Annotated in this window: 127 protein-coding genes, 3 tRNA genes and 1 pseudogene (2 of these 131 cut by a window edge); 74 read left to right on the plus strand and 57 right to left on the minus strand. The window is 61.2% G+C overall.

Features of this window, described 5'->3' with window-relative positions:
- The 4 genes from SynA15127_RS09975 to rpsT form a co-directional block, all read right to left on the minus strand.
- Positions 1-679 carry the beginning of a DNA-directed RNA polymerase subunit gamma gene (locus SynA15127_RS09975; protein WP_186483962.1) on the minus strand. The gene continues 1,226 nt to the left of window position 1, outside the view, so the window shows 679 of its 1,905 coding nt (coding positions 1-679); the start codon lies at positions 677-679; the stop codon falls past the left edge of the window.
- Positions 680-729: 50 nt separating this feature from the next.
- Positions 730-4,023, minus strand: coding sequence for a DNA-directed RNA polymerase subunit beta (gene rpoB, locus SynA15127_RS09980; RefSeq protein WP_186483964.1), 3,294 nt, complete (start codon positions 4,021-4,023; stop codon positions 730-732).
- 286 nt (positions 4,024-4,309) lie between these two features.
- On the minus strand, positions 4,310-5,095 hold the full coding sequence (locus tag SynA15127_RS09985) for a TatD family hydrolase (protein WP_186483965.1): 786 nt from the start codon (positions 5,093-5,095) through the stop codon (positions 4,310-4,312).
- 57 nt (positions 5,096-5,152) lie between these two features.
- Positions 5,153-5,449 (minus strand): 30S ribosomal protein S20, encoded by a 297-nt coding sequence (gene rpsT / locus SynA15127_RS09990; RefSeq protein ID WP_186483967.1) that lies wholly within the window; start codon positions 5,447-5,449, stop codon positions 5,153-5,155.
- 102 nt (positions 5,450-5,551) lie between these two features.
- On the opposite strand from rpsT, the gene hisD reads away from it, so the two are divergent.
- Positions 5,552-6,865, plus strand: a complete 1,314-nt coding sequence (gene hisD, locus SynA15127_RS09995) for a histidinol dehydrogenase (protein ID WP_186483968.1) — start codon at positions 5,552-5,554, stop codon at positions 6,863-6,865.
- On the opposite strand, the gene rpiA is transcribed toward hisD, so the two are convergent.
- Positions 6,858-7,577 (minus strand): ribose-5-phosphate isomerase RpiA, encoded by a 720-nt coding sequence (gene rpiA, locus SynA15127_RS10000; RefSeq protein WP_186483970.1) that lies wholly within the window; start codon positions 7,575-7,577, stop codon positions 6,858-6,860. The genes hisD and rpiA overlap by 8 nt on opposite strands.
- Before the next feature lie 37 nt (positions 7,578-7,614).
- Positions 7,615-8,655 (minus strand): trypsin-like peptidase domain-containing protein, encoded by a 1,041-nt coding sequence (locus SynA15127_RS10005; protein ID WP_255475467.1) that lies wholly within the window; start codon positions 8,653-8,655, stop codon positions 7,615-7,617.
- A gap of 209 nt (positions 8,656-8,864) precedes the next feature.
- On the opposite strand from SynA15127_RS10005, the gene grrP reads away from it, so the two are divergent.
- From grrP to SynA15127_RS10055, 10 genes and pseudogenes are all read left to right on the plus strand, one after another.
- Positions 8,865-9,731 (plus strand): extracellular substrate binding-like orphan protein GrrP, encoded by an 867-nt coding sequence (gene grrP / locus SynA15127_RS10010; protein ID WP_186483973.1) that lies wholly within the window; start codon positions 8,865-8,867, stop codon positions 9,729-9,731.
- A gap of 44 nt (positions 9,732-9,775) precedes the next feature.
- The gene (gene grrA / locus SynA15127_RS10015; RefSeq protein WP_186483974.1) at positions 9,776-10,162 is read left to right on the plus strand and encodes a GrrA/OscA1 family cyclophane-containing rSAM-modified RiPP; all 387 of its coding nucleotides are present in this window, start codon (positions 9,776-9,778) and stop codon (positions 10,160-10,162) included.
- The gene (gene grrM, locus SynA15127_RS10020; RefSeq protein ID WP_370593979.1) at positions 10,159-11,343 is read left to right on the plus strand and encodes a cyclophane-forming radical SAM/SPASM peptide maturase GrrM/OscB; all 1,185 of its coding nucleotides are present in this window, start codon (positions 10,159-10,161) and stop codon (positions 11,341-11,343) included. The genes grrA and grrM overlap by 4 nt, the downstream gene beginning before the upstream one ends.
- Before the next feature lie 8 nt (positions 11,344-11,351).
- The gene (locus SynA15127_RS10025; protein ID WP_186483975.1) at positions 11,352-11,819 is read left to right on the plus strand and encodes a hypothetical protein; all 468 of its coding nucleotides are present in this window, start codon (positions 11,352-11,354) and stop codon (positions 11,817-11,819) included.
- A gap of 101 nt (positions 11,820-11,920) precedes the next feature.
- Positions 11,921-12,136, plus strand: a complete 216-nt coding sequence (locus SynA15127_RS10030; RefSeq protein WP_370593980.1) for a hypothetical protein — start codon at positions 11,921-11,923, stop codon at positions 12,134-12,136.
- Positions 12,137-12,244: 108 nt separating this feature from the next.
- The gene (rimP, locus tag SynA15127_RS10035) at positions 12,245-12,715 is read left to right on the plus strand and encodes a ribosome maturation factor RimP (protein WP_186483977.1); all 471 of its coding nucleotides are present in this window, start codon (positions 12,245-12,247) and stop codon (positions 12,713-12,715) included.
- A 31-nt stretch (positions 12,716-12,746) separates the two neighbouring features.
- Positions 12,747-14,225: a transcription termination factor NusA gene (gene nusA, locus SynA15127_RS10040; RefSeq protein WP_255475468.1), complete on the plus strand. Its 1,479-nt coding sequence runs from the start codon at positions 12,747-12,749 to the stop codon at positions 14,223-14,225.
- Positions 14,222-14,500, plus strand: coding sequence for a YlxR family protein (locus SynA15127_RS10045; RefSeq protein ID WP_043692418.1), 279 nt, complete (start codon positions 14,222-14,224; stop codon positions 14,498-14,500). The genes nusA and SynA15127_RS10045 overlap by 4 nt, the downstream gene beginning before the upstream one ends.
- 69 nt (positions 14,501-14,569) lie before the next feature.
- Positions 14,570-18,142, plus strand: a complete 3,573-nt coding sequence (gene infB, locus SynA15127_RS10050) for a translation initiation factor IF-2 (protein WP_186483979.1) — start codon at positions 14,570-14,572, stop codon at positions 18,140-18,142.
- Positions 18,058-18,708, plus strand: a pseudogene (locus tag SynA15127_RS10055) (low-complexity tail membrane protein); the annotation flags it as partial. The gene infB and the pseudogene SynA15127_RS10055, both read left to right, overlap by 85 nt.
- A 96-nt stretch (positions 18,709-18,804) precedes the next feature.
- Here the strand turns inward: SynA15127_RS10055 and SynA15127_RS10060 are convergent.
- Entirely contained in the window at positions 18,805-19,086 is a 282-nt protein-coding gene (locus tag SynA15127_RS10060; RefSeq protein ID WP_370593981.1) for a DUF3493 domain-containing protein, read from the minus strand.
- Positions 19,087-19,111: 25 nt separating this feature from the next.
- On the opposite strand from SynA15127_RS10060, the gene SynA15127_RS10065 reads away from it, so the two are divergent.
- Positions 19,112-19,184 (plus strand) — tRNA-Thr (locus tag SynA15127_RS10065).
- A 1,218-nt stretch (positions 19,185-20,402) separates the two neighbouring features.
- Here SynA15127_RS10065 and SynA15127_RS13685 read toward each other — a convergent pair.
- Positions 20,403-20,798: a DUF4189 domain-containing protein gene (locus tag SynA15127_RS13685; protein ID WP_370593982.1), complete on the minus strand. Its 396-nt coding sequence runs from the start codon at positions 20,796-20,798 to the stop codon at positions 20,403-20,405.
- Positions 20,799-21,437: 639 nt separating this feature from the next.
- Between SynA15127_RS13685 and SynA15127_RS10075 the strand changes: the two genes are divergently transcribed.
- From SynA15127_RS10075 to SynA15127_RS10115, 9 genes are all read left to right on the plus strand, one after another.
- Positions 21,438-21,869: an HNH endonuclease gene (locus SynA15127_RS10075; protein WP_186483984.1), complete on the plus strand. Its 432-nt coding sequence runs from the start codon at positions 21,438-21,440 to the stop codon at positions 21,867-21,869.
- A 131-nt stretch (positions 21,870-22,000) separates the two neighbouring features.
- Positions 22,001-22,342 (plus strand): hypothetical protein, encoded by a 342-nt coding sequence (locus SynA15127_RS10080; protein ID WP_186483986.1) that lies wholly within the window; start codon positions 22,001-22,003, stop codon positions 22,340-22,342.
- Between the two features lie 78 nt (positions 22,343-22,420).
- Complete coding sequence (locus SynA15127_RS10085) at positions 22,421-22,813, plus strand: hypothetical protein (protein WP_186483987.1); 393 nt, start codon at positions 22,421-22,423, stop codon at positions 22,811-22,813.
- Positions 22,814-23,020: 207 nt separating this feature from the next.
- Positions 23,021-23,539 carry a hypothetical protein gene (locus SynA15127_RS10090; protein WP_186483989.1) on the plus strand — a complete coding sequence of 173 codons (519 nt, stop codon included), beginning with the start codon at positions 23,021-23,023 and terminating at the stop codon, positions 23,537-23,539.
- A gap of 465 nt (positions 23,540-24,004) precedes the next feature.
- Positions 24,005-24,970 (plus strand): hypothetical protein, encoded by a 966-nt coding sequence (locus SynA15127_RS10095; protein ID WP_186483990.1) that lies wholly within the window; start codon positions 24,005-24,007, stop codon positions 24,968-24,970.
- A gap of 148 nt (positions 24,971-25,118) precedes the next feature.
- The gene (locus SynA15127_RS10100; RefSeq protein ID WP_186483992.1) at positions 25,119-25,340 is read left to right on the plus strand and encodes a hypothetical protein; all 222 of its coding nucleotides are present in this window, start codon (positions 25,119-25,121) and stop codon (positions 25,338-25,340) included.
- Between the two features lie 30 nt (positions 25,341-25,370).
- Positions 25,371-25,814: a hypothetical protein gene (locus SynA15127_RS10105; protein WP_186483994.1), complete on the plus strand. Its 444-nt coding sequence runs from the start codon at positions 25,371-25,373 to the stop codon at positions 25,812-25,814.
- Positions 25,814-26,158 carry a hypothetical protein gene (locus SynA15127_RS10110; RefSeq protein WP_186483996.1) on the plus strand — a complete coding sequence of 115 codons (345 nt, stop codon included), beginning with the start codon at positions 25,814-25,816 and terminating at the stop codon, positions 26,156-26,158. The genes SynA15127_RS10105 and SynA15127_RS10110 overlap by 1 nt, the downstream gene beginning before the upstream one ends.
- Positions 26,159-26,429: 271 nt before the next feature.
- On the plus strand, positions 26,430-28,055 hold the full coding sequence (locus SynA15127_RS10115; RefSeq protein ID WP_186483997.1) for a cadherin-like domain-containing protein: 1,626 nt from the start codon (positions 26,430-26,432) through the stop codon (positions 28,053-28,055).
- Between the two features lie 883 nt (positions 28,056-28,938).
- Here the strand turns inward: SynA15127_RS10115 and SynA15127_RS10120 are convergent.
- Positions 28,939-29,319, minus strand: coding sequence for a hypothetical protein (locus SynA15127_RS10120; protein ID WP_186483999.1), 381 nt, complete (start codon positions 29,317-29,319; stop codon positions 28,939-28,941).
- A gap of 195 nt (positions 29,320-29,514) precedes the next feature.
- Positions 29,515-33,069, minus strand: coding sequence for a hypothetical protein (locus tag SynA15127_RS10125; protein ID WP_186484000.1), 3,555 nt, complete (start codon positions 33,067-33,069; stop codon positions 29,515-29,517).
- 511 nt (positions 33,070-33,580) lie between these two features.
- Here SynA15127_RS10125 and SynA15127_RS10130 point away from each other — a divergent pair.
- Positions 33,581-33,829 carry a hypothetical protein gene (locus tag SynA15127_RS10130; protein ID WP_186484001.1) on the plus strand — a complete coding sequence of 83 codons (249 nt, stop codon included), beginning with the start codon at positions 33,581-33,583 and terminating at the stop codon, positions 33,827-33,829.
- A gap of 5 nt (positions 33,830-33,834) precedes the next feature.
- On the opposite strand, the gene SynA15127_RS10135 is transcribed toward SynA15127_RS10130, so the two are convergent.
- Positions 33,835-33,972 (minus strand): hypothetical protein, encoded by a 138-nt coding sequence (locus SynA15127_RS10135; protein WP_186484003.1) that lies wholly within the window; start codon positions 33,970-33,972, stop codon positions 33,835-33,837.
- 75 nt (positions 33,973-34,047) lie between these two features.
- Between SynA15127_RS10135 and SynA15127_RS10140 the strand changes: the two genes are divergently transcribed.
- Positions 34,048-34,242: a hypothetical protein gene (locus SynA15127_RS10140; protein WP_186484005.1), complete on the plus strand. Its 195-nt coding sequence runs from the start codon at positions 34,048-34,050 to the stop codon at positions 34,240-34,242.
- 618 nt (positions 34,243-34,860) lie between these two features.
- Here SynA15127_RS10140 and SynA15127_RS10145 read toward each other — a convergent pair.
- Entirely contained in the window at positions 34,861-35,049 is a 189-nt protein-coding gene (locus SynA15127_RS10145; protein WP_186484007.1) for a DUF1651 domain-containing protein, read from the minus strand.
- Between the two features lie 320 nt (positions 35,050-35,369).
- Between SynA15127_RS10145 and SynA15127_RS10150 the strand changes: the two genes are divergently transcribed.
- A complete protein-coding gene (locus SynA15127_RS10150) occupies positions 35,370-35,522 on the plus strand; it encodes a hypothetical protein (RefSeq protein ID WP_186484009.1) in 153 nt (50 codons plus the stop codon).
- 790 nt (positions 35,523-36,312) lie between these two features.
- A complete protein-coding gene (locus tag SynA15127_RS10155) occupies positions 36,313-36,702 on the plus strand; it encodes a hypothetical protein (RefSeq protein ID WP_186484011.1) in 390 nt (129 codons plus the stop codon).
- Positions 36,703-37,297: 595 nt separating this feature from the next.
- Here the strand turns inward: SynA15127_RS10155 and SynA15127_RS10160 are convergent.
- From SynA15127_RS10160 to SynA15127_RS10170, 3 genes are all read right to left on the minus strand, one after another.
- Positions 37,298-37,555 carry a hypothetical protein gene (locus SynA15127_RS10160; protein WP_186484012.1) on the minus strand — a complete coding sequence of 86 codons (258 nt, stop codon included), beginning with the start codon at positions 37,553-37,555 and terminating at the stop codon, positions 37,298-37,300.
- Between the two features lie 159 nt (positions 37,556-37,714).
- Positions 37,715-38,419: a hypothetical protein gene (locus SynA15127_RS10165; protein WP_186484014.1), complete on the minus strand. Its 705-nt coding sequence runs from the start codon at positions 38,417-38,419 to the stop codon at positions 37,715-37,717.
- A gap of 1,209 nt (positions 38,420-39,628) precedes the next feature.
- Complete coding sequence (locus tag SynA15127_RS10170; protein ID WP_186484016.1) at positions 39,629-39,859, minus strand: hypothetical protein; 231 nt, start codon at positions 39,857-39,859, stop codon at positions 39,629-39,631.
- Positions 39,860-40,028: 169 nt separating this feature from the next.
- Between SynA15127_RS10170 and SynA15127_RS10175 the strand changes: the two genes are divergently transcribed.
- Positions 40,029-40,457 carry a hypothetical protein gene (locus SynA15127_RS10175; protein WP_186484017.1) on the plus strand — a complete coding sequence of 143 codons (429 nt, stop codon included), beginning with the start codon at positions 40,029-40,031 and terminating at the stop codon, positions 40,455-40,457.
- 205 nt (positions 40,458-40,662) lie between these two features.
- Here SynA15127_RS10175 and SynA15127_RS10180 read toward each other — a convergent pair whose 3' ends face one another.
- The 4 genes from SynA15127_RS10180 to SynA15127_RS10195 all read right to left on the minus strand — a co-directional run bounded on the left by SynA15127_RS10180 (position 40,663) and on the right by SynA15127_RS10195 (position 44,201).
- Positions 40,663-40,932, minus strand: coding sequence for a hypothetical protein (locus tag SynA15127_RS10180; RefSeq protein WP_255475469.1), 270 nt, complete (start codon positions 40,930-40,932; stop codon positions 40,663-40,665).
- A gap of 812 nt (positions 40,933-41,744) precedes the next feature.
- Positions 41,745-41,846 carry a DUF4278 domain-containing protein gene (locus SynA15127_RS10185; protein ID WP_186484019.1) on the minus strand — a complete coding sequence of 34 codons (102 nt, stop codon included), beginning with the start codon at positions 41,844-41,846 and terminating at the stop codon, positions 41,745-41,747.
- Positions 41,847-42,018: 172 nt separating this feature from the next.
- The gene (locus tag SynA15127_RS10190) at positions 42,019-43,104 is read right to left on the minus strand and encodes a hypothetical protein (RefSeq protein WP_255475471.1); all 1,086 of its coding nucleotides are present in this window, start codon (positions 43,102-43,104) and stop codon (positions 42,019-42,021) included.
- On the minus strand, positions 43,101-44,201 hold the full coding sequence (locus SynA15127_RS10195; RefSeq protein WP_255475472.1) for a hypothetical protein: 1,101 nt from the start codon (positions 44,199-44,201) through the stop codon (positions 43,101-43,103). Before SynA15127_RS10195 ends, SynA15127_RS10190 begins: the two co-directional genes overlap by 4 nt.
- 73 nt (positions 44,202-44,274) lie before the next feature.
- Here SynA15127_RS10195 and SynA15127_RS10200 point away from each other — a divergent pair, with 73 nt between their 5' ends.
- From SynA15127_RS10200 to SynA15127_RS10210, 3 genes are read left to right on the plus strand one after another with little or no spacing between them, the layout of a single operon-like run.
- Positions 44,275-44,907, plus strand: a complete 633-nt coding sequence (locus tag SynA15127_RS10200; protein WP_186484020.1) for a succinate dehydrogenase cytochrome b subunit — start codon at positions 44,275-44,277, stop codon at positions 44,905-44,907.
- The gene (locus tag SynA15127_RS10205) at positions 44,904-46,820 is read left to right on the plus strand and encodes a fumarate reductase/succinate dehydrogenase flavoprotein subunit (protein WP_186484021.1); all 1,917 of its coding nucleotides are present in this window, start codon (positions 44,904-44,906) and stop codon (positions 46,818-46,820) included. Before SynA15127_RS10200 ends, SynA15127_RS10205 begins: the two co-directional genes overlap by 4 nt.
- A complete protein-coding gene (locus SynA15127_RS10210) occupies positions 46,817-47,551 on the plus strand; it encodes a succinate dehydrogenase/fumarate reductase iron-sulfur subunit (protein ID WP_186484022.1) in 735 nt (244 codons plus the stop codon). The genes SynA15127_RS10205 and SynA15127_RS10210 overlap by 4 nt, the downstream gene beginning before the upstream one ends.
- 653 nt (positions 47,552-48,204) lie before the next feature.
- Here the strand turns inward: SynA15127_RS10210 and SynA15127_RS10215 are convergent.
- Complete coding sequence (locus SynA15127_RS10215) at positions 48,205-48,525, minus strand: hypothetical protein (RefSeq protein WP_255475474.1); 321 nt, start codon at positions 48,523-48,525, stop codon at positions 48,205-48,207.
- Positions 48,526-48,552: 27 nt separating this feature from the next.
- On the opposite strand from SynA15127_RS10215, the gene SynA15127_RS10220 reads away from it, so the two are divergent.
- On the plus strand, positions 48,553-48,696 hold the full coding sequence (locus SynA15127_RS10220) for a hypothetical protein (RefSeq protein WP_156957107.1): 144 nt from the start codon (positions 48,553-48,555) through the stop codon (positions 48,694-48,696).
- A gap of 4 nt (positions 48,697-48,700) precedes the next feature.
- On the opposite strand, the gene SynA15127_RS10225 is transcribed toward SynA15127_RS10220, so the two are convergent.
- The 4 genes from SynA15127_RS10225 to SynA15127_RS10240 all read right to left on the minus strand — a co-directional run bounded on the left by SynA15127_RS10225 (position 48,701) and on the right by SynA15127_RS10240 (position 50,959).
- The gene (locus SynA15127_RS10225; RefSeq protein WP_186484023.1) at positions 48,701-48,970 is read right to left on the minus strand and encodes a hypothetical protein; all 270 of its coding nucleotides are present in this window, start codon (positions 48,968-48,970) and stop codon (positions 48,701-48,703) included.
- Complete coding sequence (gene gluQRS, locus SynA15127_RS10230; RefSeq protein WP_186484024.1) at positions 48,954-49,829, minus strand: tRNA glutamyl-Q(34) synthetase GluQRS; 876 nt, start codon at positions 49,827-49,829, stop codon at positions 48,954-48,956. The genes SynA15127_RS10225 and gluQRS overlap by 17 nt, the downstream gene beginning before the upstream one ends.
- Positions 49,830-49,897: 68 nt before the next feature.
- The gene (locus SynA15127_RS10235) at positions 49,898-50,284 is read right to left on the minus strand and encodes an HU family DNA-binding protein (protein WP_255475475.1); all 387 of its coding nucleotides are present in this window, start codon (positions 50,282-50,284) and stop codon (positions 49,898-49,900) included.
- Positions 50,285-50,302: 18 nt separating this feature from the next.
- Positions 50,303-50,959: an MBL fold metallo-hydrolase gene (locus SynA15127_RS10240; protein WP_186484025.1), complete on the minus strand. Its 657-nt coding sequence runs from the start codon at positions 50,957-50,959 to the stop codon at positions 50,303-50,305.
- A 32-nt stretch (positions 50,960-50,991) separates the two neighbouring features.
- Between SynA15127_RS10240 and SynA15127_RS10245 the strand changes: the two genes are divergently transcribed.
- The 4 genes from SynA15127_RS10245 to SynA15127_RS10260 all read left to right on the plus strand — a co-directional run bounded on the left by SynA15127_RS10245 (position 50,992) and on the right by SynA15127_RS10260 (position 54,371).
- Positions 50,992-53,091, plus strand: coding sequence for a glycogen-debranching protein (locus SynA15127_RS10245; protein WP_186484026.1), 2,100 nt, complete (start codon positions 50,992-50,994; stop codon positions 53,089-53,091).
- A gap of 42 nt (positions 53,092-53,133) precedes the next feature.
- Positions 53,134-53,346, plus strand: coding sequence for a type II toxin-antitoxin system Phd/YefM family antitoxin (locus tag SynA15127_RS10250; protein ID WP_186484027.1), 213 nt, complete (start codon positions 53,134-53,136; stop codon positions 53,344-53,346).
- A gap of 197 nt (positions 53,347-53,543) precedes the next feature.
- Positions 53,544-53,753 carry a hypothetical protein gene (locus SynA15127_RS10255; RefSeq protein WP_186484028.1) on the plus strand — a complete coding sequence of 70 codons (210 nt, stop codon included), beginning with the start codon at positions 53,544-53,546 and terminating at the stop codon, positions 53,751-53,753.
- 30 nt (positions 53,754-53,783) lie between these two features.
- Entirely contained in the window at positions 53,784-54,371 is a 588-nt protein-coding gene (locus SynA15127_RS10260; RefSeq protein WP_255475660.1) for a sulfotransferase, read from the plus strand.
- Positions 54,372-54,407: 36 nt separating this feature from the next.
- On the opposite strand, the gene SynA15127_RS10265 is transcribed toward SynA15127_RS10260, so the two are convergent.
- Positions 54,408-54,478 (minus strand) — tRNA-Gly (locus tag SynA15127_RS10265).
- Positions 54,479-54,585: 107 nt separating this feature from the next.
- Here SynA15127_RS10265 and SynA15127_RS10270 point away from each other — a divergent pair.
- From SynA15127_RS10270 to SynA15127_RS10305, 8 genes are all read left to right on the plus strand, one after another.
- Positions 54,586-55,938 (plus strand): MFS transporter, encoded by a 1,353-nt coding sequence (locus SynA15127_RS10270; protein ID WP_370593983.1) that lies wholly within the window; start codon positions 54,586-54,588, stop codon positions 55,936-55,938.
- Positions 55,935-56,684, plus strand: a complete 750-nt coding sequence (locus tag SynA15127_RS10275; RefSeq protein ID WP_043692494.1) for an ABC transporter permease — start codon at positions 55,935-55,937, stop codon at positions 56,682-56,684. Before SynA15127_RS10270 ends, SynA15127_RS10275 begins: the two co-directional genes overlap by 4 nt.
- Positions 56,681-57,100 carry a DUF3119 family protein gene (locus SynA15127_RS10280; protein ID WP_186484030.1) on the plus strand — a complete coding sequence of 140 codons (420 nt, stop codon included), beginning with the start codon at positions 56,681-56,683 and terminating at the stop codon, positions 57,098-57,100. Before SynA15127_RS10275 ends, SynA15127_RS10280 begins: the two co-directional genes overlap by 4 nt.
- Positions 57,101-57,120: 20 nt before the next feature.
- On the plus strand, positions 57,121-57,375 hold the full coding sequence (locus SynA15127_RS10285; protein WP_186484031.1) for a type II toxin-antitoxin system Phd/YefM family antitoxin: 255 nt from the start codon (positions 57,121-57,123) through the stop codon (positions 57,373-57,375).
- On the plus strand, positions 57,372-57,764 hold the full coding sequence (locus SynA15127_RS10290) for a type II toxin-antitoxin system VapC family toxin (protein WP_186484032.1): 393 nt from the start codon (positions 57,372-57,374) through the stop codon (positions 57,762-57,764). Before SynA15127_RS10285 ends, SynA15127_RS10290 begins: the two co-directional genes overlap by 4 nt.
- A 47-nt stretch (positions 57,765-57,811) precedes the next feature.
- Positions 57,812-58,174: a nucleotidyltransferase domain-containing protein gene (locus SynA15127_RS10295; protein ID WP_186484033.1), complete on the plus strand. Its 363-nt coding sequence runs from the start codon at positions 57,812-57,814 to the stop codon at positions 58,172-58,174.
- A complete protein-coding gene (locus tag SynA15127_RS10300) occupies positions 58,171-58,563 on the plus strand; it encodes a HEPN domain-containing protein (RefSeq protein WP_186484034.1) in 393 nt (130 codons plus the stop codon). The genes SynA15127_RS10295 and SynA15127_RS10300 overlap by 4 nt, the downstream gene beginning before the upstream one ends.
- 108 nt (positions 58,564-58,671) lie before the next feature.
- Entirely contained in the window at positions 58,672-59,667 is a 996-nt protein-coding gene (locus SynA15127_RS10305; RefSeq protein WP_186484035.1) for a DUF3086 domain-containing protein, read from the plus strand.
- Positions 59,668-59,671: 4 nt separating this feature from the next.
- On the opposite strand, the gene SynA15127_RS10310 is transcribed toward SynA15127_RS10305, so the two are convergent.
- Together SynA15127_RS10310 and SynA15127_RS10315 are read right to left on the minus strand one after the other, a co-directional pair.
- On the minus strand, positions 59,672-60,061 hold the full coding sequence (locus tag SynA15127_RS10310) for a type II toxin-antitoxin system VapC family toxin (RefSeq protein WP_186484036.1): 390 nt from the start codon (positions 60,059-60,061) through the stop codon (positions 59,672-59,674).
- Positions 60,061-60,399, minus strand: coding sequence for a type II toxin-antitoxin system Phd/YefM family antitoxin (locus SynA15127_RS10315; RefSeq protein ID WP_255475476.1), 339 nt, complete (start codon positions 60,397-60,399; stop codon positions 60,061-60,063). The genes SynA15127_RS10310 and SynA15127_RS10315 overlap by 1 nt, the downstream gene beginning before the upstream one ends.
- Here SynA15127_RS10315 and plsY point away from each other — a divergent pair.
- From plsY to SynA15127_RS10330, 3 genes are all read left to right on the plus strand, one after another.
- Positions 60,390-61,028: a glycerol-3-phosphate 1-O-acyltransferase PlsY gene (gene plsY, locus SynA15127_RS10320; RefSeq protein ID WP_370593984.1), complete on the plus strand. Its 639-nt coding sequence runs from the start codon at positions 60,390-60,392 to the stop codon at positions 61,026-61,028. The genes SynA15127_RS10315 and plsY overlap by 10 nt on opposite strands.
- Positions 61,029-61,116: 88 nt before the next feature.
- Positions 61,117-61,359, plus strand: a complete 243-nt coding sequence (locus tag SynA15127_RS10325) for a type II toxin-antitoxin system Phd/YefM family antitoxin (RefSeq protein WP_186484037.1) — start codon at positions 61,117-61,119, stop codon at positions 61,357-61,359.
- Complete coding sequence (locus SynA15127_RS10330; RefSeq protein WP_186484038.1) at positions 61,356-61,628, plus strand: Txe/YoeB family addiction module toxin; 273 nt, start codon at positions 61,356-61,358, stop codon at positions 61,626-61,628. Before SynA15127_RS10325 ends, SynA15127_RS10330 begins: the two co-directional genes overlap by 4 nt.
- 365 nt (positions 61,629-61,993) lie before the next feature.
- On the opposite strand, the gene pyrF is transcribed toward SynA15127_RS10330, so the two are convergent.
- Positions 61,994-62,728 carry an orotidine-5'-phosphate decarboxylase gene (gene pyrF / locus SynA15127_RS10340; protein ID WP_186485696.1) on the minus strand — a complete coding sequence of 245 codons (735 nt, stop codon included), beginning with the start codon at positions 62,726-62,728 and terminating at the stop codon, positions 61,994-61,996.
- 135 nt (positions 62,729-62,863) lie between these two features.
- On the opposite strand from pyrF, the gene SynA15127_RS10345 reads away from it, so the two are divergent.
- Positions 62,864-63,802, plus strand: a complete 939-nt coding sequence (locus SynA15127_RS10345) for a helix-turn-helix domain-containing protein (protein ID WP_186484039.1) — start codon at positions 62,864-62,866, stop codon at positions 63,800-63,802.
- Between the two features lie 3 nt (positions 63,803-63,805).
- Here SynA15127_RS10345 and tyrS read toward each other — a convergent pair whose 3' ends face one another.
- Positions 63,806-65,053 carry a tyrosine--tRNA ligase gene (gene tyrS, locus SynA15127_RS10350; RefSeq protein ID WP_186484040.1) on the minus strand — a complete coding sequence of 416 codons (1,248 nt, stop codon included), beginning with the start codon at positions 65,051-65,053 and terminating at the stop codon, positions 63,806-63,808.
- A 96-nt stretch (positions 65,054-65,149) separates the two neighbouring features.
- Complete coding sequence (locus SynA15127_RS10355; protein WP_043692536.1) at positions 65,150-65,479, minus strand: DUF1825 family protein; 330 nt, start codon at positions 65,477-65,479, stop codon at positions 65,150-65,152.
- A 136-nt stretch (positions 65,480-65,615) separates the two neighbouring features.
- On the opposite strand from SynA15127_RS10355, the gene SynA15127_RS10360 reads away from it, so the two are divergent.
- The 7 genes from SynA15127_RS10360 (at position 65,616) to SynA15127_RS10390 (ending at position 70,207) form a co-directional block, all read left to right on the plus strand.
- On the plus strand, positions 65,616-66,317 hold the full coding sequence (locus tag SynA15127_RS10360) for a response regulator transcription factor (protein WP_186485697.1): 702 nt from the start codon (positions 65,616-65,618) through the stop codon (positions 66,315-66,317).
- A complete protein-coding gene (locus SynA15127_RS10365; protein ID WP_186484041.1) occupies positions 66,317-66,664 on the plus strand; it encodes a hypothetical protein in 348 nt (115 codons plus the stop codon). The genes SynA15127_RS10360 and SynA15127_RS10365 overlap by 1 nt, the downstream gene beginning before the upstream one ends.
- A 54-nt stretch (positions 66,665-66,718) precedes the next feature.
- Positions 66,719-67,279, plus strand: a complete 561-nt coding sequence (locus SynA15127_RS10370) for a hypothetical protein (RefSeq protein ID WP_186484042.1) — start codon at positions 66,719-66,721, stop codon at positions 67,277-67,279.
- Positions 67,279-67,854: a GIY-YIG nuclease family protein gene (locus tag SynA15127_RS10375; RefSeq protein ID WP_186484043.1), complete on the plus strand. Its 576-nt coding sequence runs from the start codon at positions 67,279-67,281 to the stop codon at positions 67,852-67,854. Before SynA15127_RS10370 ends, SynA15127_RS10375 begins: the two co-directional genes overlap by 1 nt.
- Positions 67,855-67,876: 22 nt before the next feature.
- Entirely contained in the window at positions 67,877-68,341 is a 465-nt protein-coding gene (locus SynA15127_RS10380) for a hypothetical protein (protein ID WP_186484044.1), read from the plus strand.
- 147 nt (positions 68,342-68,488) lie between these two features.
- Complete coding sequence (locus tag SynA15127_RS10385; protein ID WP_186484045.1) at positions 68,489-69,964, plus strand: leucyl aminopeptidase; 1,476 nt, start codon at positions 68,489-68,491, stop codon at positions 69,962-69,964.
- A 3-nt stretch (positions 69,965-69,967) separates the two neighbouring features.
- Positions 69,968-70,207 (plus strand): hypothetical protein, encoded by a 240-nt coding sequence (locus tag SynA15127_RS10390; protein WP_043692549.1) that lies wholly within the window; start codon positions 69,968-69,970, stop codon positions 70,205-70,207.
- 22 nt (positions 70,208-70,229) lie between these two features.
- Here the strand turns inward: SynA15127_RS10390 and SynA15127_RS10395 are convergent, their stop codons facing one another.
- The 9 genes from SynA15127_RS10395 to SynA15127_RS10435 form a co-directional block, all read right to left on the minus strand.
- Positions 70,230-70,421, minus strand: a complete 192-nt coding sequence (locus SynA15127_RS10395) for a hypothetical protein (RefSeq protein WP_186485698.1) — start codon at positions 70,419-70,421, stop codon at positions 70,230-70,232.
- A gap of 151 nt (positions 70,422-70,572) precedes the next feature.
- Complete coding sequence (gene msrA, locus SynA15127_RS10400) at positions 70,573-71,211, minus strand: peptide-methionine (S)-S-oxide reductase MsrA (RefSeq protein WP_186484046.1); 639 nt, start codon at positions 71,209-71,211, stop codon at positions 70,573-70,575.
- Positions 71,208-72,389, minus strand: coding sequence for a lipid-A-disaccharide synthase (gene lpxB / locus SynA15127_RS10405; RefSeq protein ID WP_186484047.1), 1,182 nt, complete (start codon positions 72,387-72,389; stop codon positions 71,208-71,210). The genes msrA and lpxB overlap by 4 nt, the downstream gene beginning before the upstream one ends.
- Positions 72,389-73,213 (minus strand): acyl-ACP--UDP-N-acetylglucosamine O-acyltransferase, encoded by an 825-nt coding sequence (gene lpxA, locus SynA15127_RS10410; RefSeq protein WP_186484048.1) that lies wholly within the window; start codon positions 73,211-73,213, stop codon positions 72,389-72,391. The genes lpxB and lpxA overlap by 1 nt, the downstream gene beginning before the upstream one ends.
- A gap of 5 nt (positions 73,214-73,218) precedes the next feature.
- Complete coding sequence (gene fabZ / locus SynA15127_RS10415; RefSeq protein WP_043692560.1) at positions 73,219-73,674, minus strand: 3-hydroxyacyl-ACP dehydratase FabZ; 456 nt, start codon at positions 73,672-73,674, stop codon at positions 73,219-73,221.
- The gene (gene lpxC / locus SynA15127_RS10420) at positions 73,671-74,495 is read right to left on the minus strand and encodes a UDP-3-O-acyl-N-acetylglucosamine deacetylase (RefSeq protein ID WP_186484049.1); all 825 of its coding nucleotides are present in this window, start codon (positions 74,493-74,495) and stop codon (positions 73,671-73,673) included. Before lpxC ends, fabZ begins: the two co-directional genes overlap by 4 nt.
- On the minus strand, positions 74,495-76,684 hold the full coding sequence (locus SynA15127_RS10425; protein WP_186484050.1) for a BamA/TamA family outer membrane protein: 2,190 nt from the start codon (positions 76,682-76,684) through the stop codon (positions 74,495-74,497). Before SynA15127_RS10425 ends, lpxC begins: the two co-directional genes overlap by 1 nt.
- 43 nt (positions 76,685-76,727) lie before the next feature.
- Complete coding sequence (purC, locus tag SynA15127_RS10430; protein ID WP_186484051.1) at positions 76,728-77,480, minus strand: phosphoribosylaminoimidazolesuccinocarboxamide synthase; 753 nt, start codon at positions 77,478-77,480, stop codon at positions 76,728-76,730.
- Positions 77,477-78,346: a hypothetical protein gene (locus SynA15127_RS10435; protein WP_186484052.1), complete on the minus strand. Its 870-nt coding sequence runs from the start codon at positions 78,344-78,346 to the stop codon at positions 77,477-77,479. Before SynA15127_RS10435 ends, purC begins: the two co-directional genes overlap by 4 nt.
- A gap of 56 nt (positions 78,347-78,402) precedes the next feature.
- Here SynA15127_RS10435 and purD point away from each other — a divergent pair, with 56 nt between their 5' ends.
- Both purD and SynA15127_RS10445 read left to right on the plus strand, forming a co-directional pair.
- A complete protein-coding gene (purD, locus tag SynA15127_RS10440; RefSeq protein ID WP_186484053.1) occupies positions 78,403-79,710 on the plus strand; it encodes a phosphoribosylamine--glycine ligase in 1,308 nt (435 codons plus the stop codon).
- Positions 79,707-81,758: an ATP-binding protein gene (locus SynA15127_RS10445; RefSeq protein WP_186484054.1), complete on the plus strand. Its 2,052-nt coding sequence runs from the start codon at positions 79,707-79,709 to the stop codon at positions 81,756-81,758. The genes purD and SynA15127_RS10445 overlap by 4 nt, the downstream gene beginning before the upstream one ends.
- Here SynA15127_RS10445 and kaiC read toward each other — a convergent pair.
- The 3 genes from kaiC to SynA15127_RS10460 all read right to left on the minus strand — a co-directional run bounded on the left by kaiC (position 81,755) and on the right by SynA15127_RS10460 (position 84,596).
- Complete coding sequence (kaiC, locus tag SynA15127_RS10450) at positions 81,755-83,293, minus strand: circadian clock protein KaiC (protein WP_043692575.1); 1,539 nt, start codon at positions 83,291-83,293, stop codon at positions 81,755-81,757. The genes SynA15127_RS10445 and kaiC overlap by 4 nt on opposite strands.
- A 65-nt stretch (positions 83,294-83,358) precedes the next feature.
- A complete protein-coding gene (gene kaiB / locus SynA15127_RS10455; RefSeq protein WP_043692576.1) occupies positions 83,359-83,721 on the minus strand; it encodes a circadian clock protein KaiB in 363 nt (120 codons plus the stop codon).
- Entirely contained in the window at positions 83,718-84,596 is an 879-nt protein-coding gene (locus SynA15127_RS10460; RefSeq protein WP_186484055.1) for a circadian clock protein KaiA, read from the minus strand. The genes kaiB and SynA15127_RS10460 overlap by 4 nt, the downstream gene beginning before the upstream one ends.
- Positions 84,597-84,847: 251 nt before the next feature.
- Here SynA15127_RS10460 and rplU point away from each other — a divergent pair, with 251 nt between their 5' ends.
- Together rplU and rpmA are read left to right on the plus strand one after the other, a co-directional pair.
- Positions 84,848-85,225, plus strand: coding sequence for a 50S ribosomal protein L21 (gene rplU / locus SynA15127_RS10465; protein WP_255475662.1), 378 nt, complete (start codon positions 84,848-84,850; stop codon positions 85,223-85,225).
- Positions 85,226-85,267: 42 nt separating this feature from the next.
- Positions 85,268-85,534: a 50S ribosomal protein L27 gene (gene rpmA, locus SynA15127_RS10470; protein WP_043692578.1), complete on the plus strand. Its 267-nt coding sequence runs from the start codon at positions 85,268-85,270 to the stop codon at positions 85,532-85,534.
- Positions 85,535-85,590: 56 nt separating this feature from the next.
- Here rpmA and SynA15127_RS10475 read toward each other — a convergent pair whose 3' ends face one another.
- Positions 85,591-86,343 carry a bifunctional 2-polyprenyl-6-hydroxyphenol methylase/3-demethylubiquinol 3-O-methyltransferase UbiG gene (locus tag SynA15127_RS10475; protein WP_186484057.1) on the minus strand — a complete coding sequence of 251 codons (753 nt, stop codon included), beginning with the start codon at positions 86,341-86,343 and terminating at the stop codon, positions 85,591-85,593.
- A 57-nt stretch (positions 86,344-86,400) separates the two neighbouring features.
- Here SynA15127_RS10475 and truB point away from each other — a divergent pair, with 57 nt between their 5' ends.
- From truB to SynA15127_RS10490, 3 genes are read left to right on the plus strand one after another with little or no spacing between them, the layout of a single operon-like run.
- Positions 86,401-87,285: a tRNA pseudouridine(55) synthase TruB gene (truB, locus tag SynA15127_RS10480; RefSeq protein WP_186484058.1), complete on the plus strand. Its 885-nt coding sequence runs from the start codon at positions 86,401-86,403 to the stop codon at positions 87,283-87,285.
- A gap of 57 nt (positions 87,286-87,342) precedes the next feature.
- Positions 87,343-88,095: a YebC/PmpR family DNA-binding transcriptional regulator gene (locus tag SynA15127_RS10485; protein WP_186484059.1), complete on the plus strand. Its 753-nt coding sequence runs from the start codon at positions 87,343-87,345 to the stop codon at positions 88,093-88,095.
- Positions 88,079-88,774, plus strand: a complete 696-nt coding sequence (locus SynA15127_RS10490) for a L,D-transpeptidase family protein (RefSeq protein WP_370593985.1) — start codon at positions 88,079-88,081, stop codon at positions 88,772-88,774. The genes SynA15127_RS10485 and SynA15127_RS10490 overlap by 17 nt, the downstream gene beginning before the upstream one ends.
- Before the next feature lie 6 nt (positions 88,775-88,780).
- Here the strand turns inward: SynA15127_RS10490 and SynA15127_RS10495 are convergent, their stop codons facing one another.
- The 4 genes from SynA15127_RS10495 to SynA15127_RS10510 form a co-directional block, all read right to left on the minus strand.
- Entirely contained in the window at positions 88,781-88,948 is a 168-nt protein-coding gene (locus tag SynA15127_RS10495) for a hypothetical protein (RefSeq protein WP_186484060.1), read from the minus strand.
- Positions 88,949-89,018: 70 nt separating this feature from the next.
- Positions 89,019-89,258, minus strand: coding sequence for a hypothetical protein (locus SynA15127_RS10500; protein ID WP_186484061.1), 240 nt, complete (start codon positions 89,256-89,258; stop codon positions 89,019-89,021).
- Between the two features lie 35 nt (positions 89,259-89,293).
- Positions 89,294-90,067 (minus strand): glucosamine-6-phosphate deaminase, encoded by a 774-nt coding sequence (locus SynA15127_RS10505; RefSeq protein WP_186484062.1) that lies wholly within the window; start codon positions 90,065-90,067, stop codon positions 89,294-89,296.
- Positions 90,068-90,082: 15 nt separating this feature from the next.
- A complete protein-coding gene (locus tag SynA15127_RS10510; protein WP_255475477.1) occupies positions 90,083-91,471 on the minus strand; it encodes a SpoIID/LytB domain-containing protein in 1,389 nt (462 codons plus the stop codon).
- 82 nt (positions 91,472-91,553) lie between these two features.
- Here SynA15127_RS10510 and rnz point away from each other — a divergent pair, with 82 nt between their 5' ends.
- Positions 91,554-92,513: a ribonuclease Z gene (gene rnz / locus SynA15127_RS10515; RefSeq protein WP_186484063.1), complete on the plus strand. Its 960-nt coding sequence runs from the start codon at positions 91,554-91,556 to the stop codon at positions 92,511-92,513.
- Positions 92,514-92,587: 74 nt separating this feature from the next.
- Positions 92,588-93,100, plus strand: a complete 513-nt coding sequence (gene psbV, locus SynA15127_RS10520; protein ID WP_186484064.1) for a photosystem II cytochrome c-550 — start codon at positions 92,588-92,590, stop codon at positions 93,098-93,100.
- 40 nt (positions 93,101-93,140) lie between these two features.
- Here psbV and SynA15127_RS10525 read toward each other — a convergent pair whose 3' ends face one another.
- From SynA15127_RS10525 to serA, 4 genes are all read right to left on the minus strand, one after another.
- Positions 93,141-93,533, minus strand: coding sequence for a hypothetical protein (locus SynA15127_RS10525; RefSeq protein WP_186484065.1), 393 nt, complete (start codon positions 93,531-93,533; stop codon positions 93,141-93,143).
- Between the two features lie 99 nt (positions 93,534-93,632).
- Positions 93,633-93,932 (minus strand): ferredoxin, encoded by a 300-nt coding sequence (locus tag SynA15127_RS10530; protein ID WP_043692601.1) that lies wholly within the window; start codon positions 93,930-93,932, stop codon positions 93,633-93,635.
- 140 nt (positions 93,933-94,072) lie between these two features.
- Complete coding sequence (gene prmA / locus SynA15127_RS10535) at positions 94,073-94,975, minus strand: 50S ribosomal protein L11 methyltransferase (protein ID WP_186484066.1); 903 nt, start codon at positions 94,973-94,975, stop codon at positions 94,073-94,075.
- Positions 94,975-96,561, minus strand: a complete 1,587-nt coding sequence (serA, locus tag SynA15127_RS10540) for a phosphoglycerate dehydrogenase (protein ID WP_186484067.1) — start codon at positions 96,559-96,561, stop codon at positions 94,975-94,977. Before serA ends, prmA begins: the two co-directional genes overlap by 1 nt.
- Before the next feature lie 101 nt (positions 96,562-96,662).
- Between serA and SynA15127_RS10545 the strand changes: the two genes are divergently transcribed.
- The 6 genes from SynA15127_RS10545 to SynA15127_RS10570 all read left to right on the plus strand — a co-directional run bounded on the left by SynA15127_RS10545 (position 96,663) and on the right by SynA15127_RS10570 (position 100,740).
- A complete protein-coding gene (locus SynA15127_RS10545) occupies positions 96,663-97,163 on the plus strand; it encodes a hypothetical protein (protein WP_043696892.1) in 501 nt (166 codons plus the stop codon).
- The gene (locus tag SynA15127_RS10550; protein ID WP_186484068.1) at positions 97,160-97,939 is read left to right on the plus strand and encodes a photosystem II S4 domain protein; all 780 of its coding nucleotides are present in this window, start codon (positions 97,160-97,162) and stop codon (positions 97,937-97,939) included. The genes SynA15127_RS10545 and SynA15127_RS10550 overlap by 4 nt, the downstream gene beginning before the upstream one ends.
- 81 nt (positions 97,940-98,020) lie before the next feature.
- Positions 98,021-98,092: transfer RNA gene (locus tag SynA15127_RS10555), tRNA-Val, on the plus strand.
- Positions 98,093-98,117: 25 nt separating this feature from the next.
- Positions 98,118-99,506 carry a UDP-N-acetylmuramoyl-L-alanine--D-glutamate ligase gene (gene murD / locus SynA15127_RS10560; protein WP_186484069.1) on the plus strand — a complete coding sequence of 463 codons (1,389 nt, stop codon included), beginning with the start codon at positions 98,118-98,120 and terminating at the stop codon, positions 99,504-99,506.
- An 84-nt stretch (positions 99,507-99,590) separates the two neighbouring features.
- Entirely contained in the window at positions 99,591-100,037 is a 447-nt protein-coding gene (locus tag SynA15127_RS10565) for an EVE domain-containing protein (RefSeq protein ID WP_186485701.1), read from the plus strand.
- The gene (locus SynA15127_RS10570; RefSeq protein WP_186484070.1) at positions 100,021-100,740 is read left to right on the plus strand and encodes a hypothetical protein; all 720 of its coding nucleotides are present in this window, start codon (positions 100,021-100,023) and stop codon (positions 100,738-100,740) included. The genes SynA15127_RS10565 and SynA15127_RS10570 overlap by 17 nt, the downstream gene beginning before the upstream one ends.
- Here the strand turns inward: SynA15127_RS10570 and SynA15127_RS10575 are convergent.
- The 4 genes from SynA15127_RS10575 to SynA15127_RS10590 form a co-directional block, all read right to left on the minus strand.
- Positions 100,692-100,949 carry a DUF2811 domain-containing protein gene (locus tag SynA15127_RS10575; RefSeq protein WP_186484071.1) on the minus strand — a complete coding sequence of 86 codons (258 nt, stop codon included), beginning with the start codon at positions 100,947-100,949 and terminating at the stop codon, positions 100,692-100,694. The genes SynA15127_RS10570 and SynA15127_RS10575 overlap by 49 nt on opposite strands.
- 314 nt (positions 100,950-101,263) lie before the next feature.
- The gene (locus tag SynA15127_RS10580; RefSeq protein ID WP_186484072.1) at positions 101,264-101,635 is read right to left on the minus strand and encodes a DUF1818 family protein; all 372 of its coding nucleotides are present in this window, start codon (positions 101,633-101,635) and stop codon (positions 101,264-101,266) included.
- 4 nt (positions 101,636-101,639) lie between these two features.
- Entirely contained in the window at positions 101,640-101,867 is a 228-nt protein-coding gene (locus tag SynA15127_RS10585) for a DNA-directed RNA polymerase subunit omega (RefSeq protein WP_043692626.1), read from the minus strand.
- 40 nt (positions 101,868-101,907) lie between these two features.
- Complete coding sequence (locus tag SynA15127_RS10590; protein ID WP_186484073.1) at positions 101,908-102,192, minus strand: hypothetical protein; 285 nt, start codon at positions 102,190-102,192, stop codon at positions 101,908-101,910.
- A gap of 63 nt (positions 102,193-102,255) precedes the next feature.
- Between SynA15127_RS10590 and SynA15127_RS10595 the strand changes: the two genes are divergently transcribed.
- The 3 genes from SynA15127_RS10595 to SynA15127_RS10605 all read left to right on the plus strand — a co-directional run bounded on the left by SynA15127_RS10595 (position 102,256) and on the right by SynA15127_RS10605 (position 104,984).
- On the plus strand, positions 102,256-103,809 hold the full coding sequence (locus SynA15127_RS10595) for an Hsp70 family protein (RefSeq protein WP_186485702.1): 1,554 nt from the start codon (positions 102,256-102,258) through the stop codon (positions 103,807-103,809).
- A 74-nt stretch (positions 103,810-103,883) separates the two neighbouring features.
- Positions 103,884-104,732: a hypothetical protein gene (locus SynA15127_RS10600; RefSeq protein ID WP_186484074.1), complete on the plus strand. Its 849-nt coding sequence runs from the start codon at positions 103,884-103,886 to the stop codon at positions 104,730-104,732.
- Positions 104,733-104,762: 30 nt separating this feature from the next.
- Positions 104,763-104,984, plus strand: coding sequence for a ferredoxin-thioredoxin reductase variable chain (locus SynA15127_RS10605; RefSeq protein ID WP_186484075.1), 222 nt, complete (start codon positions 104,763-104,765; stop codon positions 104,982-104,984).
- On the opposite strand, the gene pyrR is transcribed toward SynA15127_RS10605, so the two are convergent.
- Positions 104,968-105,528: a bifunctional pyr operon transcriptional regulator/uracil phosphoribosyltransferase PyrR gene (pyrR, locus tag SynA15127_RS10610; RefSeq protein WP_186484076.1), complete on the minus strand. Its 561-nt coding sequence runs from the start codon at positions 105,526-105,528 to the stop codon at positions 104,968-104,970. The two genes, SynA15127_RS10605 and pyrR, sit on opposite strands and share 17 nt — an antisense overlap.
- Positions 105,529-105,627: 99 nt before the next feature.
- Here pyrR and gpmI point away from each other — a divergent pair, with 99 nt between their 5' ends.
- The 3 genes from gpmI to SynA15127_RS10625 are packed head-to-tail and all read left to right on the plus strand — an operon-like array spanning position 105,628 to position 108,346.
- Positions 105,628-107,265 (plus strand): 2,3-bisphosphoglycerate-independent phosphoglycerate mutase, encoded by a 1,638-nt coding sequence (gene gpmI / locus SynA15127_RS10615; RefSeq protein WP_186484077.1) that lies wholly within the window; start codon positions 105,628-105,630, stop codon positions 107,263-107,265.
- 5 nt (positions 107,266-107,270) lie between these two features.
- Positions 107,271-107,501 (plus strand): preprotein translocase subunit SecG, encoded by a 231-nt coding sequence (gene secG / locus SynA15127_RS10620; protein ID WP_186484078.1) that lies wholly within the window; start codon positions 107,271-107,273, stop codon positions 107,499-107,501.
- On the plus strand, positions 107,498-108,346 hold the full coding sequence (locus SynA15127_RS10625) for a sulfotransferase domain-containing protein (RefSeq protein ID WP_186484079.1): 849 nt from the start codon (positions 107,498-107,500) through the stop codon (positions 108,344-108,346). Before secG ends, SynA15127_RS10625 begins: the two co-directional genes overlap by 4 nt.
- A gap of 68 nt (positions 108,347-108,414) precedes the next feature.
- Here SynA15127_RS10625 and groL read toward each other — a convergent pair whose 3' ends face one another.
- On the minus strand, positions 108,415-108,807 hold the end of the coding sequence (gene groL, locus SynA15127_RS10630; protein WP_043692649.1) for a chaperonin GroEL. The gene runs 1,242 nt beyond the window's last position; 393 of the gene's 1,635 nt are visible here — the last part of the coding sequence; its start codon lies beyond the right edge, outside the window; the stop codon is at positions 108,415-108,417.

Consider the following 108,807-nt stretch of genomic DNA (forward strand, 5'->3'; position numbering starts at 1 on the left):
TGGCCCGCTTCTGCCCCTTGCTGCCGTTGATCTCCTCCCGCAGCTGTTCGGCCACCTCATCCAGCGTGAGGTCCTCAAGCAGCTGCTTGAGGGCCTCGGCACCGATGCCCACCACGGGCTCGTTCTCGATTTCGGATTCCTCGGCGTAGATCTCGTCCTCGATCTCCAGCCACTCGTCCTCGGTGAGCAGCTGCTTGTACTTGAGATCCTTGTGATCGCCTGGATCCAGCACCACATAGCAGTTGAAGTAGACGATCTGCTCCACATCCCGCAGAGGCATGTCCAGCAGGATCGCCACGTAGCTGGGGATGCCCTTCAGGTACCAGACGTGTGACACCGGGGCCGCCAGCTTGATGAAGCCCATGCGATGGCGGCGCACCCGACTCTCGGTGACCTCAACGCCGCAGCGCTCGCAGACGATGCCGCGGTGACGGACACGCTTGTACTTGCCGCAGTGGCATTCCCAGTCCTTGGAGGGACCGAAGATCTTTTCGCAGAACAGCCCGTCCATTTCGGGCTTCAGGGTGCGGTAGTTGATGGTCTCCGGTTTGGTGACCTCGCCCACCACCTGGCCGTTGGGCAAGGTGCGCTGGCCCCACTCCATCACCCGTTCAGGTGACGCGAGCGTGATCTTGACGTAGTCGAAGTGGTTCTCGGTGCGGAGGTTGCTGTTGGTCATGGACGGAGGGGGAAGGAAGGGCTGTCAGTCGGTTTGATCAGGTCGGTCCGTCAGTCCTCGTCGTAATCCGCGACGCCGAGGGATTCGTAGGTCGGGCGGCTCGGTGTGCTGCGACGCGGGTTCACGTCCTGCATCAGATCCACCTCCTTGCCTTCATCGGTGTACACCGCGATGTCCAGGCCGAGCGACTGAAGCTCGCGCATCAGCACCTTGAACGACTCCGGCGTGCCGGGACGGGGGATCGGCTTGCCTTTGACGATCGCGTTGAGCGCCTCGTTGCGACCCTGCATGTCGTCGGACTTGACGGTGAGCAATTCCTGGAGGGTGTAATCAGCGCCGTAGGCCTCCAGAGCCCACACCTCCATCTCGCCCAGACGCTGACCACCCTGCTGGGCCTTGCCGCCCAGGGGTTGCTGCGTGACCAGGGAATAGGGGCCGGTGGAGCGGGCGTGGATCTTGTCGTCCACGAGGTGCACCAGCTTGAGGAAGTGGGAATAGCCCACAGCCACAGGCTGATCGAAGGGAAGACCGGTGCGGCCATCCCGCAGCACGAGCTTGCCGGGATCATCGGGGGCATAGACCCAGTCTTTTCCGGGTTGCTTGGCGGCCTCCTTCAGAAAGACTTCGCAGGTTTGCTGAGACATCTCAGCACCGTGCATCTCATCGAAGGGCACCACGCGCACCCGGCAGTCGAGATTGGACGCGGCCCAGCCCATCAACAGCTCGAACACCTGGCCCACATTCATGCGGCTGGGCACACCCAGAGGGTTGAGGCAGATGTCAACCGGGGTGCCATCCGGCAGGTAAGGCATGTCCTCCCGAGGAAGGATGCGGCTGATGATGCCCTTGTTGCCGTGGCGGCCGGCCATCTTGTCGCCCACCTGGATCTTGCGGCGCTGCGCCACATAGACCCTCACCACCATGTTGGCGCCGGGCGGAAGCTCATCGCCCTGCTCGCGGGTGTAGATCCGCACATCCACAACGCGACCGCGCTCGGTGCCCGGCACTCGCAGGGAGTTGTCGCGCACATCACGGGCCTTCTCACCGAAGATCGCGCGCAGCAGCTTCTCTTCCGGAGGCTGATCGGATTCCCCTTTGGGAGTGACCTTGCCGACCAGGATGTCGCCGCTCTCAACGAAGGCTCCAACCCGGATGATGCCCATTTCATCGAGATTGCCCAGGCTCTCCTCGGCAACGTTGGGGATCTCCCTGGTGATCTCTTCCGGTCCGAGCTTGGTCTGACGGGCTTCGATCTCGTACTTCTCGATGTGCACCGAGGTGTACAGGTCATCGGTGACCAGACGCTCGCTGACAAGCAGCGCGTCTTCGAAGTTGTATCCCTCCCAGGGCATGTAGGCGATCAAGACGTTCTGACCGAGGGCGATCTCACCGCCCTCACAGGCGGAACCATCCGCCAGCACCTGCCCGACGATCACCTGATCACCGCAGCGGACGATCGGACGGTGGTTGAGACAGGTGTCCTGGTTGGAGCGCTGATACTTCTGGAGGAAGTGGTTGTGATCATTGCCGTCCTCGTCCTGCACCACGATCGCGGTGGCGTCGACGAAGGTGACCGTTCCGTTGACCCGGGAGATCGGCACCATGCCGGAGTCACGGGCCACCTGGGTCTCCAGACCAGTTCCCACCAGGGCCCGCTCAGGACGCAGCAGCGGGACAGCCTGACGCTGCATGTTGGATCCCATCAGGGCACGGTTGGCGTCGTCATGCTCCAGGAACGGAATCAGCGAGGCAGCAACCGAGATCACCTGCACTGGTGAAAGGGCGACGTAGTCGACCTGCTCCGGAGGAACTTTCTCGAAGTCCTGGCGGTAGCGCACCGGAATCAGATCGGCCTTGATCCGTCCGTCGTCGTCGGTGGCCACGTCACCGGGCGCGACGCGCACCTCATCTTCACGGTCTGCTGAAAGGTAGATGGGATCGCCGTCCTTGCGCACGACACCGTTCTCGACCCGCCAGAAGGGGGTTTCGATGAAGCCGTACTCGTTCACCCGGGCGTGGGTCGCCAGGGAGTTGATCAGTCCGGCATTCGGCCCTTCCGGCGTCTCGATCGGGCAGAGACGGCCGTAGTGGGAGGGGTGGATGTCTCGAACGGCGAAGCCGGCCCGCTCACGGGTCAGACCGCCGGGTCCAAGGGCGGAAATGCGTCGTTTGTGCGTCAGCTCCGCCAGCGGATTCGTCTGATCCATGAACTGGCTCAGCTGGCTGGAGCCGAAGAACTCCTTGATCGCCGCCACCAGCGGCTTGGGGTTCACCAGCTGGGCGGGGGTGAGTGAATCGGTCTCGCCGACGGTCATCCGCTCCTTAATAATCCGCTCCAGGCGGTTGAGTCCGACCCGGACCTGGTTCTGGAGGAGCTCTCCAACGGAGCGGACGCGGCGGTTCCCGAGGTGATCGATGTCATCGAGCACGGCGCCGCCGACATCCAGCCCGAGGTTGATCAGATAGTCGAGGGTGGAGAGCACGTCCTCATGGGTGAGGGTGCGCACCGTGTCTGGGATGGTGAGACGCAGCTTCTTGTTGATCTTGTAGCGGCCGACCCGGCCGAGGTCGTAGCGCTTGGGGTCGAAGAAGCGGGTCTGCAACAGCTGCTGACCACCACTGACGGAGGGCGGTTCACCGGGACGCAGCTTCTTGTAGAGCTCGAGAAGTGCCTGATCCTCGGAACTGATGCCCTCATCATTCGCGGCATCGATGGACTTCTTGTAAGCCTCTGGGTGACGCAGTTTGTCGAGAACGTCGTTATCAGACAGCCCCATCGCACGCATCAGCACGTGGGCGTTGATCTTGCGCGTCTTGTCAACACGAACGTGCAGCAGATCGTTCTTATCGGTCTCGAACTTCAGCCAGGCACCGCGGTTGGGAATGACGCTGGCGTTGTAGGTACGGCGGCCGTTCTTGTCCATTTCATCCTTGAAATAGACACCCGGACTGCGCACGATCTGATTAACGATCACCCGCTCGGCGCCGTTGATGATGAACGTGCCGCGTTCGGTCATCAACGGCAGTTCGCCGATGAACACTTCCTGCTCCTTGATCTCGCCGGTCTCCTTGTTGACCAGCCGGCAGGTGACATACATCTGTGAGGCAAAGGTCGCATCGCGACGCTTCGCCTCTTCCACGTCATGGCGGGGGCGCTTCAGGCGGTACTCGCTGCCGATGAAGTGCAGCTCCAGCTTGCCGGTGTAATCCGTGATGGGAGAGAAGCTCTCAAGCTCCTCGATCAGTCCCTGATCCAGAAACCACTTGAAGCTGGCCCGCTGCACCTCCACCAGGTCAGGGAGGTAGGTGGCGGTCTTGGCGACCTGAATCGCGCTGCTGCTCATGCGGGGACCGGCAGAGAGGACGAATGGACAAGAGGCCTGGACAGACCGTCACAGCGGACAACAAGCAATCCGAGACAGCAAAAGCGGCGGCTGCCGCCCCTCCGCAGAGGGCCGACAGCGCCGCAGTTGAGCTCAGAGATCGCGGGTCAGATCAGCTGACGACGACAAGTTCACCGGAAGGAAATGGACGCTTCGGGGTCGGTGGAGACGGCAAGCCGCTCCCTGACCAGGCCAATACGACATCTTACATATCGGAGGGCCTATGTCAGGAAACAGCTTCGGTCTGTCAGGGAAGGCCAAACAACCGGCGGGCGTTCGCCGTGCTCTGGGCCGCCACGACCTCCAGGTCGACGCCTCGCAACTCGGCGACCCGAGCCGCGACAGCCGCCACGAATGCGGGCTCGTTGCGTTTGCCGCGACGGGGCACCGGCGCCAGGAACGGGCAATCGGTTTCCACCAGAAAACGGTCTTCAGGAACCTGGCGGGCACAATCGTGGGTCGGAACGGCCTTGGGGAAGGTCACCGTGCCGCTGAAGCTGATGTGAAAGCCCAGATCCAGAAACCCATGCATCTCTTCGGGCGTTCCCCCCCAGCAGTGCATCACCCCGGCAGGGCAACGCCCCTCGCTCTGGCGGGCTCGCAGTTCCGCCAGCATCGGTTCGGCCGCATCTCGGCAGTGAATGATCACGGGCAGACCCAGCTCGACCGCCAGATCCAGCTGCGGGCGCAGCACCTTCAGCTGTTCCTCGAGGTTCTTGTCCCGGAACAGATCAAGCCCGAGTTCGCCGATCGCCACCACACGATCGTCCTCAAGGGCGGCTCGGCGCAGGGTCGACACCGTGTCGCCGCCCCAGTGCTCGGTATCCAGGGGATGAACACCCACCGAGTAGCGCATCTCCGGGAAACGATCGGCCAGGGCTCGGATCGCTGGTATTTCAGCCGGCTCGACGCAGGCGTGCAGCAGAGCGCCGACACCGGCTTCACGCCAACGTGATGCCACCTCATCCAGATCCTCATCGAAGTTCCGGAAGACGATGTGGCAGTGACTGTCAATCAGCGTCGGGGAAGACAAAGGAGCTGAATCTCGCTTTCAGCTCCATTCTGACGGTGTCCGAACAGGTGAGGACGCTCAGCTGGCCGGCTCAAGCACCTTGCGGACCGCAGCGCTGATTCTGGATTTCTGGTTGGCGCCGTTGTTGCGGTGCAGCACACCCACCTTCACGGCCTTGTCGATCCTGCTGAAGGCAGCACGCATCAACTCCTGCACGCTGGCCTTGGCTTCGTCGCCAGGCGCAGTGCTGTAGGCATCACAGGCGTTGAAGCACCGCTTCATCAGAGTGCGCAGCGAGGATTTGTAGGTGCGGTTGCGCAGACGGTTGCGCTCGGCGATCTCAATCCGCTTCTTTGATGAGTTGTTATTGGCCACTGAGGCGCAGACGTCGCGAACAATCCAACAACATACTCTCCGGCAGGCACAGCCATCACGGAATGGGGTTCTAGTTTGATCTGCGTGCATTGAGATCCAGCCTTGCCTGAGAGCCGTCCGGCACCCTTCCCCCTGCGTGTTCTGCAGGACCCGGAGCAGGCCCGGCAGGAGCTGGCTCGCGTGGCGAGCCGCAACGTCAGCAGCAGTCAGCAGCAGGCCCGCTCTCTGGTGGACGGGATCCTCGAGGATGTCCGCCAGCGCGGAGATGCCGCCGTTGCTGAGTACACCGAACGCTTCGACCGCTTTCGCCCCGTTCCGATCGCGGTGCCGAAGGACGATCTGGGCCGCGCCTGGCGGGAGCTGCCGGAGAACCTGCGCGATGCCCTCGATCTGGCACACCGTCGCATTCAGGAATTTCACCAACGGCAGCGCCCGCAGGACATCGCCGTCACGGGAGTGCATGGCGAAAAGCTCGGTCGGCGCTGGCGACCCGTGGAACGTGCCGGGCTCTACGTGCCAGGGGGTCGGGCGGCTTACCCGAGCACGGTTCTGATGAACGCCGTCCCGGCGAAGGTCGCCGGTGTGAACGACATCGTGATCTGTTCGCCAGCGGGACCCGACGGTCAGGTGAACCAGGTGGTGCTCGCCGCAGCCCACCTCAGCGGCGTGCGCACCGTGATGCGGATCGGCGGCGCCCAGGCTGTGGCCTCCATGGCTTACGGCACCGAAAGCGTGCCGAAAGTGGATGTGATCAGCGGCCCCGGGAATCTGTACGTGACCCTGGCCAAGCAGGCCGTCTACGGCCAGGTGGGCATCGATTCCCTGGCAGGACCCAGCGAAGTGCTGGTGATCGCCGACCAGAGCGCGGTGCCGTCGCAGGTGGCTGCGGATCTGCTGGCCCAGGCGGAGCACGACCCCCTCGCGGCCGCCGTTCTGATCACCACCAATGCAGCTCTGGCCGAGACGATCGGAGACGAGATCGCACGCCAGCTCGAGGGGCACCCCCGCCGGGAGATCTGCGAAGCCTCCCTGGGCAACTGGGGGCTGGTGGTGGTCTGCGATGACCTGGAAACCTGCGCGCGGCTCAGCGACGGGTTCGCGCCGGAGCATCTCGAGCTGCTCGTGGAGCGACCGGAACCTCTGGCCGATCGCATCCACCATGCCGGAGCGATCTTCCTTGGGCCCTGGTCCCCCGAAGCCGTGGGCGACTATCTCGCCGGTCCGAACCACACGCTGCCCACCTGCGGTGCAGCCCGCTTCAGCGGTGCACTGAGTGTGGAGACCTTCATGCGCCACACCTCTCTGATCGGGTTCAACAAGGCAGCCCTGGAGGCGACGGCTTCAGCGGTTCAGGAGCTGGCCGTGAGCGAAGGGCTTCACAGCCACGCCGACTCGGTGAGGAGGCGCCTCAGCTGAGGCGCTTCTCCAGACTGCGAACGCCAGCCACTCCATCGTTGATCTCTCCGACCAGCACTTCATCGGTGAGGTTGACGAACAAGCCGTTCTCGAGCACTCCTGGGATGTTGTTGATCGCCAGCTCCAGGGCTGCCGGATCATCGATGCCGTCGTTCATCTTCACGTCGAGCACGAGATTGCCCTGATCGGTGACCACCGGACCGGCCTTGCGCTGCGCCATCCGCAGCTCAGCGCTGCCTCCAATCGACGCCAACTGCTGCTGCACCTGACGCCAGGCGCCGGGCAGAACCTCCACGGGAAGCAGGAAACCGAGGTTGAGACGTTCCACCAGCTTGGTGGAATCCACCACCACGACGAACCGATCGGCGCGGGCCGCCACCAGCTTCTCCTGCACGTGGCAGGCACCGCCGCCCTTGATCAGCTGAAAACCGGGATCCACTTCATCGGCACCATCGATGGCCAGATCGATGCGTTCCACCGCATTCAGGCTCAGCAGAGAAATGCCCAGCTCAGCCGCCAGCACCTCTCCCTGAAACGAGGTCGTGACGCCGACGATGTCCTTGAGTTCGCCGCTGGCCAGCTTGGCGCCCAGCGCCTTGATCATCAGAGCTGCTGTGGATCCGGAACCCAGACCAAGCACCATGCCGTCCCGGATCTGCTGAACGGCAGCGTCGGCCACCGCCTGCTTCATCTGGGTCTGGAGATCCGCCATCGAGCCGAAACTTGAGGACGCGACCGTAGCAAGGGTTTCAGGCGAGTTCCGACAGCGGTGCTGGCTTGACAGACAAGGTGAGTTCCCGGCCGTTACGCAGCAGCTTCAAAGGCAGGGGTGTTCCCAGGCTGGCCGCATCGACCACCTCGAGCAGCGCCTGAGGATCCTGAACAGGCCGATCATCGACGGCGATGACCAGATCGCCGCGACGCAGCCCGGCCCGATCCGACGGACCATCGGGCATCACGCTCTGCACCAGGGCCCCATCGCGTTCAGGCAGCTGCACCAGAGCGTTGGGATCGCGGTTGTGATCCCTGGCGATCCGGGGCGTGAGAGCCACCAACTGCAACCCGATGTAGGGATGAACAACCTCGCCCTGCTGCTCGAGTTGATCAGCAACACGCCTGGCAAGGTTGATCGGGATGGCAAAGCCGAGGCCGGCACCTGGACCAGAGCGGACCAGGGTGTTGATGCCGATCACCTCTCCCTGACCATTCACCAGGGGGCCACCGGAGTTGCCCGGGTTGATCGCGGCATCGGTCTGAACCAGATCCAGTCGTTTATCGGCGAAACCAAGGCTGTTGATATTGCGGTGAAGACTGCTGACGATGCCAAGCGTCACCGTGCGTTCAAGGCCGAACGGGGTCCCGAGCGCAATCGCCCAGTCACCGACCTGCATGATTTCAGAATCACCCAGGGGAGCCTTCGGGGGCAGGTCATGACCCTGCAGCCGGACCAGAGCCAGATCGGTGACGGAATCCGTGCCTACCACCTGACCATCCAGCTGCTGCCCATCGGCAAGGGTGACGCTCACCGTGTCGACACGTTCCACCACATGAGCGTTGGTGAGCACGAGGCCATCGGAATCGATCACCACCCCGGAGCCCTGACCCCGCTCCCGCTCCTGACCGAGCGGCGGGTCACCGAGCAGATCTCGCAGCAACGGGTCGATCAGGGTTGGATCAAAGGGCTGCCGCTCCACGGCGCGTTCGGTGTCGATCCGCACCACCGCAGGAGCGACCTTCTCCACAGCTCGGGCCACAAAGCTGTGCTCGAGGGCCAGAGCTTGAGGCGCCATCCATAAACATGGAACAACCGCCAGCAGAAAAGTCAGAACCTGCCGCATCAAGGAGCTCAGGAATCGAGGCTCATCACTGTGGAGTGTTCTATCCGAGTTCGCGACGCGGTGACGTTGATCCAAATCGAGCGTGAATCGTCAAGCCGGCGTCCGGATGACTGCTAGATGCAGCGACTCTCGCTAGAGAAGAATTCAGTCGATGTGTCTGCATGCGCGCTTTCACGGCCCTGGCACCAACGGCGGCCATGCTCGCGATGGTTGCTCCCTTGGCCTTCTCGCCAACAGCGAAAGCGGAGAGCACAACGCTCAAAGCGGTGATCTTCGAGGAGGTCAACCCCCTCTACAGGAAGACCGACGTCGGTTACGAAGGGCTCGGCGTAGACATCCTCGAGCAGATCCGGATCCAGGCCAGGAGACGCAAGGTCAGCTATCGCGTGGCCTCCTCGGTGAAGGACGGCGTCGGTGCGGTGATCAGCGGCAAAGCTGACATCGCCTGCGGTGTGGCCTTCACCTGGGGTCGAGCAACCCAGTTGAGCTACAGCCTGCCCTTCGCCATCGGGGGCACAAGACTGCTCACGGCCTTCGACACCACCATCGATGGGACACCGGACTCGCTGAAGGGGCAGACCGTCGGAGTGGTGCAAGACACCCCTGCGGCGAATGTGCTGAAAAGCGTGGCTCCAGGCGTGACGCTCAAAACCTTCAAGAGACCTGATGAGGCACTCGACGCCTACAACAAAGGTGAAGTTCCGATCCTCGGTGGCGGGACCCTGTGGCTTGCTGCCAACAGCAGCCCGAACGAGAGCGCTCTGCTTCCTTTCCGCCCCTATGCACGATCCGGCATCGGCTGCATCGTGAATCAGAAGAGCGGCAAGCTGCTGTCTTCCACCAACGTGGCGATCGGCCAGATGATGCAGGCCTACATGGACGGAGACGCAGGCACCCGTCGAATGATCGACCGCTGGATCGGACCCGATAGCAACGTCGGCCTCACCCAGCAAGCGATCAAATCTTTGTATGGCCTGATTCTCAGCACCACAGCCGAAATCTCCACTTCGGTTGACCCCGGCAGCTGATCCAACGCCCAACTCCTTTATCCATCCACTTTTTTTCTTCTGTCATGAAACGCTCCCTGCTCGCCTTTCAGGCCCTGCTCGCCTCCAGCGCCATTCTCTGCCAGACCGCTGAGGCCAGCTCGACCTACAACGCTCCTGATCAGGTGGAGAGCAGCCTCGAGACGCGCATCGAGGCAGCCAGGTCTGGCGACTGGAGCAACCTGCTGAATCCCTCCGACGTCGAGGGTGAACTCGTCGCCAAGAGCAAATGGGGCAACGGTGGCGGCCACAAGTTCAGCAACAGCCGTGGATCCGGTAAGTGGAAGAACGGCAAGGGCGGCAACAAGTGGGGCAACAGTCGCAACACCTGGGGCAATGGCGGCTACCACGGTGGCTGGCGCAATGGTGGCGGCGGCTGGAAGAACGGTGGCGGCGGCTTCGTCAACTGGTGATCAGCTCCACAACAGCAAGGCCCGACCTCAGTCGGTTCGGGCCCATCGGCCTGGTGGTGGTTCAGTCCACGTCGCTCTGCAACCTGGACTGCTCCTATTGCTATCTCCCCGATCGGCAGAAGAAGCGGGTCTTTGACCTTGATCTGCTGCCGCTTCTGGTGCGTCGCATTCTGGAAAGTCCCTACGCCGGCCCAGAGTTCTCTCTTGTGTGGCATGCGGGCGAGCCGCTCACCCTGCCGACGGCCTGGTACGACCAGGCCACAGCGATCCTTCAACGCAGCCTGAAGGAGCACGGTGCCGACGGGCTGGAGTTCACCCAGCACGTGCAGACCAACGCCACGTTGATCAACGACGCCTGGTGCGATTGCTTCCGCCGCAACCGCATCGTGGTGGGCATCAGCGTGGATGGGCCGGAGGACATCCACGATTCCCATCGGCGCTTCCGCAACGGTCGCGGCTCCCACGCCATGGCGATGAAAGGCATTGAGGCGTTGCATCGCCATGAGGTGCCCTTCCACTGCATCTCGGTGGTGACCGCCGACGCGATGGAGCAGCCGGAGCGGATGTACCGCTTCTTCCGCGACAACGGCATCAATGATGTCGGCTTCAACGTGGAGGAGCAGGAAGGGATCAACACCTCCTCCTCCATGCAGGGTGGGGCCATGGAAGCCAAGTACAGCGATTTTCTGCGGGCCTTCTGGCGCCTGAGTGAGCAGGACGGCTACCCGGTGGTTCTGCGGGAGTTCGATCAGGTGATCACCCTGATTCAGGGCAACCAGCGCATGACGCAGAACGAGCTCAACCGTCCGTTCTCGATCCTCAGCGTCGACTGGCAGGGCAACTTCTCCACCTTTGACCCGGAACTGCTCTCGGTCGCCAGCGACCGCTACGGCACCTTCAACCTGGGCAACCTCCGTGAGCTTTCGCTGGTGGAGTCCACGCAGACAGCCCAGTTCCAGCGCCTGCTGGAGGACATGACCCGCGGTGTGGAGACCTGCCACAAGGGCTGTGAGTACTTCGGCCTCTGTGGCGGTGGCAACGGCAGCAACAAGTTCTGGGAACACGGCAGCCTCGCCACCAGCGAAACCAACGCCTGCCGCTTCGGCACCCAGATTCCTGTTCAGGTGCTGTTGGAGCGATTTGAGTCAGGGCCGCCACTCACCCCCCAACCAACCCACTGAAGCGATCCATGTCTCGTTTGATCTCCCTGCTCAGCATCGCTGCATCGGTGGTGCTGACTCCCGCCGGTGCAGAGGCGGCCTGCACGTTTCTCCAACCGGTTGGCGGTGGGGAAACGATCGTGAAAAAGAAAGTGGAGCGTCCCAAGGGCCTGATTGGCAAAGCCGTGGGTCGCACCAACTGGGACACCGATTTTGTGGTGGATCGGCCCTACAGAAGTTTCAAGCTGTTTTTCACGGCCGACTCCACCGACTCAACCAGTTATCCCGTTCAAGCGTTCCTCAAATTCAGCGACGGAAGCAACCTCAAGGTGGCGGATGAACAGCTTCAGCCCCCACTGGGTACAGGCCGAATGTTCGGGCCTTTCACGCAGGTGCAGGGCAAAAGCATCAGCCAGGTGAACTTCCGGATCGGCGCCAATGACGATCCCAATGCCACGGGATTCAGCTACCGGATTTCCGTCCAGGGTTGTGACTGATCATCCAGAACAACAGACAGGCCCCTGATTAGTGTCCCGGCGTCGTTCTCACCCGAATTGTGACCGCCCTCCCTGAGATCCTTCGCTGCCCTCTCTGTCAGGTGTCGATTGAATCCAATGGCGGAACGATGGACTCCGTGCAGTTCAGCAACGGTCCGAAGGGAACCCGCAGCAAGCTTTGGAGCCGGGTCTGCCAGTACCTGAAAACCCCTGATCAACAACGTCAGTGCATCAATCAGGACTCCGATCTCAGGGGTGCTGAACAAAAGGGAGATGCCTTCCCCGATGCCCCGAGCATCGATTTGACCAAGAGCTGACGTTCGGGGCGTCGTCGGATACATTGAAGAGGTGTCCGGCGGGCAACTCCTTCGGGAGCCAGGTCACAACTGAATGCACGTCGGGCCTGCGCCTGACTCTTCAACACCTTGCCGCACCCGCTTCTACCCGATCTCGAGACGCTGGCCTCATCGGTCGCTGCAGCTCAAGGTTTTGAGCTGTGCGGGATTCAGATGCTCACCCACATGAGCCCCATGACGCTGGAGGTGCAGATCCGTCACAGCAGTGGAACAGACGTCAATCTTGATGATTGCGCCGGATTCAGCGGAGTCCTCGGAGACGCCCTCGAGACGTCGACCTTGCTCACCGAGGCGTATGTTCTGGAGATCAGCAGTCCCGGTATCGGAGATCAGCTGATCGAAGATCGCGACTTCCAGACCTTCCGCGGCTTCCCCGTGGAGGTGATCCACCGCGACAAGGACGACGACTCCGAACAGCGCCTGGATGGTCTGCTTCTCGAGCGCAGCGATAACGAGCTCCAGATCAATATCCGCGGACGGATCAAACGGATCTCCCGCGATCGGGTGATTGGCGTCCGACTCACCTCTCCAAGCGCCTGACCCCCTCCTTCCGTCTTCCTCTCCCCCTTCGATGGCTCTCGTTCTTCTCCCCGGACTCAGCAACCTGATCGACGACATCAGCGACGAGAAGAAGCTGCCGCCTCAGGTGGTGGAAGCCGCTCTGAGGGAAGCCCTGCTCAAGGGCTACGAGCGCTATCGACGCACGCTTTATCTGGGCATCAGTGAAGACCCTTTCGAAGAGGAGTACTTCAGCAATTTCGATGTGGGCCTCGACCTCGAAGAAGAGGGCTACCGCGTGCTGGCCAGCAAGATCATCGTCGACGAGGTGGAAAGCGAAGACCACCAGATCGCCCTCGCCGAGGTGATGCAGGTGGCCGACGATGCCCAGGTGGGTGACACCGTGGTGCTGGATGTCACGCCGGAGAAAGACGACTTCGGCCGCATGGCCGCCGCTACCACCAAGCAGGTGCTGGCTCAGAAGTTGCGCGATCAACAGCGCCGCATGATCCAGGAGGAGTTCGCCGATCTGGAAGACCCGGTGCTCACGGCACGGGTGATCCGCTTCGAGCGGCAGTCGGTGATCATGGCGGTGAGCTCAGGCCTGGGCCGCCCTGAGGTGGAGGCAGAACTTCCCCGCCGCGATCAGCTCCCGAACGACAACTACCGGGCCAACGCCACTTTCAAGGTGTTCCTCAAGGAAGTGAGCGAAGTGCCCCGACGCGGCCCCCAGCTGTTCGTCAGCCGCTCCAATGCCGGCCTGGTGGTTTACCTGTTCGAAAACGAGGTTCCTGAGATTCAGGAAGGATCCGTGCGCATCGTGGCCGTGGCCAGGGAAGCCAACCCGCCGTCCCGATCGGTCGGCCCCCGCACCAAAGTGGCTGTGGACAGCATCGAGCGGGAAGTGGATCCCGTCGGCGCCTGCATCGGTGCCCGCGGTTCCAGGATTCAGCAGGTGGTGAACGAGCTGCGCGGCGAGAAGATCGATGTCATCCGCTGGTCCCATGATCCAGGCCAGTACATCGCCAACTCCCTGAGCCCTGCTCGGGTTGAGATGGTGCGGCTGGTGGATCCCGTCGGTCAGCACGCCCACGTGCTGGTGCCCCCCGATCAGCTCAGTCTGGCCATCGGCAGGGAAGGACAGAACGTCCGACTGGCGGCACGCCTGACAGGGTGGAAGATCGACATCAAGAATTCCACGGAATACGACCAGGAAACCGAAGACGCCACGGTGGCCGAGCTGATCACGCAGCGGGAACAGGAGGAGGCCCTTCAGCAGGAGGCCGAGGAACGACTGGCGGCGGAACAAGCTGCCCGCGCTGAAGAGGATGCACGTCTGCGGGAGCTGTATCCGCTTCCGGAGGACGAGGAGGACTACGTCGAGGAGCTTCCACAGGACGAACTTCCTCAGCAGGAGTATGCGCAGGAGGAGCCTTCAGCGGAGGACGCGACGCCGACGGAAGAGGAGGACGCGATCCCGACGGAAGAGGAGGTCCCGATGCAGGACAGCCCCGCCGAGGCCCCGGAGACAGAGAGTGAGGCCGTCCGGTGAACGAGCGTCCCATCCTGCGTCGCTGCGTGGCCTGCCGGCAGCTTCTGGACCGTCGCCAACTCTGGCGAGTGGTCCGTGACCACAGGGATGGGGTCCTTCTCGACACAGGCATGGGTCGCTCGGCCTACCTGTGTCCCACGGAGGACTGTCTGGAGGAAGCACGCCGTCGCAAGCGACTGCAGAAAGCCCTGCGTTGTCAGGTGCCTGATGCGGTGATCACGGTGTTGCAGGAGCGGTTCAGTCCCGGGACTGGTGTATCCGCTGAGGCAAACTGACCATTGGCCCCGCAATGCGTGTGGCCACCGTGGCATTCCGTGCCCGGCCCGACAGGAGATTCCAACTGAATGACCAGCAGCGGCAAAGTCAGAATTTATGAGCTGTCCAAGGACCTCGGCCTTGAGAACAAGGACGTGCTGGATGCGGCTGAGAAGCTCTCGATCGCAGCCAAGAGCCACAGCAGCTCGATCAGTGATGACGAAGCCGGAAAGATCCGCAACCTGCTGAAAAACGGCGCTGCGGGATCAGGGAAATCGGCAGCACCGACAAAGTCGGCGGCTGCTGCGAAACCCTCCGGTGGCAAGGCGATTCTCTCGGTCAAGAAAGCGGCTCCGCCCGCCAAACCGGCAGCGGCCAAACCCGCCCAGGCTCCGGCCCAGGACGTGGCTTCGGCGGCCAAGCCGCCGAAGCTGGCGAGCAAGCCGGCTCCGGTGGCGCAGCCAGCGGCACCCTCAGCGGCCCGTGCTTCCGCCCCGCCGTCACGACCACCAACGCCAACCAAACCGGTCGGTGCCAAGCCGGAAGCACCGGTCACCCCGGCACGACCGGCTCCGAGCCGTCCTGCCGCCGCTAAACCGGCAGCACCGGCGCGCCCTCAGGTGGTGAGCAAGCCCGAGGTGGTGCCCCCCCCCAAAGCGGCCAAGCCAGCGGCAGCGGCAGCAGCACCGCCACCGCGACCGACCTCGCCACCAGCGCCGGCTCGTCCTGCCGCCGCCAAACCGGCACCGGCCAAACCAGCCCAGGCTCCGGCCAGACCGGCTGCGGCGAATCCAACAGCTCCGAAGCCGACATCCCCGAAACCGACTGCCGCCAAGCCCGCACCACGCCCCGCAGCCACCCCCGGCCGACCAGCGCCAGCTCCGGGCCAGAAACCTCAGATCGTTGCGCGGCCCGGCAGCCCCAGCCGACCAGGGGCTCCACCGCGGCCCGGCGCACCGGCCAAACCCGGTGCCCCCGCCAAGGCAGGCATGCCCTCCCGGCCGACCCCCCGCCCGGAACTGGTGGGCAAACCGCAGCCCCGCCGTGCAGCAGGTCCTGCCGGTAGCGGGCCAGGAACCGGCAGCCAGCGGCCCACCATGCCCCAGCGACCGGGAACCGGAGCGCCCCAGCGGCCCGGCAGCCCTGGCCGCCCCAGCGGCAGTGCCCCAGCACGTCCCACCCGACCGGGGGGAGCCCCCAGTCGCCCCGGAGCGCCCGCCCGCAGCGGTGGCAGCACCCTGGAACTCGTCGGCAAGCCCATCCGCCGTGACGGCAGCAGTTCCGCAGGCGGTCCTCGCGGCGCTGGCGGCCCTGGCCGACCGGCACCTCCCATCCGTCCTGGGATGCCGGGTGGCATGCGAAAGCCTGTGGCACCCGGCGAGCTCATGCAGCTCCAGAAGCCGAATGGTCGCCCGGCAACACCGCCGCCACGGCGTCCAGATGCCCCGACCAAAACCGGTGATGGCGAACAGGCCACCCCACCGGTGGCGCGGCCGACACCTCCCACGGCACCCCGCCGTCCGGGCCTCCGTCCCGGAGCAGCTCCCGGTCAGCGTCGACCCGGTCGGCCCGACTGGGACGACAGCGCCAAGCTGGAGGCCCTGCGCAGCCGTTCGCCTCAGAAACAGCGCCAGAAGGTGCACATCATCGGCGAGAACGATGATGCCCTGACCGCGGAAACCGGTGGCTTCGCCGGAGAACAGCAGGCGATGGTGCTCTCCGCGAGCCTCGCCCGCCCCGCCAAGCCGAAGGTCCATCAGCGAACCGCACCGAAGCCGATGGCGGCGATGCGGAAGCGCAAGAAGGAAACCACCCGTCAGCGGCAACGCCGCCGGGCGATGGAGCTTCGCGCCGCCCGCGAAGCCAAGCAGGTGCGGCCGGAGATGTTGATCGTTCCGGAGGACAACCTCACGGTTCAGGAACTCGCCGACATGCTCAGTGTCGAGAGCTCGGAGATCATCAAATCCCTCTTCTTCAAAGGAATCATCGCCACGGTCACCCAGACCCTGGACATGCCGACGATCGAGACGGTGGCCGAGGAATTCGGCGTTCCTGTGCTCCAGGACGACGTTGAGGAAGCCGCCAAGAAGACGGTGGAGATGATCGAGGAGGACGACCTCGCTCACCTGATCCGTCGCCCACCGGTGGTCACGGTGATGGGTCATGTCGACCACGGCAAGACCAGCCTGCTCGATGCGATCCGCAAGGCACGGGTGGCGGCCGGCGAGGCCGGCGGCATCACCCAGCACATCGGTGCCTACCAGGTGGAGGTCGACCACCAGAACGAATCCCGGAAGCTCACCTTCCTTGACACGCCCGGCCACGAAGCCTTCACCGCCATGCGTGCCCGTGGCACGAAGGTGACCGACGTGGCTGTTCTGGTGGTGGCAGCCGATGACGGCGTCCGCCCTCAAACCCTGGAAGCCATCAGCCACGCCCGCGCCGCCGAGGTGCCGATCGTGGTGGCGATCAACAAGATCGACAAGGAAGGGGCATCTCCCGATCGGGTGAAGCAGGAGCTCTCCGAACAGAACCTGCTCGCTGAAGAGTGGGGCGGTGATGTGGTGATGGTGCCGGTGAGCGCCATCAAGGGCGACAACATCGACAAGCTGCTGGAGATGATCCTGCTGGTCACGGAAGTTGAAGACCTGCAGGCCAATCCGGAACGGATGGCTCGCGGCACCGTGATCGAGGCGCACCTGGACAAGGCCAAGGGCCCTGTCGCCACGCTGCTGGTGCAGAACGGCACCCTGCGGACCGGCGATGTGTTGGCGGCCGGCCCAGTGCTGGGCAAGGTGCGGGCCATGGTCGACGACGGCGGCCATCGCATGAAGGAGGCCGGTCCTTCGTATGCCGTTGAGGCGCTTGGCTTCAGCGAAGTGCCGACCGCCGGCGACGAGTTCGAGGTCTACGCGGATGAGAAGTCGGCGCGTGCTGTGGTCGGCGATCGCGCCTCCGATGCCCGTGCCACCCGTCTGGCACAGCAGATGGCGTCCCGCCGCGTGTCGCTCACGGCGATGTCTGGACAGGCCACCGAGGGCGAGCTCAAGGAGCTCAATCTGATCCTCAAGGCCGATGTCCAGGGCAGTGTCGAGGCGATCCTCGGTTCCCTGGAACAGCTGCCCAAAGCTGAGGTTCAGGTGCGGGTGCTGCTCTCAGCTCCGGGTGAGGTCACCGAAACGGACGTTGACCTGGCAGCGGCTTCCGGTGCGGTGATCGTGGGCTTCAACACCTCGATGGCCTCCGGTGCCAAGAAAGCGGCGGACGCCTCCGGCGTGGATGTTCGTGATTACGACGTCATCTACAAATTGCTGGAGGACATTCAGCTGGCCATGGAAGGTCTGCTGGATCCGGAGCTGGTGGAGGAGGATCTCGGCGAAGCCGAGGTGCGCGCGGTGTTCACCATCGGCAAGAGCGCGGTGGCCGGCTGCTACGTCACCAACGGCAAGTTGCAGCGCAACTGCAAGGTGCGGGTGCATCGCGGCAAGGAGATCGTCTTCGAAGGAGACCTCGACTCGCTGCGTCGCAACAAGGACGACGTCAAGGAGGTGGCAACCGGCTTCGAATGCGGAATCGGATGCGATCGCTTCGCCAACTGGGAGGACGGCGACCGGATCTCGTCCTTCAAGATGGTCACCCAGCGCCGCAAACTCAGCACCTGACGCTCCCCTCTGCCGTGCGTTCCCGCCGCGAGCCCCTGCTTTGGCTTCAGTGTCTCGCCCTCGGCGTGATCCCCCTGGAGCTATTGCTGATCCGCCTGCTGCTGGCGGGAGCGGATCCAGGCCCGGTGCCGTCGGTGGAGCGTCTGCTCACCTGGGGCGTCGCGGTGCTTGCCCCAACGGTGGCCCTCTGGCGTCAGCCGGCGGACTGGGGATCCCTGCTGCTGGTTCGCGTGCCAACCCGCGGCCGCACGCCGGATCAGCAGACCCTGAGCGCCCGGCAGGGAGGAGCCGCATCCACCATCCCCCTGATCGCAGCGGCCGTGCTGCTGCTGCCGCTGCTGTGGTGGCTGGATGACTCCGCGGGGCTGATCAGCGAGTTCTCGCCGCTGAACGGCAGCTCACGATTGCTCTGCCTGCTGCTGAGCATGCCGTTGCTGGCGACGATCGTCTGGCAGCTGCAGCAACTTGTTCAGGCCGTGCTGTTGCTGCTGACGGAGGCGGGTGAAACCGCTGCCTATTCAGCTGAGCAACTCAACAGCGAGCGCAGCAGCTTCGGACTGCAGCTGCTGCAGTTGGCCTCATTGGACTGGCCGGAAGCGGCACCGAAACCCACTGCCACGCCAGAACCAACTCCGGAACCAGAACCAGAACCAGAACCAGCGTCAGTCCCTGGAGCGGCTGCGGTCGAACCAGAGCAGGGAGGCGAAGAGGACAAGGGCCCCGCCCTGGATGCCGACATCTCCGAGATCGACAGCACTGCCGGCAGAGAGACGGAAGAGCATGGTGAAGAGACCGAGCCCGGCAGAGGCGAAGAGAGCGAACCAGAGGGCACGCCGGAGCCCACGCCAGGGGGTCTGTGATTCCCGGATCAACCGCTCCCGCAACTCCGGGTCCAGAACTTTTCCCGTAGGCCGCTCGTCGGTCAAGGCCATTACACGCTTCATGTTCCAATGTTAAATTAAATTGTCCGCCGATGTAGCTCAGCTGGTAGAGCAACGCTTTCGTAAAGCGTGGGTCGCCTGTTCAAGTCAGGTCATCGGCTTATCAACAAAACCCAGTTGTGGCGAGGACTTCCTCCTGCAACTGGGTTTTTCTTTGCGCCGCATATTGATGCTTCTGAGGACTTGCTCTCACTTCGCTAATTGATTATGCTCGATCATTAATCTGCCGACGGATTCAATTTTCCCTCATAGATCTGCAACGGTAATTAGACGCCTGCTTCTCCGATAGCTTTCGCTCGAGAAACTAAACATCAACACTGTGGCACCACCACACAGAGCACTGAGCTGATACATCACTACTCTTACTGATCAGAACAGCCAGGCTCCCAACACAATGCCGGTCACTAGACCTTTAAGCCAGACCAACGCAGAAATCTAGTAGTCAGAGAGACCGAGCTTTCCCTTGATCCAGAAAAAGACCTTCTTGTCTGCAAAGAAGAGAGTACGGACTGGTTTCAACGGAGAAAGCCCATTCCGAAACCAGCTCATTAGCCATCGACGAAAGCTATCAGTCATCTAGCAGCGGACTAACCCAAAGGCGGCACTACATTAATCAAATTTATTCCATGTTCAACCAAGCCAAAGAGGAGAACTGCCCCGAGGGTTGCTAGCGACTGCATCTCCGAACACTTCTTAACCCTCTTAGCCTTCTCTTGCGAAGCCATCCAAAAACGAATGGCGAGACAAAAAGTGAAGACAAGAGTGAAAGTGGGACGCCAATATAAAACATAAAGTATATCCATAAAAACAGTAAGACGGAACCACCCTGGCGACTACGAGAAACAATAGCAACCAATAAAGTGAGCAATAAGGTGAGAAATCCAATCAGGATAAAAATGATCGGGACACTCAAGAGATACAACAAAAGAGCAGACAGCCACCAGCGAAATCTCCTTTTCATCAGCCTGGTGAATTGCCTCGGATTTAGCCCGCTTCAGGCGCCCAACCGACTTCCTTCTGCCAGGCGTGCGTCCATAGCTTACATTTTTTCTTGAGGTGGTCACCCTGCTGCAGTTGCTTCTGTCTAAGGTTGCAGCCCACCCCCATGTGGCAATGGGCATCCAACCCGTAGGCGAAGTGTAGTCAGGTCAGGTAGGCCAGGCCACCTTGCCAATCTCTAAGGTCGCGGTAGCGCTGACTATCTAAAAGACATATAGCCAAAATTATGCTCATTTTGCTTGAATACAATTTCAAAAAATTCAATATCCCTGGTTGCCAAATATTTTTGCTAACCATTCAACTACATAGCAGCCAATCAATTAGTCTTCATATTCGCCCTCGCAAGCAGCAATTCTCCTGACGCAAATAATATTTCTCTTCTTGCAGGACGCAGAGGCTTTTGCATTTGCTTCTTTGCGACTACTTCCCCAGGCGGCTCCCCATCCGTATTTGCCGCTGCGTGGCGAGACATAAAGTGAGCTGCAACGATTAGACCAGATGGCCTGCTTACATCCTCGACCACCTCTTTTTCGGCACTGCCTTTTTGCTTTATTTATTGCTTCTTTCTTTGTTTCTTGACCATATGACGCTCCAGTAATATTGTTTTTAGGAGCAAAGAAAATTGCATTATACCCAGCGAATGCTGGCCCAGAAGAACATGCAACTAAGCAAATAAGAACAAGGAGTCTCATCGTGTACAAAGAGAATACTGGCATATTTTAAAGTATTACCAAAGTGATTTCAGAAATCCATGCACTAATCTTTCGCTGAATTGATCGGTGCCGTAGGTGGAGTGATGGAAGGTCATGCATGCTCCGCCCCCTTTCCAGCCCTCTAGGTCGCGCTCATCGATGTAGCCCCACTCCTCCATGACCCATTCCCGGCTCGGTACACATGTACTATCCAGGGTTGAGAGGTTTGGCAATGGTGGAATCAGGCATACCCGTCTGAGCGCAGCTTGCGCAGGGCATTGGCCACGGCCAGGAGGGTCCAGAACTCTGTCCAGTCCTCCCGCTCCTTTGCTGCCAGTGCCCTTGGACGCGCTGATCCCCCAAGTGGGTAAAGCAGGCTTTGAATAAATCCCCCATTCGGGTGATGTGGTTCTGAGTGATAACGGCGATGGGGTGTTTACGGGGCGAGAGCCTCACACATCACTTATCAAAGGATTGTTACATGAAAGGATTTATGGTGCCAGCTGCTGCCTTTACTATTGCTGTGGGCTTGGTTTATGGGGGCAGAAAACTACTTAAAAAAGCAAATGTCCCAGCACCTTATACGTTTGCTGGATTTGCAACAAGTGCCATCTGGGCTGGCGCGTATAGAAGAATCCTTAGCAAGTAGATCACAGGGCTCTTATGAACGACACCCAGAAGTGCTGCTCATTGTGCAGCAAAACATTCCCTGCCACCCGCGAGTATTTCGGACACTATTCACGTAATGGCAATTTCAAGCCAAACTGCCGAGAATGTGAACGCTTAAGGGTAAAAACTTGGCGCAAGAAGAATCCTGAGATGGCAAAGGCTGGATACAAACAAAGTCAGAACAAACTTGATGGCTGGGCGCCTACAGCCCAACTGAAAGTGGATCTGTATCTAAAAGCTGGTGGCAGTTGTCGTTATTGCGAGGCCAATCTTGGTAGGGATGCGCAAATTGATCACACCATCCCCGTGGCACGTGGTGGCACCAATAAAATAGAAAACTTAGCTCTAATTTGCGCCAGATGCAATCAAGAAAAGGATGCCAAAACGCCAGAGGAATACGCTAAATGGAAGATGAATACAGCCTAAGAATTAATGATCCTGAGGGAAAAGCGTTGAACATTTAATGGTCCCGTCATCTCACCTCCCCCACGGGGTCCCCGTTACCTACCCATAAATCCCCTGAATAGGGGAGGTGCAGGACGAGTAACCAGTGCATGATGAATGTGTCGAGAGATCATCCCAAATCAATGCTTAATAAGCTAAAGCCATTTACATTCACTTTAACCGCAACCGGTACGATCGCTTTTATTACAGGTGTATGTGGATTGTTTGTTGTCGGTGCATCCAAGCCAAATGCAAACACCCAACAGATAAAAAGCTTTTCTGAGTTCCTTGGCAAATCGGGAGCGGCAGCATTTGTCATTGGCTACCCAATTGTAATGATGCCAAAGAAAAAACATTCTGGAGACTATCTAATGGCCAATCAATCATTGTCATATCTTTCTAAGCTGAGGCAGCCAGAGAGTCTCACGACTTGCAAAGCAAATGCAAGCAATTGATATCTTGGCTCTCAGATTGAATTGGATTTATCTAAATCAATTGTTCAGCGGTGCAACCACACTACTGGAGGAAGTGCAATGAAAGAGAGGCCTACAGAAGAGTCCAAAAAAGCGGCCGCAGGCTATCTTCGCGACCTAGCCCTCAATGGTTTATCCAACGGCAATATAAGTGCCAACGAAGCCACTGCTCTCAATTGCGTTGCTCTATCTATTTTGATTGGCTTCTCCGATGAGGGCATCAAAGCATTTGCTACAGCTAATCCTGCGAAGACCGCTGATGTCTTCCCGATGGCTGTTACTGAGCTGATATCAACATGGTGGAATGATGATCGCATCACTGATGCGTTCCCATTCCTTATTGCCTTACGAAAAGAAGTCAATAGTGATTTAAATCGTTTTCAATATGGGGTCAATTGGTCTTTTGTTTTAAATGCCTTTATCGAGGCAGGCACAAAACTCGAAGAAGCGTAATGATAGAAGAATTACTAAGTAGGCATCTTGTATACATCAAGCACCGTCAGCAATGGCGGTTTTTTGTTACATGTGACGTCTACTCAGATGGGGGAGGAAGGCGGGAAATATCGTCAAAATAAATCCCCCAGATAGGGGAGGTGAATTTCCGCCGGAACGACGATGGTGTGTTTACGGGGCGAGAGCCTCACACATCACACAAATCAAATGAATCTCTTCAACGCAATCGCTGCCGCTGCTGTTGCTGGTATTTCACTATTTATTCCCTCACGCACATTGGCAGACAGCCTACCTGAAGTGGGATCAGGACCTTCAGCCATGACATGCTATTTCAGTCATGAAATTGTAGCCAATGACCCTGAGTCACTAAGGCCAGTTGACTGCCTTGTAGAACGCTATGTCGAAAATGCAACTAAAATGTGGTTTGTCAAAACCAAGGACGGAGTTGGTATCCGCTTTAATCTAATTGCTGACCATGAGGCTGAGATCTACTATGCACGCGCGTGGATTAAACCGGAGGACGGAAGTCCAGAAAGGTTGGTTCAAATGGAATGGGGTGTTGATGACGAAGGAGATTTATTTCTTTATTCGGACAATTTATGGGTAAAGGAAGGAGTTCCCTTTTCGATGTTTATTAATACTGGGCTTGACCTTGATAATAATTCGAGCGAAAGCGAGACTCAAGCCGATGATATAGATAAGTACAGTAAGGTTGAAATCAGTTAGGAATGCTCGGTCTAAATCAAGTTGGGAAGCCCGATGCCAAGCAGAATGGCTGAAAGCTATACAAAACCCGTAAGGGAAAAGCAGGGGGCGTTGATTGTCGCTATCCATCTCCCGACATAACATTCCATGTATAAGAAAAGCTATGACCGGAACCTCAGCAAAAGCACATCTCTATGACCTACTGATGGAACCCCTCAGGGGTTGCAAAGGTTTGAATACTTACAGACACAGCCTGATGAAGCGGGTAATAGCGATGCCAGATCTAGAAGTTCGTGAGCGACTGGACCATCTTGAACAGCTTCACCAACAAACGCACTGATCAGAAGCCCCGTCAGCAATGGCGGAGTTTTCTCCTGCCTCTGTCCAGCTCCCCCATCAGGTTGAAGCAGATTTTGGATAAATCCCTCAGATGGGGGAGGTGGTTCCCAGCTGGATCAGCGATGGTGTCTTCAGTGATGTCAACTCATGAAACGGCTTGAATTGACAGACCACAAGTATGAACGTCTGACAGTGCTTGGACCTGCTGGAGGTAAATGGCTCTGCAAATGTGATTGCGGTGAAATATGTGTTTGCTCGACTGGTTCATTAAGGTCTGGCAACACGAAGAGCTGTGGCTGCCTAAAGCGAGACAGGATTAAGGAAACTGTGAAGCGCAGAGAGACGAACCCGATCAGTATCGGCGATGAGTTTGGTGAACTTACAGTGATTGGTGAGTCTGATGTGCGAACACATCAAAGCGTACACTGGCTTTGCAAATGCTCCTGCGGCAAAACCAAGGCAATCAGAGCAGGCCAGCTAAAAAGTGGTGATGCCAAGAGCTGCGGTCATTTAGAAAAGGCAAACCTAATAGGTGAGACCTTTGGGCGTCTGACAGTCATCAAGAAAACTAAAAAGGTGAAGCAAGGCCAGCACGTCAAATGGTTATGTCAATGTATATGTGGGAATTTGACAACAGTCGTAACCGACGCTCTCAAGAGTGGTCACATCGTGTCATGTGGGTGCTATAGGAAAGAAGTTGTTGGTTTAAACAAGAAGGATGAGGGGCATATCGCCTATGAAATGAACCCCGAATATGCCGCGAGGGAATGTTGGATATACATCGTCGAAGTCGGTAATTCTGTGGATAAAATCGGAATTGCCTTTGATATGGGGCACCGAAGTTTCAATGGTGAATACACCAAGGTGTGGTGGCTTAGAGCAATGACACGCGCAAACTGCTGGGCTGTAGAACAGGTTGCACTGTTACAGACTCGCGACTTTATTCCGAGTTCACCCTACAAAGCAAGAGGCAAATCAACGGGCCATACAGAGCAACGGACTGGATGGATCCTTGACGACGTCAGAGAAAATATGGAGACTCTTTGTGATGAGTGCGAGGAAATTGGGTGGCAGGATTTTTATGCAAATTATGTAAGTTGTGAAACTCTCTGATGAATATTCATTTGCTGAAAGCAGTCTCAAACCCCTAGCTTCATCAGATCTCGTCGAAATGGCGGGGTTTTTGATGCCTGGATAAAAATCCCTCAATCGTGGGAAGCAGGCTTGGGATAAATCCCCCGATTGGGGGATGTGATTCCAGGTGAAAACGGCGATTGTATATGCACTGGGGATAAACCTCAGAGTTAATTTTCAAATGGCCATGACATTTACGGACTATCAGCTCGTTGTCACCAAGCAAGGAAGCTATCTCGCATTGTCTACTGAGGTAGAAGATAAGGAGCCTGAATTTTGGAAAAATGTGCGTCGCATTGTGGTTGGAGCAATTGGTTTGCCAATAGCAATTATTTCATACATCTACTAGTCCTTCCCGCCACAACAACATCGAAAGCAAATGACCAAGCCTGTACTCATCCCTATCACCGAAGAACGCTATCCAAGCGCACCAACATGCAATCAGGACGATTTATTAGCTCTCTACGCAGATTTACGGCATGACGCGCAACGCTTGAGCCGAAGTCGTGGTTACTATGCAAGTCGAGTAGTGTCACTTCGCACAGAACTGGCTGAATTTGCATCAGCTGCCCAAATTACACTTGAAGAGAAAGCAAATCTAAATGCATTGGTAGCCCGGTACGCCGACACATTTCAAGCCTTTGAACAAGCGGGTGACGAGCTGATTGGGGGATTAACCGATTACGATAGAGGTATGAGAAATTATCGAGGTGGCAATCCAATTTATCGCCTGATTGTCGCTGTTAGGGCATTTGCTAAGGCATGGAAAGCAGCTAAGGATTTAGGTGCAGATATAGAAGACGCCAGCAATGGAGTTCTATAATGACTATTGCTGACTCCCTACGCTTAGCAGTTTCGGTAAGCAACGAAAAAGACAAAGAATTGGCTCGACTAATTGGAGGCCATATAGATAAACAGGCTGCAATTCTTGATTCACCACTTGAACCTGGCAAAAACCAACAGGCACTCGTTGGTGGCAAAGAGTGTGACTTTGATGGAATGCGTGACGCGGAACTAAAATCTCTTTTGACAGCATATAAGATTTCAGGCCGTGGACGTAAGGGATTAAAGAAAGCTGATCGAGTAACTCTATTAGTCAAACACAATGTGCCAGCTTTGACATTTGGATTCTTGCTTGACTTTTACTTGCAAGCCACTCATAAATAGACCGACATGTCGGGAAGCCTGATGCCACAGCAGAGCGGCTGAGAGCCATACAAAACCCTTCGGGGAAAAGCAGGGGGCGCTGTGTGTCGCCATCCATCTCCCGACAAAACATTCACCCCGTCAGCAATGGCGGGTTTTTTGTTGCATGTGACGTCTACTCAGCAAACACTCACTACTCAATCCCCCAGTTGGGGGAGGTGATTCCCAGCTGGAACGGAGATGGTGTGTTCACGGGGCCAGAGCCTCACAATGCAACAATTTTCTTCCTCTTATGGCTACTGCTAATACCAACTCCAGCGCAACCATCCTTGCTTTTGGAAACGGACTTATGGAATCCGCTCCAACGCAATCCACGGCAGACAATAATATCCAAACAGAAAATTTCACGAATGCATCATGGGATTCTTCTAAAGGAGTCAAAATAGAAATAACTCAGTCCGGTACTGCAACAGTCGGTTTTTCTAGCTATATCCCTGAAAGTTACACTGGCCCTGGAGCTTTATTTCTCTATGAGGTTGACATCGTGGATCAAGATGGCAATACAATATTAAGCGAATCCTTTGATAATTGGTCCCCCGAAGGGGATTTTTCCTTTGAAAATGAGCTGGATGAAGGACAGAGAAGCTATGGCGCAGACTTAAGCTGGGAGGTGTGGTCAAGTAATGACCCTTCTGCTCCTGTCATGGGTCCGAATTCCATCTTCAATGGTTTTGGAAAGCCTTTTGATAAAAAAGAAGTTGAGGGAGATACTGGGATTATTTATCCGATGGATGGAGATGGGCCGTTTTCTACCTTGATCGGCGCTCAAATAGATATACCTGAAGGAACAACGGAGATTTATATCAATCCAACGCTTGGATACAATGTCAGTAACTTTGTAAATGACGAAAGGTTGTTCGCCGTAGGTTTTGGATATGGCGACATATCTGCTAAGGACCTTTTTTCGTTTTCTTCTGCAAATAATGCACCGATTTTGAGCGTGAGTCAGGCATCGCTCCCGTCTGTTGAGGAAGATTCAACTGTCAAACTTTCTAGCGAGATGTTACTTGAAGGTTTCTCAGATGTTGATGGTGATGCACTGTCGATCACCAATCTGAGCGCAACGAACGGAACGCTGACCAATAACGAGGATGGCACGTGGTCGTTTGTGCCTGATGCCAATTTCTTAGGTCAGGTTGCGCTGAGCTATGAGGTTGTAGATGGCAAAGGTGGTTCGGTTGCTGCCACCAATTCGTTTGAGATCACAGCCTCTGACGAGGCACCTTCTCCAGCTCCCACTCCTGAGCCTGTGGTTGAAGTAACGCCAGAACCGGTTGTTGAGGCTGAGCCATCGATGGCAACCTTCGAGCTATACGACTTTGCAGCACCTCAAAAGATCTTTACCCGCGTTGAACAACTCGCTGATGGCGACTTAGCGCCTTTCACTTTGAATGCTCAAATTAACGATATGAACGACTACAACCTTGTAAGCAGAAAGGAGCGAGCTACGAAACAGGACGATTGGATTCGCTCAGGTCGTCAGGATGATGTGATCTCTGCTCGTGGTGGTTCAGACATCGTTCAAGGCAGACGTGGCGATGACGCGTTGAATGGTGGTGCTGGTAATGACATCATCTTTGGCGGTCGTGGCGACGACATCCTCAACGGCGGCCGAGGCATTAACTTGCTGGTCGGCGGTGCTGGTCAAGACTCTTTCGACCTTCGAAAAGGTCGTAATACTGTCGCTGACTTCGAGGCAGGTGATGTTTGGTCTTGTGGCACCACGATCGAGAACGTCGAATTGTCTCAAACAGCTCGTGGTATTTTAATGACCTGTGGAACAACGTCGACTCACTTTGTTGATGCAATTAAAGAGGATATACTTGCTGGCTTTACTCCGATTGACGCACTAACCTGATATTACGCTTATTTCACTAATGCTCAACTTTGTATGATCCTTGTTGTCTACTTTGGAATCACCCCCGTCAGTAATGTCGGGGTTTTTTATTGCTTCAGCAGAGCGGGGAACATTCATGGCAGTCACGTCTGACCCATGCCTCAAGACACACGCACCGCCCTGGTTCTCATGGCTAAGCTGGTCACTGCATTAAGAGCTAGTGCCCCTGACACCTCCAAGCGATGATTTTATCTTATCAAGTTATCTTTAGACACTCATAGACTTTTGCATGCCTCAGTTCTCTCTAGATGTGTGGAAACAATTGCTCTGTAAGCTGGTGACTCTGGTGATCCTAAAAAGACTCCTTTCCTGAATTCCCTCATCTCCCGTTCGTATTTATCTTGCGCCATGCGTGTACATATAGTTGAGAAAAGTTTTTTAATTACGTTCTCGTCGTTTTTGTGTAGAGGATCCCTTTCGTCTTTGTTCGACTTGACCTGTGTCTGTTCACCAAGATTCTCCACGCGGTTTTCACTCACATAAAAGAATCCGCCTGCTAGAAGCAGTAATACCAAAGGTGGCCAGAACCCTAGGCGCATTGATATGTATGTAGATTTTTAATCATAGAGGAGTTTTGCAGAGGCTGCTTCAAGGAGAATGCGTGTGATTTATTTCTGTGAGGCTCTTCAATGACTACTTTCTTTTGCCCAAGCTCCTCAGCAGCTTCAGATTCTGGCACTTCAGGTAGGTTGTTGTGTCAAAGAATTAGCGTTTTTCGGGTATTGGATCCTGGTGACCAAATGAGTTCTTGTGGGCCTTCAGAACCAGCAGCCTTGCGGATGCTGGTTCTGTTTCGCTGTTGGTGGTTGTGACGGCATAAGGGACAGCAGAAGAATAGTTGAATTTACTGATTGCAGTCTAACAAAAAATTCTTAAATATCTTAATCACTTTTTCGCAATCTCTCGCCCCTTCGTCAACCATATAAGTCGCTAGCCATTGAGAGTTTTCGCTTTTATCAAGAATTTTTATTAGTTCCAATGTTTTTTCTGCTGCCTTTTCGTTTGCATCATGCTTTCTTTGGCTTTTCCTTTCCATCGGCCCCATTCCCATTGTTCCTGAAATCAGAAGGCTCAGTATATTTGCCGCAATACTTTTACCAAGGGACTCCTCTCGATAGTTATATGGTGTACCGCTTGTGTTGCATAAATTGCTAATTGACTTGAATTCCTCGCCATGAGGATGCTCCTCCAGCATTTTCTTTACATATGAGTTCAGGTAGGCCATGCAAAAATTCCCGAACGTTTACTAATTATGCTGCCTTGATCTATACAAGGCAACCCTGCACAATTGAAGGCTTCGATCACTTCTACTTCAGTAGCTGGATCCAGGTCCATGTCAGCGATGGTGTCTTGAATGATGAGCCGCTGAATCGGAACCGCGATCAGCTAGGAAAAACCCACAGCCCCCGACCGCAGGAAATTAGGACCCGCCTCCAGCCCCCCTATGTAAGAACTGAGGTCCAGCCTCCGCCATCAAGGCAATGGCCTCCAGGGAATCATCGAGAGCATCCAGCTGCTGCTGCTCGTTGATCAGTTCGGAGTTGGTAGTGCCGGCAGGTACGGGGGGCTCCCGTAAACCAGCTGTTGCTGCATCACCTGGGTGGGTTCCCAGTCCATCGCGAAGAATCCGCTGAGCATCCTGAAGATCCAGCACGCTGTTGTTGTTGTGATCCAGTGATCCACTGGTGATGGCGTCTTTGATGAAGCCCTTGGCCGCATCCGTAATGTTGCGTAAGCCGTTCGGGCTGATCAGTTGGTCATGGAGATTGCGGTTGAAGGAACCAGGTTGTGATTCTGTTTCTGCAGCAATTTCGATCGCTTGAGCAGCGGAGCTGATCAGCAGCCCATCGCTGAGCGGGTGGAAAGATCCGTCTCCATCCACATCGGTGGGTAGTGAAGTATCGGAGTGGTCATCATCGTGGTGGTCGATATCTTCAATCTGACTGTTTGTGTCATCCACATCTTCTATAGCCTCGGAGGTGGCAACGTCCTCTTCATGATGAACATCATCGTCGTGGGTGTGCGCATTCTGCTCCGAATGTTGATAGGCATTGATCTCAAACGATTGTTCAATTGCATTGCCGTCGGGATCTATCGAGCGAAGACGAATGGAATAGGATGATCTATCGCTGTTTTCCGGCGTCTCCAGAAGCAGAAGCTGATCGCCTTGAATTTCAAAGAGGCTGTTGTCTGCATCACCGTTGCCGGAGATCAAGGCGTAGTCATGATCTTCTGACGGCTCAATCTCATCTCCTGCTGCGAAAATAGGGAACTCTCCGTTGCTGTCGCCCCAAAGCGCTTGAAGGGCATTGATGTCCGAATCTGTGTACCAGATGTCTTGCTTCAAGTGATCGTAAAGACCTTTTTCATAGGCCATGACTGATTCGACGTGTGTCGGGTAAAATATATCTCCAGATCCTTTGGAGCCATTATGGGGTTCCATCGGGTGAGCCAAGCCCAGGGCATGGCCGATTTCATGAAGCAGGGTGTGATAGTCAAACAAGCCATCCTCAAAGACGGTCATGGAGACATCCATGTATGGAATCTCGACACCGGTTAAGGTCCCGTCTCCATCTGTTGTATAGGAATAGTTGTAAAAGCCCTGACTCCATCCATCGGTGTCTTCCATCGTTTCACCAATTAGCCGTAGCGTTACACCTTCGGGTGTGTCAACCAGGGCAAATTCAATGTCGAGCAGATCGTTGAGTTGTTTGGTGATTGTTTGAACGACGTTCTGATTCTCTTCGAGAACCGGTTTCGCTGTGATGGATTCTATGCCGCCCCATAACTCCGTACTCTCGCCATCAATATCCACCCAGACGTTGATCTTGCCTTCATTGACAGTATAGAAATTAAAAACTTCTCTAATTTCCTCTGATGGTAGAAGATAAGGTTCCCATCCTTTTGGTGTGTCTCCAAGATCGATAGTGTTGATTTTAGTTGTAGCATCACTTGCGATGATTTCCTTGAAGCCTTTCCCATCATGGTAGCTGGTGGTGATTCTGAGTTGAGCGTTCTGATGCCATGGCTGCAGCCGAAGGTGTTGGGTCGCCCCGATTTGTTGCCACTGTTCACCGTCATCAAAACTGGCTTCCCATCTATATTGCTTATCCCTGGTGCGAGGAGTTCGCCAACTCCAGCGCCAGTCACCAAAGATTGGTGAGCTACCCTGTGGAAATCCACTGTATCCATCAGGATCATCCTCCGTAATCATACTTTTCAAAATCAGACCTGTAGACAGGGTGCCAACCGATGTACCCGCCTCATGGTCTGTGTACACGTCGGGAGCAACAAGATCAAAAGTCAACTCATCCTCTCGCGTGAGGATTATGTTTTGGACGGGATTTGGATCGATTTTGATCTCAAGATCGCCTGTGTCGTAGTTGTCAGAATTGTCTTCCACACCCCAGATGGCCTGAAGGGCTTCGATGTCGATGGCTTGAAATTGTGTCTGGGTGAAGCCTTGCTCGGGCATGCCCCAGGCCATTAAGCTTGTTTCTGTTGTTGGCAGCTGGTTGTCACCAAAGCTGTCTCCATCGTTCGCGTTGTTCACATATTCCAGCCCAAGATGTGCGCCGAGATAGTGCAGGAATGGAACACTGTGCTCCCAGGTGTCTGATGCCGCGGCCTGGTCGCTGCTTGCGTACCACCAGTCGGCGTCAAGCACGATGATGTTTTCTGTCCACTGGATGTCATCACCAATAGAGCTGTATCCGATGGTTCCATAAGCCCATGAGTTGGAGGGGCTGTTCGCGAAATGGATCTGTAGGTCGCTGTCTGCTGTGGTGTCTACAAGTTCAAAATCGAGATTCAGCTCTGTATCAAGAGATTCAAGGGTGGTTTTGATGAAATTCAGGCCCTGCTGACTGAAGGCCTTCGCCTCTAAATCATGGTCTTCGAAGGGAAAATTATCTTCCTCACCAAACTCATCAATGAAGACTTTCATCACCCCATATCGATCGCCAAACTTCTGCAGGACACCTTTCCAGGAGTCCGTCGGGAGAAGATGCTCGATCGTCAGTTGTTCGATTGTGTCGTTCACCCTAATGGCGTCTGCAACATTGCTGGTGACACGTTCCGTGAAACCATGGCCGTCCTCATAAGTGAGTTGCAATCTGATCTGGTAGTTCTCGTGCCATTTGCCGATTGGTAGCTCCGAGCCGTATCCGAGGGACCTCCATGTCTGGCCGGCATCGAGACTGCCTTGCCAGTTGTGGCTAGTGATCTCGTTCAGGCCATCTGGATCGTCCTGTGCAACGATCGCCCTGAGCGTGTCACCGATGGCTGGCGACTGAAGAATGGAGAATGAGAGATCTCCCGTGTTGTAGTTGTCTGAGTTGTCTTCCACACCCCAGATGGCCTGGAGGGCTTCGATGTCGATGGCTTGAAATTCAGTCTGGGTGTAGCCGCTCTCCGGACGGCCCAAGGCCATCAGGCTTTCCTCGGTGGTGGGATTGTTCTCATTCCCACCAAAGGAGTCTCCATCGTTCGCGTTGTTCACATATTCCAGCCCAAGATGTGCGCCGAGATAGTGAAGGAATGGAACACTGTGCTCCCAGGTGTCTGATGCCGCGGCCTGGTCGCTGCTTGCGTACCACCAGTCGGCGTCAAGCACGATGATGTTTTCTGTCCACTGGATGTCATCACCAATGGAGCTGTATCCGATGGTTCCATAAGCCCATGAGTTGGAGGGGCTGTTCGCGAAATGGATCTGTAGGTCGCTGTCTGCTGTGGTGTCTACAAGTTCAAAATCGAGATTCAGCTCTGTATCAAGAGATTCAAGGGTGGTTTTGATGAAATTCAGGCCCTGCTGACTGAAGGCCTTCGCTTCAAAGATATGGTCGTCGAAGGAAAAGTTGTCTTCCTCACCAAACTCATCAATGAAGACTTTCATCACCCCATATCGATCGCCAAACTTCTGCAGGACACCTTTCCAGGAGTCCGTCGGGAGAAGATGCTCGGTTGTCAGTGGCATACCTTGAGAGTGAAGAATTAAGAGGTCAACGCTTGGGTGCTGGCTAGACATCAATTCGACAGAGACCACCTACGAGCTTCTCTCCGTCAAAAAAGTATTTAGCGGAATATAATTTTAAGCTTTTCTGCTGTAAATTTCTAGTAATTTTCACTTTTTTTACTTGTTCCGAAGTCCACTCCCCCCTTGGCGCGGATCTCTCTCTCTCCTAATTCGTTCAGCTATTGGTACACGCCCGCTCATAGGCGCGCTGAACCGTGCAGTTCATGGTCTTAGTTCAGAGAGCTTGACTCGAAATTGTTGCACCCCAAGATCCTGACTGCGCTCATAAAACGTGATCACTTTGGTGTGGCTTGAGGCGCTTGTTTGGTGATGGGCGTTGTTCCCGGTGGTTTTGAGAGGGTAAAACGCTGAGAATGACTGTGCTGCAATGGATTTATACCGGAGGTCATTGCGGATTTTGTTTTCGGTATCGGCTGGTCATGGCTAACTAGGTGGTAGTGACTTACTGGTGATGCTGTTTTTTTCTTGGCTGTGGGTCATCGCTACAGCCATTGCCTGCTCCATTTGGGCGAAAGACATCGCCAAATTGAAGGGCCAAAAAGATACGCAGTGGATGGTGTGGGGATTCATTTTTGGGCCGATTGCACTGCTAGCGCTGACTGCATACCCAGACCTTGAGGACAGAAGACATCAGCGAGACACTGCTTCTGAGCTGTCGTTGATCAAGGACAACGTCAGTGAGCTTTGCCGCAACAGTTAGTGATGTCACAACAAGCCCGCTCCGATGAACGCCTCCTCGACTAGAGCCAGCTCCTCAGGGGGCAAGTCCATGTCGGCAATGGTCTGCTGCACCAGCTGACGAGTGATGGATAACACTTGCGCCGGGTTGTCGATGCGGGGCACTCAGCGAGGCCATCACGGCCTAGTGAGCCGGGCTGTGATGGGGAGCATCTGCACCGCAACATCGCTGCGAATCAATTGGCCACTGCCATCACCTCATCGGAACAGCACTGCACCCATGCCAGGGCTGAAATTATCCGTGGAGTTCAGGCTCCATCCAGTGGCCTCTGCCGTGAGGGTGATTGGGCATCGGAGACACGTCTGGCTCCTTTCCATGGAGCAGGAGCCAGATCCGATGTCACAGCACCGGTGGCGACCACAACCCGCCGTTGAAAGAAACCAGCCATGGCGGAAGCCAAAGACGAGATTTTGGAGAAGGGCCGCTGGAGCGGACTGCGTTAGCAAATGGCCCAGCTGGAGCAGGGTCGACCGATCGACATTTGACGGTTGGGCAAAGCTGGTGACCAACATCATCCGACCTTCTGAGAAGTCAGTCTTGAAGAGAGATCCGGCGGATCAGAGTCCTGCTGTGCGTGTCGACTATTACCAGATTCATAGGCCTGCACGGGAGATTTTCTGGAATCCAAAAATGACCAAAAGACGCGTTGCAAACTCCGCCGCCTCGCTCCATAGTTGCCTGGCGCGGACATGGGGAGATCTTCCACACGCGACAGCTTTGGGAGAGCGACCCAAGAGCTGGCAGAACCCCTGTCTCCTGCGTGAGCGATCGCAGGAGACATCGTTCTGCGCAATAGAATCTGAAGAAACTTGGTGCGTCCGCGGAGGAACGCATTTACTCCGCGAAGTTGTTTAGACCGAAGCCGCATCGCTCGGGAAGGACAGCGTTCTTCTCGCGGCCTCAGTAGCCCCCCTCTTGAAGGAGCCGTTAGGCCCTGGAGGGTGCTGCCTGGTTAATGCAGCCCACTGCAGCAGATTCGATCAACAAGCTCATCAGCGCCGCCGCAGCCGTTCCAGAGCGGTTGCTATCCGTTGCGACAAGTATCTGACGGGTAGGTGGCATGGCAGCCAGCCCGTGATTTTCATGGTGTTCCACGCCTCGATGGCGTTGTCCCGGAGCATCCGCCTGCGCGTTTGCGGCACTGGTTGACGGGGCGGGATGCATGCAGAGGGGAGGCGCAAATCGTAGTCAGTGACAAACTTTTGTCTAGTTCAGGCTCAAGTCGATAAAGACACCTGTCTGAACTGTTGCTGCTGGCAACCACCCATGCAGAGCGAGACCCTCCGGTCATAACTGGCGTTGCGGAAGAAGCTGTCCTCAGATTCGACGCACTGGTTGAAATGAACGGCTACCGACGTCTATGCCCTAGCTGGCCCCATGGCCTGAACAAAGCTCTGACACCCTTCAACGGCCGAAATTCAATTCCAGCAAGGCTCTTTCGGGGGCCTTCTTTTGTGGCTGACCAGTTGCAGGCTCGCGGCCCTGTTGCCAGCCTGAAGGTATGAAACAGGCTTCCCTGCTCCGGCGCGTCGGCACCTACCTGCTCGGTTTGGTGGATGAGTACTGGGCCATGCGTAGCCCCTGGCAGTACGGCACCAAGGAACCTCAATGCGGGCTGGAGTGCGATGGCGACCATTGCGAACGCACCGACTGAACTTTCCTGTCAGGGATGTATCACAGCGATACAAAACCGTGCCAACTGCTACCACGGTGTTCACGGGGATACACAACAATGCTTCTGGTTGTTCATGCGTCGAGCAGCCGTGTTGTGGGAACGGAGGGGGGTCTGACACACAGAGATCCCCCTTTTTCTTCTTTCTGCTTTCTCTCTAGTGCTTTAACCCTGGCCGTAAGCTGCAAATCGATCCTCTACGGGGTCTGTATCGCCGTCACCCACTCCGCATGAGCAGTCGCAGTGTCGGACCTGAACTGAACGATCTTCTGCTGATCGACTGGATGACCCCACTCCTGTCCCAAGAGGAAGCGGACAGGCGGGCGGAGTAATCAACAAAAAACTCTGCCGTGCGATCAGCCTGCAGCCTTAGGCAAACCAATCAATGGTTGTCATTGTAATTGGCGGATACGGTGGCCTTTCACACTCCCAAGTCACATCGACTGTGCCACTTCCCCCTCCTTCAACGAAGTATTCATAACTTTGTGCGGAGCCATACGGTGGTGGCTTATAAGGTACGAGTTCATCACATACATCTGTAAAATAAGACTGAATGCTGGATTTATTGGCACCGTTCTTCAGTGTCACGGGCACCTGAAAAGTTCCTGCGTCCTCATACTCCCCACCTGCATAGAACTGTATGTCTCCATTATAAAGTAGCAATACATCGGCATAACCGCTGACACTTGTCGGCCCCGTCTTATGGCGGGGTTGCGCGGGCGCCCGACGATTCCGCCGCTGGGGGCAGCGGCTTCTCTAATCGCGGCAAGGCATGGGACTGCATTGCAGGGCAGCCGGATGCGTAAACGAAATCACCGACTTCCTCAAGCAGCTGGATGAGCAACCCGATCTGCGTGATGCAGCAACGCTTCGATCGCTCACGCGGATCCGCAGTGAACTGGAGCGAACACCGGAGACGGCATCAATGGGCGATCCGGTGCAGCTCCGGAAGCAGTTCCAGTTGATTGGTACCCTCCAAACGTTCCAGGGTGATCTGGCTTCCTGCTCGGCGATCCAGCTGCTCCAGCAAGACTTCATTGCCAATCACGATTGTGGCCAGACGGGCGCAGGCAGGCTCCTTACCACTGATGAGATGTACCGTCCTGCTGCTGATCTGCGTGATCGCCTCAAGCGAGAGCTTGAGCCAAGGGAGCTGGCCTGATGAGCCGAATCCTTGATGAATTCACTGATCATTGAATCAAGGCTTATGTTTGACTACAAAGGCACGTATACTGTCTACAGACAGTTCTATTGCTATTTGTTCTATCATCACAGACCGACTTCCTGAGTAGTGTTGGAAGACTTCCCAGCGCAAAATATGGTCATCGGAGGAGATCAGGGCAGTCAACCCAACATCAGTCCCGAGGTGTTCTCCCTGCGGGTAGATGTCGACTCGTCGAAGATAATCATGCACGAAAGTATTGCCGACGACTCGATCAATGTTGACCCCCCTGAAATAGGGTGCGCTCGGATCCTCCTCAAGAGGGTTCTGATTGGGTGATCGACGCCAACCGTCGCGTACTAATTCAATGATCAATTGACTAACGGTGTGGATCTCAGAAAGATGCATGTAATGCCACCAACCATGAACCCAATGTTCTGATCAATCCAATACCAGGGATGTGTCAGCGACGACCATGCTGAAAATTGGCTGCAAATGATTCTCGAACCAGTGTATTAAGGCTGGCATTAATCTGCGATTGACAGATAGTACTTTTGACTGATGCGCGCATAAGGTACTGCAAGGCGATGATCTCTCATGCTTGCGAGTTTTTGCTATCAATCAAGATCTGAATCATTTGCTCTAACCTTTTTAGTCGGAATTCCATATCATTAACTATTTTCTGTATGTTTGCAAGCATCTGCGAAGAACTGTCTTCTTCTATTTCGGTGTAACCACTGGTCATTTCAAGGAACTGTTGCTTTGAAATGACTCCATTCTCTAAGAAAGTTTTTGCTTGCATATACCGCTCTGGGGTTATTCTTTTTGAATCTCTCCCAATTCCGTCAGTCATGATAATGGGCCGGAAATTAATAATCCAAGCATAGAGCATGCCTGGGAAGACCATGGAGTCAATCGCAGGAACAAATGGTTTTCAAAAGAGGAACAATCCCGAGTCTTAATAATTTTCAAATTAGCGCTTATCTTTCGCCGACTTAAAGGCGATTCATATTCAATCACTAGAAACAAAAATTTCTTCAAAAAATTCAACGACATTCTCATAATAGTCAGAAACTGTTATATTTGACTGATAGTTAAAGTTATTACTGATCATCACCGTGGGGGTGACCAATTCCAATACTTTTGCAATGTAGCTCAACCCTCCTTCGTCAATAGCATCAAAAAAGACTCTAAGTTCTTTCAGCTTTTCAACGTATTCTCGATTGTCCTCGATCAATGCTGCATCATGCCTTGAATCAAATTTGTCCAATGCGCAATTTACAAATGTTTTGATGATTAATTCAGTTCCCCGCGCAAAGTTTTCAGTGTCACGCTTGCTTTCAGTGTCCAAGGGTTTGAATGTTTCTTGTATAGCAGCCTGTACCGCTGGTGATTTCATCACCCAACTCATCTCTGATTTTTGATCTTTGGAATCTACCTTTCCTTGTTTGATTTGGCATCGAGCCCATAGACTTGAGATCGCAAGAACAGCGATAGAAGTGGCTCGAGCCCCAGTGATACCGTATTGTCTTAGGTGGTCGGTTGCTTGCAGAAGAAGATCCGCCTTGTTTGATTTTTCTTGTGCATTTGTATAGCTACCGTCGTTCTCCTCGGCATGTTCGTCAATCCAGCCAACTATTGAAATTGTTAAAACACTAATTGCTTTGCCAAAGTTTTCGATTGTCGTTTCGTCGTCTTTGCCAGGTACGTTCTGCATTTTTTTTAATAAATTTACCCTAACATCTTTTGTGGCTTTGATAGTTCCCTGTGAACAGTTATGGAAATCGATTCATGCATGACCATCTTGTGAATTATGGTGATCGAATTAGGAGCCAACGGACCATGACTGCATGACCGACTGAGATTTTGATCAAGTAATCAGACATTTTTGGGCAACTTACTCATTTTGTGCCCGCACCATTGTAAGAATCTTTTCATCCCGATACAATAGTCACCTGTATCTTTCTTCAATTTGTTCGAAGTGACGCTGGTTGAAGTTGTGCTTATTAACGACCGCTGTTCTCGTATTTGGGCTGTGGCCACACCAGCAAAGAATGCCCTGTGAATGATGGATTGCTAAAACTCCTAGCCAGCTCAAACATAAATTGATTTGCATACTTTTTATTCGAAGGCAATATTACCTAGGTCATTACACTCAGCTCATGATGAACAGTAAATTTTGTTTTTAAAATCATATAAGGACTATCATTGTATATTAACTTCAGACAGATGCATGATCTGGCATGAAAACGACTGGTTCACGAATAGAGCAAATTATGTCAGCGCACCCTGAGCTTAAGGTCGAAGATGTAAGCTTAATTCTTTGCTACTATTATAAATACGAGTGGAGCCTTGCGGGCTCCACCCTGGATGAAGTTCACAGCACATTGGATTGCGTCACAAGGTCTATAGTTGATGCTGACAGAATGCATATTGAATTCCTAATTGGCCAAATCAAATTGCACAAAAAAACCAAATACAGAAGTCTTCTATAACCACTGATTCGACCTTAGGATAATTCCCAATTATTAGGGCTAAAAACTGCCACAGCTGTATATCTTTGATCAACCAAGCCAAAGAGGAGAACTGCCCCGAGGGTTGCTAGCGACTGCATCTCCGAACACTTCTTAACCCTCTTAACCTTCTCTTGCGAAGCCACCCCAAAACCATTGGCGGGACAAAAAGGGAGGACAATAGCGAAAAGGGAGTACCAACGAAAAACATAAAAAATATAACTAACCAGGAATATCCAGCCGCCGAGGAGCCAGTTAGCCCTGACACAATAATGAAAATTGCCGTAACCATATAAGCGGTCAATCCAATAGATATAAAAACAATTGGCACACTCAAGAGATACAACAAAAGAGCAGACAGCCACCAGCGAAATCTCCGTTTCATAAACCTGGTGAATTGAACTGCCCCGGTTTTAGCCCGCTTCAGGCGCCCAGCCGACTTCCTTCTGCCAGGTGGGCGCCCACAGCTTGCATTTTTTCTTGAGGTGGTCGCCCTGCTGCAGTTGCCGTTGGCGGATATTGCAGCCCAGCATCGTATGGCAATGCGCGTCCGTTGCATAGGCAAAGTGCAGGCAGGTCATGCAGACACAGCCCCCTTTCCAGCCCTGCAGGTCTCGGTCGTCGACGAAGTCCCAGCGCTCCATGCGATATCCAAACAAGTACATTTGTACTAGCCTAGGCGGGTCGTCTGGCGCGACCCGATATCGCGAAGGGCAACAGAACCAAGCTTCCGTAAACCCGTGTCCCCGGCCATGGGGACATTCACTCGTATGGAGGATGCGCCTTCACCACCCTTTCAGCGATGGTGATCGCATGAAACGCTTTTCAGCAATCGTCGTTGTTGCCTTATTAACTGCGGCACCTGCCCACAGCAGCGTCCACATCAAGCCCATTTACCGAAGTGGTCAGGTTTGGACAGGTAACGCCAGGGTCAGTTTTTGGAATGACGGCAAGCAAAGTGTTGTCATTAGGTATCCAGTCTTTGACGGCTGCGTAGAAGCAAAGGAATACATGGTGTCCGCCAAAGCTGGGAGCGCTGGCGCTGGCTTGTTTGGAAGGCATCAGACCATGAGTTGGAAAGAGGTCAACAAACTGATTCGCGAACCCAGCAACAGCAGACCTCTGGGGCTTCAGGACACGAAATACAGAAGAGTCACCCCTTCCCTTAGGGCAGTTCCGAATCCATCAAGCCCTTTTGTTTGCGATCCAGGTAGCAGCAATTACTTTCCAGGGTGGGGATGATCACCACCTATGCGTGAGCTTCTAACCAGTTGGGGGATAGAAGGCTTTGAATAAATCCCCCAAGTGGGGTTGGCCGCAGCTGTAGGGCCAGAACCGACGCAAATATCGCTCAACCGGGGGATGCGCTCATATCGATGCATCGGTGATGGTGAGGCCACTTACAAGGTTGGGATGAACGGTTTCTTCAAGGGCTTTGGCAGTGTTGTTATTGGTGGTTTTGTTGGGTCTTGTTTGGCTGCTGCGTCGTTTCTGGCAATCGAAGCCCTGATACCGAAGTCATCAGAGGCTCACCCCCCAGGTGCCAACCCACCAGCCTGTCCGCGTCCTCCTGGGTCAGGAGTGGGGTCATCCAGTCAGCCATCAGCTCGATCACAGCAGGCTTCCCTAGGTCTTGGATGCCGCCCACAAGCCACCGCTTGAAGGTGTCAGGGTCATTAGCCCGCAATGCAGTGAGCAGCTCACCGATCAGGAGCAAGCCTCAGATCCACTGCACCGATCCACCCAACACTCCCATGAAAAGACGTCGAGAACGTCACTGACCTCGTTAGGAGGGTTTTCCCATGAGGGCTCTCAGTCGACGGTGTGTCCAGCACCGCCAACCTCAACGAGCCCAGTTCGGAAGCCCACCTTCACGCAGTTCTTCCAGAGCAATTGTGCACCAACACGCTCCAGACGAAGGAAGCTCAACAGATTCGCTTCAGAAACTTGCTGAGATCAGAGGGCGCAGCCAAGGCCTCCAATGCTTTCTTCTTCCAGCTGTCGGCACACTCGCAATCGATCGTTGCTGCCTTGACCTTTCGCCGGTCAAGGCAGGTGTCAGCAATCAACCCTTTTCTGCTTGAGTCTCTTACCTATCCTCTGTCTCGATACTTGCGATAGTGGACACTATCCTTCATCTCTTTGCGCCATTGATAAAGATTGCTCCGGAACAACCGCCGCTGCCTTTTTCGTATGACGTACTGCCTTCTAACCGCGGCATAAATAACATAAAAACTCATTAGCAACAGGAAGGCGATAACGATAGAAGTCGCCATCCCGCTCACAAAAAATAAGGTGATTATTTGGCATCCTTAGTAGCCCCGATTCATCCTTCTGTTTCAACAGAGACCATCCGGCCATATGCATTGCTCATGAGTATTGATACCTGCGCACCCGCGTCCCGATCGCGCAGACCTTTCTTGCTTCTGCCACGTCGGCGCTTCGCCATGAACCGAATCGGCGTGTTGACGGCTCGCCATAAAAAAACCCCCTGCCCAAGGCAGGGGGTGAACTGTGATTCGCCCTTGATCACTTGGCGTAGGAAACGCCGCGATACTTCAGAGCAGGCTTGTTCGGAGCGCCAGCAACATTCTGCTGGTTGTACTTCTGGCCGCGATAGGTCAGGGTCATCTGTGGTTCCTCAGAAATCCAGGTCCCCGTTCCGTGGCCTGGTTGATCTGCGCCTCACAGGAGTGAGGTGAACGTTGTTTGTAGCTGTTGCTACGAACCCTTTATAAGGGAAACGTCAACCGCTGTGTCGTTCAGGCGGATACACACCCTGTTGTTGCTCCAGCAACATCTGTCAGGGGCAGAGCACCTGCAGGCGTTGCTCCGTGCAGAACTGAGCTCCAGAGCGAATCCGCCCCTGCAGCAGATCAGTCCAGGGAACGATCCAGTGGCGAGGATCCACATCAGCCAGAACATCAGCTGCCACTGGATTGGGGAGGGCAATCACGCGACGGTCCGCCAGGGCGAGATGGCGACGCAGCCAAGGGGTGAGGATCAGCTCCTCCAGCAACTGCTGATAAGAACCATCCGCGATCGCCCGCTCAAAACCGAGCTGAATCGCATCGGCCAGCGACTGATTGTCGGGGCTGACATAGAAGAAACCGGCGAAGGGATAGGTGATCAGCAGATTCGGATCGAGGTCGGTGCCCGCAGCGGTGGAAGCCACGATCGGCGCTTCACGCTCGAGTTCATCAATGCCGCGCGGAAACAGCTGCACGCGGTGGTTGTCCACAAGACGGAACAGATCCTCGGATCGGGCGGTGAAGGTGCGCAGCCCGGATGCATCGAAGATCTCCACATCACTCCAGCCCAGCCCCTGCAGCAGCAAAACGCTGCGCAGGTCATCGACGGAACCGACCGACGCCAGCCGGTCGTGCTGGCTTCGGTGGCTCCATCCGACTCTCAGGCCAAGAATTCCGCCGGTCACGGGGATTGGAATCTCCCGCAGGCGCCGGTTCAGCTCCAGCCCGGCCCCGTACACACCAACGCTGATGGCGAAGGGATTGCGTGAGGACGCAGGCCCCTGCTGGAGGGCTGCGACAGCTTCATCCTGGCTTTGGATCTGCTCGCTGAGCCCGAGAGCGAAGGGACGACCACTGCGCTCCAGCACCAGCTGCAGAAGCCGATACCTGAAACCGGTCTGGTCCTGACCCGGCGAGCGATCCAGCACCACCGCCAGCGTCTCAGGCGGCAGCACCGCCACCTCCTCGGAGGTGAGGATGTAACGCTCATCAATCCTGAGGCGCCGCTCACTCAGACGCGGCTCAATCTGCAGCGTGCCCACCAGCACGATCACGATGGTGATCGCCGAGGTCAACAGCGTCCAGAAGCCATTGGCCACCTCGGGGGGGCGGGGCTGAGGAGAGGCTGCGGGGGTCATGGAATGATCCACCAGATTCCCAGCAGGGTCATCCCCACATAACTGGGCAGCAGGAACACCTTCAACACCCGCGCAAAGCGGGCATTCACCAGGCTGAGCTGGTTGTCGATCAATTCATCCGCCGCCACCACGTACAGGATTCCAAGAAAGATGATCAGCTGAAGCGTGCCGATGAATCCGGTCATCGCCGTCACCGGCAACTGGCCGGCGATGAACACATAGTTGCCTCCGGCGGAGACCACGGCCGCCAGGATCAGATCGTCCCGGCTGCGGGTGATCAGCAGGCTCATGCAGCAGAGGCCGACGGCCAGCATGTAGCCCAGAAAATCCGGCGCCACGAACAGCAGGCTGCGGCGCTGGATCGGCAGATCAAAGGACACCGTGGGCTGACGCCGAACGGCCCCCACCTCGGCCATGGGCCTGCCCAGATCACTCATCAGGCTGATGCTGGAGGCGTAGCCGTTGGGGGGCTTGAGAATCCAGCCCGGCAAGATCAGCCCGGGGCTGATCGTGCTGGGATCGGTGGGCACCACGTCCAGGTTGACCGGCTGCAACGGATCCTCCAGACCGATCTGTACATGCAACAGCTGGTCATCGAAGGGGTAACGCTGCAGCCGCCAGCGCTTCACCACCGGCGAGCGCACGGTGTAGAGACTCCAGCTGCTGCCATTGATCTGATCGCGGCGGATGCGCTCGAACCGCTGGGTGTCGCCGTTGTAAACACCGTTGAGGATGCGCAGCTGATCGCTGGGGTTCCGATCCGGATCCCCCTGCCAGATGGTCCAGAGCAACAGCTCGATGGAGAACTGGTCATTGAGCAGATCAATGTCGTTGACATTGGTGATGTAGGCACCCAGCTGCAGCGGAGGCAGCGTTGGCTGACGCAGCGTTGGCTGACGCAGCGGTGGCGAAGCCGCTGGTGCCTCTGGTCTTCCCCAGTCCACGGCCTGTGGTGGGGCCGACGTCGCCGGAGTTGATGCGGGTTCTGGCATCGCGGCGGCACGCCAGAAGCCGATCTGCAGCGTCAACGCAAACGCCAGGGCGGCGAGGGCCATCCAGAGGCGACGCCGATGCGGCACAACGGGCACATCCTTCACGGGATCAACGCAGCCTCACCATGACAACTCCGTTCCACCATGATGAGATGCGGCGTTGACCGACAGGTCCTGAATGATCGCGCTACCCTCAGCTGTCGTCCGCACCGGAGCTGCCCTGAGTGGCTTGCTGCTGGTGCTGTTCACACTGGTGCACCTGGGCGGACTGATCCCTGCAGTGCTGGCGCCTGAGCGGTTCGAGGCCTACGCCAGCGCCCTGCACACCAGTCCCTGGCTGAGGCCGTTTGAGATCGGGCTGGCCGGGATCGCCAGCCTGCATGTGAGTCTCACGATCAGCAAAGCCATCTCCAACCGCCGGGCCGGCAACAGCGCCCAGCTCAGCAGCCGCCGCGATGCACCCCTGGCCGCACTGGCCAGTCGCAGCAAAGGGATCGCCGGCCTGCTCACGCTGGCGTTTCTGGTGGTGCATCTCAATCAGCTGCGCTGGCCGCGACCGGCAGCCGGGCAGGAAGGGGCGGTGCTGAGTTCCGTGCTGCAGCAACCGCTGAATGCCGTGGTTTACGCCGCTGCGGCGCTGGTGCTGGCACTGCATCTCCTGCATGGCACAGAAGCCGCCCACCGCAGCCTCGGCTGGTTGAGTCCGACCAACAGATCCGCCCTGCGCACAGGAGGCCGGCTGCTGGCGACCCTGATCGGTGGCGGCTTCCTGCTGATCAGCCTCAGCCTGGCGCTGGGAGGTGCCGCATGAGCGGACTGCCCGATCCACGGATCCCGACAGGACCGATCGCCGACGCCTGGCGACGCACCAAAGAATCGCTGCCGCTGATCAGCCCCTTGCGCAAAGGGCAGATCGACCTGCTGGTGGTGGGCACCGGCCTGGCGGGCGCCTCCGCCGCCGCCACCCTGGCCCAGCAGGGCTATCGAGTGACCGTGCTCAGCTACCACGACAGTCCGCGGCGGGCCCACTCGGTGGCGGCCCAGGGCGGCATCAATGCAGCGCGGGCGACGGCGGTGGATGGTGACAGCGTCAGCCGCCTGTTTGCCGACACCCTGAAAGGCGGCGACTTCCGGGCGCGGGAAAGCGGCTGCCAGCGGCTGGCGGAAATCAGCAGCGGCATCATTGACCAGTGCGTCGCCCAGGGGGTGCCGTTCGCCCGCGAATACGGCGGCAGCCTGGCCACCCGCAGCTTCGGGGGGGCCCTGGTGAGCCGCACCTTCTACGCCCGCGGCCAGACCGGGCAGCAACTGCTGTACGGCGCCTATCAGTCGCTGATGCGTCAGGTGGAGCTGGGCAAAGTGAGGCTGCTCACCCGGCGCGACATGCTGGAGCTGATCACCGTCGATGGCGTCGCCCGGGGGGTGGTGACGCGACACACGGTGACGGGAGAACTGGAGGTGCACACAGCCCGGGCGGTACTGCTGTGCAGCGGTGGATACAGCAACGTCTACTTCCTGTCGACGAATGCGCTGAAATCGAACGCCAGCGCCATCTGGCGAGCACACCGCAAGGGAGCCCTGTTCGCCAACCCCTGCTTCACCCAGATCCATCCCACCTGCATCCCCAGCGGTGATGCCTTCCAGAGCAAGCTGACGCTGATGAGTGAAAGCCTGCGCAACGACGGGCGCATCTGGCTGCCGAAGCAGCCCGGCGACAACCGAGTCCCCGCCGACATCCCAGAGCAGGAAAGGGATTACTTCCTTGAGCGGATGTATCCCACCTACGGCAACATGACGCCCCGGGATGTCGCCTCCCGCCGAGCGCGGGAACTCTGCAATGCCGGTCACGGCGTCGGTCCGGGCGGACGCTCGGTGTACCTGGATCTCACCGACGCGATCAGCAGTGAGGGCCGCGATGCCATCGCCGCCCGCTACGGCAACCTGATGACGATGTACGAGCGGATCAGCGGCGACGACCCCTATCGCACGCCGATGCGCATCTATCCCGCCCCCCACTACACGATGGGAGGACTCTGGGTTGACTACCAGCTGATGAGTTCGATCCCCGGCCTGTTCGTGCTGGGGGAAGCCAACTATTCCGAGCACGGCGCCAACCGCCTCGGCGCCAGTGCCCTGATGCAAGGCCTGGCCGATGGCTACTTCATCGCACCCTCCACGGTGACCGCCTGGCTGGCAGGCACACCCTCAGAAGCGATAACCCCGGACCATCCGGCATGTCAGGAGGCATTGCACAGCACACGCCACCGCATCGAGGCCCTGCTCGGTGCCAAGGGTGAGCGACCGGTGGACAGCTTCCATCGCGATCTGGGGGCCCTGATGATCGATCGCTGCGGCATCAGCCGCCAGGCCGACGATCTGCGGGATGGACTGGCCAGGGTGTCGGCTCTGGAGCAGCGTTTCGCGGATGACGTGCGGGTGCCAGGGGAGGCTCATGGGCCCAATGCCGAACTGGAAAAGGCCCTGCGGGTGCGTGATTTCTTCGGGCTGGCCCAGTTGATGCTGCGGGATGCCCTCGCCAGAGAAGAATCCTGCGGCGCGCACTTCCGCGAGGAACACCAGAGCCCGGAAGGCGAGGCACAGCGCGATGACGCCAACTTCGCGCACATCGCCGCCTGGGAGCATCAGGATGACGCGGAATCGACCCGCCACAGCGAGCCGCTGCAGTTCACCGCTCTGCAACCGAGCACCCGCAGTTACCGATGAAGCTCACTCTGCGCATCTGGCGGCAACCCGAGCGCCAGCATCCCGGCAACTACGAACGCCATGTCCTCGACAGTGTCTCTCCGGACCTCTCGCTGCTGGAAGCCCTCGACCAGCTCAATGAACAGCTGATCAGCGCCGGGCAACGACCGATCGGCTTCGACCACGACTGCCGTGAGGGCATCTGCGGCAGCTGCGGTTTCCTGGTGAACGGTCAGGCCCATGGTCCCCGCGGGGCCACATCGGTGTGTCAGCTCTACCTGCGCGAATTCCAGGACGGTGCCGAGCTGACCCTGGAGCCCTGGCGCGCCAAGGCCTTCCCGCTGATTCAAGACCTGATGGTGGATCGTTCCGCCTTCGACCGCCTGATCGCCGCCGGCGGCTACTGCTCCACCGGCACCGGGCAGGCACCGGATGGCAACGCTCTGCCAGTGGGTCGCGACCAGGCCACCAGTGCCTTCGACACCGCCACCTGCATCGGTTGCGGCGCCTGTGTCGCCAGTTGCCGCAACGCCTCCGCCAGCCTGTTCGTGGCCGCCAAACTGGCGCATCTCGGCCAACTTCCTCAGGGGCAACCGGAGCGATCCAAGCGGGCCCGCAGCATGCAGGACCGGATGGAACAGGAGGGCTTCGGCAGCTGCAGCAGCAACCTCGAGTGCGAAGCGGTCTGCCCCCAGGAGATCTCCGCCGACTGGATCAGCTGGATGCATGCCGAGGGTCGGCGCAAACCGTAATCAGCGACTGACTTCTGTCAGACGACGGCGATGAGCGGTACCCATTGTTGTGCCGCAGACGATTCATCCCACTCCATGTTCCGCTGCAGGCCATGGTGAGTCGCTCGTTCGACTTGCCTGTCCGAACCCTTGCTTCGCTGTGATAAGCGCAGAGGACATCCGAGGGGATTTTCGTTAAGGTCTGGTTAATTGAGTCGTTAAGGTCTGGTTATGAACCCAGCCAAACACCACCGGAAGCTGGAGAAACTTCAGCTCGAAGCCCAGGTTTGCTGCACACGGGAAGAAGCACAAAAGATTCTGAGGAAGGCTGACGAGTGCCACCGGAAGTTGACCGAAGGCTGAAACCAGCCAGCGGCCGGCTCCTGACTCAGCTCCCAGCGACTCGACCAGTCCGAGCCCTCTCTTCATTGCGGTGTAACGCCGCGGCCATCCGATGTGTCTCTTTAGCCGACATCGGCAGGACCGCAGACATCAGCGCATCGTTTGTCCAGTCGTCAGCTGAATCAAGAAAAACTGGTCGGATTGGGCAAGACGGTCCAGTCCTTATGGCTGCCTCCAAGAATTGGCGAAACCCTGAAACGTGTGACGACCTATTGACCGTCCATGCCAAGCCGCGCAAACCGAACTGACTCAACTTGACCAGAGTTCAGTGATCAGAGCCCGGCGCAACCACGACCGGCAGCACTCACATCGGCGACAGCCTGCTCGCCGCGCCCTTCCCCCAGCTGCTGCATGATCAGATCGGCCTGCAACCCCAGCAGCAGCGTCTGACACGGAAAGGCGTTGCGGGCCGCCGCCCGGCGCTGCAGCGTCTCAGCCAGCAGCAGAGCACTGCGGCAGGCCGCCGGCTGACCAGCCTGCAGGCACTGCAAAGCCTGGGGACGCAAGGCGGCCATGGTGGACGCGGACACCGGAGCGGTCACCAGAGGCCCCAGCAGGAGAGAGACGGCAACTGTGAACCTGGAACCGTTCACGGCATGCAACAGCGGTTTGCTGAGATGATGCCTTGGATTCGCCGCTTCACTGTGTACACCGACTGGACCGCCATCGCCCTGCTGCTGTTCACCGCTGTGCCCCTGGCTGTGGTGGTGGCAACCGCCACCTTCTTCGTGCTGCGCAACAAGCAGAAAGCACCCCTGAGCTGATCAATCAGCCCCGCGCATGCGGCAGACAACCGACGTGATTGGCGTCAACGGTGGCTGTGGCCAGCTGATTGAGGGGAGCGGACTGGACTGCGGCGCTGATCACGCCCGTGCCGAGGCAGGCCAGACAGGTGCGGAAGCGCTGGCTGCTCACACGCTGAATGCCGCTGCCACCGCAAACGGTGCAGATGGTCATGAGGGGTTGAAAACCGTTGGAAATAGTGTGCGTCGTTTTGCTGATCTCGATCCCGAAGCCTTCCTTAAGAAAGCGATGCATGGAAGCCGCGGTGCGTCAAGTCCGCCAGCAGATCCTGAGCGGACAGGCGGCTGCCCGGTGGCACCAGCCCCAATCCGGCCGCCAGCAGACCGACGACGGCCGCTGAATCCAGGCCCGCCTGCTGCAGCGGAGCGAGTCCTGCACTCGCTTCACGTTTTGACAACTTCTCGCCGCGTTCATCGCAGAGCAGCGGCACGTAATGAAACCGGGGCGGCATCCAGCTCAGGGCAGCGAACACACTGCGCTGGGCCGCTTCCGCCACCCGCAGGTCCTCGCCGCGCACCACATCGGTGATTCCGAAGCTGATGTCGTCAATCACCGTGGCCAGCTGATAGGCCACGAAACCATCGGCACGCCGCAGCACCACATCACCGCTGCCGCAGGGATCCTGGGGCGGCACCCGCAGCCGCCAGCTCGGCAGGCGCTGCTGCTGCCAGCCCCAGCCCCGAGTGCCATCGCGACAGGTGCCCGGGTAGATCGGCTGCCCCTCCAGCTGTCGCCGTGAACAACGGCAGGGGAACAGGGCGCCGCTGCGCCGCAACCACGACAGCCACGAGCCGTACTGCCCCCGCCGCCGGCTCTGACGGATCACCGGTCCATCCCAGTGCAGCCCGAGCCATTGCAGATCCGCCTCGATCGCCTCGATTGCCCCGGGGCGATTGCGTGGCGTGTCGAGATCGTCGATGCGCAGCAGCCAGGTGGCGCCATCGCAGCGGGCCTGCAACCAGGAAGCCAGAGCGGTGCGCAGATTTCCCAGATGCAGGCGGCCGGTGGGAGAAGGCGCGAAGCGACCATGACGGCCTTGCCGCAGGCGCTTGCCCTGATCCAGATGCCGCTGCAGATGATCAGGAACAGCCATCAACAAGGAACAGCCATCAAAAAGGCGGTCCGAAGACCGCCCATTCGATCAGATTGCTGCGGAAGCAATCAGCCCTGAACGCGATCCTTGAACATCTTGCCGGCGGTGAAAGCAGGCACGCGCTTGGCGGGAATGGCGATTTTCTCGCCGGTCTTGGGGTTCAGACCCTGACGGGCGGAACGCTCGCGGGGCTCGAAGGAGCCGAACCCGAGGATGGAAACCTTTTTACCTTCAACGACCGAATCGATGATTGTTTCGATGGCGGCGTCAACAACCATGGAGACGTCGGTCTTGGTGAGCTCGGTGCGGGCAGCCACCAGGTTGACCAGATCAGCTTTGTTCATTTGAGGAAGAGACAGGAGGCGGAGATGGCTCTGTGAGGGCGATGGGGAGCGCCGATGCCTTCCCCAGTCCGGCCAATCGTATGGAGGGTGTCCCGGTGCTGCAAGCGACAAGTCCCGTGCCGCAATGCTTTAGCTGGATTCACACCCATCGGACCAGCCCTGGAAGGGCACCAACCGCTCGCCTCGCAGGGCACCAAGAGCGGCCCCAGAAGCCAGTTCAGGACTGGCTTTTGGAGGAAGCCAATCGCGCAGAAGCTCGAGACTGCGCAGCTGACGGGACCAGTGAAAGGTGCGGCCATGGCGCAATGGTCCAAGACAACCGCGCTTCAGCGGCGTCAGCAAACGCCCGCAGAACAGCAGATCCGCAGCAGGGGCGTGGATGACGCAACTGCCCGGAGTCGGCCCAGGAGTCCAGAGCAGCTGCAGGCCTCCCGCGGTGCGGTGCTCCTCAGCGAAGGTGTCGATCGGCTGCACATTCGGCAGCAGGTAGGCCTCCTGCTCCTGCACCAGCACCGGCCAGCCGAAGCGTTCCTGCACACGGCGCAGACGGCCATGGCCCTCACGGCTGGTGAGCAGGATGCGCGGAGTACGGCCAGCAGCCAGCTGCTGCAGTGCATCGAGCGTGGCCTGCGTCAGGGGTGGGCAGTCGATCAGCACTGGCTCCACCTCCGCTTCCAGCCACCAGGAACTGCCGCCCTGACTGTCGCGGTTGGGTGGAAACAGCCACAGATCCGCTCGCAACTGCTGCGGCGGCCGTCCCGCATCCAGTGCGGAGGTCATGGTCATGGCGTTCAGACCCAGGCCAAACCACTAGTTTGATGGCGTCACGACAGGGAGCCTTGAGCGCCATCCATCCAGGCACGCCCTGGCCCCTGGGCAGCAGCGTCACCGGACGCGGGGTGAATTTCTCGGTGGCGGCACCAGCTGCCGATCGGATTGAGCTGCTGTTGTTCGCCCATGGTTCCGCTCAGGCCCCGGAGCGGGTGATCGAACTGGATGGCCGCCGTCACCGCTCCGGTGATTACTGGCATGTGGAAGTCGAGGGCCTCAGCGAGGGCTGCTGCTACGGCTACCGGGTTTTCGGGCCACTGGCTCCGGGCGCGCATGGATTCCGCCCCTCCAAGGTGCTGCTGGATCCGGCAGCACGCGCCATCACCGGCTGGGACGTCTACGACCGGGTGCTGGCCACTGGCCCCACGCCAAATGCCCACGCCTGCCTGAAAGCGGTGGTGTGCGAGCGAGACGGATTCGATTTCGAAGCGCACCCAAGGCCTCGCCACAGCTGGCAGCGCTCGGTGATCTATGAACTGCACGTGGGCGGCTTCACCCGTCGTGGCGATTCCGGGGTCACGGAGGGGCAGCGCGGCACCTACCTGGGGCTGATCGAAAAGCTGCCATACCTCAAGAACCTCGGCATCACGGCGATCGAACTGCTGCCGGTGTTCGCCTTCGATCCGGCCGATGCCCCTCCGGGGCGGGACAATGTGTGGGGATACAGCCCCCTGAACTGGTTCACGCCCCACCACGGCTACGCCAGTGGAGACGATCCGCTGCAGCTGCGCCATCAGGTGCGGCAGCTGGTGGCCGCCTGCCATGACGCCGACATCGAGGTGCTGCTGGATGTCGTTTACAACCACACCAGCGAAGGCAACCGGCAGGGGCCGACCCTCAGCTGGCGCGGTCTGGCAGATCATCACTACTACCACCAGAACGGCAGCGGCGACTATCTGGATGTGAGCGGCTGCGGCAACTCCATCGCCGCCAACGATCCGATCAGCTGCCAGCTGATCCTGGAATCGATGCGCTGCTGGGCGCTGGAACTGGGGGTGGATGGCTTCCGCTTTGATCTCGGCATCGAACTGAGCCGCGGCGCAGCGCTCAAGCCGCTGGATCAGCCACCGCTGTTTGAAGCGATGGAAGCCGATCCGCTGTTGAGCGACCTCAAGCTGGTGAGCGAACCGTGGGATTGCGGCGGGCTGTACCGGCTGGAGGATTTTCCGGCCAAGCGCATCGGCACCTGGAACGGACATTTCCGCGATGGGCTGCGCCGTTTCTGGAAAGGAGACGATCACAGCACCTGGACCCTGGCGCAGCGGTTCAAGGGCAGCCCGGATCTCTACAACGACAAGCCGGTGCAGCTGGGCCGCTCGGTGAACTTCATCACCGCCCACGACGGCTTCACCCTCGCCGATCTGGTGAGTTACAACCGCAAGCACAACCTCGCCAACGGTGAGGACAACCGCGACGGCGATAACCACAACAACAGCTGGAACCACGGCGTCGAAGGGCCGACGACGGATCCCAAGGTGCTGAAGCTGCGACGACGCCAGCAGCGGAACCTGCTGAGCACGCTGCTGCTGGCGCGCGGTGTGCCGATGCTGCTGATGGGCGATGAGGTGGGCCGCAGCCAAGGCGGCAACAACAACACCTGGTGCCAGGACAGCCCCCTGAGCTGGATGGTGTGGAACGACGACCAGTGCGATCTGGAGCTGAAGCAGTTCCTGCAACGGCTGCTGAGCCTGCGCCGTGCCCTGCCGCAACTGATCAATCCCCTGGCCCCACCGCGCGAAAGCGCCAGCCGCAAACCGAACGACCACAGCGATCTGTGGCGCCAGTGGCATGGCGTGGAACTGAGCAAGCCCGACTGGGCGGCCTGGTCATCCACCACCGCCACGAGCCTGCACATGGGCAGCCGCGGTGCACTGCTGTGGATGGGCTTCAACGCCTACGAAGAAGGGCTGAGCTTCGAGCTGCCGGTGCCCGCCTCCCCCTGGATGCGGATGATCGACACCTCGCTGCCGAGCCCGCAGGATCTGCCGGCGGAAGCGGTGCCGTTCAACGGCGTGACCATTCCGCTGGAAAGCCGCAGTTTCGTGCTGCTGCTGGCTCGGGAAGTGGGCTCAGGCCTGAAGCTCTGATGAAGCGGGTGACTGAGCCGCCAACCCGGCAAAGTTGAATCCATGCAAGTGAATCTGCACGACGCCAAGACCCACCTCTCCCGCTATGTGGAACAGGCCCTCGATGGAGATGAGGTGGTGCCGGTGAGCACCACACCGCGACGTCGGCGCCTGGGGCTCATACGCACGAAAGGCATCGCCACCGCTCCCCTGAAAGGCGACTTCGCCGTCGATATCACACCATGTTCGACTGCTGATCAGCCGGGCTCAGCATGAGCAGATCAATCTGCTGAGTTGTGATCAGAACCTTAGCGAATACGCCCCAGCGTGACCCTACTGAGGCGCTGACTCTCACCTGGGCACGCTGCGAGCCAGGCCTTCGCATCACTTCAGTACCAGCCACAGCATTTGGCAACGAACGTCAAAATCAACGCCGCAAAGCTGCTTAGCCTTCCTGCAGCACTCGCCCGTTGATGGCACCCCGCATCGCGTTCCAGTCGTCGTTGCCGCGCTCGGGATCGACGTTGCTCAGCAACATCGTGGGCCAGAACCCTGTCTTTGACGTCACACCCACCTCTGGGTTGCTGGATCTTCTCAAAGGTGCTCGCCACTACTTCAGCCAGGGAATCGAATTTCAAGCCCAGGAACCACAGCTGATGGACAAGGCCTTCGCAGGCTTCTGACGCGGTGGCCTCGAGGGATATGCCGCAGGGCTGACTGACAAGCCATGGCTTCTTGATAAGAGCCGCGGCTGGGGAATTCATTATCCATTTCTGGACGCCTTCTATCCCAACCCAAAAATCATTTGCATGGTTCGTGATCCAGTGGATATTTTCTGCTCCATGGAGCGCAATCTACGCAAAGCGAAACTACGCAATCCCGGGCTAGTCAAACCGGAAAAGATGTTGAACACGAGTCTGGAAAAACGACTGGACTACTGGTCCAATTCAGATCCGGTGGGCCTTGCACTCGAACACCTGCAAGACATTCTGCGCCAGGGGATCGACCAACAAATGCTCTTCATTCGCTACGAAGACCTCTGCCTTCATCCCCAGCAAGCGCTCGACAGGTTTTACGCCTACCTCGGCATTGAGAGCTACCCACATCATGACTTCAACAAAGTTGAGCAAATCACCCAAGAAGATGACCGGGTCTATGGAATCTTTGGCGACCACAAGATCAACAGCAAAGTCTCGCTGGAACCCAGCCAAGCCCTGGACATCCTCGGAAAGTCTCTATGCGACAAGATTCGCAGGCGCTACAGCTGGTTGTACGAACGATTCGGTCGCAGTCACAGCTGAATAGAACAGCGCTTCAGTAACACTGGAGGGTGGAAAAGCGGGTGACGGGAATCGAACCCGTGTCATCAGCTTGGAAGGCTGAGGTCTTACCATTACACAACACCCGCACTGGTACATCTGAACCACCCAGGAAGGAGTGGCCAGTGCTTCAGCACACATTCATTATGACGGTCCGCCGGACCGCTGCCTTCGCTTGACACCGTCTGCTGCACCGATGGAAGGCTCACGCCGCAGGTTGATGGTCGCCTACGGCCTCGGCGATGCCGGCACCGGACTGGCCGCCACCCAACTCGGCTTCTACCTCTTCCCGTTCTTCACCTGCGCCGCCGGCCTGCCCGCCTTCATCGCGGGCTCGCTGCTCACCGTGATCAAGCTGTGGGATGCCCTCAATGATCCGCTGATCGGCTGGTTGAGCGACCACACCAACAGCCGCTGGGGCCCGCGGCTGCCCTGGATGCTGAGCGCAGCACTGCCCCTCGGCATCAGCCTGGCGGCGATGTGGTGGGTCCCCCCCGGGGGCCTCTGGCAGCGCACCGGGTACTACGTGGTGATGGCGATCCTGCTGATGAGCGCCTACACCAGCGTGAACCTGCCCTACTCGGCCCTCTCCACGGAGCTGACGCCGGTCACGTCCCTGCGGACCCGCCTGAACGCCGCCCGCTTCACCGGCTCGATCCTCTCGGGCCTCAGCGGCCTGATCGTCGCCTCAGTGGTGCTCGGGCAGGGATCCGATGGCTATCTGGTGATGGGGCGCATCACCGGCACGATCGCCTCGGTGGCCACCCTCGCCTGCTGCTGGGGTCTGGCGCCCTTCGCCAAGACAGCGCAGCGCCCCGTGCCCGGCAGCGATCCACCGCGCCAGCAACTGAAACGGGTGATGGCCAACCCACGCTTTCTGCGGGTGCTCGGCCTCTACCTGCTGCTCTGGTTCGCCCTGCAGTTGATGCAGGTGGTGGCTCTGATCTGGATGGTGCAGGTGGTGCAGGTGCCGGCCGGTCTGGCCCCCTGGCTGCTGCTGCCCTTCCAGGTGGCGGCCCTGCTGGGGCTGCAGCTCTGGAGCGTGCTGAGCAACCGTCAGGGACGGATTCACACCCTGCGCCTGGGGGCCGGGCTGTGGATCGCCGCCTGCCTGCTCTCGATGCTGATCCCCACGCTGCCCGCCGAACCGGGGCTGCTCGACCTGCTGCCCCTGGTGGCCCTGATCGTGCTGGTGGGCGTCGGTGCCGCCACCGCCTATCTGATTCCCTGGTCGCTGCTGCCGGATGCCATTGATGCCGACCCCGGCAAACCGGCAGGGATGTACACCGCCTGGATGGTGTTCGGCCAGAAGCTGATCATCGGCCTCACCATGTCGGTGTTCGGCAGTCTGTTAACGCTCACCGGCTACATCTCCGGCTCGGCCGGCAGCTGCAACGGCGCGCTGGCCTTCATCCAGCAACCAGCCACAGCGCTGCTGGCCATCCGCTTCAGCATGGGACTGCTTCCCGCTGTGCTCGTGATCTGCGGCCTGCTGGTGATGCGAGGCTGGCCCGACCGTGGCGCCCACCTTCAGAGCACCGCCGGATGACGTCGCCTCGCTGGCTGAAACGACTGGGCACCAGCCTGCTGATCGGCGGACAGGCGATCGCCGCCACCCTGCGCGGCCGCATCAACCGGGTCGAACTGTTTGATCAGCTGATGGAGGCAGGCCCCGGCAGCGTTCTGATCGTGCTGATCATCTCCGTGGCGGCCGGCTCGGTGTTCAACATCCAGGTGGCCGCAGAACTCACTCGCATGGGGGCAGGCTCCACCGTGGGCGGCATCCTGGCGATCGGCCTGGCCCGTGAGATCGCCCCGCTGCTTACCGCCTGCCTGCTGGCGGGCAAGGTGGCCACCGCCTATGCGGCCCAGCTGGGCACGATGAAGGTGACTGAGCAGATCGATGCGATCACGATGCTGCGCACCGATCCGGTGGAGTATCTGGTGGTGCCGCGCATCATCGCCATGGTGGTGATGGCACCGGTGCAGTGCTTCTTCTTCTTCTTCATGGCGGTCTGGAGCGGCCAGATCACCAGCACCCTGCTGTACCGAATCCCGCCTCAGGTGTTCTGGACCTCGGTGCGCACCTGGATGAATCCAGAGGACCTGCCGTTCATGCTGGTGAAAGCGCTGGTCTTCGGATTGATCATCGCCACGGTCGCCTGCGGCTGGGGGCTCACCACCCGCGGCGGCCCCAAGGAGGTGGGCACCAGCACCACCGGAGCCGTGGTGATGATTCTGGTCACCGTGTCGATGATGGATGTAGTTCTCACCCAGGTGCTGTTCGGCGCATGAGCTCAACCCCCGCAAGCGTCACCCTCAAACCGGATGTGCGGCTGCCGCTGCTGGTAGTGGCCCTCGGCGCCGCGCTGTTGCCGCTGCCGCTGCACCCCTGGCCCACGCTGGTGGTAGCCCTGTTCGGACTGTTCCTGCTGCTCCAGACCGCCAGCCTGCGACTGGAGTTCGAGGAGAGGGCCCTGATCGTGTGGCAGAACGGCCGCGAACTGCGTCGCTTCCCTTACGACCAGTGGCTGGCCTGGCGGCTGTTCGCTCCCTGGCTTCCAGGACTGCTGTATTTCCGCGAGACCAAAAGCATCCACTTCCTGCCGATCCTGTTCAGTCCTGGCGAACTGCGGGAACAACTGGAGCAGCGGGTGGGCGAGCTTGAAGTGCCGAAAGCGGAGGACGCCGACTCACCTAGCCAAGCTTGACCAAGGTTCAGCTGGGGACCATGACCACAGTGAATGTGCATGAGGCGAAAACCCAGTTGTCGCGCCTTCTCCTCCAAGCGGAGGCTGGAGAAACCGTTGTGATTGCTCGCGCCGGCAAACCCTCCGCCCAATTGGTGCCGATCGACGCACAGCACGAGGGATTGAAGCCACCGGGGGCCATGCGAGATCAGATCCGCATCGGCGAGGAGTTCGACGCCCCACTGGATCTGTTGTTTGACGCCGCCATTGAGCCAGACAGCAGCCGCGATCGATGAGTCGGGTTCTGCTCGACACCCATCTGCTGTTGTGGTGGCTCAAGGATGATCCGCGCCTGCCGGATGTCCTCGTCTCCGAGCTGCAAACCGATCGCCACACGGTGTGGATCAGTCAGGCCTCGCTCTGGGAACTGGCGATCAACGTGAACCTGGGCCGGCTGCATGTCGACCTGACGGCTCTGGAGCGACTTGTCCCGAAGCAAGGCTTTCATTGGCTCAAGATCAGCAACGACCACCTGCTGGAGCTGGCCCGCCTGGAGCCCATCGACGGCCATCGCGATCCCTTTGACCGGCTGTTGGTCTGTCAAAGCAGGATTGAACCCTTGCTGCTGTTCACCTGCGACCAAGTCTTGGCGGCCTACGGATCCTGTGTGCGGGTGTTTGGCTGATGACCAGCCGGCTTGCAAGGGCTTGAACCAAGCCATAGCGTTTCGCCATGGAAGGTTCGTGCCCGCCAACAACATCCACGGTCGCCGCAATCCGGCGACGCAAGCGTGATCAACGGATCGTCCTGCTGCGGCAGCAGGCCAGCGCGCTGCTGATGGATCACCCCAACGCCGATCTCTGGCTGTTCGGCTCCTGGGCCCGTGGTGACTGGGATGCGTTCTCCGATGTTGACCTGCTGGCCATTGCCCCCAGCCGAGGGGAGGCCAATCGCCTGGCCGAGGCTGTCCTCGAGGCTGGAATGGCCGACGACGCGCTGGCTCTCAGTGATCAGGAATGGCAGGAACGCCGGACGGGGGATGACCCTTACTGGCGAGCCATCTGCCGGGATGCCCTGCGCCTGAGTCAGCCATGACACCGCGCGTTGAAGCCTGGATGCGACAAGCCAACAGCGACTGGGCTGTGGCCGAACTCACCGCCCAGCAAGGCTTTCACAGCCAGGCTTGTTATCACTACGGGCAGTCGGCCGAGAAGGCACTGAAGGCGCTGCTGATTTCTCTGGGCTCCCTGCCGCCCTACAGCCATGCGCTGGAACGACTGGTCGACAGCCTGGAAGCAGGAGGGGTCGACGTGACACCCATCCGCACTGTGCGGCTCAAGGCTTTGAGTCGCATGAACACTGAAACGCGATATCCGAGCGATAGCGAAGCACCTGCCGATCGTTTCGACGCTGAAGACAGCGCGCAGGCCCGAACCGCCGCCGCGCAGGTGATGGCATTCATTCAGACCGCCATCATGCAATAGGCACGATATCGTAAAAATATTTAATAGATATCATCACGAAATCGTTCCATGCTGGTGCATATTCGTTCACCATGTTGCGGCGGTTGCTCTGTCAGCTGGAATGGAGTGATGGAGCGCACGGCCGCTGACGCAATGCCTGACGACACCGATCTGACACCGCAAGAGCCCGAACCGGCAGAAACGACCACCGACACGTCCACTGAGACGTCCACCGACACGACCGCCGAAACAGACGCCAATCCCGTGATGGCACTGGCTCTGAAGGATCTGCAGGAGCGCCGCGACGCCCTCGAGCGCGACATCCAGGAGCTCACCAACCGCAAACAGCAGCTGGAAGCCGACCTGAAGACCTCCTTTGCCGGCCAGTCGGACGCGATCGCGCGCCGCGTCAAAGGCTTTCAGGAGTACCTGGGGGGCGCCCTGCAGGACCTGGTGCAGAGCGTGGAAAGCCTCGAGCTGGTGGTGCAGCCGATGGTGGTGCAACCGTCACCGCTGGATCAGAAGCCGGCTGATCCGAACCAGAGCGCGGAAGCCCCCACAGCCGCTGCCGCGGCCGTGGCCGACACCTTCCGCCCCGACGAGGCCCTGATCCGCGCCGCCCTCGAGCGGTTCCTCAAGCAGCCGGATGTGTATGCCGATCCCTGGAACCTGCGCCGCAGCATCGATGCCAAAGACATCGCCCTGCTGGAGGACTGGTTCTTCAACCAAGGCGGACGCGGCGCTCAGCCCAGCCGCGGCACTAGACCCCGCAACATCCTGGCCAGCGCGGCACTGATCGCCATCATCGGCGAGCTCTACGGCGACCAGTTCCAGTGCCTGGTGCTGGCCGGCGGCCCCGAACGCCTCGGCGAATGGAGGCGGGGGCTGCAGGATGCCCTCGGCCTGGGCCGCGAGGACTTCGGCCCCAGCAGTGGCATCGTGCTGTTCGAGCGCCCGGAAGCCCTGGTGGAGCGGGCCGATCGGCTGGAGGAACGGGGCGAAGTGCCACTGATCCTGATTGATGCGGCCGAACGCAGTGTCGACATCCCCGTGCTGCAGTTCCCCCTCTGGCTGGCCTTTGCGGCCGGACCGGGTGAACGCCTCGACGACGACGATCTGCTGTAGGAGGTCACCCCATCCGGCGCACAGGGCCTGGGTATTGCGCAAGCAGCTGATCCGCGGTGATCAGCAACAGGCCATCGGCTTGTGCCTGTGCCAGCAACAAGCGATCGAAGGGATCACGATGCAGCGCCGGCAACTGCCCCACTGCAAATGCATGGTGTGCCTCCAGAGGCAACTCGCGCCAACCACCCTCCAACAGGGCATGGCGGATCAAAGAGGGCTCCACCCGAAAGTCGGGCCGATCCAGGCCACGTTTGATCACCAGTTCCCAGAGGCTCACCACGCTGAATACCGGAGTATTCAGCGGGTCTTCAAGCATCTGAATCAGCGCTGCACCCAAGCGTTCAGGCTCATCCACGGCCCAGAGAAGAAGGTGGGTGTCCAGCAACAACTGCATCAGCGCTCGCCGATCCCTTCAAACAAATCGGCAATCTCCTCCTGGCCCATGCGATCAAAGTCGTCCGGCACAGACAACTGCCCCCTCAACATTCCCAACCGTGAACGAACAGGGGCCGCTTCGTCGGACTGGTTCAGTGGTGTGACGCGCACCATCGGCTTTCCGGCCTTGCAGATCACAAACGACTGACCGGCTGCCGCTTCATCCACCAAACGCGAAAGATGGGTTTTGGCCTCGTGCATGTTGACCTGCTTCATCACAACCTCATCCACATCAACCAACTTAGTCGACCAAGCCGGACCAGGCTCGATACAAACCACCGCGCGCTGTGCTTCCATTTCTGCGCGATCCCGCAGCCTGCCTCGTTCCTGTGATCCTCACCGCCCTGCTTCTGCTCGCCATCGGCTACCTGCTGGGCTCCACCCCCAGCGGCTATCTCGCCGGCCAGTGGCTGAAGGGCATTGATTTGCGCGACTGCGGCTCCGGCAGCACCGGCGCCACCAACGTGCTGCGCAACGTCGGCAAAGGGCCGGCGCTGGTGGTGTTTCTGGTGGATGTGGGCAAAGGCGCCCTGGCGGTGCTGCTGGCCAAAACCTTCGGGCTGAGCGACTGGCTACAGGTACTGGCGGGCCTGGCGGCCCTGGCCGGTCACATCTGGCCGGTGTGGCTGGGCTGGAAGGGCGGCAAGGCGGTGGCCACGGGCTTCGGGATGTTTCTGGGGCTGGCCTGGCCGGTGGGACTGGCCTGCTTCGGCCTGTTCATGGCCGTGATCTCGATCTTCCGGATCGTGTCGCTCTCCAGCGTGGTGGCAGCCCTTGGGCTGCCACTGCTGATGCTGGCGGCGGGGCAGAGCAGCGCCTACGTGGTGGTGTCGTTGGTGGCCAGCCTGATGGTGCTGTGGCGGCACCGCAGCAACATCCAACGGCTGATCGCCGGCACTGAACCACGCATCGGGCAGAAATCCTGATCGCTGGAGCCGATCACTGGGCACGCCGAACCCACCCTGCGCGATTCAGCGAGGTCACGTACCATTTCCGGTACGTCGAGGGCTTACGATGGCGTCGATATCCGTTACCGAAGCACGCAAACGCTTGTTCGCATTGGTGGATGAAGTGGGCGAATCGCATACACCAATCGAAATTCATGGCAAACGCAGCAATGCCGTGCTGGTGTCGGAAGATGATTGGCGCGCGATTCAAGAAACGCTCTATCTCACGGCAATCCCAGGAATGAGGGAGTCCATTTTGGATGGCATGGCGTCACCGACGTCCGAGCTGAGTGAGGATCCGGGCTGGTGAGTTGGCGTGTGCTGTTCACCCGCCAAGCCCAAAAGGATGCCCGAAAGTTAGCCAGTGCTTCGCCAGCCCTGAAAGCCAAAGCAAAGCAGTTGATCGCGTTACTCAAGGCGGACCCTTACCAACAACCTCCCCCCTATGAAGCACTGGTGGGTGATCTGAAAGGGGCTTGTTCACGCCGAATCAACATCCAGCACCGGCTGGTGTACCAAGTGCTGGATGAAGAGAGGCTTGTGAAGGTCTTACGGCTCTGGAGTCATTACGACGAATGAACATGCAGAACAAAGGATTGAAGCCTTCTGGAGCCATGCATGATCAGATCCGCCTCGGGTTGGGTGATGGCCATCAAGGTGAATCTTGGGTAACCGTTGAAAGTCATCATCAAGGCTGACCAATCGCCATTGTTTTGTGATCGCGAGTGCCACCAGGTGGGCATCCGTGCACAGCCGTAACGGCAGATCCCCTTGGCGCAACACATCCCAGCCACAACTTGAGATCCGGCAGATCAGCGATGGGGCTCATGGTTCAAGCAGCTCAAATAAACCTGCCTTGCTGAACCTGATCCGCTGCTGTTGCAACGCAGCTCTGGCTTTCAAGCGGGCAAACAGCGGATCAGGCAACTCCAGCGTTATGCCCATCAAGGAAGCGAATCCATGGTCTGGTCGCAACAGGCCGCAAACGCAGCGCTGGGATCTTCAGCCCTGGTGATCGGCCGCCCGATCACCAGCTGGCTCGCCCCAGCAGCGATCGCCTCCGCCGGCCCCATCACCCGGGCCTGATCGCCCACCGCCGCTCCTTTGGGGCGGATCCCCGGCGTCACCAAGGCAAACGGCACGGGGTGCTGGGCACGCAATGCCGCGGCCTCCAGCGGTGAGCACACACAGCCACCGATGCCGGCGGCCGCCGACAGCTGTGCCAACACCGGCACCCGCTTGCCGATGCCCTGAGCAATGGCGAGTTCCCGTTGCAACCGTTGCTCCTGCCAGCTGGTGAGCACCGTCACCGCCAGCAGAGTTGGAGTGGCCAGCCCTGCACTCTGCGCCCCTTCCACCGCCGCAGCCTGGGCCGCCTTGAGTGCTTCGCTGCCGGCGCAGGCATGCACGGTGATCAGCTCCGCCCCCAGCGCCGCCGCCCGCCGGCAGGCCCCGGCCATCGTGGCTGGGATGTCGTGAAATTTGAGATCAAGGAACACCCGCAACCCCTGCTCGCGCAGCCGGGCCACCACCTCAGGCCCCGCCTGCACGAACAGTTCCAGGCCCACCTTCACCCAGCGCAGACCCTCCACCTGAGCCGTAAAGGCCAGGGCCTGCTCGGGCGCCATGCCATCAAGGGCCACGATGATCCGATCAGCGGGATCGCCCGAGCCACCCATCAGCGACAACGCAGGACCATCCACCGCACCTCAACACTTGCTTTGATCCTGGCAAAAGGCCGATGACGCATCTATGACGCGCATCAATCCATTCCTTAAGGAATGGATAAAGTATTGCCCTGAATCCGGGAGCAGGTGAGTCCACAACAACGGTTCAGCTTTCGCTCCGGAGGCGAACTGGTCGACATCGTCAAGCGATTCGGCATTCACTGGCAGGTGGCTCAGATCAGCAGGGGGCCTCTGCAGGGCAGCATTTCCCTGCAGCGCCGCAGCGACATCGCCGTGCTGCAGCTCAGCACCAACCAGATCATCACGGTGTTGGGGGCCAGACCCAGTTCCATCACCTGCATCGCCCTCGAACGCACCAACCATCTGAGCGATCACGCCATCCGCGGCGAATCCGTCACACCGTTCACCATTCACGGCTTCACGCCCTCGATCACCGAAAGCTTCTTCAAGATCTCGGCAGGGGCCGAGATGACCATCCTGATGATGGGGATGCATCGCTTTCTCAGACTGATCGAGATGGACCCCTCCAGCGGGCTGCTGGACACGATCAACAGCAACAACTCGCTCACCCTGGTGCCGGCTTTGTTCCAGCGGCTGATGAACCTGCTGGATCCCAACCAGGAGCTGCCGCCCGCTGATCTGCTGGATGCGCTGCTGGTGGAGTGCTTCAGCCGCGATGCCCGCTTTCAAAGCCAGGGCGTGACGCTGTCCACCCGTGCTGCACTGATGCGCGATCTGCTGGCGTGGGGCCTCGAGCATTCCGACACACCGATCAGCCTCGATCAGCTCACCAGCACCCTGTTCGCCTCACGTTCGTCGATCATTCAGGCCTGTCGTGAAACCTTCGGCGTCGGCCCGACGACCCTGCTCAAGCAGATCCGACTGCACGAGGTGCATCAGACCCTGAGCGATCCGAACCGCAGCACTCACCTCAATGGCCAGGCCTCCGTTGGCATCATCGCCGAACTGCATGGCTTCAAGAGCCCGAACCACTTCGCCCGCGATTACCGACTGATGTTCGGAGAGCTCCCCCGCAAGACCCTGCAGCGCGCACGCGCAGCCTGATCCTCAGCCCACCAGGCGACGGAACGTCTTCTTGCCCAGCTGCAGCACCTTGCCCTCCAGGTCTGCTGCGCCGGTGAACTCCTGGTTGGGATCGGTGATTTTCTCTCCCTCCAGCCGCACGGCACCACCCTTGATCTGACGCCGCGCGTCGCTGCTGCTGGCACAGATGCCAACAGCGCTGAGCAGATAGAAGGCCTTGGCCGGGAAATTCACCTCCGCCAGCGACGCCTCCGGCACCTCCGCCGCCGCGTCACCAGCTCCCCCCACCAGGGTGGCCGCATCGGTCTGGGCTTTCTCGGCCACGGCCAACCCATGGCGGCTGGCGGTGACCGCCAGGGCCATCGCCTTCTGCTTCTCGCGCGGATTCTCCGGCAACGTCGCCAGATCCAGATCCGTCAGCAACGTCAAGTAGTCGTTAATTGCCGCATCGCCGACTTTCTCGAGCTTGGAGTACATCGACAGGGGATCCTCCTCCAGACCCACCGTGTTGCCGAGGCTCTTGCTCATCTTCTGCACCCCGTCCAGACCCACCAGGATCGGTAGCAGCAGCCCGAACTGGGTTCCCTTGCCGAAATGGCGCTGCAGGTCGCGGCCCATGGCCACGTTGAACTTCTGATCGGTGCCCCCCAGCTCCACATCGGCATTCACCGCCACCGAGTCGTACCCCTGCAGCAGCGGATAGAGAAATTCATGCAGCGCGATTGGTGTGCCGCTGCCGTAGCGCTTGGAGAAGTCGTCCTTGGCCAGCATCTGCCCCACCGTTCCGGTGCCCAGCAGTCCGATCACCGCCGGCAGATCCATCCCCTCCAGCCATTCGCTGTTGTATCGCACCTCCAACCGGCCAGGGGTCTCGAAATCGAGCAGCGCCGTTTCCTTGGGCTGGTCCTGCCCCAGCTGGCGCAGGTAGGTGGAGGCATTGGCGGCCACATCTGCCTTGCTCAGCTGCACCCGGGTGCTGCTCTTACCGGTGGGATCGCCGATGCGGGCGGTGAAGTCCCCGATGATCAGCACCGCCGTATGGCCTGCGTCCTGAAACGCCCGCAGCTTGCGGAACAGGATGCTGTGCCCCAGGTGGATGTTGCTGCCGGTGGGATCGATGCCCAGCTTCACCCGCAGCGGCCGACCCTCGCGCTCGGCGGCTGCGAGCCTCGCCTCAAGGGCCTGGTCGGCATCCTTGGAATCCCCCGCCGGGAATAGATCGGCCATGCCGCGCGCCAGCCAGCTCGGCAGGGACGGGGTGGACTCCGGCATGGGGCGCTGAGGGCGTGCGCTGGCGATCGTACGGGTGCTGCGCCGCAGGCCCCAGCTGGGGCTGTTTCAGCTGGGGCTGTTTCAGCTGGGGCTGTTTCAGCTGGAGGGCGGCAATTCGATCTGAGCCTTCATCCGCTCCAGCGTGGTGTGCATCTGCTCGAACATCTGCTCGGGGGTGATGCCGAACTGGCTCAGCTGCGTGCGCAGCTGCTCCACGGTCAGCTTCGCCTGGAAATCCTCCGACAACTCAAACCGCTTCATGAACACCCGGTAGCGCTCCATCAACTCCTCCATGGTGTCGATGAACTTCTTCTTGCCCTCGCGATCGAACTTGCCGTAATCACTGCCCAGCTGCATCAGCTGCTGGTAATCGCCGAACAGCCGCTTGGCCTCGTCCTGGACGATGTCGGAATCGAAGAAAGCCATCCCCGCAGATTTCATTCTTTAGAGGAGAATTCTGCAGACTTCCGGCAGTCCGTGGCAGTTCGGTTTCACTCCATGGGCAGGTTGCAGAAAGTGCGGATCGCCCCACGTTGTGAATCTCACCGGCCAGCTGCCGCTCATGCGTGAGCACCTCCACCGCAGTCGCTCTGCCCTGCGCCGACGGCGCACCGTGATCGCCAGCGCTGATCGGGTGCTGATCGCCGGCCTGGTGCATCTGTTTGATGACATCGGCCCGCTGGTGGGGGCCACCACCAGCGAACAGGACGCCCTCGCCTGCCTCGAAAGCAACCAGGCCGATCTGCTGATCTGCAGCGATCTGCTCGAGAGCGGTAGCGGGCCATCGCTGGTCGCAGCCGCCAAGACCCTCCAGCCGGAGCTGCACTGCCTGATGCTGATTCAACGCCCGTTGCTCAGCACGATCGAGGCGGCGATCGCCGCAGGCTGCAACGGACTCTGCAGCCGCGAACTGGTGGGCAATGGCCATCTGCTGCGCAGTGTGCAGGCAATGGAAAGCGACGGCATGGTGATCGATCCCACCATCAGCGGCGTGCTGCGCCACAGCCGCCTCAGCCGCGGCACCCCCAGCCCAATCTCCGATCAGCTGAGTGTGCGCGAAGAGGATGTGCTGCGCGGTCTCTGTCGCGGCCTCACCAACCAGGAGATCGCCGAGCAGCTGCACCTGGCGATCGACACGGTGAAGCATGTGGTGAGTGCAGTGCTGCGCAAGCTCGACGCCCGCGATCGCACCCAGGCGGTGCTGATTGCCTTCCGAAATGATCTGGTGGACCTGCCCACCCCGATGCCCCGCTGGAGCTCCTGATGCGCTGCACAGCTCTTCCGTTCACAGCTGTTCGATTCACAGCCATCGGCCTGCTGACCGCCCTGGCCATCGCCGGGTTGACGGGCGGTTCCGTCAGGGCCCAGCAGCCGGATGCCACCACCATCGCCGTCGCCGTGGCCCAGGGCAATGCCCACTGCCTGATCAAGACCGGCACGATGAAACCGGAGAAAGCCCAGTCCATCGCCGATGGGTTCCTGGCTCAGCAACAGATCAGTCCTCAGGCCCGCGACGCGGTGAAGAACACCCCTGGCTTCCGCGATCTGATGAACGCCTACATCGCCGACCAGGGCGGATGCTCGGCGCTGGTGGAGGCTCTGCAGCGGTGACGACCGCATGGGCGCTGGTTAAGGTCGGCGCACGTTTCGAGTCCGAACGGCCCGATGCCCCGAAGCCATTGGTTGGATCCACTGGCGAGAAAGGTGCTGCAGGCCACCGGTCAGTTGCCCGCCAAGCCGACCTCGACACCGCCTGCGGCCCCGCCTCCTGCTCCGGCCTGGACCATGGATGTGAACCGGGCCAGCCGCGAGGAGTGGCGTCAGCTGCCTGGCTGTCCTGAGGACACCGCCGATCTGCTGGTGCGTCTGCAGCGGGGCGGCGTTCAGTTCAGCGCCGCGGCCGATCTGTTTCAGTTGCTCGAGCTTCCCGATGAGCTGCGCAGGCTCTGGGAGCCCCACCTCATCTTCCGCTGGCATGGCGACGCCCCGCCCCAGCCCGCAGCCACCCCACTGGATCTGAACAACGCATCAACCGAGGAACTCCACAGCCTCCACTGGCCCGAGCAACGTCTGCAGGGCCTGCTGCGGGAGCGCCGCCGCGCCGGATTCCGCGATCTGGCCGATCTGCAGGAGCGCCTCTGCCTTCCCGCCAGCGCTGTGGAAGCCCTGATCGGACGGGTTTCCTTCACGGCGCGCCGGTCCGGCCCCTCCCTGCCCCTCAACTGATGCAGGGGGATCTGTTTACCACCACAGCCCTCGGCGGTACTGGCCCCGATCCGGATCTGCCTCTTCAGCAGGATCAACTGCTGCGCTGGCAGCAGCAGTTGCACGCCCATCAGGCCCCCCTGTTCCGTGGGGAGCCGGCAGCGGCAGGGCAGGTGAGCCTGTTCCCGGACGCCCTCGCAGACAACGCCGCCGCCTTCGATCCGCTGGCCCTCACCCCGCTGCCGCTGAGTTTCTGGCGCTGGCCGAGCAGCCCCCATCAGGGGGCTGCGATCTATCTGGTGCTCGACCGCCCCGCCAACCTTGAGCAGCCGCTTTTGCTTTACGTGGGCGAAACGATGGTCGCCGATCGACGCTGGAAGGGGGAGCACGACTGCAAGGCCTACCTGGCCGCCTACGGCGAAGCTCTCCAGCGCTGTTCGCTCACACCCTGCCTCAGCATTCGATTCAGCAGTGATGTGCCCCGCAGCACCCGAGCCCGTCGCGCCCTCGAGCAGCAACTGATCCAGCGCTGGCTTCCCCCGTTCAACAAGGAGACCCGCCAGCGCTGGAGCACCCCCTTCACCGCTGAGGTCTGATCGGATGCGCCCGAGTGATCCCATGACGCGCTGGCTGATCCCGCTCACGGGCCTGCTGCTGCTGCCGTTCCACGCGATCGCCCATGCCGCGACGATCGACGCACTGCTGCAGACCCTGCAACGGCATGGCTTCCGCATCGAACAGCGCCATCCCCCGAACCGGACGGCCTACGGGCAGTTCATCGCCTCACGCAAACTGCTGCTGATCTCACCGCTGGCGACAGAGCTCGGCGTCGCCAGGGCGGTGCTGCTTCATGAAGCTGTTCATGCCGCCCAGAGCTGTCCCAGCGGCCAGCTGCGACCCCTCGGGCTCACCCTCTCGGCAGCACCGGCCGTGGAAAGCAGGATTCGCTACCTGCTGACGCATCACTACGCCCAGAATCAGGTGGTGCTCGAGGAAGAGGCCTTTCAGGTGCAGGCCCAGCCGAATGCCGTGGCGCTGATCATCGACGCTCTCAATCGCCGCTGTCAGGGTCCCGGGGGATAGAGGATCACCCACACCAAAGGCGTCACCCCGATCAGCGCCGCAAGGGCGAGCAAGGCCACATTGGCGATCACATCAGCAGCCCACCTGTTGAAACGCTACCGGCACAGAGGGCATCGCTACGATTAATCCTTGTGCAGCGGGCGATTGATGCGGCTCTCCCTCTCTTCCTCCGGTCTGAAGAACTGGGACGGAGATGTGCTTGTGGTGGGTCTGCTGAAGGAGGAGTCGGAACCGCATCGCGCCGAACTGAATGAACGCTTTCCAGGGCTGGAAGCGGTGCTTGAACACCAGGCGTTCAAGGCCAAGCCCTCCGATCAGGTGGTGCTGCATCCCCTGCAGGAGGGCGGCCCGAGCCGACTGATCGTGCTCGGACTGGGAGAAGCCGACGCCCTCAGCCTCGATCGTCTGCGAGCAGCGGCAGCCCGGGCAGCCAAGGCCTCCATCGGCTGCAGCGGCAGCCTGGGCCTGCTGCTGCCCTGGGGGGATCTGGAGGCGGAAGCGGTCGCGCAGGCCACCGCCGAGGCTGTGCTGCTCGCCAGCTACAAGGATCAGCGCTTCCGCAAGGACCCGGAACCACGCCGTGTGCCGGAAGTCCTCGAGTTGCTCGGTCTGCCGGAGCAAGCCGCCTCGGGGCTGACACCGGTGGCGGCCAACTGCGCCGGGGTGGATCTGGCCCGTCAGCTGGTGGCAGCCCCCCCGAATGTGGTCACCCCGGCCGCCCTGGCGGACACCGCAGCGGAACTGGCCCGTGACTACGGTCTTGAACTCACCGTGCTCGAGCGGGCCGACTGCGAAGCCCGCGGCATGGGTGCCTTCCTAGCGGTGAGTCAGGGCTCCGATCTGCCCCCCAAATTCCTGCATCTGATCTACCGGCCCGCCGGTGAGGTGAAACGCCGGCTGGCCCTGGTGGGCAAGGGGCTCACCTTCGATTCCGGTGGATACAACCTCAAGGTGGGGGCGGCCCAGATCGACATGATGAAGTTCGACATGGGTGGCAGCGCCGCCGTGCTGGGCGCGATGCGCAGCATCGGCGAACGCAAGCCCGAGGGCGTGGAGGTGCACATGATCGTGGCCTCCTGCGAAAACATGGTGAACGGCTCAGCCGTGCATCCCGGTGACATCGTCACCGCGGCTGATGGCACCACGATCGAGATCAACAACACCGATGCCGAGGGGCGCCTCACCCTGGCCGATGCCCTGCTGTACGCCAGTGAGCAGAAGCCCGACGCCGTTGTCGACCTGGCCACCCTCACCGGCGCCTGCGTTGTCGCCCTCGGCGATGAGGTGGCGGGCCTGTGGAGCAACAACGATGGGCTCGCCACAGCGCTCCGACAATCCGCTGATGCCGGCGGAGAAGGACTTTGGCGCATGCCACTGCACTCCTCCTACAAGGAAGGCCTGAAATCCAAGCTGGCTGACTTCAAGAACACCGGGCCGAGGCCCGGGGGATCGATCACGGCAGCCCTGTTCCTCGAACATTTCGTCGGCAACGGCATCGCCTGGGCCCACATCGACATCGCCGGCACCGTCTGGAGTGACAAGGGCCGTGGCCTCGACCCCGCCGGTGCCACCGGCTACGGGGTGCGCACCTTGGTCAACTGGGTCTGTCAGCAAGCCGCCTGATCAATGAGCAGCTCCCCCACCCGCTGGTACCTCAAAGCCCAGATCGGCGTGCTGCTGCTCCCTGTCGGCCTCTGTCTGTTCGGGGAGGCGGTCAGCCGGCGGGTCGTTCAGCTGCTGGGGCAGGACGGTGGCCCCTGGTTCTGGACGGGCACCCTCAGCCTGATCTGCATCAACGCCGGCATCGGCCTGATGATCGACAGCGGCATGAGTCGGGGTTTTCCTGGCCGGCAGCGCTCCTCCTGATCGGACGTCAGCGCCTTACCGCTCAGGATGCGATGGCATGAAAGCGGGAGGCATTACCGGCCCGCTCGGGGGTCTCCAGCGCGTGAATCTGCCAACGGGCACGCTCGGAGCATGTCTGGAGCACACGCTCGAGATCGTCGGACGCGTGCTTCGGTGACGGGTAGGGACCGATATGGCGAGTCCCCAAACCATCCTTAATGGTCAGCAGATACATACATCTTCCCCCCATCTCGATACAGATGGTACGCATGCCGGATAGTGCCACACCCCCCCCAGAACCCTTCTGTTCACTGAGAACTTCCTGAAACGACAGCCGCCAGGCTCTTAATCTTTTTCTCAGGTTGATGATCGACTTCTTAAGGATTTCATTCGGAGTTCCGTTGCGATCGCCACGGAACTCCGCTGCGGGCCGCGCTGTTCCACACGGCATCTAGGCGACGGTCCCGGCCGCAGCTGAGGCGATAGAAGTTGTACTTCAACGCATTGTTTTCGGCGTAGTTCTGGTGGTAGCCCTCCCCAGGCCAGAAGCGGGCAGCGTCACGCAGCTCCACCTTCAGGGCCGATCGGGGCTGCCCCAGTTCCCGCGCTGCGGCCTGGGCACTGGCTTCGGCCTCCTGAGCCTGTGCCGCATCGGCGGTGAAGATCACCGGCCGGTAGGAATCGCCGCGATCGCAGAACTGACCGCCCCCGTCCAGCGGATCCACGTTGCGCCAGTAACTGCGCAGCAAGGTGCTGTAGCTGATCCTGGCCGGATCAAAGCGCACCTCCACCACCTCCTGATGGCCTGTGGTTTCGCTGCTCACCTGGCGGTAGGTCGGTTGGTCCACGTGGCCACCGCTGTAACCGCTGGTGGCCTCCACCACCCCCGGCAGATGCTCAAGATCGTGCTCCAGGCACCAGAAGCAGCCACCGGCCAGCACAGCGGTCTCGATCTCCGCCGCCAAAGCTGCCGACGGCGCGATTGCCAGCAGCAGCACAAGAACCAACGCCAGCATCCGTTTCATTCGCTCAACTGATCCAGGATCGCCCGCGCCGCCCGGTCCGTGACGCCCGGCTGGCCCAGCGTGGTGCGCAATCGTTGATAGCCATCCAGCATCCGCTGGCGCTCAGCCCCGCCCTCCAGCAGGGGCAGCGCCTGGGCCACCAGGGCTTCGGCACTGAGTTCGTCCTGAAGCAGCTCCGGCACCAGCCGCTCCTTCAGCAGCAGATTCACCGGCGAGATGTGGTCCACCTGGAAGCGCAGCAGGTGCCGGGCCACGAACGCCGTCATGCGGCTGACGCGGTAACCCACCACCTGAGGAACCCCCATCAGGGCCAGTTCCAGATTCACCGTTCCGGATTTGCCCAGAGCCAGATCCGCTGCCGCTCCGAGGGTCGTCTTCAGAGCGTCCGCCTCCTCTGCCGCGATCACCCGACCGCGGCGCACTCCCGCCTGCTCCAGGGCCTCGGCCAGGGGCTGCTCGAAGCGGTCCAGTCCCGCCGGCACCAACACTTGAAGCGAAGGATCACGCTGTTGCAGCAGCGCCGCCGCCCGGGCCAGATGCGGCATCAGATAGCGCAGTTCCTGGGGCCGGGAGGCGGGCAGCAGCAGCAGAACCGCCCCCTGCGGATCCAGCCCGAGCCGCTGGCGGGCCTCGAAGCGACTGGGCAGGTTCGTGACACTGTCCAGCAGCGGATGGCCCACCCAGGTGACCTCGGCGCCGCGGGCCGCATAGAACTCCGCCTCCGCCGGAAAGATCGAGAGGATGCGATCGGTGAAACCCAGCAGCTCGGTGGTGCTGCCGTCACCGAAGCGCCAGGCCCACTCCTGCGGGGCGATGTAATAGATGATGGGCAGACCTGGATGCTGATGCCGCAGCTTGCGACCCAGGCGCACGTTGGCGCCCACGTAATCGATCAGCACCACAGCATCGAGCGGGCGATCCTGCAGCAACCGGTCCACCCGGGCCTGCAGCTGCAGGGTGGGCAGGATCAGGGGCACGGCCTCCCACAGTCCGATCGCACCCATCGGCGCCGTGTCCGCCAGCAGCTCCGCACCGGCGGCCTGCATCCGCGATCCCCCCAGGGCCAGCAGCTCAAGGGGCAGGCCCCGCCGCTCGGCCTCCCGCTTCAGCGCAGCGATCAGCAGGCTGCCCTGCAGATCACCGGAAACCTCTCCGGTGCTGATCAGCAGTCGCACCATCAGCGCGTTGTCAGGGCGGGCATCGGTCCCCGGCGACCTCGACCGATCGACGCTTCCAGGAAGCTGCAGAGATGCTCCGCGGCAGGCAACAGGGTGTGGGTCCGGGCCTGCTTCAGCCCCTCGGCGATCACCAGGTCCGATCGGTAGATCAGGGTCCAGATCTCCTGCAGCTGCCGGAATTCCTGACCGTCGTGAAGATCAGCCAGTCCTCTGCGGCGCAGACCCACCTTGTTGAGCCCCCGCACCCGGCCGGGGTGCCCCTCCACCAGGCAGTACGGCGGCACATCGCGATCAACCCGGGTCATGCCACCCACCATCGCCATCCCGCCGATGTGCACGAACTGATGGATACCGAGGCAGCCGCCGATCACCGCCCGGTCTTCGATGATCACGTGCCCGGCCACCTGGATGGCATTCGACATCACGATGCTGTTGCCCAGCTCGCAGTTGTGTCCGAGATGGCAATAGGCCATCAGCAGGTTGCGATCACCGATGCGGGTGCATTCCCCTTCATCGGTGGCGCGGTTGATCGTGACGCACTCGCGGATCGTGTTGCCGTCTCCGATCACCACCTCGGTGGGGGCACCGCGGTACTTGAGATCCTGTGGCTCCTGTCCGAGGCAGGCACCGGGGAAGATGCGGTTGTCGCGGCCAAGGGTCAGCCGACCCTCCAGCACCACATTCGGACCGATCCAGCAGTTCTCGCCGATCTGCACGTCCGGTCCCACCACGACACCGGGTCCGATCACCACGCCGCTGGCCAGCTCCGCCTTGGGATCGACCACTGCCTGGGGATGAATCTGCACCGACCGGGTTTCGTTCATCTCTCTCAGTCCACCAGGGAGAACATCAGCTCACCGGCGCAGACCCGTTCACCCTCCACCGTCGCCTCGGCCTTCACCTTGCCGAAGCGCTTGCGTTTGAGGCTGAGCAGTTCGCAGTGAATCAACAGCTGATCGCCAGGCACCACAGGGCGGCGGAAGCGTACCCCGTCAATGCCGGCGAATACGAACAGGCCCTTGGGCAGATCTGGCATCTGGGTGACGATCAAGCCGCCCACCTGAGCCATCGCCTCAACGATCAGCACCCCCGGCATCAGGGGCCGCTCTGGGAAATGTCCCTGGAACTGCGGCTCATTGAGTGTCACGTTCTTGATCGCCGTCGCTGAAACACCCGGTTCATGGGCGATCACCCGATCCACCAGCGCAAAGGGATAACGGTGCGGCAACAGCCCGGCGATCTGCTCACTGCTGAGCACGACGGCGGAGGTGGGGGAATCAGTCACAGGGCAGCAGCGAGCTCGGTATGGAGCCCGTGAGAGCCCCGGTAGACCAGCACCTGTGCCTGTGGGAAGCCCACCAGGGCCAGATCGCCGATCAGGTCCAAGAGCTTATGGCGCACCGGTTCATCCTCGAACCGCAGCGGTGGATTCAGCCAGTGATCGCCATCGCAGACGAGGGCATTGTCGAGGGCCCCACCCTGAATCAGGCCAGCAGCCCGCAGCTGCTCCACCTGTTCTCGGAAGCCGAAGGTGCGGGCCGGGGCGATCTCCTCCACGAAGCGTTGCGGCGTCAGCTCGATCGCCAGTTGCTGCCGGCCGATGGCGGGTTGAGGGAAGTCGATCATGCCGACGAGGCTGAACCGCTCCGCCGGCGTGGCCGTGATCACGCTGCTGCCGCGATGGCGCACCAGAGGGGCGTCCAGGGTCGGGGCAGCCGGGCGTGGGGTGGCCGCGGGCTGCAGGCCGGCTTCGGCGATCGCCTCCACCCAGTTCAGAGCTGAACCATCCAGCAGCGGCACCTCCTCGCCATTCACCCGGATCTCCACATGGCTGAGGCCGCAGCCGGCCAAGGCCGCCAGCAGGTGCTCAACCGTGGCCACCCGCCGCTCGCCGAGCACCAGGGTGGTGCAGAGCGGACTGTCGAGCACCTGATCCGGACGCAGACGGATCGGCTCATCGCCGTCCACACTCAGATGAAATCCAGGCCGTTCACTGGGACGCAGCTCCACGACGCTGTCTCCGCCGCTGTGCAGACCGATACCTGAACAACCGGTCTCAGCAGCGAGGGTCCAGGCTCCCGTGTAGTCCTGCGGCCAGTTGGTCACTAGAACTTCCAGCCGACTCCGAGATTGAAACGCCAGTCGCCGGTGAAGTCCTTGCTGGCCACCTCCATCCGCAGGGGGCCCACCGGTGTCTTGACGATCACGCCCGTGCCCACCGAAACACCCGAACCGTCCTTGCCCAGCAGCAGTCCGGGCTTGCCGGGAACGCTGCTCTGGGTGTCGAAGTCGGTGCCGGCATCCACGAACACCTCACCCTGGAAGATGCTGATGATCGGGAAGCGGTACTCGAGGGTGACTTCCCCGAAGGCTTTGGAGACGGCCAGATCACAGTCGTACCAACCGCGGATCGAGTTCGATCCGCCCATGCAGAAGGCTTCGTAGGCGGGCGCTTCACCGAGGATCTTGCCCCCCTTCACCTGGAAACCGATCGCCTGCGGGCAGTCAGCCTGCTCACCGGGATTGGGACGGCAACCCTTGTGCAGCTTCAGCCAGTTCACCGGGAAGAAGCGGGTGTAGCTGCCCCGAAGCCGGTTGAAGGTGGGGGAGTTTTCATTGACACCGATGAACTGTTCGGTGCTGAGGGTGAAGAAGCTGCCCTCGGTTGGATTGCGGGCGTCGTTGAGGTTGTTGTAGGTGGTGGCTAGGCGCAGGCCCACCAGATCATTGGAATCAGCGCAGTTGAAACCAACGCAGATGACGTCCTTGTTCTTGACCTTTCCGTTCTTGAAGTTGCTGGTCGAGACGCCGTAAGGGCGGGAATCTCCGGCGAAATTGATCGGCCGCACATTGGCGATGGACAGTCCGGCCAGGGCACGCCATGGGGTCGACTTGAAGGGATCTCCGCCGTTCAGCGGACGGCTGAAGGAGAAGCTGCCACCGATCTTGCGCAGTGCAACGGCATCACCTTCGTAATCCAACCAGCTGCGGTTGGGGAACTCTTTCTCAGCCTTGTTGACCGAGTTGAACGTGTCATCCGCCGGATTCTTGTCCTGGTTGATGTTGTACGCGTACTTGTTTCCGTTGTCGGCATAACCGTCAACGGTGCGGATATTGCCGCTGTCCTCGCTCTGGAACACCTGGGGCACCTGCTGGCTGATGAACAGTGAGCCGCGGAAGGAGGTGCGGTGGCTGTCGCCGTGGATCCAGGGGTCGGTGAAGTTGAGGTTGGCCAGTGCCCCGTACTGGCCGTAGGTGACATTCAGGCCCAGATTCCAGGCTCGGCCCAGCAGGTTGGTGTCCTGCAACTGCACCTGACCGAACACACCCTGGCTCTGGCTGTAGCCGAGACCGCCGGAGACCTGGCCGGTGGACTGCTCGACAATGCCAAGCACGATGACGACGTCGCCGGGCTGCTCCGGCACAGGACGCAGAGACACCTTGATGTCACTGAACAGCTGGGTGCCGTAGAGGCGTTTGATGTCCTTCTCCAGCAGGTTGCGGTTGAAGGGGTCTCCCGGCTTGATCGAGATCTCCCGCGTGACCACCCAGTCCTTGGTCTTGCCGCCGATCGGATTGCCGTTCTCATCGCTGGTTTCGCCTTCCTTGTTGACGAACTCCACCTCGATGCCGGCCACCTCGCCCTGGGTGAGCTTCAGCGTCACCTCGCCTTCAGGACTCACCCGCTCCGGACCGGAGATACGGGCCAAGGAGTAGCCCTGATCGGAGAACCATTTCTGGAGCTCCTTCATCCGCTTCTGCAGATCGTTGAGGTTCAGCGTGCGGCCGTAATCGGCACCGAAGGTGTCCTCGATCTGCGACTCCGGCAGGTCCTCGAAGTCCGGCGACAGCACCACGCTGCTGAGGGTGGGGAAGGGCTCCACCTGCACGATCACCCGCACACCCAGAGGGCTGTCTTCCGGAGTGATTCGAACATCGGAGAACCAGCCCGTCGCCTGCACCGCATTCAGGTCGCGTTGCAGTTCAGCGCGAGTGACGCGACGGCCGGGACGCACCTGCATCGCCTCGTAGGCCTCCAGCTGCAGGCGTTCTTCCTCCGGATGCTCACTGAGGCCGACGATCAGCACCTCGGAGATCAGCACCCGTGGCTCCTCGATCACCGTCGTCTCTTCAACCTCCACGGAGGTGACGGGATCCTCGGCGACAGGCACGGACTCCTCAACCGGAGTCTCCTGGGCCTGCAGAGGGGGCGACAGCAGCGGCAGCAACAGGGCCAATCCCACCACTCCCTTCCGGACGGAAACCGAGGAGTGGCGGGGGAGGCGTCGGATCATCGAGGCGGGTTCCGGGCTGGAGCCACAAAAACGTCCGCCGAACTTACATGCAGTTGCGGGGGTCGGCGCAGGAGGCTTGGACCCGTTTGAGGACCTCCCCGTAGGCCTCCATCACACCGCCGAGGTCCTGTCGGAATCGATCCTTGTCGAGGATGCGGTCCTGGGCATCGCTGCTGCGTCGGTCCCAGAGCCGGCAGGTGTCAGGGCTGATCTCATCCGCCAGCAGCAACTGACCCGCAGCGTTGAAGCCCAGTTCCAGCTTGAAGTCCACCAGCTGCAGCTCCAAATCGGCGAAAAACGGCCGGAGCACATCGTTCACACGGCGCGCGAGTTGTTCGATCGCTGACAGTTGCTCGGGTTCCACCACCCCCAGCAGTCGCACCCGGGCTTCGCTGAGCAACGGATCCCCGAGGCCGTCGTCCTTGTAGTAGAGGTCGAGCAGGGCTGGCTCGATCACCGTGCCCTCGGCGATCGGGGTCTCACGGCACAGGGAGCCGGTGGCGATGTTGCGCAGCACCACCTCCAGCGGAATGATCGCGACCCGCTGCACCACCATCCAGGTGTCTGAGGCCAGACCCAGGTAATGGGTGGGGATGCCTTCGGCCTCCAGTCGCTCGAACAGCCGGGCTGAAATCTGGCAGTTCAGTCGACCCTTGTCCGCAAGCTGGGCACGCTTCTGAGCATTGAAGGCGGTGGCATCGTTCTTGAACTCCACCAGCACCCGGTCCGGCTGGGAGGCCTCATACACCCGCTTCGCCTTGCCCTCATAGAGCAGATCTCCGTGATCAGGGGTCATGGCGCGGGGGCATCGCTGGTGTCTCCTACCGCAGCATGACCAACGCTCCGGCGGCGCCAATAGCCGTAGTGGTCATCCAACCGTGCCGTCAGCTGTTCCAGCCGTTGACGGGGACGGGCTCCATCCCCACCACCCGCCAGCTGCAGCCTCAGTTGCAACTGCAGCAGCTCCACCGCCAGGCTCCAGGCCTCCTCCGTAGCGGCCAGTTCAATCGCCTGCTCCAGCAGCTGGTCGGCCTGGCTGGCCTCCTCCTCCAGCGACTCCGTTTCCGCCAGCAACTCCGCTGCGCGGGCCAGCCGCCGTGCTCCGGCCACACCTGTGCTGCTGCCGTTGAGCAGCACATCCACCGCCGCCTGCGGACGTCCGGACGCCGCTTCATGCTCAGCCAGTTGCACCAGGCCATTGCCGCCAGGAAGCGTCTCGCGTTCCAGAGCCGCCAGGTCTCCCTTCACCAGCCGCCGCAGTGCCAGCGCCGCCTGGCGGTGATCCAGCGCTGCCGAAGCCGCCTGCCAGCGCAGCAGCAACCAGGGTCGCCATTCGTCTCCCTGGCCAGGGCTGTAGCGGTTGAGCACCACCCCGGCGCTCTCCGGCGAATGGCAGGTCATCAGGGCCCCGGCATTGGCCAGCACCAGCTCCAGCGACTCGGGCGAGGGATGCAGCCCGAGCAGTCGGTCGCGCAGCTGCTGCAGCCGTTGGTCGAGGCCGAAATCCAGGGCATCACGACAGGCCTGCTCCAGAGCGATCAGATCCCCCTCCAGCAGCAGCTGTTGAAACTCCGGCTCCACCATCGGAGCGGCAGGCGCCGCCTGGACAGCAGGCACGGCCGCCATCAGCGTCAGAACCAGCGGCAGAGCGGGCATCCCCATGGCGGGCTGCGGTTTACAAAGGAAACCTACGAGGCCCTTCTCGTCCCCCAGCGCCCATGGCCATGTCGACAGCCCGTCCCAGCACACTCCCCGAGCTGCAGCGCCTGCTCGTTGTCGGTGGAGGCGGTCGGGAACACGCGCTCGCCTGGGCACTGGGACGTTGCCCGGGCATCGAGACGGTCTGGGTCAGCCCCGGCAACGGCGGCAGCGGCCCCCATCAAGCGGCAGTGGCCGAAGACGACGCGGAGGGGTTGATCCACCACTGCCGGGAGCAGGCGATCGATCTGGTGGTGGTGGGGCCGGAGGCACCGCTGGCGGCCGGTGTCGCCGATGCCCTGCGGGCAGCCGGTCTGGCGGTGTTCGGTCCCGGGGCCGACGGCGCCCTGCTGGAGGCGAGCAAGGCGTGGGCCAAAGAGCTGATGCAGGACGCGGGCGTCCCCACCGCCGGCCACTGGGCGGTGGACAGCGAAGCGCAGGCCCTCGCGGTGCTGGCACAGGTGAATCGTCCGCTGGTGGTGAAGGCCGATGGACTCGCCGCCGGCAAGGGCGTGACCGTGGCGGACACGGTGGCGGAGGCGGAGGCGGCGATCCGTGCGGCCTGCGCCGGCCGCTTCGGCAACGCCGGCTCCCATCTGGTGCTGGAAGAGCGGCTCAGCGGCCCGGAGGTGTCGGTGTTCGCCCTCAGCGATGGCGAGCGTCTGGTGCTGCTGCCGACGGCACAGGACCACAAACGGCTCGAGGAGGGAGACAAGGGGCCCAACACAGGCGGCATGGGGGCCTATGCACCGGCGCCGCTGCTGGATGCAACCGGCCTGGAGCAGGTGCGCCGCAGCGTGCTCGAGCCCACCCTGGCAGCCCTACGTGCGCGCGGCATCGACTACCGCGGCGTCATCTACGCCGGCCTGATGCTTACCGACGACGGACCGCAGGTGATCGAATTCAACTGCCGCTTCGGCGACCCCGAATGCCAGACGCTGATGCCGCTGCTGGGACCGGAGCTGGCTCGGGTGCTGCAGGCCTGCGCCCTCGGTCGTCTCGACCTGGCCCCCGAACTGAGCATCTCCGCCGCCTGCAGCGCCTGCGTGGTGGCTGCCGCTGCTGGTTATCCGGAGTCTCCACGCAAAGGCGACCCGATCCGGCTAGATCTGATCACCGATGAGCAGCGCCAGCTGTTTCATGCCGGCACCAGCCGCGACGCCGCCGGTGCCCTGCACAGCTCCGGCGGCAGAGTGCTGGCGGTAGTGGCCCAGGGCGACAGCTTCGATGCGGCCTTCGCGAAGGCCTACAGCGGGTTGGAGCACGTGGACTTCGAGGGAATCACCTACCGTCGGGACATCGGTCATCAGGTGCGAACGGACGCATGAGCGACGGCAACGCAGCCATCGCAGACTGGGCCCTTCCCCCGTCAGGTGGGCCTCCCAAGGGTCCTGACACCTTCTGGCGGCGCATGTCCGACTGGTGGGATGAATTCAGCCTGCAGACCAAGCTGCTGGCGATCGCCACCCTGGTGGTGAGCCTGGTGATGACCGGCATCACCTTTCTGGCCCTCAACGGCATCCAGAGGGACGCCGTGATGAACGACACCCGCTACGCCCGCGATCTTGGCCTGCTGCTTGCCGGCAATGTCACCGAACTGGTGGCGCAGGAGCAGGACCGGGAACTCGCGAATGTCGCCGAGAAGTTCTGGCGGTCCAGCCGCAGCGTCCGCTACATCTTTTTCGCCGACCCTGATGGGGTTATCTACCTCGGCATTCCGATCAGTGCCACGCCCACCAGCGGGGAGGGGGAGCTGAGGCTGAGCCGTCGACTGGAGTTGCCGGAGGAATTGCGCCGTCGCCCTCAAAACCCGCTGGTCAGGCAGCACCTCACCCCCCAGGGACGGGTGACCGATGTGTTCGTTCCGCTGATCCGCGACAACCACTATTACGGCGTGCTGGGGCTGGGCGTGAACCCCAACGAGACGGCCCTCGCCAGCGCGGCCCTCACCCGCGAAGTGACCGTGGCGGTGTTCATCTCCATCTGGGTGCTGGTGATCCTCGGGGCGGTGTTCAACGCTCTCACCATCACCCGCCCGGTGAAGGAGCTGCTGCGCGGCGTGCGCTCGGTGGCCGCCGGCAACTTCCAGGCCCGCATCGATCTGCCGGTGGCAGGCGAACTGGGGGAACTGCTCACCGGATTCAATGCCATGGCCTCCCAGCTGGAGGCCTATGACGAAGCCAACATCGAAGAGCTCACAGCCGCTCAGGTGAAACAGCAATCCCTGATCGCCACCATGGCGGATGGGGCCGTGCTGCTGGATGCCGCCGGCTGCATCGTGCTCGCCAATCCCACCGCCCGCCGCCTGTTCCGCTGGGAGGGCCGCAACCTGGAGAACCGGGAGCTGGTGGCGGAGCTTCCGGATCTTCTGGCGATCGAGCTGCATTCACCCCTCGATGCACTGCTCGCCGGCAATGTCGACAGCGAAGATCTGCGCTGCAGCGTCGGGGAGCCGGCCCGCACCCTGCGCATCGTGATGCAGGCCGTGCGCGATGCCAGCGGTGAAAGCCTCAAGGGCATCGCCGTCACCGTTCAGGATCTGACCCGCGAAGTGGAGCTGAACGCTGCTCAGAGTCGTTTCATCAGCAACGTCTCCCACGAACTGCGGACACCGCTGTTCAACATCAAGAGCTATGTGGAGACCCTGCATGACCTCGGCGATCAGCTGACTGAGGAGGAGAAAAAGGAATTCCTCGGTGTTGCCAATGCCGAGACCGATCGCCTCACCCGCCTCGTCAATGATGTGCTCGACCTCTCCCGTCTGGAATCGGGCCGGGCCATCCAACTCGAACCGGTGAACATCCGTCCGGCGATGGAGCAGACCCTGCGCACCTACCGGCTCAATGCCGACGACAAAGGCGTCAAGCTGGAGCTCGACGCCCGAGCCGACCTGCCGGAGGTGGTTGGGAACTGGGATCTGCTGCTGCAGGTGCTCGACAACCTTGTCGGCAACGCCCTGAAATTCAGCCGCAGCGGTGGTGTGCTGGCGATACGCGCCTACCTATGGCCCGACACCTGTCAGGTGCGAGCGCTGAACGGCGTCACCGATGACGGGCCAACCTGCCAGCTCAGTTCTCCACTGCCACGGCTGCGGGTAGAAGTGGCCGACACAGGCTGCGGCATCAACGATGCCGACCAGGTGCGGATCTTCGATCGCTTCTTCCGGGTGGAGAACGCCGTTCACACAGAGGTGGGCACAGGGCTGGGGCTCTCGATCGTGCGCGGCATTCTCGAAAAGCACAGCGCCCGCGTGTTCATGGCCAGCGAGCTTGAGGTGGGCACCACCTTCTGGTTCGACCTGCCCCTGCAGCAGTCGGATCTCGACGAGCTCCAGCTGCAGGCCGATCGGCGCAGCAGCATGGAGCAGCTGGTCTAGTCCTCGCTGGAGACGCCACGGGCGATGCGGGAGAGCTCACTGCGCTCATCGGTGCTCACCCGATGGGGGACACCCGAGATGATCCGCTCGAAGTTGGAGAAGGAATCCTTGATCTGCGGGCCGTTGCCTGTGATCACGAACTCGCGGATGCCCTTGTCGTGCCAAGACCCGCGCATCTTGAACACGTTGAGGGCCCGGGCCATCTCACCGCGAATCTCCACGTACTGCAGCAGCAGGATCGTGTCGGTGATCGTGGAGATGTGGGAGTCGGTGATCGAATGACTTCCCATGAACTCCTCGGAGGTGTTCGTGAAGAAGCCGGCGATCTCCTCCTGCTTGGCGTAACCGGTCACGCCGATCACGAACTGGCGGAAGGCGTTGTGGCTGACACCGCGAGCCAGAGCTGAGAGCGAATCGATTGCCATCCGCGAAGGCTTGAACTGGCTGATCTCGGTCTTGATGATCTGGAGGTGATCCTCCAGGCCCGTGGATTCGGGATAGGCGCAGATGATCTTGAGCAGACCGTCCTGCTCCATCTGCTCGAAGTCGATGCCCCAGCTGGTGCCGTTACGCAGCAGCTGAGCCCGGGATTCCTCGTAGGCGAACAGGATCGCCCGCTCCTTGTTCCGGCAGGCATCCTCGATGAATTTCGAGACCAGCAGCGTCTTGCCGGTCCCTGTGGCACCGGTGGCGAGGATGATCGAATCCTTGAAGAAGCCGCCGCCGCACATGTCGTCGAGCCGCGGCACCCCGGAACTGACCCGCACGTTCGAGGAGCGCTGGGTGAGCCGCATCGCCCCGAGCGGGAAGACGCTGATGCCATGGGTCCCCATCGTGAAGGGGAATTCACCCTTCATATGGGTGGTACCGCGCAGCTTGAGGATCTCCACCGTGCGTCGCCGGCGCTCACCCTCCAGCACGTTGCGCAGGATCACCACATTGTCGGAGACGAATTCCTCAACCCCGTAGCGGGCGATCGGGCCGTATTCATCTATCCGTTCGGTGGTCATCACCGTGGTGACGCCGATCTCCTTGAGTCGTGCGATCAGCCGAAAGATCTCACGACGCACGACGAACACAGCGTCGTACTGCTGGAACACAGCCGTGATCGAATCGATCGCCACCCGCTTCGCCTTGTACTTGCGGATGGCGTAGTTGATCCGTTCGATCAGACCGGAGAGGTCAAAGCTGCCCGCCACATCCTGACCATCGGGGTCGGGGGAGGCATCGAGGATGAACAGCTTGTCCTGCTCCACCATCTCCTGCAGGTTCCAGCCGAAGCTGGCCGCGTTGCGCAGGATGTCGAGGGGCGACTCCTCGAAGGTGACGAAAATGCCGGGCTCGTCGAAGTGCTTGACGCCGTTATGCAGGAAATGGAGCGAGAAAACGGTCTTGCCGGTACCGGAGGTGCCGCTGATCAGCGTGCTGCGTCCGATGGGAAGACCGCCCTGGCAGACATCATCGAAGCCCTCGATCCCTGTCGGGAGCTTCTGAACCTGCATCTGAGTCGAGCCGCTGGCTGGAGGGAACTGCATGGCTAGGACTTATGAACAGAACGTAGTGAGATCCAACCGGCGAAGGCGAGTGATCACCATCTCGCTTAAGAATCCACGCCGGATGTGACGTCGTTCTCATCGACGGTATCGATCAATCCGGACCCAAGCGCGTTGTCGGTGAGCTCGTCATACAGAAGATCGAGTCCGATCAGAACCCGCTCCCGGTCGGAGAGGTCCCCGATGATGCGACGCACCGGTGGCGGCAGGATCTTCGACAGCGTTGGTGTGGCGAGGATCTTGTCCTCCTCCGCCAGCTGCGGATTCTTCAGCACATCAATCACCTTCAGGGCATAGACACCGCGGAATTCCGTTTCGAGGATGTTGCGCAGCGTCTTGAGAGCCCGCATCGAATTGGGCGTGTTGCCGGCGACATAGAGCTTGAGGATGTAGGTCTTGCGGGGACTCATGTCGACACCTCCGGCGCCTCTGGGAGATCAGGCTCCCGACGGAAGCGGGAGGATCCCGTACCGCTGAGAGGGATGTCCGGCGGGATGGAGCGCCGATACATCTCACAGAGATGGGCCATCACATCCAGAAGCGCAAGGCGGTAATCCTGAAGAAAGTCGTTCTTGTGGCCTTCCAGACGCAGCTGTTTCCAGAACTCATCAATCAGATCCACGTGGATCTCCACCGTGCGGGTGATCGGCAGATCAATGAAGAACGCGGTATTCACAAAGCTTTCCAAGGCCTGGTTAGCGGCCGCCGGATCGCTGAAGTAACTGATCAGCAGATCCCGGTAGGTGCGTTGCAGCGACTCCAGCAGCTCATGCCGTTCGTCCGGCGGCAGGCTGCCGAGGAAGCGGGCAGGATCCCGCTTGTAGAAGACCCCCAGATAGCCGAGCCGCTCCTGCAGGCGACGGGACAGCGTTCCCACCGCCCGTGAAGCCGCCTCATCGGGCCGGCCATCCACCCGCCCTTGGCGCAGATAGCGGGAGATGGCGGCATCGATGTTGTAACCGAGCTGCGCCAGCTGATCACTGGCCAGATGCAGCTCCTCGGAGTGGTAATCCACATGCCCCTTCAACTCACCCACCACCACGGCGGGGAACAGCAGCCCCGTGCTCATCAGCTGGTCCCGGGTGTCGGGATCGAGCAGCTGCTGCTCCACCACCACGGCATCAATGGCTTCCCGTTGCTGCTCGAGTCGGGAGACCAGATCGGCCTCGCCGTCCATCGGCAGCACCATCAACTCGTAACGGTTGCTGGGAAGCCACTGCCGACAGATATCGACCAGTTCCGAGGTCTTCAGAAGCAGTGCGATGGTGAGGGCCGGCCCGGCCATTCGTCGTCAGGATCATTTCATCATCGGAATCTTGACGTAGGGGACCTCCAAGCACGAGGATCTTTGTTTGTCTTTCGATTGCGGCTCAGGCCGAATCGGCTTCGGCCGAGCCTGACCGCGTCCTGCAATCCATGGCCGAGACCAAACCTGCTGCCGACGCAGCTGCGACGACCACCTCTGAAGAAGCACCGGTTTCTGCAGAGCGTCCTGAGATCCAGACGGAACCCACCTCCAAGAAGGCTGCTTCCAAGGTGAAGGCGGAATCCGCCCATGCCGAGGTCGCTCCCTCCTCATCCGATGCCTACGCGATCGTCGAGGCGTCGGGCACTCAGGTGTGGCTGCAGGCCAACCGTTATTACGACCTCGACCGCATCCATGCCGATGTGGACGCGACCATCACCCTGGACAACGTCCTGCTGGTGAAGAACGCCAAGGGCACCACCCTCGGGCAGCCCTACGTGAAGGACGCCAGTGTCTCCCTGAAGGTCATGGCCCACCGCCGCGGCCCCAAGGTGATCGTCTACAAAATGCGCCCGAAGAAGAAAACCCGTAGCAAGAATGGTCACAGACAGGAGCTCACCCGGGTGATGGTTGAATCCATCTCCGTGGGCGGCAAGTCCATCAGCTGACGCTCCAACGACACCCCCCGCCCAACACCGCTTCCTCACCCCATGGCACATAAGAAAGGCACAGGTTCAACCCGCAACGGTCGCGATTCGAACTCCAAACGCCTCGGCGTCAAGGCCTACGGCGGCGAGACCGTCACGGCCGGTTCGATCCTGATCCGTCAGCGCGGCAGCTCTGTTCTGGCCGGCGTGAATGTCGGCACCGGCAAGGACGACACCCTGTATGCACTGACCGACGGTGTTGTGAAGTTCGAAAGCATCCGCCGCGGACTGCGCAACCGCAAGCGCATCAACATCACCGCGGCTGTCTGAGCGGATATTCGGATCAAAGAGCCCCAGCACCACCCAGTGACTGGGGCTTCGTCATGTCAAGCCGGTCTGTACAGACGGGCGGTGATCAACAGCGGATGGAACACCTCGAGGAACTGAGCCTGCAGGGTGCGGAAGAAGCGATCCACCAGCTCCGGATCATCGAAGTGGAAGGGGTATTCGCCATTGTTCCCCTTGAAGAAATACCAGTTCAGCAAGGCGATCGCATCGGATGCCATACGCCCGTGAAACTCCAGCAGCTGCGCTGAGGGATCCGGCAGATGTTCCAGCACGTCCAGGCAGACCACCGTGTCGAACGCCACGTCACCGGTGCCGCTGAGGTCCCGGTGCACCGAGAGCTTGTGCGCCAGCCCCAGCGCTTCGGCCCGCTGCTGCACAAAGGCCTGGTTGTGGGGGTTGAGATCCACGAACCACACATGCTCCACCTGGGGCAATGCAGCCGCTGAGAGCGCATGGGTACCGATGCCGCCTCCGAAATCCAGCACCTGCCCCCTGGCCGCCATCCCCTGGAGCCGCAGGGTGTCGGCGATGTAGTCCGCACTGGAAAGATGCCAGGCCGCCAGTTCCAGCAGATGACCGGTGCCGACCGTGTCCTCGTAGAACGTCGTCGCATCCTCGGCTCGAAACGCCCCGGGATGCAGATCAGCCAGGTCATCCGTGCTGCGCGGCAGGCGCTGCTCCACGACCTCCAGCGACAGATCCAGGTAGCGGCTCAGATGCTCCTTCACGGCCAGGGCGTCCTGGAGAAAGGAGCTGACATCCACATCGCGGCTGCGACGAAGCTGAGGCATGGGGGCGGCGCACCGGCTGGATGCAACAGTCTGGAGTCACGCTGACCTGCAGCTCGGATGGCCCCTGTGGATGGTCCCTTCGGCTTCGTGGTGATCGACAAGCCGGCCGGTCTCACCTCCCATGCCTGTGTCGGTCGCCTGCGCCGCTGCTACGGCCTCCGACGCATTGGCCACGGCGGCACCCTGGATCCGGCTGTCACCGGCGTGCTGCCGATCGCCCTCGGACCCGCCACCCGCCTGTTGCCGTATCTGCCCGGTGACAAGACCTACCGCGGACAGATCCAGCTGGGGACCACCACCAACACCGATGACCTGCAGGGCGAGCCGCTGCATCAGACGGCCTGGCCGCCGCTGCCGATCGCGGCCCTTGATGCGGCCCTGACGCCCTTCCGCGGAGCGATCCGACAACGCCCCCCGCAGGTCTCGGCGGTGCACGTCGACGGGGAACGGGCCCACAACCGGGCCCGGCGAGGGGAGGTGATGGACCTGCCGGCACGCCCGGTGACGATCCATCGCCTGACGCTGCTGGCCTGGGATCCGGCGAACGGCCGACTCGAGCTGGAGGTGCACTGTTCCGCCGGCACCTACATCCGTTCGCTGGCTCGTGATCTGGGAGAGGCCCTGGGCTGCGGCGGCTGCCTGGCCCAGCTGCGCCGCACCCAGGCGCTCGGTTTCCATGATCGGCAGGCCGTGGCGCTGCCTGAGCCGGACGACGCCCCCCCTGCGCCTCTCTCACCGCTGCAGGCGCTTGCCCATCTGCCCCGACGCGATTTGACCGACGCGGAATTGACCGACTGGCGCTGCGGCCGGCGTCTGAGCATGCCGGACGGCCCGGAGGAGTCCATCGTGGTCTGCGACGCCGACGGGGAGATCGTCGGCATCGGCCTGCGGGAGCAGGGGGAGCAGCTGCGTCCGAAGGTGGTCTTCGGCGCTGCCGGCTGAAACATGCCAAAGCCCTGAGTACCCTGCGCAACCAGCGAACGCTCCTGCTCTGCAGCGATGGCCGGCCACAGCAAATGGTCACAGATCAAGCGCACCAAGGCCGTGGTGGATGCCAAACGCGGCGCCGTGTTCACCCGACTTGGGCGGGAGATCATGGTGGCGGCGCGGGATGGGGCGGATCCGGCCGGAAATTTCCAGCTACGCACGGCGATCAGCAAAGCCAAGACGGCCGGGGTGCCGGCATCCAACATCGAGCGGGCGATCGCCAAGGGCTCGGGGCAGGGTGCTGAGGCGGCCCAGTTGGCGGAGGTCCGCTACGAGGGCTACGGGCCCGGCGGTGTCGCAGTGCTGGTGGAAGCCCTCACCGACAACCGCAACCGAACAGCGGCGGATCTACGCCTGGCCTTCAGCAAGAACGGCGGCAACCTCGGGGAAAGCGGCTGTGTTGCCTACCTGTTCGAACACCGCAGCGAGGTGACAATCAGCGCCGATGGCGACGTCGAGGAAGCTCTGCTGGAGAGCCTGCTGGAGCTCGACGCCGACGGCTACGACCTGATCGACGACGGTGTTGTGGTGCACGGCCCCTTCACGCTGCTCGAAGCCCTGCAGGATGGCCTGCGGCAGCAGGGCTGGACCGTGCGCGATTGGGGCCACAGCTGGCATGCGAGCACCAGCATCGACATGGCTGATGTCGACACCGCAGGTCAGTGTCTGAAGCTGCTCGATGCCCTCGATGGTCTGGACGACGTGCGCAGCGTTAGCTGCAATCTCGGGGAGATCCCTGAGCAGATCGGTGCGGGAGCGGCATGATGCGCGCAACGTCGTCGCCGTCATGGGTACATCGCGCACGATCGCGCTGGCCGCAGCGCTGCTGAGCCTGGCCGGATGCCAGTCCGAGCCCTCCTCCCCTCCGGAACAGGCGGATCCGATCAGCAGGGTCCGGATCGAACTTGACGTCAATGCCTCGGCGAAGAGCACAGGGATTCTCAGTGGTGCCGGTCTCAACCACGCCTTCCACGTCGGCTACGGCAAATACGGCATCGCCTGTGAGGGATCGCGTTTTGAGGAGGGCGTCACGCCGCTCGGCACCTTTCGCGTCAACGCCATGCTGAGCGACGACATCTTTGAGATGGAGCCGGAGCTGATCGAACAATCCGGACGCACCCGGGACAATCTCAAGAGCACGCTGTTCCGCAACATGAGCGCCATCGACTTCAAGGGAGATGGCGAAACCGGCGAATACGGGAACGGCTACATCAGTCTCGCGCCTGTCCCGGCCACGCCGCAGCCCTTCGAATTCAACGAGTACGCCGGTCAGTTCCGCTGGTACAGCTTCGCCATCCACGGCACCAACGACGAACGTCGTGTCGGCAGCAAGGACACAGGTGGCTGCCTCAACGTCAGCGACAAGGATCTGAAGGTGCTGCTGGAGAATCTCTCCATCGGCGACGAAGTCGAGATCACCGCCAACGGCCCCTGCAGCAGCTGAGGGACCTCAGCGAAACTCCTGCCAGATCGCTCGCAACTCCTCCGGTTCCACCGTGAGCAGGTGAATCCTGGCTTCATTGAGCACGGCCTTCAGGCAACGCTCCTGCCGGCACGGGAGCAGATCCTCCATCCGATCGAGGATGTCGAGGTACATGGCAAAGGTGGAGACGTTCATGACAGAGACGGGCTGAACTCTGCAATCTCCCGACGCCGCCGCCGATTCACATCGCTCGGATGGGGGATCATCACTCCTCCGCCGGACGCTGGCGGATCATCGTCGCCAACATCTCGAGCTTGGAGTTTTCCGATTCCGAGGCCCGGTTCGCCATCCAGGAATTGGCGGCTTTCTGCTGCGACAGCTGCTGCACGAGAGCCAGAGCCACCTCCCGCAGCTGCTCGATGTCCTGACAGTCAAGGATGAAGCGGTTGAACCGCTCCATCTCGAAACTCTGCTCTAGGCGAGGCTCCAGCGGTTCGATGCTCATGTCAGGGCTGCCAGGCCGAGGTCTGAACGGCCAGATCAAGCTAAGGGGGGTGCCAGGGCTGGTGCATCAGCCCACAGCCAGACCCGAGAGTGACGCAGCAGCCAGGAGGCCGGCAGCTGCGGATCAGGCTGTCTCGCCGCCAGCAGCCGGCGCAGGATCGCCGCCTTCGCGGCTCCGGTGACCACCAGATGGATCTCCTCGGCGGCGAGGATCTCCTGCAACCCCAGGGTGATCGCCGACGACGGCACCGCTGCGGGATCCCCGCCGAACATCCCGGCATTCTGCTGTCGTGTGGCACTGGAGAGAGACACCACCCGACAGGGCAGATCCGCTTCGCAGGGGGGTTCGTTGAACCCCACATGACCGTTGCTGCCCAGCCCCAGAAGCTGCACGCCGATGCCACCGGAGCGAGCCAGTGCGGCGCCGTAGGCAGCAGCGGCTCCATCGCCATCGGCGGCGAAGCCATCCGGCAGCCGTAAGGCGCCATCCGGGATCTGTAGCGGACCCCCGAGCTGTTCGGCCATGAAGCGGCGGTAACTGCGCGGATCCGAGGCCGCCAGGCCTCGATACTCATCCAGGTTGAAACTGCTCCAGCAGGCCTTCAGAGCGGCCAGCTCGTCCGTGCGCCAACCCTGCAGACGCCGCACAAGGGCGGCGTACAGCGGTTCCATGGTGCGTCCAGTGGCCAGGCCCAGAGGGCGATCGCCGCAGCGCCGTGCCCGCAGCTGATCCTCGAGCCGTTCCGCCAGAGCGTCACACAGGGCTTCCGCGTTGGAGCGCTGCTCCAGCTGATGGGGGAATCCCGACACGCCTGGGGGCCTGGCTCAACCTCTCCAGAGTGGCGCTGATGGCACCAGCTGCGCCATGGCGGGATCGTGATATGGCTGGAAGGGCACCACATCAGCCCCCCGGTAGTAGTGCCCGAGGATCGCGCGGAAATCCGCACCCTGCTCCGCCAGGCCATGGGCCCCCCACTGACTCATGCCCACGCCGTGCCCGAAGCCCTGACCGCGCACCAGCAACTGGCGGCCGGCCGCAGCAGGACGGGACCGGGCGGCTGCGCCGAGCAGGTCCGGAGTCGAGGACCTCAGCTGCCGCACCGGTCGTGGGCGTAACCCCATCGGCTGACGACCGACGCTGGCCGTGATCCGATCGATGCGGGAGCGACCGGAACCCGACTCTGCATCGGGGCTGGCGACCGCCGGCAGCGACTCGGATGCCGGCCGAGTACTGGCTGCGACCATCTCGAAGTTCACCAGAGTGCTCTTGAGGCCGAGGCGTCGCCGCAGTTCGGATCCCGTGAGCATCAGCGTGCCGCGGGGGCCGCGCACCCGGGCCTGACGGACCCGGCCGCTGCGGCTGCGACTGAGCACTTCCACGCCATTCAGCCCGCCGGTCTCCGGCCAGGTGCGTCGCAGCATCATCGGATCGAAGCGTTCCTGCCAGCGGTGGACAGGGCTGTGCTGGTCGTGATCGGGAACGCTGACCAGATAGGGCAACTGGTTTCGCCACACCATGCCGCTGGCTTCCGTGACGCCGCCGGAACTGCTGTGGAACACCGCATCGATCAGCTTGCCGCCGTGCACGAGCACCAGGGAACGGGTGCTGGCCACCGCTTTACGGGTGCTGGCGGTCTCCGCCTCCACCCCGCTGTAAACCTGGCTGGCCACGGTGGCCTTCACATCCCAGCCACCGCCGCGGCTGCGCTGCTTCAGGGCATAGGTCCGAGCCGCCACCGCCTGGGCCTGCAGAGCGGCCAGAGGCCATGCATGGGGCATCTCGCTACCCACCACACTCGCCAGATAGGTCTCGATCCCAAGCTCGTTCACCGCCCGCAGGGTGCCGCCGCGGCCACTGATGCGAAGTTCGCCCCGGTAGCGACGCTGACCGAGCCAGATGCCACGCGGGTCATCGTTCATCACCGACAACACGGCAGCAGCACCCAGCCAGCGCTCGTCGCCATCACAGTCGATCAGCAGGCGCCCCCCGCGCAGGCTCACCTCCAGACGCCTCCAGCTCCCCTCACCACCGGGCAGACCGCGCACCCGCAGCAACTGCTCGCCATCAGCCCGCAGAAGCAGGCGCGGACCTTCGTGCAGCAGCACCCGCATGCGCGGCTCCATCATCCGCGGCACGGCCACCGGCGGATGCAGCAGCGACAGTCCGGCAAGGCCTAACAGGGCGGCGGCGCCGAAGACTGGAGCGGATCGCACGGATCGATTCAGAGGCAGCCCAGTGTGCCCCGATCACCCCGGCACTGCCAGATGGCAGCATGTCCACTGAGGATCAGCGGCCTTGCAGGTCACCTTTCTCGGTACGAGTTCCGGCGTCCCCACGAGGGCCCGCAACGTTTCAGCGGTAGCGCTGCGGCTGCCTCAGCGGGCCGAAATGTGGCTGTTCGACTGCGGTGAGGGCACCCAGCACCAGTTCCTGCGCAGTGACCTGAGGCTCTCCCAGCTGCGCCGGGTGTTCATCACCCACATGCACGGGGATCACGTGTTCGGCCTGCCTGGCCTGCTGGCCAGCCTCGGGCTGTCGGGCAGCTGCAACGAGGGAGTCGACCTCTACGGCCCCGATCCCCTGGAGACCTTTCTTCAGGGGGCCCTCAGCAGCAGCTCCACCCGCATCGGCTATCCGCTCCAGATTCACCGGGTGCGACCGGCGGCTGAGCAGGGAACCCTTGTGTTCGAAGACGACTCCCTGACGGTGCGCTGCACACCGCTTACCCACCGGGTGCCGGCCTATGCCTACCGGGTCGAGCAGAAGCCACTCGCCGGCCGTTTCGACATCGAACGGGCCCGTGCCCTGGAGATTCCTCCCGGCCCGGTCTACGCGCGGCTCAAACGGGGTGAGACCGTCACCCTCGAGGACGGTCGGGTGATGGACGGCACCAGCCTCTGCGGCCCGGACCGCCCTGGGGTGAGCGTTGTGTATTGCACCGACACCGTCTTCTGTGAGGCCGCCGTGGAGCTGGCCCGCGGCGCCGATCTGCTGATCCATGAATCGACCTTCGCCCACGCTGAAGCGGAGATGGCCTTTCAGAAACAGCACTCCACCAGCACGATGGCCGCCCAGACCGCGGCAGAGGCTGGGGTCGGCCAGCTGGTGCTGACCCACCTGAGTCCCCGCTACGCCCATGGCAATCCAGTTACACCGGACGACCTGCTGGCGGAGGCGAGGGCGATCTTCCCGGAGACCCTGGTCGCCAAGGATTTCATGACCCTGGACGTGAAGCCCCGCTGCAACAGTTCGTGATTCCGCCACGGAGCGACTCTCCCCCGTGATACAAGGGCTTGGTGCGGTGAATCCGTCAGTCCCCGTCATCCTTCATGGCCTCTCCTTTCTCCTCTCTCCGACGGTCCCTCAGCGGACTGCTGATCCTGGTGCCGGTGCTGATCGGCCTTCTTCTCGCGGCACCCGCTGAAGCGGCCCGCTGGGATGCAGAAACCCTCACGGTCTCCAGCAGTCCCGACGGAGCTCTGGTGACCTTCAGCGAGCAGGAGATCAACGCCGGCCGCAAGGTGTTCAACACCAGCTGCGGCACCTGCCACGCCGGCGGCATCACCAAGACGAACCACAACGTCGGCCTCGATCCCGAGACCCTCGCGCTGGCCACCCCGGCCCGCGACAACGTCGATGCGCTGGTGGATTACATGAAGGACCCCACCTCCTATGACGGTGAATACAGCATTTCGGAACTGCACCCCAGCATGCGCAGCGCCGAGCTGTACCCCGCCATGCGCGACCTCGACGACGAGGATCTGCGCCTGATGGCGGGCTACATCCTCGTGTCTCCCAAGGTTCAGGGAACAGCCTGGGGCGGCGGCAAGATCTACTTCTGATCCGGCTGAGTTCAAGCTGATCGGCTGACCCCAGTGGCCCTCAGGCCGCTGGGGTTTTTGATGGCTCAGCAGGGGTGCCGTTGTCCGCCTGCATCGAGCGGGGAAGACGGCTGTACCACCACTCCTGCAGCTCGCGGCTGAAGGTCTGGGAGAACAGCGTCAGAACGGTGGCCGTGGGGCGCGAGCCCGGCTGAAGCAGCTCAACGGCATAGGACGGGCAGCGACGGGCCGCCAGATCGGGGACAAAACGCCTGCCGACGCGTCGCCAGCTCGGCTCCTTGCTGCGCCACACCAGGCGGCAGCAGGGCCAGGGCAGTTCTTCGCGATCAAACAGCCGGCAGCAGGGCCCGATCACACGGAAGCTGTACTGGCCTCCCGGACTGGTGTGCACACTGCCGCAGGCCAGCAGCTCCTGGGCTTCAGAACGGCTCAAGTCGACAGCTCTGCGATGAACTCATGGAAGACGGACAGACAACAAAAAACCACCCCCTTGGGGGTGGTTTTCCATCGGGATCCGATGGAGATGAAGGGCTCAGTAGAGCTCTTCCTCGGCGTGGGTCTTGATGGTGCAATCGGAGGTGGGGTAAGCCACGCAGGTGAGCACGAAACCAGCTTCGATCTGGTCGTCGTCCAGGAAGCTCTGGTCGGACTGATCGACGGTACCGGCGGTCAGCTTGCCGGCACAGGTGGAGCAGGCGCCGGCGCGGCAGGAATAGGGCAGGTCGATGCCCTGCTCTTCAGCAGCATCGAGGATGTACTGGTCATCGGGCACTTCGATGGTCTTGTTCAGACCTTCGCTCTCGCTGACCAGGGTGACCTTGTAGGAAGCCATGATTGGTGAATGCGTACAGGTACCCGGAGATCCGAGCCTGCAGGACTAGACGTTTTTACTGCAAACGGAGCCTCTTGCAGCCGCTCGAACCACTCGGCGGGGCAAGGTCCAATGGGAGGCCATACACAGATAAGCCAGGCTTATGGCGCCTCCTGGCTCCGGCGGCGAATGCACAGCAGCCCCCAGCGGCCCTGAGAGGCCGTTTCACTGACCTGCCATCCCAGCGCTGCCAGCACTTCCGTCAGCCGCGGCGCCTGGTCCACCAGCAGGCCGCTGAGCAGGGCCCGGCCACCGGGAGCGATCAGGCTCTCGAACCCCGGTGCCAGAGCCTCGATCACCGGCGCCAGGATGTTGCAGAGCAGCAGATCAGCCCGCTGGGTGCCAAGCAACTGCTGCAGGGTCTCCACCGAGCCGAGAGCGACCGCCAGCTGCTCCGGCCTGCGCTGGTTTAGATCGCGGTTCTCTGCCGTGGCCCGCACCGCCAGGGAGTCGGTGTCGGCGGCGACCACCCGCTGCGCCCCGAGGTGGAGGGCCGCCAGACCGAGCACACCGCTGCCGCAGCCGAGATCTGCCACCAAGGCACCCTGGGGAGGCTGCTGCTCGAGGGCCTCCAGGCAGAGGCGGGTGGTGGGGTGACTGCCGGTGCCGAAGGCGCTGCCCGGATCCATGCGGATCACCAGACGCTCACGGTGCTCATCCGGCACCTCCAGCCACGCCGGCAGGATCAGCAGAGCGCGGCCCACGGGATCGGGCTGCCAGTGCTGCTTCCAACTCAGACTCCAGTCCTCGTCGTCGACCTCATCCCAGTGTCCCTGCGGCAGGCTGAGGCCGAAGGGATGGGCCAGGGGCGCCAGGCTCGCCAGCAGTTCATGGCGATCGGTCTCCGGCCATTCCGGCTGCGGCAACCACAGCAGCAGCGTGCGCTGCTCCGGAGTCTCCGGAGCATGCTGCACCGCATGGCGATGAAGCCCGAGATCATCCAGCTTCCAGAGCAGCGATTCCTCGAGTTCCGCAGGACAGGGCAGCGACAGACGCCACCACATCAGAGCGTTACCGGATGGGCTTCCTGGATGCCCTCAATCGCCGTGATCGTCTGCAGCAGCGTTGCAGGAATCGGGTCATCGATGCTCAGCACCATCACCGCATCGCCGCGGACGATCTTGCGTCCCACCTGCATCGCCGCGATGTTCACGTTGTGCTCGCCGAGCATCGATCCCAGCTGGCCGATGATGCCGGGCATGTCCCGGTGGCGCGTGAACAGCATGTGGCTGCTTGGGGTCACGTTCACCGGGAATTCGTCGATATTGGTGATCCGCAGATCCCCATCGGCGAACACGGTTCCCGTCACGCTGCGGCTGCCCTGATCCCCACGACTGGTGAGCTGCAGTGAGCCGCCGGCGAAATCGCGGCTGGCCTCGTCCTTCACCTCCAGCACGCGGATGCCACGGGCCTTGGCTTCGAGGGAGGCATTCACGAAATTGATGCTGTCCCCCAGCACCGCTCCCAGCAAGCCCTTGAGGGATGCGATCAGCAAGGGCTGCGAGGGATGGCTGGCGAATTCACCCTGGAGCCGGAGCTCCAGCTCCTGCACCTGACCGCCGGACAGCTGACTGACGAGCCGGCCGACGGTTTCCGCCAACTGCAGGTGGGGCTTGAGCCGCTCCATGATCTCGGCGCTCAGGCCAGGAATGTTGACGGCGCTGCGAGCCGGCAGCCCCAGCAGCACATCCCGGATCTGCTCGGCGACATCCACCGCCACGTTCTCCTGGGCTTCCTCCGTGGATGCTCCGAGGTGGGGCGTCAGCACCAGACCGCGTTCCACGGCCCGCAGCGGCGAATCCTCCGCCAGGGGCTCGCTGGCGTAAACATCCAGGCCGGCCCCGGCGATCACACCGTTCTGAATGGCTTCGGAGATGGCCGACTCATCGACAACGCCGCCGCGGGCGCAGTTCACGATGCGGGCCGTCGGTTTCATCGTGCGCAAAAGCTCTGCATTCACCAGGTTCTCGGTGTCCTTGGTGCGCGGGATGTGCAGGGTCACGTAATCCGCTGTACGGAACAGCTCATCCAGATCGGTGAGCCGCACCTGCATCTGCTGGGCGCGGTCGGCGGCGATGAAGGGGTCGTAGGCGATCACCTCCATGCCCATGGCCCTGGCGACGCGGGCCACATGGGAACCGATCTTGCCCAGACCCACCACACCGAGCGTCTTTTTATAAAGCTCGTTGCCGACGTATTTCTTGCGGTCCCACTTGCCGGCCCGCATACCCGCATGGGCCTGGGGCACATGCCGGGACAGCGAGAGCATCATCGCCAGGGCATGCTCCGCGGCCGCGATGGTGTTGCCCTCCGGCGAATTCACCACCAGGACTCCCCGCTGGGTGGCCGCGGGCACATCGACGTTGTCGACACCGACGCCGGCACGGCCGATGATCTTGAGCCTGGACGCCGCGGCGATGACGTCGGCCGTCACCTGCGTGCCCGAACGGATCATCAGAGCGTCGTAGTCGCCGATGCAGGCCTTCAGCTCCTCGGCCGACATGCCGGGGCGCTCATCCACCTGCGCCACCTGACTGAGAATGTCGATCCCGGCCTTGTCAATGGGATCGGAAACCAGAACTTTCGTCATGAAAGGGCGCGGAACAGCCGCGCCGAACTGTAGTGATCAGCACCCACACCGCCAGTCGTTCAAAGGACAGGGTTCAGAATTCAGCTTTCCGGTGTGAGGGGATGGCGATCTGTGTGGTGGTGCTGGCCGATCAGGCTGCGGCGGATCAGCTGACCGAGCAGCTGAACGACCCGCAGCTCCGTCTGAGCAGGAGCATCACCATCCCGCCCGAGGGGGACAGCATCGACCGCGTCGAACTGCTCAGTCCCAACCTCACGCGGCAGCGGCGACAGAAGACGATGGCCCGCTGGCTGATGCCCTTCGGATTCCTTGCTGGGGTGACCTTCACCAAGATCACCAACCTGACCACGTTCGCCAGCTTCGGTCCCTGGGGCGAGACCCTGATCGGCGGGCTGCTGGGCATGGGATCCGGCCTGATGGGCAGCTATGCGGCCGCCGCCAGCGTCAACTCCGAGAACGAGGACGGCGTTCGGATCCTGCGCAACCGCCGCGAGGAAGGCCGCTGGCTGCTGCTGCTGGAGACACCGACCGGCATCGATCTGCCCTGGCAGACGGTGCAGCGCTGCCGGCCGCTGCAGGTGGTGCGCCTGAGCGAGCTGTGACGCTGCCGCGCGACCAACTGCTTGAGGGAAGTCAGGACCCGAAGGGGCTCGAGCCTCTGCTCGACCTGGCCGAGGAGGTGCTGCGCACCTGGCAACCCCGGTGGAGTGGATTTCTCTCCGCCCCGCTGCAGGAGGAGGCGCTCGAACGGCTCGGCCACCTGAGTGAACTGCTGTGGGAGCGCCAGGGTGGCCATGCCGGAGCGGAGCGCTGCCGGCTGCTCTGTCACCGCCGCGATGCCGCTCCGGAAGAGCCGTTGCCGATCGAGGGGCTGCTGATCGAGGGCAACTTCCTGTTCGACCCCCTCAGCCCCGCCGATCTGCGTCAGGCCCTGCAGGCGATGGGAGCACCGGCGGAGGGACTGGGGGACCTCTGGGTGCGCGGTGACCGCGGTGGACAGGGACTGTGCACACCCATCTGTGCCGAGCTGCTGGATGCTGGCCACGGCCAGGTGCGGGACGTGCCGATCCGTTGCGAGCGGCGTCCGCTGGAGCAGTTGCAACTGCCGGCCATCCGGGCACCCCGCACGCTCAGCAGCGTGGAGGCCTCCTGTCGCCTCGACGCCATCGCCTCCGCCGGTTTCGGCATCTCCCGCTCGAAGGTGATCAGTCAGATCAAGGCCGGCCGGTTGCGGCACAACTGGCAGCCCATCCGAGTCGCCAGCCGTGAGCTGGTGGTGGGGGACCGGCTGCAGCTTCAGGACCGCGGCATGGTCGAGGTGCTCTCCCTGACGCTCACCAAACGGGAGCGCTGGCGCGTTGAACTGAAGCGCACCTGAGCTGCGGACTGCGGACCGACTGCTACTCTCCTAACTCGATCAAACGTCGATCCGAACAGGGACGAATTGTTGATCAGCTGCGGGCGATTAGCTCAGGGGTAGAGCACTACATTGACATTGTAGGAGTCACTGGTTCAAATCCAGTATCGCCCACTCCCCAGTCAGGGAAACGTTTTTGATGGATCGCACGATCGTTGTGGGGCTGGGACGCTCTGGCATCGGTGCGGCTCGTCTTCTGCACCACAACGGCATTCCCGTCAGCGTGATGGAGCGGGGAAACACCCCGCAGGATGAGGAGCGGGCTGCACCGCTGCGTCAACAGGGAATCGAGGTAACTCTGGGGCTGCCGCTGGAGCCGGAGAGCTTCCAGCCCTGGCACGGATGTTTCGACACGGTGGTGATCGGCCCAGGCATCGCCTGGGATCACCCCACCCTCCACAGCCTGCGCTCGCAGGGCATCCGGGTGCGCGGTGAGATGGACCTGGCCTGGCAGGCCCTGCGCCACCTGCCCTGGGTGGGCATCACCGGCACCAACGGCAAGACCACCGTCACCCATCTGCTCAGCCACGTGCTCGAGTGCGCCGGGCTGCGCGCCCCCATGGGCGGAAACATGGGGGTCTCCGCCGCCGAGATGGCCCTGCAGCTCAAGCAGGCATCCGGGCCGGAGCCGGACTGGATGGTGATGGAACTCAGCAGTTATCAGATCGAAGCGACACCGGAGCTGGCCCCCCGCATCGGCCTCTGGACGACGCTCACACCGGACCATCTCGAACGCCACGGCACCCTCGAGGCCTACCGGGCGATCAAGCGCGGCCTGCTGGAGCGCTCCGACCTGGCGATCTTCAACGCCGATGACCCCGACCTGCGCCAGCAGCGCGGGAGCTGGCAGCCGCGGGGGATCTGGGTGAGCGCCGCAGGGCCCCGTCCCGATGGACAGGACGCCGATCTCTGGATCGATGCCGACGATCAGGTTCGCGCTGCGGACGGACCGCTCTTCCCTGCCACAGCACTGGCCATGCCGGGGCTGCACAACCGCCAGAACCTGCTGATGGTCACGGCGGCCGCCCGGCGCATCGGCCTCCCTGCCGCCGAGATCGAGGCCGCACTGCGCCGGTTCCCCGGTGTGCCCCATCGCCTTGAGCGGCTGGGAACCGTGAACGGCCTGAGCGTGTTCAACGACAGCAAGGCCACCAACTACGACGCGGCGGAGGTGGGCCTGCGGGCGATGACGGCGCCGGTGGTGGTGCTGGCGGGGGGCGAGACCAAGCGGGGCGAAGCCGCGGGCTGGCTGAAGCAGTTGAAGCAGAGGGCCTGCGCCGTGGTGCTGTTCGGAGCCGGAGCCGAGGAGTTGCAGACGCTGATTGACGCGAGTGGATTCCCTGGCGTGCTGCACCGGTGCCAGGACCTGCCCGAGGCCGTTCCGCTCGCCCTGGCTGAGGGCTGCCGCCTCAAAGCCGCCAGCCTGCTGCTCTCCCCGGCCTGCGCCAGCTTTGATCAATACACCGATTTCGAAGCGCGCGGCGACCATTTCCGCCAGCTGATCCAGGCATCCTCCGGGTTGAACTGAGCCGGATCGACCAGAAATTCAGCAGGTCCCCCCTCTCGATCCGATGATGTGGCCACCGACGCGGTTGTCGTGGCGTACTGGCTGATGAAGAGCGAGCCCGATGCTTACGGCATCGACGACTTGCGGCGGGAGGGCACCACCCTCTGGGATGGCATCCGTAATTACCAGGCGCGCAATTTCATGCGCACCATGACGGCTGGTGACAGGGCCTTCTTCTATCACTCCAATTGCAAGCCGCCCGGAATCGTGGGGCTGATGGAGGTGACCGAAACAGCTCTGGTGGACCCCACACAGTTCGATCCCGCCGCCAAGTACTACGACGCCAAGTCCAGTCCGGACGCTCCGCGCTGGGATTGCGCCCGGCTGCGCTTTCTGGGCGCCTTCAAGACCATGCTCAGTCTCGATCAGCTGCGTGAGCTCTACGACGTCGATCAGCTGCCGGTGATCCGACGCGGCAATCGGCTGTCCATCCTGCCGGTGCCGGAGGAGACGGCCCTCGACCTGCTGGAGCGGCTTGGCCCCTTCCACTGAGCTGCCACTGCTGCGGGCCCTGCCCAGGGCTTGGGTCGCCTTCGGGCGAGCACCGTGGCGCTGCGTCGGCCTGGCGTCCCTGGTGGTGCTCAGCGGCGCGGGCCTGGCGGTGATCGGCGAGGACCTGAGACGACTGGGGCTGGCTCAGCTGGGTGATCTCGCCGTGGTGCTCAGCCTGCTGCTTCCGCTGCTGCCTCTGTTGGGGCTGCTGCAGCTGGCCGATACCCTGCTGCCACCCCAGCAACCGCAGCGTCCCCTGGGTCGCCGCAGCTTTCTGCTGCGGCAGTCCCTGGCACTGCTGCTGATGGAGATCCTGCTGCCTCTGGGGGGCATCGCCCTGATTCAGAGCCTCAGCTGGGTGATGGGGCGGATCAGCACGACCCTGGCCGGACTGGTGGTGATCGGAGGTGGCCTGCTGCTGCTGAGCTGGTTGTTCAGCCAGGTGCTGGCCCTGCCGCTGCTGGTGCACCGCCGTTGCCGGGCCCTGCAGGCCATGGATCAGAGCCTTCAACTGGTCCGCAGCAACTGGCTCAAGGTGCTGGCTCTGCTCGGCCTGCTCGGGGGATTGAATCTGCTGGGTCTGCTGGTGGCCAGTGTCGGACTGCTGATCACCCTGCCCTTGAGCGCGCTCGTCCTGATGGCCTGCTGCAGGGCTCAGACGCCCGGCAGCAGGGATGCCCGGCGGAACATGTTGCCGACGTAGACGCGGGTGATCTCGCGGGAATCGACGCCGTTCTGCACAAGAAAGCCGGCGAGCGCGGCCTGCACCAGGCGGTACTGGTCCCAGTTGGGGTGCTGCTCAATGAAGTGGAGCATCGCCTGCTGCAGGGGCAGCGGTAGTTCCGACTGAAAACTCACCACGCTTTCGCTGCTCACTTGAACTGATTCGACCGAATCGAGCGTTGTCTGCATCACCCCTCTCTGGAACGACCACTACTTCTCCACAACTCGAGGAGCACGTCAAGGGCACCCCACACAACACCAGTCCAGCCGATCTCCCCATGAGACTCCAGCTCTGACCGCACTCCTGCACAGGGAACTCAGGCGACCAGGCACCAACTCAGGCCCCAAGGCCGCGCGTCAAGAGGAAGCAACAGGACATCACCACTTTCCACAGACACCAAGGGGCGGGACGCTTTTGCGGCAAACCCTGTGGAAAACCTGTGCAGAGCATGCTCCGGCGCCGTGGAGGGATCAATGGAAGCGCTTTCCATAAGCCCCGCTAATCAAGCCATGGTGTCCAACAGGGTTCTCATGGCCGCGACCATCGCCGCGGCCGCCGGCGCGGGCCAATGGCCTTCCGCCCCGCGGTTCTCTCGCGGTGACAGCAGCACGGTCAGCGTCCAGCTGTGGCGATCACCACTCAGGCAGCCCCACCAGACGCCGCGTTCGAGCTCCAGCTCGATGGCCTCCTGCTCCATGAGTTGCTCCACCAGCTCGCGATGCTGACGCTCCAGATCCGACACGAGATTCCCCAGATCCCGCCACTCTGATTCGGTGAGTTCGATCGCCCACCCCTCTCCACCGATGAGCACCGGGTAGGTGCCCCGGGAGGGATCCCTGGCCAATCGCCAGCCGGGTCCCTCCTGCTGAACCATCGCTTCAGCCAGGCAGCAGGTCGGGCTGATCCTGCTCGTCGCTGAGCTCGACAATGGCGCGCTGCACAGGCTTCACGCTCGATTCCTCCAGCAGCCCGTCGAAGTCATCGAAACGGCGTTGCTTGGCCCGGAAAGCGATCCGAACGGTGGTCAGATAGCGGTTGCTGGACTGACGGATCAGGCTTTCTCCTCGCTTGGCGAGGTCCTGGGAATCCACCCCTGCAGAAATCACAGCTGATACACGCGTTAATAAATGATTTTAAAGGTTGATCTCAAGCCAGCTGATCGCTGGTGAACGGAACGTGCATCGGGTAGCTGCGCTGACGGGAACCGGGAACCCTCAGCACGATCTGTCGTCCCAGCCCGAGGGCAGCCAACGGCAACCGCAGGTAGGTCAGCAGATCACTCACCTCCTCCAGATGGGTCATGTCAAGACACTCGATCCGGATGCTGCCCCAGCTGCGACGCATGCGACAGTCCCGCAAAGGCTCCAGCAGCTCCTCCACCCGGGGATCTTCCCGATAAAAAGAGAAGATCAGCTGCTGCAGACGGTCCATCTGACCCGATCCCCGTAATCTCGTTCTCACTTCAACGTGCCCATCAGCACGGCTCTCGCCTGCGTGGGAGAAGAAAAGCTTCAGAATTCAACCCTCGCGACCCTGGCCATCGATCTGGGGAGCACCACGACCGTGGTGGCCATCCAGCGTCAGGACGAGCCACACCCTCAGCTGCTGGACCTGCCACCCATCAGCCTTCGCCCCGGTGAGGTGCCCAGTCTGGTCTGGGCGGGTGAGCCCACGCCCCTGATCGGCCGGCAGGTGCTGGAGGCTGGCCTGGCCGACAGCACAGGGCCGGAGCTGGCCCGTGATTTCAAACGCGGCATCGGCGCCGGAGCGGTTCCAGGCGTTGCCGAACGGGCCGGGGAACAGCTGCTGCTGCAGATCTGGGACCGCCTGCCCCCGACCCTGACGATTCAACGCCTGGTGCTCACCGCCCCGGTGGAGACCTACCAGCCGTACCGAAACTGGCTGCTGCAGGCCTGCGCAGCCCTGCCTGTACAGGAGATCGCCCTGGTGGATGAGCCGACGGCAGCGGCCCTCGGGGCGGGCCTGCCGGCCGGATCGCGATTGCTGGTGGTGGATCTCGGCGGCAGCACCCTCGACCTGGCGCTGGTGTCACTGGAAGGGGGCGAAGGCCGGGCGGCTCCGATCGCCCAGCTGCTGCGGCTCCACGGCCGCAGCCTCGGGGATCGCAGCCGCCAGAAACTCCGCACGGCCAGGGTGCTGGGGAAGGCGGGCCTGCGCCTGGGCGGCCGGGACATCGACCGCTGGATCGTGGCCGCCTGCTGCCCTTCATCCGCGCCGACCACAACCCTGCTGAATGCCGCCGAGCGGCTGAAATGCCGCCTGAGCGATCCGGATCTCGGCCTGGATCAGGACCTGCAGGAGTCCGCTGATGAACAGAGCCTGCAGCTCTCAAGGCGGCAGCTCGACAGGCTGCTGGAAGAGCGGGGGATGGACGACGCCTTGGAGCGGCTGCTGGAGGAGGCCCTGACCGGAGGGCGCCGCAACGGCTGCGATCTGGAGGATCTGCAGGGGGTGGTGGCCGTGGGCGGCGGTGCACAGCTGCTCTGGCTGCGCCGCTGGCTGCAGGAACACACGGCCCCGGCTCCACTGCTCACCCCGCCACCGGTGGAGGCGGTCGCCCTTGGAGCCCTGCAGCTCACCCCGGGAGTGCAGGTGCGGGATGTTCTGCAACACGGAGTCTCCATGCGGACCTGGGATCAACGCAGTGGGGCGCACCGCTGGCACCCCCTGTTCGTGGCTGGTCAGCCCTGGCCCAGTCCAGAGCCCCTGGAACTGGTGATGGCGGCCAGCCGCAGCGGCCAGGAGCAACTGGAACTGGTGCTGGCGGAGCCCCAGACCGAAGGGCGTCATGACGTGGTCTTCGTGGAGGGGATTCCCACCCTGCGCAGCAGCGACGCCGGGGAGGTCCGGCACCAGCCATGGCCCGGCAACCCTGCGGTGCTGCCCCTGGATCCCCCGGGGGAGACGGGCCAGGACTGCCTGCGCCTGCGCATCAGGATCGACGCGGATGCGGCACTGATCGCGGAGATCCACGATTTGCGCAGCGGTCGCGAGCTCCCGGCCCTGCAACTGGGAACCGTCCGCTGATCACGCCGTCCACAGGGGATGGGAGCGACGCCAGGAGATCCATAGAACAGTGGCAGTGCGTGACCTTGAGATCCTTGGCGCCCCGCCGCCACCTGCTGCTTCGGCTCTGGGTCGTTGCCACCGCCGGTGTCGTGATGGCCATTGCGGCTGGTGCGTACTGGTGGGAGGGTCAGCTCCCCGGAAAGCTTCGACAGGCTTCCCGTGTTGGTGATCTGAACGCCTGCCTGCGCTACAGCGAGCAGTTGGCAGCCCTGCGCTGGCTGGGGAAGGGTGCTCCGGAAGAACAGGCCCTCTGCCGCCGTGAGCAGGCTCAGCGGCTGTGGGATCGGGGCGAGCGTCACGCCGCCCTGGCCCTGCAGCAGCAGCTGGTGCAGTCCGGCCACGGCGATGCAAGCCTGGACCGCAAGACTCTGAACCGTTGGCGCGACGACCTGCGTGAACAGGCACTGGAGCTGTTCCGCGACGGCGAGCTGGAGTCGGCCATCGCTCTGTTGGCCCCCCTCGACCAAGGCAGGCCCGCCGGCAGCGGACGCCTGGGTGAGCAACTGCAGGAGGTCTGGAACCGCAACCGTCTCGAGAATGATCGGCTGGAACAGCTGATGGCCGATCAACGCTGGTGGGAAGCCCTCGACAGCCTCAACCGTCTCGATCACCCCTGGTGGCAGGACCAGGCCAGCGGCAGCCGGCGCACGATCGAAAGCGCCATCAACGCCCTGCGCAGCACCCAGGAACACCAGCAGCATGGCGCGTCCAATCCGGATGTGATCGCCGGGGCCGAACTCGATGAAGCGGTGCGCGACCGCCTCGTGAGCGGCATGGATCCCTGGGAAGCGTTCCAGGAAAGCTGCAGCAACCTCGGCGGAGCCGTGGAGGAGGACGGACCGGAGAGCTTCTGCCTGCGACGCCCTGCGGAGGGACCGTGACAAAATGCACAAACTGACGACGCGACGACCATGCAGGTGGGAGACAAGGTGACGGTCGAGACATCGGTCGTGGTCTTCAACCACCCTGAACATCGCGGCGAGGCCTTCGACATGCAGGGCCAGAGCGGCGATGTGGTGAATGTGCTGAACGACTGGAAGGGGCGTGTGATCAGCCCGACGCTTCCGGTGATCGTGGCCTTCGGTCGCTACAAGGCCCACTTCCGCGCCGACGAGCTCAAGTCGGCCGGCTAAGCCGCCGCAGGAACACCCCTTCTTCCCCGTCCACATCCCGCAACCGCAGCTCGATCGTCTCGCTGCGTCGGGTGGGCACGACCCGACCGCAGAAATCGGGCTGAATCGGCAGCTCGCGGTGGCCCCGGTCGACGAGCGCCAGCAGCATCACCCGCTGCGGACGGCCCCAGTTCTGCAACGCCTCCAGGGACGCCCGCACCGTCCGTCCGGTGAAGATCACATCGTCCACCAGCACCACCTGGCGATCCTCAACGCTGCTGGGAAGGGTGGTGAGCTGGGGCAGACGGGTGCCGATCCGCTCCAAATCATCCCGATGGAACGTGGGATCGATCGCGCCCTGGGCGATGGCATGGCCACTGAGCCGCTCCAGCTCGCGGGCCAGCACACGCGAGAGCTGGACGCCGCGGGTGGGAATCCCCAGCAGCATCAGAGTGCGGCTGTCCTCCACCGTCTCCAGGATCTGCGTGGCCAGCCGTGCCAGGGTCCGCCCCAGCTCCCGCTCGGAAAAAATCTCGATCCGTTCGTTGTCGGCCTTGGAAGACATGAAACGGTGACGTTGTGGTGAATCCGGGAAAGTGAGGCCTGCAGACGGATGGAGCGTTAGGTTGATTCTGCAAAAGGTCTTAAGAACCCACCGTCACGGGTGAACGTGAACAAAAGCTCTACCAGCGGTTCAGGCCAGACCGGAACAGTCGCTCCGGTGGTCCTCACCATTCTGGATGGCTGGGGCCATCGGGAGGACTCCGACAACAACGCCATCCGCTCGGCTGAGACGCCGGTGATGGAGGCCCTCCGCCATGCCTATCCCAGCACTCTGATCCAGGCAAGCGGTTCCCACGTCGGACTGCCGGACCTGCAGATGGGCAATTCCGAGGTGGGGCACCTCACCATCGGTGCCGGTCGGATCATCCGCCAGGAACTGGTGCGCATCAGCGATACCGTTCGCGATGGCCAGCTTCGTCACACCCCGGCCCTGAAGGAGCTGGCCGAGCGGGTGAAGACCAACGGTGGCACCCTGCATCTTCTCGGTCTCTGCTCCGACGGTGGTGTACACAGCCATGTGGATCACCTCTGCGGCCTGATTCGCTGGGCCGCCGACAGCGGCATCAGCCGCCTGGCGATTCATGCCATCACCGACGGCCGCGACACACCCACCCAGAGCGCTCTGGGTTACATCAACCAGGTGCAGGCGGCGATCGACGCCGCGGGTGTCGGGGTCGTCGCCAGCCTCTGCGGCCGTTACTGGGCCATGGACCGGGACAAGCGCTGGGAGCGCACGGAAAAGGCCTACGACCTCTACACAGATCCTGATCGCCCTCGGACCGACAGCAGCCCGGAGCAGGTGCTCAGCGCCAGCTATGCCGGCGGAACCACCGATGAATTCCTCGAGCCTGTGCGCCTGCAGGACGTGGTGATGCAGGACGGTGATGCCGTGCTGCTCTTCAACTTCCGCCCCGACCGCGCCCGTCAGATTGTTCAGACCCTGTGTCTGCCCTCCCACGACGGCTTCCAGCGCCGCCACACCCCGAAGCTCGATGTGGTCACCTTCACCCAGGTGGAGCAGGACCTGCCCGTGGTGGTGGCCTTCCCCCCCGAACCCCTCGACGACCTGCTGGGTCAGGTGGTGGCCGGCCAGGGGCTGCGCCAGTACCGCACGGCTGAAACGGAGAAATACCCACACGTCACCTATTTCATGAACGGGGGCATCGAGAAACCGCTAGCGGGTGAGGATCGCCACCTGGTGCCCTCCCCCCGGGTGGCCACCTATGACCTCTCACCGGCGATGTCCGCCGATCAACTCACCGACAGCTGCATCGCCGCCATCGAGAAGGGGATCTACACCCTGGTGGTGATCAACTACGCCAACCCCGACATGGTGGGTCACACCGGTGTGATGGAGGCCGCCACCGAAGCGATCGCCACGGTGGATCGCTGCATCGGCCGTCTGCTCGACGCTGTGGGCCGCATGGGAGGAACGATGCTGATCACCGCTGATCACGGCAACGCCGAACTGATGCAGGGTCCTGACGGTGCCGCCTGGACCGCCCACACCACCAACCCGGTGCCGGTGATCCTGGTGGAGGGGGAACGGCGCAAGCTGCCCGGCCATGGCAATTCCATCCAGCTGCGCGGTGATGGTGGCCTGGCCGACATTGCCCCCACCCTGCTGGAGATCCTCAGCCTGCCTCAACCGGAAGCGATGACAGGCCGCAGCCTGATCGAGCCGATGGCTGGGGTCGACCGCGACGCCATCTCCGCCCGTCTCCCCCTGACCGTCTGAACGCGATGCTCACCACGATTCTGTCCTGGACCTGGATCGGCACCGGCCTGCTGCTCATCCTTCTCGTGCTGCTGCACAGTCCCAAAGGGGGCGGCATGGGCGGCCTGGCGGCGAGCGGCAGCTCGATGTTCAGCAGCGCCAGCAGCGCCGAAGCCACGCTCAACCGCGCCACCTGGATCTGCCTGGCGGTATTCCTGAGCCTCGCCGTGATCCTCAGTGCCGGCTGGCTGGGTTGAGCCGCTGCGAAGCCGGCAAGATCTTCCTGCTCGGGGTGGGAGCCCAGAAATGCGGCACCACCTGGCTGGAGTCGGAACTGTCGGGGACCTCCTGGTTCAGCAACGGCGGGATCAAGGAATTCCACGTGTTCAACAAGCTGGTCGCCCAGCGCAGGAACAATCCGGCGAAGGCCATGATCCGGCGACGCCGCAAGGGAAAGCTGGACCTGATCCGGTTGCAGGAGGCGATGCGCCTCTCACCGGAGCTGTACTTCAACCATTTCGATTACCTGCATCTGCGGGAGGCCGCGGTCACCCATGTCGGCGACATCACCCCGGCCTACTCGATGCTTCCTCAGAGCAGCTTCGAGCTGATCCGTGAAGGGATGACAGCCCGGGGATTCACGATCCGGGTGATCCTGCTGATGCGCGATCCCGTCGAACGGGCCTGGTCACAACTGCGCATGCGCAACCGGCTGCGGCATGAACGGCAGAACGCAGCCAGGGCTACAGCCGAGCAGGAAGTGAGCCAGCTGCGCAGCTTCTACCGCAAACCCAACTGCCGGTCGCGCACCACCTACGAGCGGATGGCCGAGACCCTCGAGGCGGTCTTCCCCTCGGAGGAGATCTTCTACGGCTTCTACGAAACACTGTTCCAACAGAGCGAGATCAACCGGCTCACCGACTTTCTCGAGGCTCCTGCCCTGACGCCACAGTTCAACCGCGTCGTGCATGCCTCACCCAAGCAGAGCGAAACAGTGGAGGGGCTGGATGCGGTGTTGAACGACATGCGCGCCTTCTTCGCCCCCACCTACGACTGGGCCCGCCGACGGTTCGGCCCACGCGTGCCAACGGGCTGGCGCTGACGACCGCAGCCATGAAAAAAGCCCCCGCTAAAGCGGGGGCCGGATGATCACCAGGTTGATCGACTGGATCAGTAGTCGAAGTCGCCGCCGCCCATGCCGCCGCCGGCGGGAGCTGCGTCCTTCTTCTCGGGCAGGTCAGCCACGATGCACTCGGTGGTCAGCACCATGCCGGCGATGGAGGCGGCATTCTGCAGACCGGAGCGCGTCACTTTGGCAGGATCGACGATGCCGGCAGCCAGCATGTCGACGTAATCACCTGTGGCAGCGTTGTAGCCCTCGCTGATGGAGCGGGACTTGACGTTCTCTGCCACGACGGCGCCGTTGGCACCGGCATTTTCAGCGATGCGCATCAGCGGAGCGGTGAGAGCCGCAGCCACGATGTTGGCACCGATCAGCTCCTCACCGGAGAGGTTGCCGTTGGCCCACTCCTCGAGAGCTGGAGCCAGGTGGGCCAGGGTGGT

The organism is Synechococcus sp. A15-127 (assembly GCF_014280215.1).
Taxonomy (GTDB): domain Bacteria; phylum Cyanobacteriota; class Cyanobacteriia; order PCC-6307; family Cyanobiaceae; genus Parasynechococcus.

Coding starts and splice junctions, on each gene's coding strand:
- SynA15127_RS10545 (WP_043696892.1), top strand. CDS start 96,663: ATGGCGATCTGTGTGGTGGTGCTGGCCGATCAGGCTGCGGCGGATCAG.
- SynA15127_RS10290 (WP_186484032.1), top strand. CDS start 57,372: ATGAGTCGGGTTCTGCTCGACACCCATCTGCTGTTGTGGTGGCTCAAG.
- SynA15127_RS10500 (WP_186484061.1), bottom strand. CDS start 89,258: ATGAGCATCGAACCGCTGGAGCCTCGCCTAGAGCAGAGTTTCGAGATG.
- SynA15127_RS10495 (WP_186484060.1), bottom strand. CDS start 88,948: ATGAACGTCTCCACCTTTGCCATGTACCTCGACATCCTCGATCGGATG.
- SynA15127_RS10115 (WP_186483997.1), top strand. CDS start 26,430: ATGGCTACTGCTAATACCAACTCCAGCGCAACCATCCTTGCTTTTGGA.
- SynA15127_RS10170 (WP_186484016.1), bottom strand. CDS start 39,859: ATGGAGCGCTGGGACTTCGTCGACGACCGAGACCTGCAGGGCTGGAAA.
- SynA15127_RS10275 (WP_043692494.1), top strand. CDS start 55,935: ATGACGTCGCCTCGCTGGCTGAAACGACTGGGCACCAGCCTGCTGATC.
- SynA15127_RS10475 (WP_186484057.1), bottom strand. CDS start 86,343: ATGCCTCAGCTTCGTCGCAGCCGCGATGTGGATGTCAGCTCCTTTCTC.
- SynA15127_RS10205 (WP_186484021.1), top strand. CDS start 44,904: ATGAGCGGACTGCCCGATCCACGGATCCCGACAGGACCGATCGCCGAC.
- SynA15127_RS10105 (WP_186483994.1), top strand. CDS start 25,371: ATGACCAAGCCTGTACTCATCCCTATCACCGAAGAACGCTATCCAAGC.
- lpxB (WP_186484047.1), bottom strand. CDS start 72,389: ATGGTGCGACTGCTGATCAGCACCGGAGAGGTTTCCGGTGATCTGCAG.
- SynA15127_RS10125 (WP_186484000.1), bottom strand. CDS start 33,069: ATGCCACTGACAACCGAGCATCTTCTCCCGACGGACTCCTGGAAAGGT.
- psbV (WP_186484064.1), top strand. CDS start 92,588: ATGGCCTCTCCTTTCTCCTCTCTCCGACGGTCCCTCAGCGGACTGCTG.
- SynA15127_RS10325 (WP_186484037.1), top strand. CDS start 61,117: ATGGCGTCGATATCCGTTACCGAAGCACGCAAACGCTTGTTCGCATTG.
- pyrR (WP_186484076.1), bottom strand. CDS start 105,528: ATGTCTTCCAAGGCCGACAACGAACGGATCGAGATTTTTTCCGAGCGG.
- SynA15127_RS10460 (WP_186484055.1), bottom strand. CDS start 84,596: ATGGCCGGGCCGGCCCTCACCATCGCACTGCTTCTGAAGACCTCGGAA.
- pyrF (WP_186485696.1), bottom strand. CDS start 62,728: ATGGGTGGCTCGGGCGATCCCGCTGATCGGATCATCGTGGCCCTTGAT.
- SynA15127_RS10250 (WP_186484027.1), top strand. CDS start 53,134: ATGCAAGTGAATCTGCACGACGCCAAGACCCACCTCTCCCGCTATGTG.
- SynA15127_RS10005 (WP_255475467.1), bottom strand. CDS start 8,655: ATGGCGCCTCAAGCTCTGGCCCTCGAGCACAGCTTTGTGGCCCGAGCT.
- kaiB (WP_043692576.1), bottom strand. CDS start 83,721: ATGAGTCCCCGCAAGACCTACATCCTCAAGCTCTATGTCGCCGGCAAC.
- grrP (WP_186483973.1), top strand. CDS start 8,865: ATGCGCGCTTTCACGGCCCTGGCACCAACGGCGGCCATGCTCGCGATG.
- SynA15127_RS10590 (WP_186484073.1), bottom strand. CDS start 102,192: ATGGACCGTCTGCAGCAGCTGATCTTCTCTTTTTATCGGGAAGATCCC.
- SynA15127_RS10355 (WP_043692536.1), bottom strand. CDS start 65,479: ATGGCTTTCTTCGATTCCGACATCGTCCAGGACGAGGCCAAGCGGCTG.
- SynA15127_RS10605 (WP_186484075.1), top strand. CDS start 104,763: ATGCAGGTGGGAGACAAGGTGACGGTCGAGACATCGGTCGTGGTCTTC.
- purD (WP_186484053.1), top strand. CDS start 78,403: ATGGCCATGTCGACAGCCCGTCCCAGCACACTCCCCGAGCTGCAGCGC.
- infB (WP_186483979.1), top strand. CDS start 14,570: ATGACCAGCAGCGGCAAAGTCAGAATTTATGAGCTGTCCAAGGACCTC.
- rpiA (WP_186483970.1), bottom strand. CDS start 7,577: ATGGCGGATCTCCAGACCCAGATGAAGCAGGCGGTGGCCGACGCTGCC.
- SynA15127_RS10530 (WP_043692601.1), bottom strand. CDS start 93,932: ATGGCTTCCTACAAGGTCACCCTGGTCAGCGAGAGCGAAGGTCTGAAC.
- SynA15127_RS10075 (WP_186483984.1), top strand. CDS start 21,438: ATGAACGACACCCAGAAGTGCTGCTCATTGTGCAGCAAAACATTCCCT.
- SynA15127_RS10370 (WP_186484042.1), top strand. CDS start 66,719: ATGCCCCGAAGCCATTGGTTGGATCCACTGGCGAGAAAGGTGCTGCAG.
- SynA15127_RS10280 (WP_186484030.1), top strand. CDS start 56,681: ATGAGCTCAACCCCCGCAAGCGTCACCCTCAAACCGGATGTGCGGCTG.
- SynA15127_RS10270 (WP_370593983.1), top strand. CDS start 54,586: ATGGAAGGCTCACGCCGCAGGTTGATGGTCGCCTACGGCCTCGGCGAT.
- SynA15127_RS10060 (WP_370593981.1), bottom strand. CDS start 19,086: ATGAAGCGTGTAATGGCCTTGACCGACGAGCGGCCTACGGGAAAAGTT.
- SynA15127_RS10375 (WP_186484043.1), top strand. CDS start 67,279: ATGCAGGGGGATCTGTTTACCACCACAGCCCTCGGCGGTACTGGCCCC.
- SynA15127_RS10285 (WP_186484031.1), top strand. CDS start 57,121: ATGACCACAGTGAATGTGCATGAGGCGAAAACCCAGTTGTCGCGCCTT.
- SynA15127_RS10380 (WP_186484044.1), top strand. CDS start 67,877: ATGACGCGCTGGCTGATCCCGCTCACGGGCCTGCTGCTGCTGCCGTTC.
- SynA15127_RS10445 (WP_186484054.1), top strand. CDS start 79,707: ATGAGCGACGGCAACGCAGCCATCGCAGACTGGGCCCTTCCCCCGTCA.
- SynA15127_RS10435 (WP_186484052.1), bottom strand. CDS start 78,346: ATGGGGATGCCCGCTCTGCCGCTGGTTCTGACGCTGATGGCGGCCGTG.
- SynA15127_RS10155 (WP_186484011.1), top strand. CDS start 36,313: ATGGGACTGCATTGCAGGGCAGCCGGATGCGTAAACGAAATCACCGAC.
- SynA15127_RS10485 (WP_186484059.1), top strand. CDS start 87,343: ATGGCCGGCCACAGCAAATGGTCACAGATCAAGCGCACCAAGGCCGTG.
- purC (WP_186484051.1), bottom strand. CDS start 77,480: ATGACCCCTGATCACGGAGATCTGCTCTATGAGGGCAAGGCGAAGCGG.
- SynA15127_RS10395 (WP_186485698.1), bottom strand. CDS start 70,421: ATGTATCTGCTGACCATTAAGGATGGTTTGGGGACTCGCCATATCGGT.
- rpmA (WP_043692578.1), top strand. CDS start 85,268: ATGGCACATAAGAAAGGCACAGGTTCAACCCGCAACGGTCGCGATTCG.
- SynA15127_RS10300 (WP_186484034.1), top strand. CDS start 58,171: ATGACACCGCGCGTTGAAGCCTGGATGCGACAAGCCAACAGCGACTGG.
- SynA15127_RS10185 (WP_186484019.1), bottom strand. CDS start 41,846: ATGACCCTGACCTATCGCGGCCAGAAGTACAACCAGCAGAATGTTGCT.
- SynA15127_RS10210 (WP_186484022.1), top strand. CDS start 46,817: ATGAAGCTCACTCTGCGCATCTGGCGGCAACCCGAGCGCCAGCATCCC.
- kaiC (WP_043692575.1), bottom strand. CDS start 83,293: ATGCAGTTCCCTCCAGCCAGCGGCTCGACTCAGATGCAGGTTCAGAAG.
- SynA15127_RS10025 (WP_186483975.1), top strand. CDS start 11,352: ATGTCTCGTTTGATCTCCCTGCTCAGCATCGCTGCATCGGTGGTGCTG.
- SynA15127_RS10390 (WP_043692549.1), top strand. CDS start 69,968: ATGAGCAGCTCCCCCACCCGCTGGTACCTCAAAGCCCAGATCGGCGTG.
- SynA15127_RS10095 (WP_186483990.1), top strand. CDS start 24,005: ATGAAACGGCTTGAATTGACAGACCACAAGTATGAACGTCTGACAGTG.
- nusA (WP_255475468.1), top strand. CDS start 12,747: ATGGCTCTCGTTCTTCTCCCCGGACTCAGCAACCTGATCGACGACATC.
- SynA15127_RS10120 (WP_186483999.1), bottom strand. CDS start 29,319: ATGGCCTACCTGAACTCATATGTAAAGAAAATGCTGGAGGAGCATCCT.
- SynA15127_RS10175 (WP_186484017.1), top strand. CDS start 40,029: ATGAAACGCTTTTCAGCAATCGTCGTTGTTGCCTTATTAACTGCGGCA.
- SynA15127_RS10110 (WP_186483996.1), top strand. CDS start 25,814: ATGACTATTGCTGACTCCCTACGCTTAGCAGTTTCGGTAAGCAACGAA.
- prmA (WP_186484066.1), bottom strand. CDS start 94,975: ATGTGGTGGCGTCTGTCGCTGCCCTGTCCTGCGGAACTCGAGGAATCG.
- SynA15127_RS10080 (WP_186483986.1), top strand. CDS start 22,001: ATGAATGTGTCGAGAGATCATCCCAAATCAATGCTTAATAAGCTAAAG.
- murD (WP_186484069.1), top strand. CDS start 98,118: ATGGATCGCACGATCGTTGTGGGGCTGGGACGCTCTGGCATCGGTGCG.
- grrA (WP_186483974.1), top strand. CDS start 9,776: ATGAAACGCTCCCTGCTCGCCTTTCAGGCCCTGCTCGCCTCCAGCGCC.
- SynA15127_RS13685 (WP_370593982.1), bottom strand. CDS start 20,798: ATGCCAGTATTCTCTTTGTACACGATGAGACTCCTTGTTCTTATTTGC.
- SynA15127_RS10310 (WP_186484036.1), bottom strand. CDS start 60,061: ATGCAGTTGTTGCTGGACACCCACCTTCTTCTCTGGGCCGTGGATGAG.
- secG (WP_186484078.1), top strand. CDS start 107,271: ATGCTCACCACGATTCTGTCCTGGACCTGGATCGGCACCGGCCTGCTG.
- lpxA (WP_186484048.1), bottom strand. CDS start 73,213: ATGAACGAAACCCGGTCGGTGCAGATTCATCCCCAGGCAGTGGTCGAT.
- SynA15127_RS10255 (WP_186484028.1), top strand. CDS start 53,544: ATGGCACCCCGCATCGCGTTCCAGTCGTCGTTGCCGCGCTCGGGATCG.
- SynA15127_RS10315 (WP_255475476.1), bottom strand. CDS start 60,399: ATGGAAGCACAGCGCGCGGTGGTTTGTATCGAGCCTGGTCCGGCTTGG.
- SynA15127_RS10365 (WP_186484041.1), top strand. CDS start 66,317: ATGCGCTGCACAGCTCTTCCGTTCACAGCTGTTCGATTCACAGCCATC.
- gluQRS (WP_186484024.1), bottom strand. CDS start 49,829: ATGGCTGTTCCTGATCATCTGCAGCGGCATCTGGATCAGGGCAAGCGC.
- tyrS (WP_186484040.1), bottom strand. CDS start 65,053: ATGCCGGAGTCCACCCCGTCCCTGCCGAGCTGGCTGGCGCGCGGCATG.
- SynA15127_RS10360 (WP_186485697.1), top strand. CDS start 65,616: ATGCGTGAGCACCTCCACCGCAGTCGCTCTGCCCTGCGCCGACGGCGC.
- SynA15127_RS10245 (WP_186484026.1), top strand. CDS start 50,992: ATGGCGTCACGACAGGGAGCCTTGAGCGCCATCCATCCAGGCACGCCC.
- msrA (WP_186484046.1), bottom strand. CDS start 71,211: ATGAAACGGATGCTGGCGTTGGTTCTTGTGCTGCTGCTGGCAATCGCG.
- SynA15127_RS10305 (WP_186484035.1), top strand. CDS start 58,672: ATGGAGCGCACGGCCGCTGACGCAATGCCTGACGACACCGATCTGACA.
- SynA15127_RS10225 (WP_186484023.1), bottom strand. CDS start 48,970: ATGCATCGCTTTCTTAAGGAAGGCTTCGGGATCGAGATCAGCAAAACG.
- rpoB (WP_186483964.1), bottom strand. CDS start 4,023: ATGAGCAGCAGCGCGATTCAGGTCGCCAAGACCGCCACCTACCTCCCT.
- serA (WP_186484067.1), bottom strand. CDS start 96,561: ATGACGAAAGTTCTGGTTTCCGATCCCATTGACAAGGCCGGGATCGAC.
- SynA15127_RS10130 (WP_186484001.1), top strand. CDS start 33,581: ATGCTGTTTTTTTCTTGGCTGTGGGTCATCGCTACAGCCATTGCCTGC.
- SynA15127_RS10240 (WP_186484025.1), bottom strand. CDS start 50,959: ATGACCATGACCTCCGCACTGGATGCGGGACGGCCGCCGCAGCAGTTG.
- SynA15127_RS10220 (WP_156957107.1), top strand. CDS start 48,553: ATGCCTTGGATTCGCCGCTTCACTGTGTACACCGACTGGACCGCCATC.
- SynA15127_RS10385 (WP_186484045.1), top strand. CDS start 68,489: ATGCGGCTCTCCCTCTCTTCCTCCGGTCTGAAGAACTGGGACGGAGAT.
- SynA15127_RS10565 (WP_186485701.1), top strand. CDS start 99,591: ATGAAGAGCGAGCCCGATGCTTACGGCATCGACGACTTGCGGCGGGAG.
- SynA15127_RS10200 (WP_186484020.1), top strand. CDS start 44,275: ATGATCGCGCTACCCTCAGCTGTCGTCCGCACCGGAGCTGCCCTGAGT.
- SynA15127_RS10580 (WP_186484072.1), bottom strand. CDS start 101,635: ATGGTTCAGCAGGAGGGACCCGGCTGGCGATTGGCCAGGGATCCCTCC.
- SynA15127_RS10160 (WP_186484012.1), bottom strand. CDS start 37,555: ATGACTGACGGAATTGGGAGAGATTCAAAAAGAATAACCCCAGAGCGG.
- SynA15127_RS10575 (WP_186484071.1), bottom strand. CDS start 100,949: ATGCAGACAACGCTCGATTCGGTCGAATCAGTTCAAGTGAGCAGCGAA.
- SynA15127_RS10090 (WP_186483989.1), top strand. CDS start 23,021: ATGAATCTCTTCAACGCAATCGCTGCCGCTGCTGTTGCTGGTATTTCA.
- SynA15127_RS10150 (WP_186484009.1), top strand. CDS start 35,370: ATGAAACAGGCTTCCCTGCTCCGGCGCGTCGGCACCTACCTGCTCGGT.
- SynA15127_RS10295 (WP_186484033.1), top strand. CDS start 57,812: ATGGAAGGTTCGTGCCCGCCAACAACATCCACGGTCGCCGCAATCCGG.
- SynA15127_RS10425 (WP_186484050.1), bottom strand. CDS start 76,684: ATGATCCGACGCCTCCCCCGCCACTCCTCGGTTTCCGTCCGGAAGGGA.
- SynA15127_RS10190 (WP_255475471.1), bottom strand. CDS start 43,104: ATGACCCCCGCAGCCTCTCCTCAGCCCCGCCCCCCCGAGGTGGCCAAT.
- SynA15127_RS10165 (WP_186484014.1), bottom strand. CDS start 38,419: ATGCAGAACGTACCTGGCAAAGACGACGAAACGACAATCGAAAACTTT.
- SynA15127_RS10085 (WP_186483987.1), top strand. CDS start 22,421: ATGAAAGAGAGGCCTACAGAAGAGTCCAAAAAAGCGGCCGCAGGCTAT.
- truB (WP_186484058.1), top strand. CDS start 86,401: ATGGCCCCTGTGGATGGTCCCTTCGGCTTCGTGGTGATCGACAAGCCG.